The sequence below is a fragment of the Pseudomonas alloputida genome (assembly GCF_021283545.2).
Lineage (GTDB): Bacteria > Pseudomonadota > Gammaproteobacteria > Pseudomonadales > Pseudomonadaceae > Aquipseudomonas > Aquipseudomonas alloputida.
This window is the reverse complement of record NZ_CP128540.1, coordinates 4,657,176-4,770,226: the sequence shown is the minus strand read 5'-3', so window position 1 is coordinate 4,770,226 and position 113,051 is coordinate 4,657,176. Positions and strand designations below refer to the sequence as shown.

The window sequence follows — 113,051 nt, the reverse complement described above, 5'->3', positions numbered from 1 at the left end:
GGCTGGCGAAGCCCGTTGTAGGAGCGGGTTCACCCGCGAAGCAGGCGCCACTGGCCTATCTAAGCGGTAGACCATTCTTGAATTACTTCAATCTTGAATTTTTTTATTAAGTCAAGATCCACCCTGTTCAAATCCTTCCCGGCGTGCTACAAACTGGTTAAGCAATGATCTAGCTGCTTGATAACGAAGGGAAAAATATGACGAAGTCGGAGCTGATCGAACGTATTGTCACCCATCAGGGGCTGCTCTCGTCCAAGGATGTGGAGCTGGCCATCAAGACCATGCTTGAGCAGATGTCACAATGCCTGGCTACCGGCGATCGCATCGAGATTCGCGGTTTTGGCAGCTTCTCGCTGCACTATCGCGCCCCTCGCGTAGGCCGTAACCCGAAGACCGGCCAGTCGGTCAGCCTCGAAGGCAAGTTCGTGCCGCACTTCAAGCCCGGCAAAGAGTTGCGTGACCGGGTCAATGAAGACGAGCATGAAGAGGCCCACACCTGATTCCACAAGGAGCAATCTGATGCGTAACCTCAAGCGCGCCCTGGCGGCGGTGTTCGTGCTGCTATTGGCGGCTGTGGTGCTGTTCTTCGTGCTGGAGAACCAGCAAACCGTGTCATTGGTCCTGTTCGGTTGGGCTGCACCCGCCATGCCGGTTGCTGTCCTGGTGTTGGCTGCCTTGGTCATTGGTCTGGCAGTCGGGCCGTTGCTGGGGGCCTACGGGGTGCAGCGCAGCAAGCGCAAGATCAGGGCTTCTGCCCGTCAGGCGGCATTGAACGGCAACTAAGGAAATTTCCTACACCTACTAAAGAAAGGTTCACCTATGCATGCGTCGGTCGTCATGGAGTAATAGTCCACTTCATTTTCGGTCCAGGCGAGTGTGCGCAGCATGGAATATCCCAGCCTTTCCCATCACGGTGGTACCCGGGGTGTCACCGGGTCCTGTCACCAGCTGCACCTCGGCCCATCCACCAGTTTGCTGGTCGACTGCGGGCTGGAACAGGGAAGTGATGCGCCGCCCGGTGCAGAATCCGCCCCCCTCGGTTTTGATATCCACGGTATTCAGGCCCTGGTCATCACCCATGTCCATCTCGACCATGTTGGGCGCATCCCTGCGCTGCTGGCAGCGGGTTACCGTGGTCCTATCCTGTGCAGCGAGCCCTCGGCCCGGCTGCTGCCGCTGGTACTGGAAGACGCCTACAAGCTGAGCATCAGCAGCGAGCCTGCGCAGGTGGCGCGCTATCTCGAATTCATCCGTGACCTTATCGTGCCGCTGCCCTTCGAGCAGTGGCACACGGTGGTTGAGTACCCTGGTCTTGCCTGTCGTATTCGCCTGCAGCGTGCAGGGCATCTGCTGGGTTCCGCTTATGTCGAGTGCGATATGCAGCATGAGCAAACCAACAGCCGGTACGTGTTTTCTGGCGATCTGGGCGCTTGTGGCAACCCGCTGCTGCGCCCGGTGCAGCCCCCGGAGCGTGCTGACGTGCTGGTGCTGGAAAGCACCTACGGCGACCGCCTGCACCCGCAGGCAGACGACCGCCGTCAGCGGCTGGAAGACGCCATCGACCGAGCCCTCGCCGACAAGGGCACCCTCCTGGTTCCTGCATTCAGTCTTGGTCGCACGCAGGAGCTGTTGTACGAGCTGGAAGACATTCTGCACCGCAAAGCCCTGCTGAACACTACCGGCCCGGCTCCGGACGGTGAGCCAATCGACTGGTCACAGTTGCCCATCATCCTCGATTCGCCCTTGGCTCAGCGCATCACCCGCGTGTACCGGGAGCTGCACGAATATTGGAATGCAGAAGCCAGGGCGCGTGTTGCAGCAGGGCGCGATCCACTCGGCTTCAGCCAATTGATCTGTGTGGACACCCATGCCCGCCACCAGCAGGTGGTCAATTACCTCAAGAGCACCGGGCGACCGGCGATCGTGATTGCCGGCAATGGCATGTGTTCGGGTGGGCGCATCGTCAATTACCTCAAGGCCATGCTGGGGGATCCGCGGCATGAGGTGATGTTCGTGGGGTACCAGGCTAAGGGGACGCCGGGGGCGGTAATCCAGGCGAGTGAAGGGGCAGAAGGGTTTGTGCAGATTGATCTGGATGGGCAGATGTACGAAATCCGGGCGAAGGTGGTCACGGTGGGTGGGTTTTCGGGGCATGCTGATCAGGCGGGGTTGGTCGGTTTTGTCAACGCAATGTCGCGCGTGCCGGGGCGGGTTGTGTTGGTGCACGGGGAGCAGCGTGCGAAGCTGATTTTGCAGCAAGTTCTCAGGGCTCGCCGAGAAACGCATAACCCATGCTTTGAGGTAATTATTCCTGAATAAAGCGGGTTGGCCATTGAACGTTCACGCGCGCAGTTGTCTCAAACCTGCCATTTGAGTTTCGCCGCCCGACGGTGCAGTTGCTAAAACGGCGGTTGAACAGCCGACTGAAGATGCGCTCTCTGGCGCTCCTCGGGGGACAAGCTACATGAAAAAAACTCTGGTATTCTACGAGCCTCAGCTCGGGTCTGGAGCCTGGATGGCCAGGAATTGCCTCGCTGGGCGCGTATATTTATTGCTGCTGCACCCGACCGCAGCGGCTGTCAGATATTAAGATACATGCAGGTTTCCTGAGGTTTGAAACTTCAAGTGGCCGTTAAGGACTCAAATATGGAATTGATCCCGGTAATTTTATCCGGTGGCGTTGGTAGCCGTCTGTGGCCAGTATCACGTGAGGCTCATCCCAAGCCGTTCATGACCCTGCCAGACGGTCAGAACCTCATCCAGAAGACTTTCCTGCGAGCCGCCGACCTGAACGGTGTGGTTGAAATCCTTACGGTCACCAACCGCGAATTGCTGTTCAAGACCGAGGACGAATATCGCACCATCAACAAGCAGAACCTCAGCCAGGGTTACATTCTCGAACCCTTCGGTCGCAATACCGCCGCAGCCGTGGCCGCTGCCGCATTGCAGCTTCTGGAGTCCCACGGCCCTCAAGTGCACATGCTCGTGCTGGCGGCCGATCATCTGATCCAGAACGAAGCGGCTTTTTCCGAAGCAGTCAGCAAGGCCGTTCAGCTGGCAGGCGAGGGTTGGCTGGTCACATTCGGCATTAAACCCCAATACCCTGAAACCGGCTTTGGCTACATCGAGGCTGCGGCTGGCGGTGTGCTCGAAGGTGGGCTAAGAGTCGAGCGTTTCGTCGAAAAACCCGACGCCAAAACCGCTGAGGCCTATGTCGCTGCTGGCAACTATTTCTGGAACGCCGGCATGTTCTGCTTCCAGGTTGGCACTGTGATCGAGCAGTTCAGGGCTTACGCTCCTGATGTGCTTGAAGCTGTCGAGCGTACCCTCGAAGCCTCGCGCCGCTCTACCTCCAAAGGCTATAGCTGCCTGGCTCTGGATGCAGAGTGCTTCGCCAGCGTGCCGGACATCTCCATCGATTACGCCTTGATGGAACGCTCGAGTAAAGTGGCGACCATTCCGTGCGATATCGGGTGGAGCGATATTGGCTCGTGGAATGCTGTCAGCGAACTGACCCTGCCGGATGAGCATGGCAACCGCTTCGACGGCGAAGTGATGGCTTACGGGGCGAGCAACAACTATGTCAGCACCGAAGACCGCCTGGCTGCGCTGGTAGGTGTTCAGGACTTGCTGGTGGTAGACACGCCGGATGCACTGCTGATTGCTCATAAAGACCACGCTCAGGACGTGAAACATATCGTCAAGCGCTTGAAGAATGATGGTCACACCGCCCATTTACTGCATCAAACAGTGCACCGCCCCTGGGGTACTTACACCACCTTGGAAGATGGTGAGCGCTTCAAGATCAAACGCATTGTGGTCAAGCCCAAGGCGTCGCTGTCCCTGCAGATGCATCACCACCGCAGTGAGCACTGGATTGTGGTGAGCGGTATGGCCGTGGTGGTCAATGATGATCAGGAACTGATGCTCAACACGAACGAATCCACGTTCATTCGGGCGGGTCACAAGCACCGTTTGCAGAACCCGGGTGTAATCGACCTAGTGCTGATCGAAGTTCAAAGCGGCGACTACCTGGGCGAAGACGATATCGTTCGCTTCGAGGATAACTACGGTCGTTGCGACGCCTGATCCAGCCTCTCCAGTCGACCCCGTGGGCCTGATCCAAGCGCGGGGTCGATTTCGCTCGGCAAGCCTGTCGCCGACTTCCCCTTTTTCGAATGGTGTTCGCTCAAGCGCCGCCGTATACAAGTGAGATGTATGTACCCACCCATTCAGACCCGCTGCTTCAAAGCCTATGACATTCGCGGCCAAGTGCCGGCTGATCTCAATGAGGATATTGCCTATCGTATTGGTCGTGCCTTGGTGGCTGAGCTGGGTGGGCGCAGCTACGTGGTAGGTCGTGACATGCGCTTGGAAAGTCCGACTCTTTCCCAAGCATTGATGAGGGGCCTTACTGAAGGCGGCGCCGACGTTATAGATATTGGCCTTTGTGGCACCGAGGAAGTGTACTTCGCTACCAGCCACTATCAGGCCGACGGTGGCATCATGGTAACCGCCAGCCATAATCCCAAAGGCTATAACGGCATGAAACTGGTGCGCGAGCAGTCGCGACCTATCAGTGGTGACACGGGCCTCAAGGATATTCGCCAGCGGGTGGAATCCGGTGATTTGGGGACCGCAGCCCCGGCCGCAGGCAGTGTTCGCCTGGCGTCCGACAAAAGCGCTTACATCGACCACCTGCTGACCTATGTGGACCTGGCTACCCTCAAGCCATTGAAAGTGCTGGCGGATCCGGGTAATGGTGCTGTCGGCCCGGTGCTGGAGTTGTTGAAGGCGCGCCTGCCACTGAAGCTCACTGTTATCAATGGGGAACCAGATGGCAACTTCCCTAATGGCATCCCCAACCCGCTGCTACCGGAAAACCGTGACCTTACACGCCAAGCTGTCCTGGATACCGGTGCAGACATGGGTATTGCCTTCGATGGTGATTTCGATCGCTGCTTCTTCTTCGACAATCAGGGGCGTTTCATCGAGGGCTACTATGTAGTTGGCCTGTTGGCTGAAATGCTGCTGGCCAAGCACCCAGGCAGCAAAATCATTCACGACCCGCGCCTGACCTGGAACACCATCAAACAGGTCGAAGAAGCAGGGGGAATGGCAATCCAGAGCAAGACCGGCCATGCCTTCATAAAAGAGCGTATGCGCGCCGAAGATGCTGTATATGGCGGCGAAATGAGCGCCCACCATTACTTCCGTGACTTTGCCTACTGCGACAGCGGTAACATCCCTTGGCTCCTGGTCGCTCAGTTGATGAGCGTAACGGGCAAAAGCCTGGGGCAACTGGTGGACGAACGTATTGCAGCGTTCCCGTGCAGTGGCGAAATCAACTACGAAGTGGAGGATGTTAAAGACACTATCGAGAAGATTCTTGCTCACTACTTGCCGCGAAACCCCAGCATCGACCGCACCGACGGTATCAGCGTAGAGTTCGCTGACTGGCGTTTCAGCCTGCGTGGGTCCAACACCGAGCCATTGCTGCGCCTCAATGTCGAGAGCCGAGGCGATCAGGCTTTGGTTGAGCGCCAGGTTGCACAAATCGCCGGCTTAATCAGAGGTTAATTATGTTTGGCATGATCAAAGGTATATGGAGCTATCGAGGCTTCATTATCTCTTCAATCAAGAACGAATTCATTTCACGCTTTGCGCGAAGCAAACTGGGCGGGCTGTGGATGATTATTCATCCCCTGGCCCAGGTCGCCATCTATGCGCTGATCCTGTCCAACGTACTGGCCGCGAAGCTGCCAGGCATTGACAATAAATACGCTTATGCCTTGTACCTGATGGCCGGCATTCTGGCCTGGAACCTGTTTGCCGAGATCGTCAGTCGGTGCCTGACGCTATTTATCGAGCAGGGCAATATTATGAAAAAGATGCGCTTTCCGCGTATTACGCTACCGGTTATCGTGGTGGGCTCGTGTTTGCTGAACAATGTCTTGTTGTTCGCAGCAGTGATGCTGGTTTTCTCATTACTTGGCCACTATCCGACGCTGCAGATACTTTGGCTAATCCCGTTGGTGATGATCGTCGTTGCATTAAGCGTTGGCATTGGCCTAGTGTTGGGTATTCTCAATGTTTTTCTGCGGGATGTCGGTCAGGTAGTGCCCATCGTGCTGCAGGTGTTGTTCTGGTTTACCCCAATCGTTTACATGGTCAATGTGATACCTGAACACCTTCGGGCCACCCTTAGTTTTAACCCCATGTATCCCATTGTTACTGCCTATCACGACGTACTCCTGTACGCTAAAGCGCCTGATTTGAGTCAGGCGGTTGTCATGACCGGGATTTCCTTTGGTCTGTTGTTGCTTGGCCTGTTCCTGTTTCGTCGGTCTGTGCCTGAAATGGTGGATGTACTATGAGCCTTTTGAGTGTCAGTGATGTGGGCAAAGCCTACAAAACGTACCGTTCGGAACTGCAACGAATCGCCCACTGGTTCTTTTTGCCCACTAAGGCAAGCAGTGAACACTGGGTGTTGAAACACATCAACTTTGCAATTGAACCCGGCGAAGCCATCGGCATTATCGGGCAAAATGGCGCCGGCAAGTCCACCTTGCTGAAGATGATCACCGGGACGTTGCAGCCGACCCAGGGTCGAGTGCAGGTCAATGGCCGAATCGCAGCCATTCTGGAGCTGGGCATGGGTTTCAATCCAGAGCTCAGTGGCCGCCAGAACGTGTACCACGCTGCGGGTCTGATGGGTTTCGATGTACAGCAGATCAATGATGTCATTGATGACATTGAAGCCTTTGCCGAGATTGGCGAGTACTTTGATGAGGCAGTGCGTACCTATTCCAGCGGTATGCAAATGCGCGTCGCATTTGCCGTGGCGACTGCGTTCCGTCCAGAAATCCTTATCGTCGATGAGGCGCTGTCAGTAGGGGACAGCTATTTCCAGCACAAGAGTTTTGAGCGCATCCGTGAGTTCCAGCGGCTGGGAACATCGCTTTTGATAGTGTCACATGATCGTGGCGCCATCCAATCGCTGTGCAGCCGGGCCTTGCTTTTGGAAAACGGTTCCATCATCAAGGATGGGCCACCAGAGCAGGTCATGGATTATTACAATGCCCTGATTGCCGAGAAAGAAAACAGCACCGTGCAAGTCAAGCAACTGGCTGATGGCACCGTGCAGACGCAGTCGGGCAGCGGCGAGGCAACTATCGGTACCGTTGCTTTGTACGACATGCAAGGCACGCCTGTCGAGTTCGTGGCTGTGGGTGACAAAGTGACCCTGAGCGTGCAAGTAGAGGTGCACGCGCCGATCCCTGAGCTTGTAGTCGGCTACGTGATCAAGGACCGTTTAGGCCAACATGTTTTCGGTACCAATACCCACCACTTGGGCAAAGCCCAGAAGGCGCTTGAAACCGGTGAAAAACTGGAGTACCGCTTCGACTTCGAGATGAATCTGGGGCCTGGTTCCTATTCTGTAGCGGTTGCCTTGCATGCCAATGAGGTGCACATCGGCAGCAATTACGAATGGCGAGACCTGGCGTTGGTGTTCAACGTGGTCAATACCTCAAAGCCCCAATTTGTCGGCATGGCTTGGGTTCCAACAGCTGTGGAGTGCATCCGGTGAAAAAACCTTTCTATCGCGCTTTCGAGGATCGCTACCGTGGCTCCACGAAACTGATCACCGAGCGGCTGCAGGTGTATATGCCGTTCCTTCATCCGCTGTTGGCACTGGATGACGAGCATCGTGCGATTGACTTGGGCTGTGGCCGTGGCGAGTGGTTGGGTGTACTGGCCGGGGAGGGCTTCAATGCAGTTGGCGTAGACCTGGATGACGGCATGCTGGAGCAATGCCGGATCGAGGGTTATGCCGTTGAAAATGCCGACGCCGTTGCCAAGCTTAAATCGTTGGCCGACGCCAGCCAGGTGCTGGTGTCCGGGTTCCACATTGCCGAACATGTCCCGTTCCCGGTTTTGCAACAGCTGGTAGGGCAGGCGCTTAGAGTACTCAAGCCCGGCGGGCTGCTGATACTGGAAACCCCCAACGCCGAAAACCTCATGGTGGGGACCAACAGCTTTTACCTCGACCCCAGCCATGAAAAGCCTATCCCCAACCTGCTACTGAGCTTTTTGGCGGAATACGAAGGCTTTGGTCGTAGCAAACTCGTGCGGTTGCAAGAGCTCTCACCACTACCCGCACACGAGGACATGCGCCTGCTGAATGTGCTCAGCGGTGTAAGCCCAGACTACGCGGTAATTGCTCAGAAAGATGCCCCGGAGCCGACACTTTCGGCCTTCGCCAGCGCCTTCGATGCTGAGTATGGGGTGACCCTTGAGGACCTGGCTGAGCGCTATGAAGAAAGGCTGGCTAGCAACTTCCAGCAAGTGGGCGAAAGCGTCGAAAGCTGCCATTCGGCATTGTCGCAAGTTAACCTGGAGCTGGGTCAGCACCAGGCAGCCCTTGTGGATTTGAGCCAGGAAGTCGAGCGTCATCGCGCCGAACTGGAGAGCCTCAAGCAAGTGGTGAACGGCCTGAACCACCATCTGTCCGATACCCAGCAACGGCTGGCTCTTGCTGATGAGCGTATGGCGGCGACGCAAGCCTGGATCGATAAGCAACAGGCCAAATCGCTGGTAGCTATCGTCAAACGCACAGCCAGGCCGCTTGCCATCAGGATGATTCGGTCGGTACTCGGCAACCAGGTGCTGCGACACAATGCCAACCAGTTGCTGCGCAAATTCCCCAAGCTGCACCATCAGTTGAAACTGTTCGCTCAGAACCGCGGGCTTATTGGTGGCGGTGCGTTCGCATCGGCGGCCATGGGCCACGTCGGGTTCCAGGCAGTAGATTACTCGAGGGTAAGTTTTGCCGTATATCCCAAAGCGCCGCTGCTGCCTGAAGGCTATTACCTGAAGGACGAGGCTGTCGCACCGGCGTTTAATGCCGTGCGGATCACGGGGCATATCGAAGGCCATTACAGCCTCGCCATCGTCAACCGCGGCCTGGGTGTGGCGTTGTTCGACATGCTGGAGGGCAAGCTCGCGTTCCAGCCCTACCATGGTAAGGCGTACGACAATGTCATCGAGATACCAGCCTTCCAGCAGCGGCTGACAAATGCAATAGGCCAACCGTTGGATGAAGCGTTGGAAGGGGAAGTGCTGTCGATTGTTCATCACTACCCCATGATCAAGGACCTGAAAGGCGCTGGCATGCGCCTGGTCATCTTCTTCTGGGAAGAAACCGCAATCCCGTACGAGACCATCAGCTTCATTAACGAAAACTTCGATGCTGTTATCGTGGCCGCTTCTTTCGTAAAGAAAGTGTTGCACGATTCTGGCTGTGAAGTACCGGTGGTCATCTGCCCTGTCGGGGTAGATCACATCATTACCAATGAAGTGGCACCGATTACCGATATTCGTCCCGCTGCCGGGCAACGGTTCCGATTTTTGCATGTATCGTCGATGTTTGAGCGCAAAGGCCCTGACGTGCTGCTTGAGGCCTTTGCCGAGGCTTTCTCCAGCGCCGATAACGTCGAGCTGTACATCAAGACGTTCCCCAACCCACATAACCGCGTACATGAATTGATCGCCAACCTCTCGGCTGATCGGCAAGACACGCCATCGATCGTGGTTGACGAAAGCCCTATGGACGACCAAGGCATTATCGCGTTGTATCGTTCCGCCCACACGCTGGTGCTGCCAACGCGTGGTGAAGGCTTCAACTTACCAGCGGCTGAAGCGCTGGCAATGGGGTTGCCGGTAATCGTCACCGGCTTTGGTGCGCATGTTGATTTCTGCACGCTTGGCACTGCCGAGCTGCTGCCGTTCTTGTTTGCCAAGTCGGGCAGCCACTTGGGTGCGGCCAATTCATGCTGGGTCGAACCGGACAAGCATACCTTGGCCCTCAAGATGGGCGAACTGCGCGGCAAAATCGTCGAAGGCGACGATGCACTCGAGCAGCGCCGGCGCCAAGGCATTGAACTTGTTCGCAGCATCTACACTTGGGAGCAGAGTGCGCAGGCGGTTTTAGCCAGTGCCAACTGGCTCAAACACGAAATGCCGGCGGCCGCCGCCAGCAAGACCAAACTGGTGGTGGTTTCTCCTTGGGCAACCAAATGCGGCATTGCTGAATACACTCAGGCATTGCTCAGTGAGTTCAAGCAGGACGATTACGACGTTCGCATCTACTGCGATGAGCGCACCACAGACACAACCTCCGATGTCTATCAGCCTGCCTGGAGGCTTTCCGACGCCAAATCGATGTGCAAGGTGTTGGCCAACGAGGGCTGTGCCGATGCTGATGTTGTTTTGGTGCAGCATCAGCCGAGCCTTTTCGCCCTCAATGATGAAGTTTGCGAGCGTCTGGCGCACTTGCACGATCAGGGCAAGGTTGTGGTGCTTGAACTGCACTCTACGCAGCCGTTGATTACCGACCACCGCCTTTCCGAGAGGGCCGTACGTTCGCTGCACAAGCTTGACCGCATCATCGTCCACAAGCCTGAAGACCTGAATAACCTATTGGTGCTGGGCCTGGCCGCCAACGTCATGATGATGGCGCACGGTGTTATCTCTCCGCTCACTGACGTGCAGCCGGCGGATGTCCGCGATGAGTTGGGTATCGCTCAGGATGACCTGGTCATTTCGTGTTTCGGCTTCATTCTTGCCCACAAGGGTATCGACACGCTGATCGAGACCATTCTGCCGTTGGCGCAAGAAACAGGCCGCAATGTTCACATGCTCGGTTTGCACTCCATCCTCGATGCGCGCAGCGAACAGACACTGGATGCTTACCGGGCCAGGGCGGTTGAGCTTGGTGTGGATGACAAGATCACCTGGGTTACCGATTTCCGCCCCATCAAGGAGTGCCTGCGCCTGATGAGCGCAGCGGATTACGTGATCTTCCCCTACAAGGAAACACAAGAAAGCGCCAGCGGTGCGGTAACGATCGGCATTACCACCCTCAAGCCGGTGCTGGTGAGCCCGATCCATATCTTCTCGGACATGGCTGAAGCCACCTTGCAGATGACCGGTAGCCACGCTGCGGACATCGTGGCGTCGATCGCAGAGCTTGAACGCAACCCGGACAAGGCTCAGGCGTTGGTGGCGCGACAGGAGCGATGGATTGACGACCGCAGTTGGGAGCGGGTTTCTGCCCGCCTGAGCGCTACCGTGCAGGCACTGTTGTTCGAAAACAACCACCTAGCCCCGATTGTGGAAAAGCACCGCCGACTCAGCCCGGGAATCAGCCCGGCAGCACCGAAGAAGTTGCTGGTGGATGTGTCCGAGCTGTACTTCCGCGATGCTAAGACTGGTATTCAGCGCGTCGTGAAGCGGGTAATCAATGAATTTCAGCGCGGTGAGGGTGTTGATTACCAGGTAATCCCGGTATTTGGCGTTACCGGCAAAGGGTATAGGGTTGCAAGTGGATATCCAGGCTCCAGTGCCTATGTGGCCAGCTTGAGCGAATGCCCGATTGAGTACTCGGCGGGGGATGTGTTCCTGGGGTTGGACCTGAGCGCGCATTTGTTCCCCGAGTTTGATGGCGAGCTCGAGCGCATGCGCCGTGCAGGCGTGGGTATCCACTTTGTGGTTTATGACCTGATCCCGTTGTTGCACTCAAGGTTTGCCTACCCCGGTATTGATGGCGCCTTCAACAACTGGATGCGTTCTATCAGCCAATATGCCGATGGGGTTGTGGCGATCTCGGCTGCGGTGGCTGCTGACGTTAAAGTCTGGTTGCAGCAGCACGGTGGCGGGCGTGTGATGCCGTCCATCAGTCATTTCCACCTGGGGGCTGATATCGAAGAGGTTCAAGGCCAAGGCAGCTCTACGCTGGAAGATACGTTCATTGACCAATTGAAAGCGGTGCCCACATTCCTTATGGTGGGTACGCTTGAGCCACGCAAAGGCCATGCACAGACTTTGGCTGCGTTTGATGTGCTGTGGGCCCAGGGTGTAGAGCTGAACCTGGTGCTGGTTGGCAAGGAAGGCTGGGCCGTCGAGCAGTTGGTCCAGCACCTGCGTGCGCACCCACAATTGGGCAAGCGCTTGTTCTGGCTGCAAGGGTTGAGCGATGCCGACCTGACCGAACTCTATAGCGCCAGCTGTGCGTTGATCGCCGCCTCGGAGGCCGAAGGCTTTGGCTTACCGTTGATTGAAGCTGCGCAGCACAAACTGCCCATCATTGCGCGGGATATCCCTGTGTTCCGCGAAGTAGCGGGGGAGTTTGCCTATTACTTTCAGGGCGTGTCCGCGGATGAGCTAGCTCACGCCATGAAGCAGTGGCTGGAGCTGTTCGAGCAAGGTGCCCAGCCGCTGTCGGATGAGATGCCTTGGCTACATTGGAGTGAAAGTGCAGCTGAACTAAAACGCCTGGTGTTGGATGTTACGGAAAATACTCAGCTGAAGCATAAGGCGCCTGCTCAAGCGCACTGATTGCGTACGCTTGGCCATCCATGAACCCTGCAGTGCGGCGCAGCCGCACTGCAGGGCTTTTGCCATATGACTTGTATGAGGCACGCAGTAAACGCGCTTATCCGGCTACGGGCACAGCCTGGCGACGCTGGCGCAGATAGCGTTGAGCCGGGCGTTCCAGCCAGCGGTGGGTCAACAGGCTTAGCGGGATAAGGATGGAAAAGAACAGCAGCATGACCCATCCCTGGTAGAACACCGTACGTGGCAAGGCCAGCGCGTCGAAGCCTATGGCGAAGAGGATCTGCAGCGGGAAGTGGGTGAGGTAGGATGCGTAGCTGATGTCCCCGAGCCAACCCCAGTGCCGTGCCAGCCCATGCCAGCGGAAGCCCAGGGCAGCCAGCGCCGCCACTAGTAGCGGGCAGCACACGTACAGCAGCACGGTACCGTTCAGCGCGTCAGCCCTGTGAACCAACCAAACCCAGCTTGCAATACACAGCGGCACAGTGGCCACGACAGTGCCGGTATCACCTGCCCACCGCCTTAGCTGATTGAGCACGCTATAGGTGACGCCGCCAATGAAGAAGCACAGCACGCCACTGCCCAGCTTGTACACCTCAGGGTACAGGTAGCTGCCCAGCGCCAGGGCCATAACGGTCAAGGGCCATTTCCAGCGGCGGCAAAGACAGATCAGGAAAAATGCCGCATACAGCAATACTTCCACCGACACAGACCAGAACGGGGCATTGAACGACCAGCCTTTTTCCAGCCCCCAGGCAGGTACCATCAACAGGTTCAGGAGTGCGTGATACGCGTCGTTGAATGGGTAGACGAAGTAGCCGTCGCGGCCACCCGAATACGCCCATTGCAGCCCGGCAACGGCCATAAAGGTAACGATGTGTAGGGGGTATAAACGGCTGAAGCGGTCCCATGCGAAGCGCGCGGCAGGTAGCGAGCGGTCGGCCACCTCGGCGGCGAACAGCCAGTAGAACACAAAGCCGGACAAGGTAAAGAACAGTTGCACCGCCATACCGCCATGCTGATACAACATCTTGAACTGGCTGAACAACGGCTGCAGGGTCGGGTCAAATTGTGCGGGTGTACTGCCCACATAGAAAAAGTGCTGCCAGTGCCAGAACACGACGCACAAGGCGGCAAAGCCGCGCAGGACATCGAGGGTGTAAAGCCTGTTGCTGGTAGATGGGGGCATGGGGTGCTGATTACCTGAGTCGCTGGGCCTTCAAGCCCGTGGAGTGCTTGAAGCGCCGATAACAGGCTGTTGAGCGCCCTGTTCACTTACTTGGCCTTTTTTACGCCGGCAGCCTCTTGCTCCGCTGAAAGGGGCGGCATTGTAGCCAGAATCCCCCTTCAGGAAAAGCAGATGGCGGCCATGCCATATCCGTCGGCCTGCATGGCACCGGAGCCATCGCTGTAACAGGTCGCTCAGCACATCATGCCTAGCTCGGCATCATCCATCAGCGCTTGAGCCAACGCGCATACACAGTGTGAAGCCCAGATCAGTTGCGGTTTGTTTTCCATCAATCCGTCCAGGGTCATGTCCCGTGTGTAGCCATCAGCTCTGAGACCTGTTCCCGAGAGCTCTGGCATGGGATGCCGGCTTCGATGCGGAAGAGGGGGCGACTGGTTTTGCCGACAGTGAATTAGGTTTCCTACCGTAGACATTGTTCAATTTCCCGAAATCGCTGCAGCCTGGGTAGGGGGCACCCCGGCCATCCCCCACGTCAGTTGCACAAGCGCCAACGTGCAAAGATCGCAGCCTGAAAGGCGAGGCTGGTTTGCCTGCGATAGACCCAACCCGGGCGACACAATCAGTTAAGCCTCAATGAGACGTTTTTGGCTAAGAGGGCATATGTAACTGCAGCAGCTGCGGCCCAAAGCAAGGGCAGCAGCGTCTCCTGTTCATACATGGACGTCATCATCACAATCGACGCTGGGGCCTTGGGCTGCAGCAACATCGCTTGATGCACGGGGATAGCGGCGCATAGCGCGTAAATTGTGGCTGGACCAATATCTTCAAGACAAATGGTGCTGAGAGGTGGATCAGGAGCTATTTTCAACATGGTTACACTCCAGCAATGGTTGAGCTGCTATCCACCTCGCTGTCAAACGGGAGGGTGGCAGTTGTACTTGGGTTGACAGACCGAGATTGTTGGCACTCGGCACACATGAGGGGGCCCGCACGTACAGCCGCCATAAGCGTAAGCACACGGACAACAATTGACGGCCTGCCAAAACCGGTCACTGATTTGGCAGCGACGGGTCGAGACTAAGTCTCACGTTTAACGTGTGCAATGGAAAACAGGCGCAGGGGTATCTTTGGGAAATGGCCTACAAGGAAGGGGCAAATTCTGATTATTTGCCAGGCCATGCAGCGGTTGCTTCTTAGTGGCGTGTGAAAAACGCCACTATCGGCAAGACCCGGTATGGCATGTGTTCAGAGACAAGGCTGCGCTACCGCAGCCCTTCTCCGCTAAAACCGTTAGTCGAACAGTTCGGCGTCAGCCAATGCGACCCCAAGCTGGTCCTTGCCAGACAAGCTTGGTACGGAGTCGATGGGCCATTCGATACCCACTGCCGGATCATTCCAGGCAATGCAGCGCTCGCACTGCGGCGAGTAGAAGTCGGTGGTCTTGTAGAGGAACTCTGCGGTTTCACTCAACGTGACGAACCCGTGTGCGAACCCTGGCGGGATCCACAGCTGGTTCTTGTTCTCGGCCGACAACACCGCACCTACCCATTTACCGAAGGTTGTGGACGAGCGACGGATATCCACCGCAACATCGAAGACTTCGCCTTGCACCACACGCACCAGCTTGCCCTGGGCGTGAGGTGCCAGCTGATAGTGCAGGCCACGGAGCACGCCTTTTACCGAGCGCGAGTGGTTGTCTTGTACGAAGTCGGGCTGCAGGCCGGTCACTTCGCTGAAAACACGGGCGTTGAAGCTCTCGTAGAAGAAACCACGTTCGTCGCCAAAAACCTTGGGGGTAAACAGCACGACTTCGGGGATATCCAGCGGAATGGCTTGCATCAGAACACCTTCTCTTTCAGCAAGTTCTGCAGATACTTGCCATAACCGTTTTTCAGCAGTGGTTGAGCCAGGCACTCGAGTTGCTCAGCGTTGATCCAGCCAGCGCGGTAGCAAATTTCCTCAGGGCAGGCGACTTTCAAGCCCTGACGGCGCTCCATGGTTGCGATGTACTGGCTAGCCTCCAGCAGACTGTCGTGCGTGCCGGTGTCGAGCCACGCATAGCCACGGCCCATGATTTCGACCTGCAACTGCTGCTGCTGCAAGTAAAGGTTGTTGAGGTCGGTGATTTCCAGCTCGCCACGTGGGGAAGGCTTCAGCTCGCGAGCCAGATTGACTACCTGATTGTCATAGAAATACAGGCCGGTGACCGCATAGCTAGACTTTGGAACTGCCGGTTTTTCTTCCAGCGACAATACGCGACCGCTATCGTCAAACTCCGCTACGCCATAGCGTTCTGGGTCATGAACATGATAAGCGAATACTGAAGCACCGGATTCACGTTTATCTGCGTTCAATAGCAGTGCCTGGAAGTCATGGCCGTAGAAAATATTGTCACCGAGAACCAACGCAGAAGGGTCGTTACCGATGAAGTCAGCGCCGATGGTGAACGCTTGCGCCAAGCCATCCGGGCTTGGTTGTATTGCGTATGACAGGTTCAGGCCCCACTGGCTGCCATCGCCCAGCAGCTGTTCGAAGCGCGGGGTGTCCTGCGGGGTGGAAATGATCAGGATGTCCCGGATACCAGCGAGCAGCAGGGTGCTCAGCGGGTAGTAGATCATCGGTTTGTCATACACCGGCAGCAGCTGCTTCGAAACCGAAAGTGTGGCCGGATGCAGGCGTGTACCCGAACCGCCGGCCAGAATAATTCCTTTACGAGCCATGAGAGTCCCTATTACTGGATTTCGTCCAGCATACGTTGCACGCCTTGCTCCCAAAGCGGCATTTTGAAATTGAACGTGTTTTCCAGTTTGCCCAGTGCCAGGCGCGAGTTGCGCGGACGTGGTGCAGGTACTGGATAAGCTTCGGTGCTGATTGCGGCAACCTTATCAGCTGTCACTTTCAGCGCTACGCCAGTGCGTTGAGCATGCGCCAGCACGAACTGAGCAAAACCATGCCAAGAGGTTTCACCGGACGCAGCCAAGTGGTAAATCCCTGCCAGGTGACGGTTGTCTTGCCCATTGAAGATTTGCCGCAGGATGTGTGCAGTAACGTCGGCGATCAGGTCAGCGCCCGTGGGTGCGCCAAATTGGTCTGCTACCACGCTCAACGTCTCACGCTCCGCCGCCAGGCGCAGCATGGTCTTGGCAAAATTGTGCCCGCGCGCAGCATACACCCAGCTGGTGCGCAGTACCACGGCCTTGGCGCCGCTGGCGAGAATGGCATGCTCGCCTTCCAGCTTGGTCCGGCCGTAGACCGAAAGGGGGCCGGTAGGCGCAGTTTCCTCCCAGCGCTGACTGCCGCTGCCGTCAAATACATAATCGGTGGAATAGTGAATCAACCAGGCGCCCAAAGCTGCTGTTTCACGTGCTAATACAGCAGGAGCCGCGGCATTGATCATTGCAGCCAGTGCCTGATCGCTCTCAGCTTTATCCACTGCAGTGTAGGCAGCAGCGTTGACGATCACGTCCGGCGCCAGCTGACGAATCGTAGCGGCCAAGCCGTCCAGGTTGGACAAGTCGCCACATAAGCCCTCGGCCCCCTGACGATCCAGCGCAATGACCTCACCCAGCGGCGCCAAGGCGCGCTGTAGCTCCCAGCCTACTTGCCCGTTTTTCCCCAACAGCAGGATTTTCACGCTTTATTTGCCCCGTATTGTTGTGCCACCCAGTCACGGTAGCTGCCGTCCATGACACCTTTTACCCATTTCTGGTTGGCCAAGTACCAAGCGACTGTCTTTCGAATGCCCGTCTCGAAGGTTTCGGCAGGTTTCCAGCCGAGCTCCCGCTCGATCTTGCGTGCATCGATGGCATAACGGCGGTCATGGCCTGGGCGGTCGGTTACGTAGGCGATGAGTTCTGCATACTGTTCGACAGGCTCGCCGGTCTTCTGATTGATTACCTGGCGCGATGCCGCAGGTGCCATCTCGTCGAGAAGGCTGCAGAGTGTACGCACAATGTCAATGTTGGCTTTTTCATTCCAGCCGCCAATATTGTACGTCTCGCCGAACGCACCGGCTTCCAGTACGCGACGGATGCCCGAGCAGTGATCTTCGACATACAGCCAGTCGCGGATTTGCTGGCCGTCGCCATAGACAGGCAGCGCCTTACCGGCGAGTGCGTTGACGATCATCAGCGGGATCAGTTTTTCCGGGAAGTGGAGCGGCCCGTAATTGTTGGAGCAGTTGGTAGTGAGTACCGGCATGCCGTAGGTATGGAAATACGAGCGTACCAGATGGTCGCTGGCTGCCTTGCTGGCGGAGTATGGGCTGTTCGGCGCGTACGGCGTGGTTTCGGTGAACGCCGGGTCGTTTGGCCCTAGTGTGCCGTAGACTTCGTCGGTAGAGACATGGAGGAAACGGAAGGCCTCCTTCTCTGCACCTTCCAAACTATTCCAATGCGCCCGGGCGGCTTCAAGCAAGCGAAACGTGCCCATCACGTTGGTTTCGACAAACGCTTCGGGGCCGGTGATTGAGCGGTCTACATGGGATTCCGCCGCGAAGTGAACCACGGCGCGCGGGCGGTGCTCTGCGAACAGCTTGGTCAGAAGCGCAGCATCGCAAATATTGCCTTGCACAAAGCGATGCTGAGGGTTGCCTTCCAGCGGCTGCAGGTTGGCCAGGTTGCCTGCGTAGGTCAGGGCGTCGAGGTTGAGGACGGGTTCCTCATTGTGCGCACACCATTGCAGTACGAAATTTGAGCCGATGAAGCCGGCTCCGCCTGTTACTAGAATCATAATTTGGCTCTAATTGGACAAAAGGTGTTGTCGTAGACAGATGACGCTGAGAAACTTCGCCCCGGCAACGCAAGGCGAGCTGCTAGCGCTGCCGGAATTAGACCACCCTGATGTCGAAAAATACACTGCTGGGTGCCGGTACTGACCGTGCCGATCTGCTCACGCTGGAAGAGGAGGAGCCGTTGCAGCGGTGGAAGGTGACCTCATGGTTGCCTAGACACAACAGGGAGTCGTCAGGTGTCCATGCAAGAAACAGTTGTTTGAGCGATGCAACTCACGGAGACAAATCTGGGTGCTGACAAGTCTAGAGGGCCTTAAGCTACCGCTATCCTGGGACTCTAGTTCGCTGGGCATGGCAGCGCGGGGTGCGCATCTGGAAGTCGGGTTCGTTTCCGGGGGTTGGAAAGTGTCATTTTTATTTGTCAGTATTCCTGAAATAGGAATTAGAGTGATGGCAGTTCTTGCATTCATGTTGAACAACCCAACAAAAATTATAATAGCCTCGGGGCTCGGCAGGTTAGACGTCATTCTTCATGTTTCAGCGGTCTGGCGCTCTTGAATATTCATAGGAAAGTGAAAAATGTCTGTTAAGGAAGGCTTGTCGAGCGTAGATGTGCAGCCGAGCATGCATGTTAAGGGAAATTCAGTGCCCGTCCCCCAGAAAAAGACTGGCTCAAGGCGATTTGTGCTGGATCTGGCTTATTATCGGAATCGATACCCAGACCTATCTTCGCTCACGGACGATGCGCTCGAACAGCATTGGCATGCGTTCGGTCATCAAGAAGGCCGTTATGCCTCGGCTTCGCACGAAAGTGGTGATGCGGAGCTTATCGCTGAAGCAGTTCTCAATGCGGCCGACAGCGCCGTTATGGTCAAGCCGGATGTTGCGAAAGTTGACCTGGATTTTTACCTGACCTTTTACCCTGACCTCAAAGCCGGCGGCGTTGAAACTCAAGCTATTGCGGAAGCACATTTCCAACGCTTCGGACGGGCGGAGGGGCGACTTCCTACTCTCGATGCCTGGGCTAAGAAGCACGAGCTTCCACTAGAGCTGTTACCGAACGGGTTCAGCCTTTCAGCAGCCATTGACCGGAGTGCCAAGCGCGGCCTTGAGGTTGAGCCACAGCGGGTCATGGGTATATTCCTGGGGCAGGATGTTATCCCTATTGATCTCGCTGAGACGCCCCAGAAAAGCCAGTTAGTGTTCTCTAAACTGGGTATGCATTACTTGTCCCGGCACAAGGTCCAGGAGGGCAGAATCCTGCTTGAAGCGGCTTTGAGCATCGCGCCGAGTGCTGAGGTATTCAACCGGCTAGGCGGTAGCTACATGGAGGATGGTCACTTCAGTATTGCCTTGCAGTACTTCAATGCTGCCGCGCAATTGCCGAATCCGCCGGTTTGGACTGCCTTCAACCAAGCGCACTGCTTGGCTAAGCTGCATCAGCTAGATGAAGCCATTCGGGTGCTTTCTGCAGGTATTGCTACCAACCCGAATCACCGTCCCCAGCAAGACGAACTCGAGCGTTTGGCCGAGCAGAAATGGCGTGATTTACACGCAAAGCTCATGACCCGAGTGGATATGCTGGACCGGGAGAGCCTGATCAATGAGGCGTACGCTTACGCGGTTGACTTGTATCGAGCGTACCTTCCTGTTTATGGTGATCTGTCGGAAGGCGCTGCACATGATTTGCCAGCACTGCCGCCCTTGGGCAATTTGAATACCGATCGTGTCTTAATTGTTGGTGACTTCCATATAGCCCAGTGCGTGCGCTACCGTATCGAGCAGAAGATCGAACAGCTGGAAGCAGTTGGCAAGCAAGTTACTGCCATAAGCTGGACTGAGCTGGACAAGAACCAAAATGCATTAGCACTGCACGATGTGGTGATCTTCTATCGAGTTCCAGCTGTAGTTCAAGTAATCAAGGCGATCGCTCAAGTCAACGCAACGGGTAAGCTCAGCCTGTACGAAATTGATGATCTGCTATTTGTTCCCGAGTACCCGCCGTCGATCGATAGCTATGGTGGCTATGTTTCACTGGCAACACACCGTGAACTCACGCGCGGCATGGCTTTGTTCAATGCCGCTGCGCGACTTTGCCGTCAGGGGATCGCATCTACTGAGCCGCTGCGTTTGGAACTTGCCAAGCTGGTGAGAGAAAAACAGTGCTGGTTGCATCGTAACGGCCTGGACAGATTGAATCAGATTCGCACGAACGACAAATCGCACAAGAAGACCATCGATATCTTCTATGGCAGCGGTACTCAAGCACACAACACCGACTTTATCGAACAGGCGCTGCCTGCGATTGAGCGTGTGCTTAACGAGACCCCTCAGGCTCGTTTGGTCGTTGTTGGTTACCTGCGATTGCCAGTGTCATTTACCGCAAAATACGCTCAGCAGTTTACCCAGTTGCCGGCCATGGACAGTGTGCAAGGTTATTGGTCGCTGCTTGAGCAAGCGGATATCAATATTGCGGTGTTGCACGATGACAAAGTCAATGCCTGTAAAAGCGAGCTGAAATGGTTTGAAGCAGGCTGCTTCGGTATCCCATCGGTTTTGAGCAGCACAGCCAATTACCGTGACGTTGTCAAAGATGGAGAAGATGGTTTCCTGGCCACTACTGAAGAAGAATGGTATCGGGCTTTAAAAAAACTCGCTGATAGCCAAGCCTTACGGCAACAGGTAGGCCAGGCCGCTCAGAAGCGGGCCCAGGACGATTACAGCCTGCAGGCGCTTGGAAGTAAACTGGCAGCTACGCTCGACGATTTCGTAAGGGGCATTCAGAAAGCCAAGCCGAGGAAGAAAATTGCGTTGGTCAACGTATTTTTCCCACCGCAGGCGATTGGTGGTGCAACGCGTGTCGTGGCTGATAACTTCTCAGAGTTCAGAAGCGCTTACGCCGAGGACCTCGATGTCTGTGTCTTCACTGCTGATGTTGAGTGCAGAGCCGCTCATCAGATGACTGTCTACACCTATGAGGGCTGCCGGGTCTACAGGTCTACAACCCTGTGGCGTGAGCACATGGATTGGCATCCTAAAGACCCAGAGATGTATCGCCTGTTCCAAGAGTTCCTGGAGCTGGAAAAACCCGATTTGATCCACTTCCATTGCGTCCAGCGTTTGACAGCTTCGATTGTGGAAGCGGCACGAGATGCCAAAATTCCTTACATGGTCACTATTCACGATGCCTGGTGGATCTCGGATTTCCAGTTCTTGGTCGACCATAACTCAAAAGTTTATCCTGACGGGCATCCTGACCCTTACGAGCTCATAGAAATGCCAACGAATATGACGTTGGCAGACTCCATCGAGCGACGCCGCGATCTGAAAGACCTCCTGCATAGTGCTTCGAGGGTGCTGACGGTGTCCAACGCGTTCGCAGAAATTTATCGTCGAAACGGTATCCCGCAGATAGAAGTTGTAGCTAATGGCGTCTCCAGTGATATTCCGTGGACGCAGAAAGATACCTCTTACACCAAACGGGTTGTATGCGGGCATATCGGCGGAATGTCGGAGCACAAGGGGTATTATCTGCTTAAGGAAGCAGTGCTTCAGAGTCAGCCTGAGAACCTTGAGTTTTTGATTGTTGACCATTCCAAGGAAGAGGGGTATGAACATCATTCTCAGTGGGGGAAAGTGCCAGTGACCTTTATCGGTCGCGTAAGCCAGAAAGGAATCGTAGACCTTTATGGGAAAATTGATGTCCTCTTTGCCCCATCGATGTGGCCGGAAAGCTTCGGCCTTGTAACGCGTGAAGCGGTTGCTAGCGGATGCTGGGCGGTCGCCAGTAGCATGGGCGGCATAGGCGAGGACATTGTTCCAAATAAGAATGGTTATGTCATTGAGCCTAGTACGGAAGCCTTAGTATTAACGTTAAAGCATATCAGTAGCTCAATTGCCCAACACAAGGCGGCATCCGACACAGAGGTAAGGAGAACCTCAGCGAGCCAAGCTATGGAGCTCAAGAAGCTCTACATGACCTTGAAAGATGGCGATGCAGTAGGAAGGAAGCTTATAAAATGAAAGTTACAAATATAGGGCTGTCCTCAGTCGTGATTGAATTTGCGAGCGTCAATGCTTCCAAATTTATAAATCTTAGCCAGGCGCAGCGTGAGGTGCCATTCAAATGGGTGAACGCTGGCGATCCTCAGCAGGTAGCCATTGAGGTCAATATCAGAGATTTTTCGGTCTATGAAAGTTTGCTACTGACTTCTGACGAGCATGAGTTGGAGCTAGCCGGAGCCTTCGAAAAATTTAGGCTGGATGAAAAAAAGCTCGCTGATGAGTTCTATGTTACAGGCGCCATAATCAATGCTGCTACTCGTGGCATGGAAAATAACGAATTATTTTTCGTTGCATTCAATGCCCTGGAAATTATGCCTGTGAACAATCATTTTTACGGCGCATTAATTACTTTGATTTCCTATAAGTATCTAGAGGCCCCGGAGTATCGGGGTTGGGTGATTGGTGTTCTATTGGAGTCAAAAACAAAGTTTGACGAGGCCGTAGAATATTGTACCCCTAATACTGCGCGCTGGGGTATTTCCTCTGCGACAGCATTTGCCCTGGTGCTTCTCCTTAATGACCGTATTGAAGATGCTGAGGGGGTAATCGATTCGGCGCTGCGCAGATATGAACCCAATCTAAACCAGCTCAGCTATTGGAATTATTGTCAGTGCTTGATTCTAAAAGCGGCAATACTTGCCTTTGCTGGTAGGAATAAAGAGTCAGGTTGGAAGTTTCTTGCTGCGTTTGATTTTTCGAGAAAAGCTATAAACGATATATTCCATTCTCGGAATGATTGGGTTCTGGGGCAGATATCGGACTGCCATGCACTCCTGAATCTCGGGGAGTTAGCGATGAAATGTGCTGCTAAAAGTTTAGGCAGGATACCTTCCGAGTCCCGGTATGCTGATATCAAGTACAGTGGAAAAATAAGCTTTGCGCCCGTATTTTCAAGGTTTCAAAGTTCGCGGTCGAAATTTAAAAGTGAGTTTTTTGACGTGACTGAAATGACGCTTAATGCTTAATAAGATATTTATAGTCTACCTCCCCTTGACATGCCCCGAAAATGAAATAGCTTATTGCAGATTTGCAATAAGCTATTTCTAAATTTGTTAGCTGAGGCGATCGGTTTTTTGGATGTGAAACCGCTCGCCTCAGGCTTTGTGATGTGTATTTATGATAGTGTTGATCTAAGCTTGCAATACGGATTGGTTTTAATGGTGCCATCTTTTTTGATTAAGGACATTGATAGATAAAGTACTTGTGCGAGTCCGATAAGGTTGTAAATGTCGCCAACTATTTCTTCGTCTTCAGTGTGGTTGATCATTACGAAGCATAGTGTTGGTTTTTCTTGTTTCAATGCTTTGTAAAAGTAGGTCTTGCCGTCTTTTTTTATGATGAGTAATTTATTTTGATATGGCGCTTTGTCGAAGAAGGTAAGGCTGGCTTCGTTCGGTTTGGAATCTTCTTCTTTTGCGAAATAGATTAGCGTTTCGTGATATTTATGTGATGAAAAAAGAGCCTCATCAGCTTCCCTGACATGAAAGCCGCCGACTTTTGTTATATCAAGAATTCCTCGTCTTAGGTAATCCTTGATGAGTCTGAATGTGTTAGTGGTTCCCGATACGACAAAGCTGTCGTTTTTGAAATAATCAAATATTTTAAAAAACGATTTTTTTGCCTTCAGAGCCAACGTTAGTGCTTGCGGGGAAGGCAACCCTTCGTGGATTTTTTTGAGGAAGTAATAACCAAAAATTGAAGGATGATTACTTGAGTCAATAAACAAGAAGTTAAGATCGTAATTAAGTATGTCAGAAAGTTTTATGCTGTTTCTGAATCTGCTTTCAATTGCGGGTAAATTCCAAATGGGATGTTGGTATGTGCTGTTCTTGAAATATTTATCCTCGTTGATGTTTTTGTATTCTCTGATCAATAGGCACCAGAAAACTAGTCTTATATCATCTCTTTGAAGGATTTCTAAGCTTTCAATAGACTTATCATACATAAGCTTGTCTATTTCTGGGTTTATAAATTCTTTCTTTACAATGAAGGCGTCGTTCTCATTATGTGTCAGATGATAAGTGTTGCCGAATCTAAAGTCACCTACCATGATGAATGGATTATTTGTTCTTGAACAGCTCTTGATGCTCTCATGCCATATCGGGAGCCCACCGACCCCATGAAACTCACTATCGATTTCAAAAAAATCTCTCAGCCTTTTCCAGCGTACTACGTGCGAGGGGCCAATAATCATGTTAGTATCCGACCATAAAATGTAAATATAATAATGCTAAGTAGGCATAGATGATTTATCAGGGTTTGATCTAGTTTGCTAAACTCTGGTTTTAACCTATGGCTGAAGCTGAATTTTAAGATAAATTTTTCGGTTGGGGCGCTGAAGTGGGAATAAAATTTACAAAGCGCAGAGGGTGCATTATATTCCCCGTAGGGCAGTGCCTGGAGTGGCGCTGCCCAATTGCAAAATAATTTAATGCGTTATCTATTCGGGATGAGTGCAAGTTTCGAGTAGAGATGAAATATTGCCTAGAGCATATATATTATTCTCATTGCACCATTGCTGCCAGTTCTTAACTTCGGACCAGTCACTCAAAAAAAGGAAATCCAAATTCGATTCGCTAGCTGCCTTGAAGTCATATTTACTGTCGCCGATGAAGAGCGCAGGAGGTGCGATATTTGAGCTGCGTAGCTCGCGAGCAATAATTTCCTCTTTAGCATCTGGGCTTCCGAATATGCCGCCATCAAAAATCTCAGCAAGCTTTCGCTGTGCAAAAACCTCACGGAGTTCGGTCTGGTCACCGCCAGAAACGATCAACCAGCGAGTATTCGGAGTTTTTGCTCGAAGCTCCCGTATGCCACTCGCTATATCGCAGCTGAGCAGGCCGCTGCTAACGTTTTCAGCATAGCGGTCTAGAAGGTGCTCTAATGAAGGTCCTTCAGCGTGTTGGGCGACTATGTGTTCTAAGAAATATGAAAACTTTTTATAGCGTGAAATCCCGCCATTAGCAACGTGATGATCAGCGAGAGCTTGGGCGGCCATTTCGCCGTAAGGCAGCGCTGCTTCGTAGAAGGCTTGGGTTTTCACCTTATTCGAATCTAGCAGCACACCGTCGCAGTCAAAAACCAGGGTGGCGTAGTCGCCTAGATTCGATTTAATATTCTTCATAGGGTAACCAAACCTTTTTCTAGCAGGCATTCAGCGATTGTGAAGTCTTCCGGCCAGTCAATGTCATGGCTGATCAGTTTGCCCAGTGGATGAAGGTAGGGTTTACGACCAATTCGGTCATCTAACTCCCTGTAAATAGTTGCATGAGCAAGAAATACACCACTGTTTACTTCATGTACTGGGGTGAGAGTTTGCGTTCTCGGCCATTTCTCTAGGTTTCTGTCATAGTTCATGGCTTCGCCATTTTGCCAGAGGAAGCCGTGTAGCAAATTTGTGGTCATCAAGGAGTCGTACCCGTCCAGTACTTTCTCATTGTGAAGCTTTATGATTTCGTTGTAATGACTGGCGCTGAGGAATGGCGAAGTAACGTGGGTCCACAAGATATTACCTTCGCCTATCAACTCAAGCGCATGCGCCACCAACTGGTCAGTGCTGGTCTGGCTGGAAGATAGGTCTTCTCGTCGCTTATGAAGTTTGATTTTATTATTTTGAAGCGATGAGGCGTAGTCAAGGATGCTTTCGTCGTTAGTGCTCAGTACGATGGAATCAACAGCGTCTGCTTGAAGCAGTTGCTTCAACTTGATTTCAATCAAGCCGAATTCGTGGCCGCCAAATGGTTTTATATTTTTATTCGGAATGCGTTCGCTGCCTTTTCGGCAGGGCAGAAAACACGTCGTTTTTTCATATTTCATTTCAGTGGCCCATAAACGCTTTGGCAGCTAATGTCATATCGAGTTGGCGTCAGGCAGAGCAACGGCGTGCTGGACTGGGTGTCTTGATACTGCCTGAAAAGCTTGTTGGTATCAGCATTTCGAGGGTCTTCGCCAGGATACCCATCGAAGCCAGCCATGAGAATGCGTTTAGCTTTGCCAGAGCTGGCGGCAGCCATGGCGTACGCTACCACTAGCGAGGTCGGGATAGTGCAATGGGTGTCCTCGAACGTGAATTTATCGGGCTGAACATTCAGGCCGAAATCAAGGACGTTTTTATTGGCGAGCGCACCCTGCACATCCATCGGCAGCATGGAGTAGGGCGTAATCAAAGGCTGAGGCAGCTCGATATGCGCCTCGCAATCGGCCAGAAGGCGGACGGGATGGCAAGCTACCCTGACATCAATCAATTCAGCAGCAATTGAGCTCTGCGTGTTCAGAGCCATCACAACCGGTTTATGCTGGCGAATGAAGTGTTCCAATGCTTGCCGGTGCGCCGCTACGCCAGGACCAGTACCTAGAAGCAATACATCTTGGCCGGCAAGAAGATCCTGCGGTGCCCACTGACCTGTGGGCGCGCCACGGTAAAAGTGTCGGGCGGCATCAAGCGTATGTACGCTGAACTTCTTGCCGCCTTCATTGCGAAGGTATTCAATGACCGCAAGAATATCTTCTTCGCCGAAGCGGGAGTCACCCAGCATTTCTTGAATATAGGTTGGGTGGATACCATATTTGCCAGCGAGGTAGTAATACGGGTTGGTCCCCCAGCCATACTTAACTTGCATGGGTTTGAAGTGCTCACGAAGAAGCGTCATCAAAGGTATCAGATTCGCTGGTTTCCGAGTGCGTGCAGCAATCTCGATAGCCAGCTCTTCGGTGCGGGCGTTGCCGGGCCCTCGGCCCATACCAGTGACTGTAGAGTCGACCCAGGTAACGCCTTCATCCATCGCGCGCAAGGTATTGGAAAGCGCCAAGCCGAGATTGTCATGGGTGTGGATCCCCAAGGCACCCTGCCACTCACTACGCAGCCACTGGATGATCTGTGCCGCATCATCAGGGGACATGCTCCCCATGCTGTCAGCAAAATACAGCACATCCAGCGGGTAGTTGTTTGCAAGTTTAGCCAGCGCTTTGATTTCGCTTTCTGAGCAGTTCGCGATCTGCATCAGGTTGAAGCCGACATCGTAGCCACGTTCTTTGAGCCAGCTCGCCGCAGGGAGTGCTTCTGCAAACTCATGAACGTGGCAAGCAATACGCACCAGGTCAACCGGCGATTCACTCGCGGGGCTGGGGAACAGTAGCTGCAGTGCCTGCTGTCCCGCGTTTTTTCCGACCAGTTCACTGCCGTTAACCATCACTCCGATCGTCATGGAAGGGGGCAGATCCAGGGTGCTCAGGAAGGCATCAGTGGTATAAGCGCAGGCGCCGCTAAAACTGCTGTTTTTTAACGAACGAAGGCCCAACTCAATCGTTTGAATGCCAGCAGCTTGCATGGCGGTTATATACTGTGCAATCAGCGCTTCGGAGAAGTTCCAGTTATTGTAATAACCACCATCTCGAAGTGTGCAGTCCAGATGCTTCATGTCAATGTGTCCCTGTATTGATGGGTGATTGTATTGGCGCTTCAGGAAGGATCAGCCAAGTAGATATGACCATGAGTCTCACTGGATGCCAATTTTCTGGGGGCGCAATATTCTGGTTCTGGCGGCAGTGACAAGCCCCCGTACGGACCGGTCAGATAGTCCAGGCTTAATGCGGGATGGTAGTACGGATCCCTGTAGCTGACTGACCATCGTTCTGTAAACAACTGCTGCTCTCGCTGGGCGCGTGCCATTTTCTCTGGCGAGATATCTTTGCCTCGGCTGGCGGATTCGGCATGGATCAATTGCGCGAAGGCGGTCCAGACATTACGTAGGCCAAGTTCATGAATGCGCAAGCATAAATCGACATCGTTGAAGGCCACAGGAAACGCTCGTTCATCCAAGCCCTGAATCGAGTCGAACAACGACTTGCGTAGCAGCAGGCACGCCGCCGTTACCGCGCTCTGCCTCCTGGTAACCTGGTTCATCCCCAGGTACCCGGCATCTCGTTGCTCCAAGGTGTTGCCAGCATGGGCCGCGAGGCCATTGACGCCAACAACTACGCCACCATGCTGGACCATCCTGTTGGGCCACAGCAACTTGGCACCCACTGCGCCGATTCCGGGGCGCAGTGCCTGCGAAACCATTTCTTTAAGCCAGCCGCTTTCGATGATTTCGATATCGTTGTTGACTAGGCCGATCAGCTCTCCCGTGGCAGCGCTCGCCGCGCGATTGTTGATCGTGGAGTAGTTGAAGGGGTGTGGGTGCGCAAGAATCTTAACGCCGCGCTGCTTGAGTTCGGCTAGGTAGGCCAATGTCTGCGGGTCAGTCGACTGGTTGTCGACAACAATGATCTCCAGGTCAGGATAATCCGTGTTGTTCAACAGGCCTTCGATGCAGGCGTGCAGCAGCTTGTACTGGTCACGTGTGGGTACGATCAGGCTGACACGTGGCAGTTGCTCGGGGAGCGGCCAGTGAGCCCTGAGCAGAGCAGGGTAATCTGGTACGGCACTGACGTGCGCACCTGGGGCCAGGCCTTGGCATAACCACGCCACGGCGTCCTTGCGTTGCTTTGAGGGAGCTGCTTGCTCCGGGCTTGTACAGGTATCGCTAGAGCGATGGTAGAGAACCCGAGGCAGGTGCGTTACAGACCTGCCGTTTAGCTCCGTCGCTAGTGCTATACCGGCGATTAGATCGTGGCGGTTAATGGCAGACTGCTTTTTGCCTGCTTTGAGCAATGCCAAAGCCTCTTTGACAATGGCGGCAGAGAAAATTGCGCCAGTAGAGAAAATGTCTGCGCCAATGAACAGGTCAATGTCCCAAACCGGCTTGAACCATGGCTGGCTACGTTGGCCTTGTGGCCCGTCGCGGTCACAGTCGGCATAAGCCCAAGCGCAACCTTCCTCCAGCAAATTGCGAAGCTGCGCCATGGCTCGGGGCGCCAGTTTGTCACCTGCAGCGATCTGGATAATGCTGTCGCAGCCGGCTGCCAGCAGTTGTTCAACTGCGGGGAGAAGGTCGGCCGGGGCAGCCTTCGCCAGTTGATGGACACTTTCAGCGTCATCGCCCAGGCTATCGAGGCTGATTTTTTCGAGAGTGGCGTCACCTTCACTTAGCAGTAACAGGCCGGGTCTGAACCTGGATGGGATGGCAGCGATAGGCTCACGCTTCTGGAAGGCGTCATACCATCGTGGATAGTGCTGCCATCCTGCGCTTTTTGGTAAGCGCGATGATTGTTCCTTCGCAACTTCTGCCACAAGGGCCTGCATTGCAGCATCGGGTTTCAGTTCAAGCTGATGCAACAAGCCTTCCAGGCCCTCCGGGCGGCAGCGCAAACGAATAGGGCTTCCCGGCAGCGACTGTCCAAGGTCATTGGTTACTTCAATGACATGCAACTTGCCATCTGCCAGTTCCCACGGCAGGTCTATCGCGAAACCGTGATCACTTGTGGCCCGGTACGCGAGTGCCTGGTGGTGGGTATTGCAAGTGACCTGGGCAACAACCCGGCTACCTTCGCGTAGCGTAACTACAACATGGCGATGCGGCGCCTGTGGATCCCAAGACCAGCCGCCGACGCGCAACCCACCCGTATGCCATACCTGTGAAGCTACGGCAGCAGTTTCTTGTGGAGGCTGGGAAGGGAGTTCAATCTCACCTTCGAGGTGGATGCCTGTATTAGCAATTTGAGCGGTTATTCGGTTGGCATCCGCCAGCAGGCTCTGGCGCAGTTGCACGGTAAAGCCATGGAAGTGATCGCCGTGTGGAGCATTGGGCTCATGTTGGTCTGCCCTGGCCAATGCGACACTGGCCCCGTCAACGAAAACTTCGATGACAGGGCGCTGATCTGGCTGCGTGATATCGATAGCCCACCCCTGCAGAACATCCCCGTAAAGTCCGTTGATGCAGCCACGAAAAGAGGAGAGCGCTACAGGTTTCTGACCCGCCGGCCGCTCGTTGAGGACGTTCTGTGTCATCAGGCTTGGCTCAGTGAAAATGGTAATTGGGTTACACAGGTCGCCCCTGCTTCAGTGCCTAGGGAATGGCAACGCGTATACAACGGCAAATCCAACTGGCTGGCAAGTTCCGGGGCAAGCCATTTTTCGCCAGGAGAAGCGGCAAGACTGACCACTGCATCACATCCGGTCGCCTTGGCAATTTCCGGCAAGCTGAAACCGGTTACCTGGGGTAGTGCCTGAACCGCACCGGTTGCAGATAAGGTTTTTAGCCACGGTGTGTCTTGTTTAACCAGCAGCGTAAGCGGTAACCGCTCTCGAGTGATGCGTCTGCCAAGGCGAACCCAGGTCTGGATGATGTCTGTATCATCCAGGGCGTCGCCGATCAGCAGTATGTTGGGTTGGCTGGTTGCAGGAGTGGGCAGTTCGGCGCATGGTTGAATAACGAGGTTGGCTTGCGGGAACGCCTCGGCGAATGCGCTATGCCAGGACTGCCACGGTAAAACCACGCTTTCTGCCCGGTTGGCCAAGCGCTGCCAATCGTAGGTAGCGTCCAGGCCTTGCAGATGGCCGTCACGGTGTACGATTGTGTAAGGAATGTTCAGCAGTGAAGGCAGATCGCAGAGCTTGGAGGGGCACTGGACCTGGTGTTCGAGCACGACGCCTTTCAGTGGCAGCGTTGCTAGGTTCTGGACCAGCTCGGAGAATTCTCCAGGCATCTCGTAGTCAAGCTCCAAAGGCAAGGGGGCAAGCGGGGCTTTCAGCGTGACCCAAGTGCGATGGCTATCCCGGTGCCAGACAAGAGAGAGGGTAGAATCAGCCCCTGTGCCGTCATGAATGTGTAGCGTATTACCTGCCTCCATCGGCCATTGCGAGGCTTTTTGTTCATCGCTCTGTTGTGCGAAGCGGGCCAGTCGGGCGCGCTGTAGCGCGTCCCGGGCAGCTTTGATCGGGTCCCGCAGGCAAAACGCACTATAGCGTGCCGAAGCGCCTGGATAGCGGCGGCGCAAGATAGCGTTGTTGTGTGCGACGCGCAGTGTTTTTTCCGCCCCGAAAGAAATCCCGCCTTGATGCGCCACGAATACATTAGGCGCGCCCATGTGGCGCCAGCCAAAGCTGCGCGCACGCAGGCACCAGTCGGTTTCTTCGCCATAACCTCTGGCCAGGTAAACTTCATCCAGGTAGCCGACCTGGTTGAGCGCTGCACGCTTTATATACAGACAGAAGCCGCAGCCAGTCTCGATCTCGACGGGAGAGATGTTGGCATGTTTGGCCAGTTCATCCAGCGCTGCCTGCTCACGAGCATTGGGCATGGCATGGCTGACTTGGCTTTGTGGGAAACTCATCAGCTCGCCATTGTTTGTGAATGGCGTGACAGAGGCGATATCTGCGCTGCTGTGAGCGATGTTGCGCAAGCGGTCGAGCCAGTTGCCTTGTACCCGTGTGTCGGCATTCAGCCATACCACATCCCTGCCAGGGCTCAGTGCCATCGCACGGTTCATGGTACGGATGAAGCCCATGTTTACGGCGTTATTCACCAGCGTGATCTTGCCTTTACCGGCTAGCATTTTCAGCGCTTTCGCCAGAGCCGGCACGGGGGTGGCGTCTTCGATCACGACCAGGCGATGAGGAGTGCGGTTAAGTTTGCGAGCCTCGAGTGCGCTGTTGATGCATTCAAGTGTTTCGTGCAGCCCGTTGTAAACCGGTATCAAAACATCCACGTGCTTTTGTTCAACCTGTGTGCCTTGTTCAATAGGTGGCACAAATGAAGGCATGGCAAAAACCGGGCTGCCTACCAGGTGGGTGTTGTCGGCGAAGCGGATATGCACCTGCGCCTTGGGGTTTGGCACACTTACACGCAAGCCGCCATGAGTGGTGCAAAGGCCGGCAGCGCTGAGTAAGGGGTGGGGTATGCTGGCGACGGCGTCAACGTTCACGCTGTCAGCCTCGATCTTCAAGGACGCAGGAGCCTGCAGGTTGCCAAGGTCAATGGCCCATCCCTGGATCTCTCTGTGTGTCTCCAGGTACCGCACCACACCTATCCTACGAGGGGCGTCGGCCTGCGCCGCGAGCAGCTTGATCACTTGGGCTAATTCTTTGGGCGCATTGATCTCAGGCAAGTGGGCAAGAATCATGCTGCGCAGTGTGGCGGGGGGCTCGGACTGGCTACGTGCCTGCCAAAGCAGCATACGCAAGGAGGCGTCATCGGGTAGTTTCTGCCATGCCTGCGTGAGGTATCGGGTGGCGAGCACTGCAAGCCCTTGTGCCAGCAAGGCGCGACCTACCAGTGCCTGGACATCAGCACGGTCCGGTAACAATTGGGCTGCGTTGATAAAGAATAAAAATGCCAGCTTAGGATTGTGCGCTAATGCCGCCATGCCTTTCCATACCAGTGCCTCTGGCCGGTGCTCGGCAGTTTGCATGGCGCGCTCAAGTACGCTGGCGGCATAGCCTTCATTGGAGAGGCGATGACGATGGAAAATGTCCATGAGCGTTTCTCGCCCATGGTCGAGTTGTCTGGACATAAGTTTGGCTTGGCTAAAAAAATAAAAAGAGGGGCGACCCGAAAGTCGCCCCTTTGGCATATGCCCAGCCCTAAGGCCAGACATACGCAGCGCTACAGCAGGGCTAGTTAAACTTGGCCGTGCAGTACAACAACGTTGTCGTTGTGAGCAACGGCTTCGTCGGAACCAACGATTGCCAGGGCAATGTCTGCTTGCGAAGCACCAGCTTCCAGCTGAGCAGCCCAGTGCGCCTTGCCGGCGTCATCAGCAGTACGGTCCAGAGCGGACTGGTACAGCGAATCGATGAAGTCGGAGTTGGCTTTCGACGCCGCTTCGGCGGAGCCTACGATCGCCTGGGCGATGTCGGCACGGCTAGCGCCGTTGAACAGCTGGGATACCCAGTTTTGCAGGCCAGCTTCGTCAGCTTCGCGACCCAGGGCAGCTTCGTACAGGCTTTCAACGAAGGTACCGTTCGACGCATCCAGTGCCTGAGCTTCGGCCGAAACCGAGATGGCAGCAGCTACGTCAGCCAGGCTACCGCCGTTGGCCAGCAGGTCGGTCCAGGCGCTGGAAGCGGCGTCATCAGCAGCACCGCGACCCAGCAGGGCCTGGTACAGGTCGTTAACGTCATTGGCGTTGTTAACACCCGCGAACTCGGACGAATCCAGCAGGGCATTGGCAACGTCGGTCAGCGAACCACCGTTGTTGACATAACCAGTGAAGAACTTGGCGCCTTCCTGGTCTACGTCGCGGTTCAGGATGCCTTGGTACAGGCGCAGGGCAGCAGCTTCTGCGTCGTTGTGGGCCAGGGCAACAGTTTCAACTTCTTCACCGTTGACGAAGGTCAGGAACTCAGCGTCGGTGATCGAAGCGGTTTGGTTGCCGGTCAGGTTGACGTTGAAGTTGTTGCCGACTGCGAAGGCATAGTCATCGCGCGAGCCGTCCAGCTGGACAACGTCGTAGCCAGCACCAGCGTTGACGATGTCAGCGTGGTTGCTACCGCTCAGGATGATGGTGTCATCGCCGGTACCGGTGGTGACGTTGTTATTGCCAGCGCCAGCGATAACGACATTGTCGCCGTTGCCAGTCACGATGGTGTCGTTGCCGTCGCCAGCGTCGATCAGGGTGTTCTGGTCGCCTTTGACGGTGATGACGTCGTCACCGTTGCCGGTGGTAACTACCAGGTCGATAGCCGAGGTGTCGACTGCAGCCAAGGCAGCGAAGACCTGGGCGTCAGCAGGTGCAGCGTTGGAGTTACCTTCCAGGTTGACTACCAGGTTGGCATCCGACTGCAGCACGTAGGCATTAACGCCAGCGGCTTCAGCAGCAGCCAGGTCGACGATGACCTGGTCGCCTTTAGCGCCATCGACAGTACCTTGAACAATGCTGGCAGTGCCGGATTCCGGCAGCTGAACGGTGTTGCCATTGATGCCAGCGATTTCCACGGTCTCTACGTTATCCAGGTTCAGCAGGCTGTTGATAGCCTCGATAGTGGAGTCGGAGAGGTTGGCGCTTTCGGCGGTCAGGGTTGCCAGCAGATCGCTGCTCTGTACGGGATTATCGTATTGCATTGTGTATTCCTGTTACTTCAGGCCATCTGGCCCGCTGCAATAGTGTTCTGCTCGGTTGCAGAGTTTTCCCACGGAGACTTAAGGCGGGCAGCGTTCATCTTCGTAACGGGGGTCAAGGCGATATGCAGCGCCACCAACGGCTCGTTGCCGGTGGGGCCATGCATCATCTGATTGGCGACCAGGCGCTGTGGCTCGGCATTGCCGAACACCACCAGGCCTGTCAGTTCATAGTGTTTGCGCAATGGCCCTACCAGGCTAAAACCTACGCACAGCAGCGGCAGGCCTTGAGCACGAGCGCCGACAAAAGTGCCTGTGGAGACATTGCGGCAGGGGCCGGAGCCGGCCACCATGCAGGTATAGAGCAGATCCACGCCGACGGGCTTTTCAGCCCAATCGACGGCAAAGGATTCGATGAAGTCGTCAGTGCCCGGGAGGCCGACCCAGCCCTCGCTGGACATCACTTCACCCGCCTTTTTCAGGTGCGCTGTAAGCGTGATGGGCAGGGGCTTGGAGCTGGCCGCAATAGCCTGCGCGGGCTCTGCGGTGGCGACCACGGCGTAGGTGCGCATGATGGCGGGGGATGTGTCGATGCGGTCGATGCGCAGGTCGACGGGTTCTATCACTTCGTCGAACATATGGTATTCGGTGATCAGCACGGTGGTTACGCCACCTTTCACTCGCGCCACAATGGTGTCGCCCAGCTTGGTCAGCATGTTCTTGCTGACGCCCTCGGCGGGGAAGAAATCGATGGAGCCTTTGCCCAGTGGTGCTTGCTGCAAGGCAATGCATACGGGCTTGTCTGCCGGGGGCTGCGAGGCGTAGCGGAAGATGTACATGCCCGGTTCGAGCAGCGTAACCCGAGAGCTGATTTTCAGGCCGTCAAGGGTCTGCGAAGGCATAGACATGGCGTTGTTAAGCTCCTTTTAAACAAAAAACACTGGTAGCTAACCTGCTCAAACCCGTGCGTGCACCAAACGGCCAGTGATGGCTCCCTGCGAGTGGCGAAGATGCCGTCCGAGGGAAATGTTGTCAACCAAGATTTCTAAAAAAAATTTCATATGCGCTGGGAACTTAGCGATTCTGTCAGCACTCGACACAGGCTGCTGGGGATACCTGACCGGAACGCAAGGATTAGAGAAAATTACCTTTAAGAATCCGAAAATCAACGATTTACGAATCGTTTGAGCGCAATGTGTTTGCATGGTGCGGTTTTTTTGACATGGCTTCAATAGCTTTTCCTGCGTGGATAGCCGTTTGTCGTCTCGTGCTCACGCATGCAGAGGCTGGAAAATATCAGCAAGATTTCTCGCCAAAAATTTTATGATTCAGGCGATTGATCACGGAACGAGTCAGCTTCCGGACAATCTGACACGCAGCTGTCCCGATGCGGATGTTACACTGCCCGCCGCTTTCGCCTACCTCAGTATGGATACCATGAGTTCACAATCCGAAAATAACCTGCAAGCTGCCCTCAAAGCTTGTAAAAGCAGCTTCCTTTCGGTCGGTTTCTTCAGCTTCTTCGTCAACACGCTGATGCTAGTGCCTACTTTGTACATGATTCAGGTTTCCGGGCGGGTCGTGCCGTCCGGCAGCACGTCAACATTGTTGATGCTGACATTGATCCTGACCGTCCTGTTGCTGACGCTAGGCTCCCTCGAATGGGTTCGGTCGCGGATCATGGTGCGTATAAGCAATAGGTTAGATGTGCTGTTGAGCAGGGATGTGTACCGAGCCAGCTTCAAGCGATCGCTTCAGAGTGGGGGGGGCGATGCTACGGCGCAGTCGTTGAATGACCTAACGTCCTTACGACAGTTTTTCACGGGAGCGGGCGTGTTCGCATTTTTCGACGCTCCGTGGTTTCCCATTTATACAGTCGTCATGTTCCTATTCCATCCATGGTTTGGTTGGATGACGTTGGCCTGTGGATCAATTTTGACCGTCTTTGCAGTGATTAATCATCGCGTGACGGGTCAGGCTCTAGCCATAGCGAACAAAGAAAACGTAGCGTCTAATGTGATCACGTCTAAGACGTTGCGTAACGCCGAAGTGATCGAGTCCATGGGTATGCTCGAAACACTCATGAACCGTTGGGCCAAGCGTCAGCGATACGTAATGATGCTGCAATCACAGGCTAGCGATAAGGGCGGGGTCGTTAGCTCTATTTCGAAAATGTTCCGTATGTGGTCGCAATCGGTGATGTTGGCTTTAGGTGCTTATCTCGTCATTAAGCATGAAATCAATCCCGGCCTGTTGATGGCAGGTTCCTTGTTGCTCGGTCGGGCCCTGTCCCCTATCGATCAAATGATCAACAGTTGGAAGGGCTTTGTCGCTGCCAAGGTGCAGTATGACCGTCTGAATAAAGTCATGGACGACCTCAATAAGGAGCCGGAGCGTATGCCGCTACCCGCCCCAGAGGGGCACATTCAGGTCGAAAACCTGATAGTCGCTCCGCCTGGCGCCAAAGCCCCGGTGCTCCGTAGTATCAGTTTCGTCGCCCCCGCCGGCTCCATTGTCGGTATTGTCGGCCCAAGCGCAGCCGGTAAGTCCACCTTGGTGCGTGCATTGATGGGCATCTGGCCGCCGCAGCACGGTGTTGTACGCCTTGATGGTGCTGATATATCCACTTGGGACAAGCAAGCCCTCGGCCCCTATGTTGGCTACCTGCCCCAGGACATCGAACTGTTCGAGGGCAGCATCAGCGAAAACATCGCGCGTTTCGACAAGGTCGACCCTGAAAAGGTGGTGCAGGCAGCGCAAATGGCGGGTGTGCATGAAATGATCCTGATGCTGCCCGACGGCTACGACACTGTCATCGGCAGTGACGGGGTGAACCTGTCGGGCGGCCAGCGTCAGCGCATTGGGCTGGCGCGTGCGATCTACGGCAACCCGCGCCTTATCGTGCTCGACGAGCCGAACTCCAATCTCGACGATGTGGGCGAGCGTGCGCTGGGCGTAGCCCTGCAAAAGCTCAAGGAAACCGGCGCGACTGTGTTCATTGTCTCGCACCGTCCCAACATCCTCACTCGGTTGGACCGCATCTTGGTTATGGCCGGTGGCTCCATTTCGCTGTATGGCGAGCGCGACCGCGTTATTGCCGAGCTGGCTGCCCAGCAGGCCAAGCTTCAGCGCGGCAGCCAGGCTGCGAGCCCGCAGGCCCCCGCTACCCCGCCAGTTGCACCCTCTGCGCCCGCGGCCGTTGCGCCTGCCACCAGTACTGGCGCCTGAAAGGATTTCTAGATGAGCAGTAAAGCAATCACTACGTTCGACCACAATTTCGACGACCTGCCAACGTCGGATCGCGGCATCCGCCGCATCGGGCTGACCGTTGTCTTTGTCACCTTCGGCATTTTCGGCACCTGGGCAGCTTTCGCGCCTTTGAGCAACGCCGTGCACGGCACCGGCGTGGTTACGGTGCAGAACTACCGCAAGACCGTTCAGCACCTGGAGGGTGGCATCGTCAAAGAGCTGCATGCCCGCGATGGGGACCTGGTGAAGAAGGGCGATCCGCTGATTGTGCTGGATGAGTCGCAGCTCAGCGCCGAGTATGAGTCCACCCGCAACCAACTGATTGTTGCCCGTTATAAAGAGGCACGCCTGCGTGCCGAGCGTGACGGCTTGGACTCGATCCCGTCGGTGATAATGGAAGGTACCGATTCTGACCGCGCGCAAGAAGCGCTGGCAGGTGAGCAGCAGGTGTTCAAGGCCCGCCACGATTCGTTGCTGGGCGAAATCTCGGTCAACCGTGAGCGGATCCAGCAAATGCAGCAGCAGATCGCCGGTCTGAACGACATGATCCGCACCAAGGCAGGCCTGAACAAGTCGTACTCTGGCGAAATCAAACAGTTGAAGGAGTTGTTGGCCGAAGGCTTTGTTGACAACCAGCGTTTGCTGGAGCAGGAGCGCAAGCTCGACATGCTGAAGACTGAAGTGGCTGACCACCAGTCGAGCATTACCAAGACCAAACTGCAGATCGGCGAGACCGAACTGCAGATCGTGCAGTTGAAGAAGAAGTTCGATGCCGACGTGGCCAAGGAGCTGTCGGACGTTCAGGCTCAGGTGTTCGACCTGCAGGAAAAAGAAGCAGCGTTGCGTGATCGCTTGTCACGGGTGGTGATCCGCGCGCCGGAAAGCGGCATGGTGCTGGACATGAAAGTGCACACCATTGGGGGCGTGGTCAGTGCAGCTACCCCTTTGCTGGATATCGTGCCAGCTCAGTCGGATCTTGTGGTTGAAGCCAAGGTGGCCCCTCGGGACATCGACCGATTGGAGCTGGGCAAGACTGCGGACGTCCGCTTCTCTGCGTTCAACCAGGCCACCACGCCGGTCATCGAAGGTAAGTTGACGCGGATCTCGGCCGACAGCCTGGTCGAAGAGCGCTCGGGGGACCAGTACTACCTGGTCCGCGTCAAGGTCACTGAAGACGGCATGAAAAAACTTGGCAACCGCAAGCTTCAACCCGGCATGCCAGCTGAAGTCCTCATCAACGCAGGCGACCGCACCATGCTGCAGTACCTGTTGAAACCAGCGCGCAACATATTCGCTGAATCGCTGATCGAGGAATGATTGTGCTGCGTTTGTTACCTGGAGTGATGATGTGCATGGTCGCCTGGCAAGCGGTGGCTATGGAAGGGAAGGATGCCGCTGGTGAGCAGCCAAGAGGGGTTTCGGCTTCGACTTACGTGTTGGACCTGGCGGGACTGTACCGTGAGGCGCGCCTGGAGGACCCGCGGGTCCTTGCCGCTTACGCGCGTGCGCGCTCTGCCAGTGAACAGCAGCGGGCAGCGCTGGGTAGCCTGCTGCCCCAGGTGTCGGCCAATGCCAACTCCAGCCGCATCCTGCGCAAGAACGAGGCTGAGCGCGACCTCTATAACACCGAAACCTATTCGCTCAGTCTCACCCAGTACCTGTACAACAAGCCAGCCTGGGAGCGCTACCAGAAGTCCAAGAGCGTGAAGGATCAAAAAGGTCATGAAGCTGAAGACACGCTGGCAGAGGCTACAGTCGACCTCGCCAAGCGCTACTTCGTGGCGCTGGCTGCGGACGACGAGCTGGCGCTGGTGCAGGCTGAGCGCCGGGCAACCCAAAAAAACCTTGATCGCGTCAGCAGCATGTTCGAACGGCAGATGGCCAAAATCACCGACAAGCTCGACATGCAGGCACGGGTAGATTTTTTGCTTGCGCAAGAAGTGGAAGCGCGCAATCAGGTGCAAGTAAGCCGCGAGGCATTGGCCGAGATCGTCGGGCGGCCGATTACCGAGCCGCTCAGCCGTGTACGCAACGACGTGGCATTGCAGGCGCCCACCCGGCCCTTACAGAACTGGGTTACCCAAGCAGTTGAAAACAACCCGTTGCTGAAGTCTTATCAAAGCGGGGCAGAGGCAGCCAATGCAGCGGTGCGCGAGGGTAAGGGCGAGCACTATCCGCAACTGTCGTTAAGCTTGAGTGCGCAGCAGAACGACCAGGGCTATGACAATACCCAGGCGCCGCGCAGTGACAGTTATGTGGCTTCGTTTGGGGTGAAGATCCCGATCTACAGCGGTGGCTCCACTTCCGCTCGGGTGCGCGGGTTGTATGATGATCAGTTGGCAGCCGAGGAACAGCTGGAAGGGGTGCGGCGCCAGGTGGTCAAGGAAACCACCACTGCCTACCTGACTGCACAGGCCGCGGTAGAAAAAATCCGGGCTAACCGCAACGCACTGTCATCGGCACAGCATTCCAGTGTTGCGGCGCAGAAGGCGTTCACCTTCGGTGTGGTCAATGCTGTGGATGTGCTTACTGCGGTGCAGAACGAGTTCAAGGCGCGCCGGGACCTGCTGAAAACGCAGTACGACTTTATTACCAACCTGTTCCTGCTCAACCGTTGGGCGGGTGAGTTGAATCAGGAAAGTGTGGATAACGTCAATGTCTGGTTGAGCCCGGTGCCTGAGACCAGCCTGCCCGGTGGCGAGGTTGCTCGCCTGGGCGCCAGTCGCTGAAAGCGAGGGGGTCTGCGCTTCAGGGGCTGAAGCGCAGCGCCAACCAGTGAAGCGCACAGTATCAATTTAGCCCCGGTCCCTTTTGCGTCCTGTTCCCATTGCGTGTCAGGCGAGGTCAAGATGGTTTGGCTTCATCGACCTTAGCGCAGGCCGACCCGGGCGGTGGCTGCTATGGGGCTATTTCAGATGCTTCCTACAAGTGCCGTGCTGGAACAGCCCTTCGACGGCACGTATCCTGATGCGCCTTTCGTGCGCGTGCCCCACTTGCTTTGCGCACGGGGGTGCCAAGGTTATGCAATATCGGCCGGTGGCCGAACTTGCGCCGGGGTAGCCAACATCTGTTTGCGAGTCGAGTACTCCGCCCGACCTATGTATACTTCCTCGTCTAACCTTCATACGCGTGGTTGGAATTGCCCGCGTCAGGCCAAATAAACACACATGCCCGCACGGCACTATCGGAGTTGGTTAAGTCGCATGAAAGCAATCGTTACTGGGATCACTGGTCAAGACGGCGCCTACCTGGCGGAACTGCTGCTGGAGAAGGGCTACACAGTCTACGGCACCTATCGTCGTACCAGCTCGGTTAACTTCTGGCGCATCGAGGAGCTAGGGATTCACACCAATCCCAACTTGCATCTGGTCGAGTATGACCTCACCGACCTGTCTGCCAGCATCCGCCTGCTGCAAACCACCGAAGCTACCGAGGTATACAACCTGGCTGCGCAAAGCTTCGTCGGTGTGTCGTTCGAGCAGCCGCTGACCACCGCCGAAATCACGGGCCTGGGTGCAGTCAACCTGCTGGAAGCCATCCGTATCGTCAACCCGAAGGCCCGCTTCTATCAGGCGTCCACCTCCGAGATGTTCGGCAAGGTGCAAGAAATTCCACAGGTCGAAACTACCCCGTTCTACCCGCGCAGTCCCTATGGTGTGGCCAAGCTCTACGCCCACTGGATGACCATCAACTACCGCGAGTCGTACAACCTCTTTGCGACCAGCGGTATCTTGTTCAACCACGAGTCGCCACTGCGCGGCCGTGAGTTCGTGACCCGCAAAATCACCGACTCCGTCGCCAAAATCAAGCTGGGCCTGCTCGACAAGCTCGAGCTGGGTAACCTTGATGCCAAGCGTGACTGGGGCTTTGCCAAAGAGTACGTAGAAGGCATGTGGCGCATGCTGCAGGCGGACGAACCAGACACCTTCGTACTGGCCACCAACCGTACCGAAACCGTACGCGACTTCGTTACCATGGCATTCAAAGCTGCCGGTATCGAAATCAACTGGAGCGGCAAGGACGAGGCAGAGCAGGGCACCTGCGCCGCCTCTGGCAAAGTGCTGGTTGCCATCAATCCAAAATTCTACCGCCCGGCCGAGGTGGAGTTGCTGATCGGCAACCCGGCCAAAGCCAAGGACGTTCTGGGTTGGGAGCCTAAGACAAACCTTGAAGAACTGTGCCGTATGATGGTCGAAGCCGACCTGCGTCGTAACGAAAAAGGGTTCTCGTTCTGATGCAAAAGGCTAGCAAGCGCGCGCTGATTACAGGTGTTCACGGGTTCACCGGCCGCTACATGGCAGCCGAGTTGCGGGCCGGCGGCTATGAAGTCTTCGGTACAGGCAGCCAGCCGTTGCCGGCTGCGGACTACCGCCAGGTCGATCTGACCGATGGGCAGGGCCTGCGCGCGTTGCTCGCCGAACTGCAGCCGGATGTAGTTGTGCATCTGGCTGCCATCGCTTTTGTCGGGCATGGTACCGCCGACGCGTTCTACAAGGTCAACCTGATAGGCACGCGCAACCTGCTCGAAGCCATCGCGGCCTGTGGCAAAACGCCTGAGTGCGTGTTGATCGCCAGCAGTGCCAACGTCTATGGCAACGTTTCCGAAGGGATGCTGGGCGAGCAGACCCCGCCAGCGCCGGCCAATGATTACGCGGTCAGCAAGTTGGCCATGGAATACATGGCGCGGCTGTGGTGTGACCGTTTGCCTATCGTCATCACGCGTCCTTTCAATTACACCGGTGTTGGGCAGGCAGAGAATTTCCTGCTGCCCAAGATTGTTTCGCATTTTCGCCGCAAGGCCGACACCATCGAGCTCGGCAACCTAGACGTATGGCGCGATTTCAGCGATGTACGTGCGGTCGTGCAGGCGTACCGCGGCTTGATCGAGGCACGCCCGCTGGGCCAGATAGTCAACGTCAGTTCGGGGCAAACGCATTCGCTGCGCGAGGTTATCGCCAAGTGTTCCGCCATTACCGGCCATCAGCTGGACGTGCAGGTCAACCCGGCCTTTGTCCGTGCCAACGAGGTCAAGACCTTGTGTGGCGATAATGGCAAGCTGCGCGGGTTTGTGCCGGGGTGGCATACGCCTTCGCTGGACGAAACCTTGGGTTGGATGCTTTCTGATCAATGAAGCTCATCCTTTCAGTCGAGTCGGTCCGCTTCCCGTTGACCGGCATCGGGCGCTACACCTATGAACTGGCGTCACGGCTGCAGCATGCCGAGCAAATCAGTGACCTGCGTCTATTTGCTGGCAGCAGGTTCTTGCCCGAACTGCTCAAGCCTTCGGACCAGTCCGACGCCGTGCATGGGCTCAAGCGGTTCGTGCAGAAAAATGCCCTGGCGGTTGAAGCTTATCGGCGCCTGATGCCTTTGTTGCGCAAGCGTGCGTTGCGCGGCCATGAAGACTTCATCTACCACAGCACCAATTTCTACCTGCCGCCGTTTGCAGGGCCGAGAGTGGCGACCTTTCACGACCTGTCGCCCTTTACCTGGGCTCATTGCCACACGCCGCAGATTGCCCGTTACCTTCAAAAGGAGCTCAAGCTGACCCTGGAGCGTGCTGACGCTCTGATCACGGTTTCGCACCACACGCGGAAGGAGTTGGCGGATTACTTTGGCTGGCCACTGGAGCGCATTCATGCGGTACCGCTGGCCAGTTCGCCGCAGTTCCATCCTCGGACTCCTCAGGCATTGCGTGAAACCCTTGCACGGCACGGCCTGGAGCTAGGCGGCTACAGCCTGTTCGTCGGTACCATCGAGCCGCGCAAAAACATCGAGACCTTGCTTAATGCTTACGGCCGCTTGCCACTTGCGTTGCGCCAGCGTTGGCCGTTGATCCTCAGTGGGTATCATGGCTGGCGTAGCGAGGCGATTCACAGCCGTATCGCCCAGGCACAGCAGGAAGGCTGGGCGCGCTACCTCGGCTTCGTTGCCAGTGAAGACTTGCCGCTGCTGTTTGCCGGCGCTCGGCTGTTCACCTTCCCGTCGCACTATGAAGGGTTCGGCCTGCCAGTGCTCGAGGCCATGAGCTCGGGGGTACCGGTGGTATGTTCCAACAGCTCGTCGTTGCCAGAGGTAGCGGGTTCGGCGGCGTTGATGTGCGCGCCCGATGATGTAGAAGGCCTGACCGGGTTGTTGCACCAGGGTCTCGAGGATGAAGCGTGGCGGTCTGCTGCTGTGCAGCGGGGGCTGCTGCATGCCGGTGGCTTTTCTTGGGAGCGTTGCGCTCAGGGTACAGTCGAGGTTTACAAGTCGGTCAAGGAACGATGATCAAGGTTCTGCATTTTTTTAAAACGTATTACCCGGACTCCATGGGTGGCATCGAACAGGTCATTTTTCAGATCGCCGAAGGCACCCGTGAGCACGGCGTGCAATCAGAGGTGCTATACCTCAGCCCGCGTGGGGCTGCGCGCAATGAACCGGTAGGCAGCCACCTGACTCACCGCTCCAAGCTGGACTTGCATGTCGCTTCAACGGGTTTTTCACTGTCGGTGATCAAGGATTTCGCCGAGCTGGCGGCCCAGGCCGACATTGTGCACTACCACTTCCCTTGGCCTTACATGGATCTGGTGCATTTTCTTGGGCGGCTGAACAAGCCGACTGTGGTCAGCTATCACTCCGATATCATCAAGCAAAAATGGCTGCTCAAGCTGTATCAGCCGTTGATGAGCCGTTTTCTTTCCAATGTTGACCGTATTGTTGTCTCCTCACCCAACTATGCCGCGCACAGTCAGGTGCTGACACGCTTCAAGGACAAGCTTGCGATCATTCCGTTCGGCCTGGACCGGGCGACCTATCCCAGTGCGACGGTAGAAAAGCTGGCGTACTGGCGCGCACGCATGAGCGAGCGCTTTTTCCTGTTTGTAGGCGCGTTGCGGTACTACAAGGGGCTGGATTACCTGCTACAGGCTGCGTCTATCAACCGTCTGCCGGTAGTGATCATCGGCGGTGGCTTCCTCGAAGCGCAGCTCAAGCAGCAGGCTGCTGAGCTCAGGCTTGACAATGTTCAGTTCCTGGGCAGCCTGGCAGACGATGACAGAGCGGCGCTGCTGGAGCTGTGTTATGCATTCGTATTTCCATCCCATCTGCGTTCCGAGTCGTTCGGCATTTCTCTGCTGGAAGCGGCAATGTATGGCAAGCCCCTGATTTGCTGCGAAATGGGCTCGGGTACGACCTTCATCAACCTGGCTGACCAGACCGGTTTGGTGGTGCCGCCTCGGGATGCCGCAGCGTTAGCGCAGGCCATGCAACGCTTGTGGGATGACCCTGCCATGGCACAGGCGATGGGGGCCAAGGCGTTGCAACGTTATGAGGAAGTATTTACCGCTTCGGCCATGGCCGGTGCGTATGCCGATCTCTACCGTAGCCTGTTGTAGGCAGCCAGTCTGCGTTTTCAGGCACTGCCGCAGGCGTTTCTGTTTGATCAGTCGCTCATGCGTTGTTCTATGAGGGTGGCCCTGCGCCGCGAAACGGGCACGAAGCGGCCTGTGTGAATTGAGACCGAGCCCATGGAAAGACGCACAATACTTGTTACAGGCGCTAGCGGCTTTGTCGGTGGCGCACTGTGTCGCCAGCTGGCCACCTTGGGTAGTTTCGCTATCCGGGCTGCATCGCGCGACCTTGGCGGGGCCTCCGTGGCCGGTATTCAGGCGGTGACTGTGGCGGACTTGAGCGCCACCACCGACTGGGCCCGGGCATTGTCAGGTGTCGACCTAGTGGTGCATGCCGCAGCCCGTGTACATGTAATGAAGGAAACCGCCAGCGACAGCTTGGCCGAGTTCCGTCGGGTGAATGTCGACGGCACCCTCAACCTTGCCCGCCAGGCTGCGGCGGCAGGCGTGCGGCGCTTTATTTTCATAAGCTCGATCAAGGTCAATGGCGAATCCAGCCAGCCCGGTCAGCCGCTGCGTGCCGATGATAGCCCCGCACCTCAGGACGCCTACGGCGTGTCCAAGCACGAAGCGGAGCAGGGGCTGCGCCAGCTAGCGGCCGCCACGGGCATGGAAGTGGTGGTGATACGACCGGTGCTGGTCTACGGGCCAGGCGTCAAGGCCAATTTCCACAGTATGATGCGCTGGCTGCAGCGTGGCGTACCCTTGCCGTTCGGCGCGGTTTGCAACCGTCGCAGCTTGGTCTCGTTGGCTAACCTGGTCGACCTGGTCGTTACCTGCATCGATCATCCTCGCGCTGCCAACCAAACCTTCCTGGCCAGCGACGGTGACGATGTCTCGCTCACCCAACTGCTACGTGCACTGGGCCTTGCGCTCGGGCGGCCCGCTCGGCTGTTGCCTGTCCCCGCGGGCCTGTTGCGCGGCGCTGTGCTGTTAATTGGCCGGCGAGACCTTGCCCAGCGGCTCTTTGGCACGCTGCAGGTAGACATTGAAAAAAACCGGCAATTGCTAGGCTGGTACCCCCCTTGCACATTGGAACAAGGACTGAACATGACCGCTCGATCTTTTCTGGGTGCACGCCGCCCATGATATGGCTGATTGTGCTGGCAACTGTAGCCTCGTGCTTGATGACCGCCGTGCTGCGCCGCTATGCGCTGTCCCGTAGCCTGTTGGACATCCCCAATGCGCGTAGCTCGCATACCTTGCCAACCCCGCGAGGCGGCGGCTTGGCTTTCGTGGTCGCTTTCCTGGCTGCGTTGCTGGGCCTGGGGTGGGGCGGGTACGTTGCTCCGGCAGTGCTGACCAGTGTGTTGGGGGCGGGGGGGCTGGTTGCGCTGATAGGCTTCATGGACGACCACGGGCACATCGCCGCACGCTGGCGGCTGTTGGGGCATTTTGCGGCGGCCGCTTGGGGGCTCGCCTGGCTAGGGGGGATGCCGCCGCTCAGCGTTTTCGGCTTGTTGCTGGCGCCGGTCTGGTTGGGTAGCGCCATCGGTTTGCTGTATTTGGTATGGCTGCTCAACTTGTACAATTTCATGGACGGCATTGATGGCATCGCCAGTATCGAGGCCATCTGCGTGTGCATGGGCGGAAGCCTGCTCTACTGGCTCACTGGTCATGCCGAGGCAGCGTGGCTGCCGATATTACTGGCGGCCACTGTGGCGGGCTTCCTGTGCTGGAATTTCCCCCCCGCACGTATTTTTATGGGCGATGCCGGCAGTGGCTTTCTGGGTATCGTGCTAGGGCTGCTGGCATTAGTGGCAGGCTGGGTAAACCCGCTATTATTCTGGGGGTGGTTAATACTTTCGGGTGTATTCGTGGTTGATGCCACGTTTACCTTGGCGCGGCGCCTGCTGCGCGGTGACAAGGTTTATCAGGCGCATCGCAGCCATGCTTATCAGTATGCGGCTCGCCGGCATGGTCACCATCGACCGGTGAGCCTGGCCGTGGCGGCTATTAACCTGGTCTGGCTACTACCGGTGGCCCTGGCGGTAGTGCTGTTGAACCTCGATGGCGCACTGGGAACCCTGTTCGCTTATGTGCCTCTGATATTGCTGGCAATCACCTATCAGGCTGGGGAGCAAGAATAGGATGGCCAAGCACGCAAGGCATCGTAAAGGGCTGCTTGACCCGCAGTGGGGCGCCATGCTCCGGTTGTTCAATCGAGGTCCTTTTGCGGTGAGGAGAGCCGAATGAGCGACGCAAAGAACAGCAGGGTGCGTGAGTACCTAGTTAACTTGTCCAGGCGGAAAAAGCGTCTTGTGCAAGTGTGCGCCGACGTGGTGCTGATCTGGTTGGCGTTATGGTTGTCTTTTATCGTGCGCCTGGGCATCGATGAAATGTACAACCCGGTCATCAAACACGCCTGGTTGTTCATGGTTGCGCCTCTCGTAGCCATTCCGCTGTTCATTCGTTTTGGCATGTACCGGGCGGTGATGCGCTACTTCGGCAATGATGCATTGGTGACCATTATCAAGGCCGTTACCCTGTCATCGCTCATTCTGGCTGTGGTTGTGTACTGGTACAGCAACCATCAGGTAATCGTGCCGCGCTCGATCATTTTCAACTATTGGTGGTTGAGCATGGTCATCATTGGTGGTTTACGCCTGATCATGCGCCAGTATTTCCTGGGTGACTGGTTTACCGGCGCCCATCAGATACCGTTCGCCAACCGCGATGATGGCCTGGTCAAGGTAGCCATCTATGGTGCAGGCACCGCCGGCAACCAGCTGCTGGCAGCGTTGCGCATGGGGCGGGCGATGCGCCCGGTGGCGTTCATTGATGATGACAGTGACCTTGCCAACCGGGTCATTTCCGGTTTGCAGGTGTACAAGCCCAAGCATCTGCAGCAGATGATCAAGGAAACCGGTGCACAGGAAATCCTCCTCGCCCTGCCTTCGGTATCGCGCGCCCGGCGCAAGGAGATTCTCGCCTTGCTCGAACCTTACCCGTTGCACGTGCGCAGCGTGCCGGCCTTTGCCGACCTGGCAAGTGGCCGGGTCAAAGTGGATGACATCCAAGACGTGGACATTGCCGATTTGCTTGGGCGTGACCCGGTACCCGCCAAGGAAGGGCTGCTCGAACGCTGCATCCACAAGCAAACGGTACTGGTCACCGGGGCCGGTGGCTCCATCGGCTCCGAGCTTTGCCGCCAGATCATAGGGCTTGGGCCAACGACATTGCTGCTGTTCGACCACAGCGAGTACAACCTCTACGCTATCCTCAGTGAGCTGGAGCAACGCGTTGCGCGCGAGTCGCTGCCGGTGCGACTGCTGCCCATTCTGGGGTCGGTACGCAATCAGCAGCATCTTGCCCACGTTATGTCCACTTGGCGGGTAGCCACCGTCTACCACGCGGCGGCTTACAAACATGTGCCCATGGTTGAGCACAACATGGCGGAGGGTATACTCAACAATGTGTTCGGCACGCTTTGTACCGCACAGGCTGCTTTGCAATCAGGCGTTGCCAACTTCGTGCTTATCTCGACTGACAAGGCGGTGCGCCCCACGAACGTGATGGGCGGTACCAAGCGTCTTTCCGAGTTGATTCTGCAAGCACTAAGCCGCGAGGCGGCACCCGTCATGTACGGTGACAGCAGCAAGATCGCCCGGGTGAACAAAACCCGCTTCACCATGGTGCGCTTTGGCAATGTGCTGGGCTCCTCTGGCTCGGTGATCCCGTTGTTCCACAAGCAGATCAAGGCCGGTGGCCCAATTACGGTTACCCACCCGAAGATTACCCGCTATTTCATGACTATCCCCGAAGCCGCTCAACTGGTGGTTCAGGCAGGGGCGATGGGGCAGGGCGGGGACGTATTTGTTCTCGACATGGGGGAGCCGGTAAAAATTGTTGAGCTGGCTGAGAAAATGATTCATCTCTCGGGCCTTAGCGTACGTAGCTCGGGTAACCCCAATGGTGATATCGCCATCGAGTTCACGGGGTTGCGCCCAGGTGAGAAGCTTTTTGAAGAGTTGTTGATTGGCGATGACGTTTCGCCTACCGTCCACCCGATGATCATGGTAGCGAATGAAGACTACGTCACTTGGGACGTCTTGCGTGAACGTATTGCCGTGTTACTCAATGCAGTGGCGGTGGATGACTTTGGCCGTATCCGGCAACTGTTGCGTGAACTAGTGAACGGGTATGTGCCGGAAGGAGAAATTGTCGACTGGATCTACCAACAGCAGCGGCAGGACAGTTGATGCCGCGTCCCGTTGAAGCATACCTTTTTTGTTAATGAGTTAAAGAGTGAAGATGAACCATCTTGATATCGCCAAAGAAGCCCTCGTTGCCCAGGCCCAGGCGGTCGCCAAACTAGCGGATCGTCTTGATGGTCAGTTCCAAAGCGCGGTCGATTTGATTCTTGCCTGTGAAGGGCGGACAGTAGTTTGTGGTATGGGCAAATCCGGCCTGATTGGCAAAAAAATGGTCGCTACTTTTGCCTCTACCGGTACGCCTAGCTTCTTCCTGCACCCGGCAGAAGCTTTTCACGGCGACCTGGGGATGCTCAAGCCCGTTGATGTGCTGGTGCTGATAAGTTACAGCGGAGAAACCGAAGAGCTGATCAAGCTGATTCCCAGCCTCAAGTCATTCGGCAATAAATTTATTGCGATGACCGGGAGCGGCAACTCCACTCTAGCCAAACATGCAGACATTTGGCTTGATATTTCGGTGGATCGCGAAGTTTGTCCAAATAACCTAGCGCCTACCACGTCCACATTAGCCACCATGGCCATGGGGGATGCGCTGGCAGTGGCTCTGATTACCGCGAATCAGTTCAAACCGATGGACTTTGCCCGTTACCATCCCGGCGGAAGCCTTGGTCGAAAATTGTTGACTCGCGTAGCTGACGTAATGCACTCGCCGGCACCGATTGTTTCGCCAGCGAGCAGTTTTCAAGACTGCCTGCTGATGATGACGCAAAGCCGGCTTGGCTTAGCCATGGTGATGGATGGTAATGAACTTGTCGGTATTGTAACGGATGGCGACCTGCGTCGTGCCTTGTTAAAAAATAACCAGGTTATTCATGCCTCTGTAACTGAGTTCATGACGCTGAACCCCCACACCATTCCAGCGGATTGCCGCGTGTCGGTCGCTGAAGCTTACATGCTGGAGAACAAAATCCGTGCCTTGGCGGTGGTCGACGATTGCGGGGCTATTGTTGGCGTCGTCGAGATTTTTGACGGCAATCCCGTAGCGTGAAACAGCCGGTAATTATCGTTGCCTGGGTAGGCAGCCGCTTCTTGTCCAGAAGCGGCTTTACTCACCGTCGTAGATTAGGCAATAGTCAATTGCGGGAATGATTTTACCAGATCATCCAGCGCTTTGATTTGTGCCAGGAAGGGTTCCAGCTTGTCCAATGGCAGTGCGCTCGGGCCATCACACTTGGCCTGATCAGGGTTTGGGTGGGCTTCCAGGAACAGGCCAGCCAATCCGACTCCCATGCCGGCACGTGCCAGCTCTACCACCTGCTCGCGCCGACCGCCAGAAGCCGCACCCGATGGGTCGCGATTCTGCAGGGCATGAGTGACGTCAAAGATGATCGGCAGATCTTGGCAAGTACGCTTCATGACGCCGAAGCCAAGCATGTCCACGATCAGGTTGTCGTAGCCCATGCAAGTGCCCCTGTCGCAAAGGATCAACTGGTCATTACCCGCTTCCTTGAACTTATGCACGATGTTCTGCATCTGCGAAGGGCTGAGGAATTGGGGCTTTTTGATGTTCACCGGCTTGCCGGTTTTGGCCAAGGCAACAACTAGGTCTGTTTGACGGGCGAGGAATGCCGGCAGCTGCAGCACATCGACGACTTCCGCCACCGGGGCCGTTTGGTAGATTTCGTGAACGTCGGTGATTATCGGCACGCCAAATTCTGCCTTCACCTTTTCAAAGATCCGCAGCCCTTCTTCCATGCCGGGGCCACGGTAGGAATGGATCGATGAGCGATTGGCTTTATCAAAGCTGGCTTTGAACACATACGGGATGCCCAGCTTCTGCGTGACGCGCACATATTCTGCACAGGCAGTAAGGGCCAGGTCTTCAGACTCGAGCACGTTGATGCCGCCGAATAGCACAAAAGGAGCCGAGTTGGAGCATTCGATTGTGGAGTTGATCTTGATCATTTTTTACTCGATAGGTCCTTAGGGGGCAACCCGCAGGACATGGCAAAGGGATAATAGTCAGCGCGCCCTTGCTAACCGTGGTTGTGCCGATTCTACAATTTTTCTGCTGCCTTTCGAGCATGGCGAGGCTGCCAGGCGTTTGTGAGCGGTATTTTGCGCGCATGAATGCGGCTTTTCCCTTTCTTGCGCATGGGCATTGCCTATAATGTCGCCGACGTGGAACCTGACAACGATTGATAGGTTCTGGCTTTACCCGTATCAAGGATCTTTTTGCAATGGCGTTCTACCGTACACCTCACGATGTCACTGCTCTGCCAGCCTGGAAGGCGCTTCAGCAACACCGCGAAGCCATGCGAGGCTTCAGCATGTCCGAAGCCTTTGCCGCCGATGCCAAGCGCTTCGACCAGTTTTCCCTTAGCGCTTGCGGCCTGTTCCTCGACTACTCAAAAAACCTGATCACCGAGCAAAGCCGCGATCTGCTGGTCAACCTGGCCAATGAAGTGGGCCTGCAGGACGCCATCAAGTCGATGTTCAGCGGTGAGATCATCAACGCCTCCGAAGGCCGTCCGGTGCTGCACACCGCCTTGCGCCGGCCTGTAGGTGACAAACTCAGCGTCAACGGCGTGAACGTCATGCCGGAAGTGCACAAGGTGCTCAACCAGATTACCGAACTGGTTGGTCGCATTCACGATGGCCTGTGGCGCGGCTACAGCGAAAAGCCGATCACCGACGTGGTCAACATTGGCATTGGCGGTTCGTTCCTCGGCCCCGAGCTGGTTTCCGAAGCGCTGCTACCCTACGCCCAGCGCGGCGTGCGCTGCCACTACCTGGCCAATATCGACGGCAGCGAGTTCCACGAGCTGTCGGCCAACCTGCGCGCCGAAACCACCCTGTTCATCGTCTCGTCGAAGTCGTTCAACACCCTCGAGACGCTGAAAAACGCCATGGCCGCGCGGACCTGGTACCTGGCCCAAGGCGGCTCGGAAGCCGAGCTGTACCGCCACTTCATTGCCGTATCCAGCAACAAGGCCGCTGCTGTAGCGTTCGGTATCCGCGAAGAAAACATCTTCCCGATGTGGGACTGGGTGGGTGGGCGCTACTCGCTGTGGTCGGCCATCGGCCTGCCGATCGCCCTGGCCATCGGCACTGCCAACTTCAAGGAACTGCTGTCCGGTGCCTACACCATGGACCAGCACTTCCAGACCGCACCGTTCGACAAGAACATGCCGGTGCTACTGGCCCTGCTGGGCGTGTGGTATGGCAACTTCTGGGACGCAAACAGCCACGCGATCCTGCCGTACGACCACTACCTGCGCAACATCACCAAGCACCTGCAGCAGCTGGACATGGAATCCAACGGCAAGAGCGTGCTGCAAGACGGTACCCCGGTGAAGACCGACACCGGGCCGGTGATCTGGGGCGGCGTGGGCTGCAACGGCCAGCATGCCTACCACCAGTTGCTGCACCAGGGCACCCAGTTGATTCCGGCCGATTTCATCGTGCCGGTGGTGAGCTTCAACCCGGTGGCCGACCACCACCAGTGGCTGTACGCCAACTGCCTGTCGCAGAGCCAGGCGCTGATGCTGGGCAAAACCCGCGAGGAAGCTGAAGCCGAATTGCGCGCTAAAGGCCTCAACGAAGCAGACATCGAAAAGCTGGCCCCGCACAAGGTGATCCCGGGTAACCGCCCGAGCAACACATTGGTGGTCGAGCGCATCAGCCCGCGCCGGCTGGGTGCGCTGGTGGCCATGTACGAGCACAAGGTGTTCGTACAGAGCGTTATCTGGGGTATCAACGCCTTCGATCAGTGGGGCGTCGAGCTGGGCAAGGAACTGGGCAAGAGCGTTTACCAGCGCTTGGTCGGTAGCCTGGAAGACAGCGCCGAAGACGGTTCCACCCAAGGCCTGATCAATTACTTTCGTGGTAAACACCGTGGCTGACCCTGCTTGATACTGGCCCGGCGGGAGGAGCGTCCGAGCGGAGCTGGTGGTCGCCGGAAACACTAGCGCATCATGGCGGTGAATAGCAGGCCGCATTTCGACGCAGAGGTGGTACAGTCAACAGGGTAGGTAATTCGCAGATTTTGTCATCCATCCAAGTGCTAATGCTCTTGGATGGGGCTCAGTCCCAGTTGTGACTAGAGGATCTGAATGTACAATGCACTTCTGCTAATCGCTGCAATTGCCCTTACCGGATGCGCTGCGTCCTCGGAAATGAAGACGGTGAGAGGTAAGACAGGCGTTCACATCAACTGTTCAGGCCTATCTTCGTCATGGGACCGCTGTTACCAGAGAGCTGAGATCTCCTGTAGTACACGAGGATACCGCGTTGTAGCGCGGTCCGGTGATACCGAGGAGGAGGCTGGGGATTATTTGTTCGGTATTAATCCTGCCGGCTTCACTAGCCGAAGTATGATAGTCATCTGTAAGTGATGATCACATCATATTCCTAGGCGCTCGGCGATACCACAGCGCTCGGTCATTTTCGTGACCCGCTGGCTCCAAAGCATGCGCAAAGTGGGTTACACGGCTTGCCTATTTCGACTAGCTAAGGGCCCCTGCTCGTGTCCGCCTGCCGAGACCCCTCTGAGGCTGGCTGAGCAGTTAGATCCTGTGCTGTGCCGGGTGAAGGTTGGCATCCAGATCGCAAAGCTGGCGCTGACACGCGGTGCGATCTTGGTAGAAATTTCGTAACTGAGTGTCAAATGGCCAGTAAACAAAGACCTTTTGCGTAAAGCGTGATATTCACAATCCTATGTTACGGCATCACCCTATAGACAGCCAGTGAACCTCACCCTTTCTATCAAGAAAGTCAGAGGTCGACCGATGTATTAGTCGATTCCGCGACACAGGACAGGCCCACAGTTACCTTCTACCGTTGGGCTGGTTGGTGATGCTCTCGGGGATGTTCTGGGCCGGGGGAGCGCTCCCTTACCACAGACTTTTCTATATCTTGCTGGCTGCGTCAACGCTTTGGGCTTTGCTGCTGCAGCCTGGAGTGCTTTAAAGGCTGATGAGCAATCCTTCGTCATATGCGGTGCCGACTGAAGGCGCCGTCAAGAAGGTGATGATGGGCCAAATGATTAGCCGCATGAGTTTTGCTGCGCTACCTCGTTGAGGCAGGTGGAGCCAGCTTGTAAAAGCCATGGCTTGGTTATTGCCACGAGCGTTCAGGTCCATGATGCAGGCGAGGGGGCTACTCACCCTGAATGAGCCGTCGCTTTGCACATCGATCAGGGCCCGGGGGCATCATAGCTGGAGTTTCCATAGGATGCTCAGGGCGCCGCCAGGTGAGCGCTGCAATTTCTGCCGCCTACACTTTCGGAAGATGAGTGTAAGCGGCGCTTGCCCGGCGTTAGGGGCTATAACGAACGTCATATTTTAGTGAGCGATGTCCATGGGGCCTGACGAGGTGGGTCGGATAATCGCGATGTCGACATGGTAATTGGCAAACTCGGTGGATCGGGCATCCGTACGCAATGTGGCACTCAAGACGACCTCTTGCTGACGGTTGATATCGGTCAAGAAATTCTGAAATTGGTGCTCTTTCACAATGATCAGGACCACGCAGTTTGCACCTTGTGAAAGAAGGTCTTTCATTTCTGCTGCGCTGAACGCTACTGCCACATTACGCTCGTAACTCTCCACCAGATCGCGAGTCGATGGCGTGTCCATAGTCAAAGCCCCAGTGAGTCCGCGGCGATTTGCCATCTTGGACTGGGTTAGAACATGACTACACATTTGCAAAAAAAGCGACTCGTACCACTCCACAGCCTTCTCCCCGGGTCGAAAGGGCATCATACATACAGCAGATCGCGTCAGGTTGCCAGCCTTACGGGATAACTGGCGTTGTGCCGCTACGCGCAGGGGGGCTGCGGCTGGTTGAGGGCATGCTGAAGCAATATAGGGAAGGATGAGGGGCTACTTGTCTAGTTCATGATTCCTTGTTATGAGGTTACGCAGGGCGTGAATATTTAAGTGAGGCCACTCACGTAGGTAACCGATGAGGTCAAAAGGAGCGCAGCTGAGTACCAAATTTTATTTGTTCACCCTGAGCGGCATTGTACGGTTCTCTTTTGGCGCGTAAGAGGATGTATCGCTTTCTCAGATCAAGTCTGTAACCCCACGCGATAGTTTTCACGCCATACCAGCCTTAAGTCTTCTGAGGCTATTAAGGGAGATCCACTGATTAAACTGCGTGATGGCTGATAGGGCTGCCAGGCAGGTCCACTTCCGAAGGGGCGCAGCGCGAATGCGAGTGGGCAACAGCCGACATTGTCCTTGCGCGGCCGCTGGGTTTATTCACTAGAGGGAGCGTAGAGGGCGCAGTGTGGCATGCAACATTGGTGGAGTATTTGTGTTTTCCAGCAAAACCGAAAAATATCGCACTCTGCCAGGACTCACTAGCCTTCTTGGCTTGACTTGTATCCGCACCAGAGCATCCGCCCGATGAACATCCCTAACTTCAAGAAGTTGTTTATGTCTGATATTTCAGCAGACGCAGCCAGCCTTATCCATGCCATAGCCTCTGCCACTGCGGTAATCGCTGCGCTGATCGCCGCCAGTGCGATGATCATTGCCCATATGACCTCGGATGTAAAAAACCAGCAAGCCGAAGTGCCCGTTTCCCGTGGGGCGCAGGCGGTTACTATCGTCCACGAGTCGGACGTGCAGGCCAGGCTGGAGATCGAGCAACTCATTGAGCAGAACGATGCGCTCAGGGCCGAACTGGAGCGCGAGAGGGCCGAGCGGTTGAAGCTGGAGGCCAGCCTGAAGCCCAGAGCGCTGACGCCGCAGGCGCATGAGGCGTTCAAGGCATTGGCGGGCGAGCTGAAGGCTAAGACGCTGGCACCGGTGGTGTTGCTGAATATCCACAAAGATGACAAGGAAGCCGTGCGCTTTGCCAAGGAAATTGCCGTTGCGCTGACCAAGGCGGGTGTGCAGGTTCAGATCAAGCAGCTGCCCCTGCAAAAGCACAATACCGGTACCCAGGTGGTCGTTTATGCCGGGGTGGGCGGTGACGAGCTTGAGCAGGCATTCAAGACCGCTGATTTTGCCTCGGATATCAAACGCTCGGGGCAGAGCCCGCGGGTGAAGGTGGATGATGGGGATGCAATTGCCATCTCGGCGTTTATCAGTGTTTATCCGCGCAGTGAGATTTGAGCGGCGGGTGGGGGCTGTGATCTTGTAGGCATGGGATGGATGGCACCGGCGGTGCCGGTGTTCGCGGGCGCGCCCGCTCCCACAGTGTGGGGTGCTTGGCCAATGCAGTGGTTTGCCCTCGCCACGTCTGGCCTGATGAAGCCCATTTCTTCTGACTGCAAGCGAGGCATAGCCTCGCCTGGTCTCGCGTCATTCCCTTCAGTGGTGCCTGTTTTTCGCAATCTCGATGTCGTTCATCAGGGCTTTTGCGGTGGCCAGCAGGTAATCCGCTGCGCCCAGCATCTTGTGGTCGTCTTCCATGTCACCTTCGCGTACCAGGTGCTTGCAGTAGCCCAGCAGGACGGAGACGTGTTCATAGGCGTCATCGACGGGGATGCCGGGTTGGACGCGGAGCAGGTCCAGGGTGGGGTTGCCGGCTTCGAGGAAGGTTTCGATGCCTGCGGTGAGGAGGGGGGATTGGTTGTTGTTTTTCATGGTAGTTGCTCCTGATAGGTGGAACTGCCACGCAGATCTTTCTCACGGACCAGGGCGGCAGTCGTACACGGGGTGAGAAACCGAGGGAGCTACAAAGCTCGGCCAGACCGAAGTCTGCCCGCGTACGACTGCCATGACAGGCAAGTCAGGTAGCTCGCATCAGGTTCTCACACCCGGTCACCAACATGGCGACCCTGTGACGTTATCCCTGAGGCATTTCCCCGACAATTCAGCTGCTTCTGACTGGCGCGTAGGATAGTTCGCTTGGTTGTCCGAGTTGAAGAGGTGGGGCGGGGTTTCAGGAAAGTCTGACGTGCGGAATGTGCATTCCAAGGCAAATCTCTTCGTCGTGATTGTTGACTGTTGTTGGGGGGGCACGCGGAAGGGGGGCTGCTGGCCAGTTTTTACTGGGGGGCGGCGGGGCTGCGGATATCGTATTCGCGGGTGAACCCGCACCTACATTGAGCGGTGGGGGGGGGGCCAGGTGGCCAGGGCTTTGCGTATGCGCGCGCAGGCTTTGCCATCGCCATAGGGGTTATGGGCGAAGCTCATTTCGCGATACGCCGCCTCATCGGTCAGCAAGGTACTCAACGCCCGCACAATCGATGCTACTTCGGTGCCCACCAGCTTGACCGTACCTGCCGCCACGGCTTCTGGGCGCTCGGTAGTGTCGCGCATCACCAGCACCGGTTTGCCCAGGGCCGGCGCTTCCTCCTGAATGCCACCCGAGTCGGTCAGAATCACATAGGCCCGGGTCATGAGGTAAACGAACGGCAGGTAATCCAGCGGTTCGACAAGGTGGATGTTGCTCACATCCCCCAACAGCCGGTTGACCGGCTCGCGCACGTTGGGGTTGAGGTGGACCGGGTACACCACGTCCAACTCGGGGAATTGCCGTGCAATCTGCACCAGGGCCTGGCAGATGCGCTCGAAGCCGCCACCAAAGTTCTCGCGCCGGTGGCCGGTGACCAGCAACAGCCGGCGCTCGGCTGCCAGGTAGCTGAAGTGGCTGGCGAAACGGGCCTTCAGCGCGGGGCTTTGCAGCTTTTGCTCCACCTCCAGCAAGGCGTCGATCACGGTGTTACCGGTGGTGAAGATGTGCGCCGGATCGGTGCCTTCGCGCAACAGGTTGTCGCGCGAGGTGGCAGTGGGCGCGAAGTGCAGCGCGGCAAGGGCCCCGGTCAGGCGCCGGTTGCCTTCTTCGGGCCAGGGTGAATACAGGTTGTTGGTGCGCAGGCCGGCTTCTACATGGGCAATGGGGATTTGCTGGTAGTAAGCCGCCAGGCTGGTGGCAAAGGTGGTGGCAGTGTCGCCGTGCACCAGCACCACGTCGGACTTGAACGCAGCCAGCACCGGTCGGATGCCTTGCAAGATGGCGGTGGTCACACCGGTCAGGTCCTGGCCGGCTTTCATGATGTTCAAGTCGTATTCGGGGCTGATGCCGAACAGCTCCAGTACCTGATCGAGCATTTGCCGGTGCTGGCCGGTGACGCACACGCGGGCTTCGAAGCGGCTGTCCTGCGCCAGTTGCAGGGCTAGCGGGGCCATCTTGATGGCTTCTGGGCGGGTACCGAAAACAGTCAGGATCTTGAGGGGCACGGCAGTGATCCTCTTGCTCGGGTCCTTGAAGCAGGCCGGTTTCCATTGCTCAAAAATCTAGCAGGCGGGCAATGGCGTGCCAGTTTGTCGGGGGGAGGCTTACCGACTGGGGGAGGGCGGTTTACCGGGCGGGCCTTGTTCGGCGGGCGTTGTAGGAGAATGGCCGGGCAGTGGTGGGCAGTGGGTATCGGACAAACGGGGATTTGGCTACAGGCACAAGGCCAGGGCCTTGTGCGTTCAGGGCCGGGCCGAGCGGGGCGGAAACGGCCACGGTTTGTGGGTGGGTGAAGTTGAGCGTTTTGCTGACCGATTCGGTAACCATTCGCCGGGGTAGTTGGGTATTGTGCGGCCAGGTTACCCGCTAGGGTTGGTTGCGCAGCCGAAGGAAAGCGGTTGCTGGAAAATGACCAACCCAAGGAGTGTTGACCATGCGCAATAACGTTCTGTCGTACCTGCTGCTGCCGCTGTTCGCCAGTCTGTCGTTCTCCCTGAGCGCCGCCCCGGCCAGCACCATGGCTGTGCCCGAACCGGTGCCGGTGGTGGCCCAGGCCCAGCAGGCGCCAAGGCTGGACTTGAACACGGCGGATGCACTCACCCTGCAAAAGGAGCTGAACGGCATTGGCAAGGCCAAGGCGGAGGCTATCGTGGCCTACCGCGAGGCCAATGGGCCGTTTGCTTCAGTGGATGAGCTGCTGGAGATAAAGGGGATAGGCAATGCGTTGCTGGAGCGCAACCGGGACAAGGTGATGGTGGAGTAAGCGGGCAGGGGCCGGGGTGATGCCCTGGCCCGGCCTTTAGCGGTCCTGCGCGTCCTTGGCATCCGCTTCGGCATTACGCTCATGTACCTTGCGCAGTTGTTCTTCGGTCAGCGGCAGTTTCTTGGCCGTGTCGCGCAGCAGCATCAACCCGCCGACAATCGAGCCGAGGGCTATGATGAGTATCAGCCAGGCATACCAGGGCATTGTCGTTCTCCTTAGATCGGGCCGTCGGCAACGGTTACGTGAATTTTGAGCAATTGCCCGTTCCGTTGGTTCAATTATAGGTGCCAGGCCTTGTTGGGCCAATTCCGTGACCTGCGGGCCCCAAAGCCTGCGCCACTTCGTTTACAATGCGCGCCGTTTTCGACTTGCCAAGAGACCCTGCCCATGTCCGCCTGCCAGACGCCCCTGATCGTCGCCCTGGATTTCCCTACCCGTGAGGCCGCCCTGAAGCTGGCTGACCAGCTTGACCCTGCGCTGTGCCGGGTGAAGGTTGGCAAGGAGCTGTTCACCAGCAGCGCTTCGGGCATTGTCGAAACCCTGTGTGACAAGGGCTTCGAAGTGTTCCTGGACCTCAAGTTCCACGACATTCCCAACACCACCGCCATGGCGGTAAAGGCTGCCGCCGAGATGGGCGTGTGGATGGTCAACGTGCATTGCTCCGGGGGCCTGCGCATGATGGCGGCCTGCCGTGAAGAGCTGGCCAAGCGCAGCGGCCCGCAGCCGTTGCTGATTGGCGTGACCGTGCTGACCAGCATGGAGCGTGAAGACCTGGCCGGCATTGGCCTGGATGTCGACCCCCAAGAGCAAGTGCTGCGTTTGGCGGCGCTGGCGGAAAAAGCGGGTATGGACGGTTTGGTGTGCTCGGCGCTCGAGGCCCCGGCACTGAAGGCGGCGCACCCCTCGCTGCAATTGGTGACCCCGGGCATTCGCCCGGCGGGCAGCGCGCAGGATGACCAGCGCCGTATCCTCACCCCACGCCAGGCACTGGATGCCGGTTCGGACTACCTGGTAATCGGCCGGCCGATCAGCCAGGCTGCAGACCCTGCGCAAGCGTTGGCAGCGGTGGTGGCGGAGATCCGTGGGTAATTAACCTGCGGCTGTCCAGCAAGGGCCTGTGCCGAACCACCGATGCCTGTGTCGAACCCCTGATGTGGCTGCACCCCGATCCATTTGTAGGAGCGGGTTTACCCGCGAATACGGTAGCGGCGGCAACGGTGGACGGCCGGTGGTAATTGGCCGGCAGGCCCGGCCCTTTCGCGGGTGAACCCGATTACAAGGGCCTGTGCCGGGCCATCGGTGCCGTGCAGGGGCGTTTAAACCTTCAACACCAACTTGCCAAAATTCTCCCCGCTGAACAGCTTCAACAAGGTCTCCGGGAAGGTTTCCAGCCCTTCCACCACATCCTCTTTGCTCTTCACCTGACCATTGGCCAACCAGCCGGCAATTTCCTGCGCGGCCTTGCCGTAGTCCTTGGTGTAATCCATCACCACAAAACCTTCCATGCGCGCGCGGTTCACCAGCAGCGACAGGTAGTTGGCCGGGCCTTTCACCGCTTCTTTGTTGTTGTACTGGCTGATCGCGCCGCAAATCACAATGCGTGCCTTGAAGTTGATGCGCGTCAGCACGGCATCGAGGATATCGCCGCCCACGTTGTCGAAGTACACGTCCACGCCTTTGGGGCATTCGCGCTTCAGGCCGGCCAGCACGTCTTCGGCCTTGTAGTCGATCACGCCGTCAAAGCCCAGCTCGTCCTTCAGGTACTGGCACTTCTCGGCACCGCCGGCAATGCCGACCACGCGGCAGCCTTTGATCTTGGCAATCTGCCCGACAATGCTGCCCACCGCACCGGCCGCGCCGGAAATGACCACGGTGTCGCCAGCTTTGGGTTGGCCAACCTCCAGCAGGGCGAAGTAGGCGGTCATGCCGGTCATGCCCAAGGCTGACAGGTAACGGGGCAGGGGGGCCAGCTTGGGGTCGATCTTGTGCAGGCCCTGGGGCTCGCCGGTGAAGTAGTCCTGCACACCGAGGGCGCCGCTCACATGGTCGCCGGGCTGGTAGCCGGGGTGATTGGAGGCAACCACTTCACCTACACCCAGCGCACGCATTACCTGGCCCAGGGCCACGGGCGGGATGTAGGACTTGCCTTCGTTCATCCAGCCGCGCATGGCCGGGTCCAGCGACAGGTACAGGTTGCGCACCAGTACCTGGCCTTCGCCGGGTTGTTCGGCGGGTACGGTCTCGAAGCTGAAGTCGTCACGGCGCACGGCGCCGACCGGGCGTTTGGCAAGCAGGAAGCGGCGGTTGGTCTGGGTCATGGCGGGTCCTTGTGGGCGGTGGAGGGCGTAAGGCGTTCAATCTACCTTGTTGATGAAGGCGGTTCCTTAAAATCACTGACAAGCATGGTAGCCCAACCGTTGCTGTGATGATGCTGCCCGGCCGAGTGGTGGCTGACTATGCTCTGAACCCCACCCAATCCCTCACAGGAGCACGCGATGAGCATGACCTTTTCTGGCCAGGTAGCCCTGGTGACCGGCGCGGGTGCCGGCATCGGCCGGGCAACCGCCCTGGCGTTCGCCCACGAGGGCATGAAAGTGGTGGTGGCGGACCTCGACCCGGTCGGCGGCGAGGCCACCGTGGCGCAGATCCACGCGGCAGGCGGCGAAGCGCTGTTCATTGCCTGCGACGTGACCCGCGACGCCGAGGTGCGCCAGTTGCATGAGCGCCTGATGGCCGCCTACGGCCGGCTGGACTACGCCTTCAACAACGCCGGGATCGAGATCGAGCAACACCGCCTGGCCGAAGGCAGCGAAGCGGAGTTCGATGCCATCATGGGCGTGAACGTGAAGGGCGTGTGGTTGTGCATGAAGTATCAGTTGCCCTTGTTGCTGGCCCAAGGCGGTGGGGCCATCGTCAATACCGCGTCGGTGGCGGGGCTAGGGGCGGCGCCAAAGATGAGCATCTACAGCGCCAGCAAGCATGCGGTCATCGGTCTGACCAAGTCGGCGGCCATCGAGTACGCCAAGAAGGGCATCCGCGTGAACGCCGTGTGCCCGGCCGTGATCGACACCGACATGTTCCGCCGCGCTTACCAGGCCGACCCGCGCAAGGCCGAGTTCGCCGCAGCCATGCACCCGGTAGGGCGCATTGGCAAGGTCGAGGAAATCGCCAGCGCCGTGCTGTATCTGTGCAGTGACGGCGCGGCGTTTACCACCGGGCATTGCCTGACGGTGGATGGTGGGGCTACGGCGATCTGAGTGGATGCCGTGCGGGCTGCTTCGTGGGCAAGCCCGCCCCTGACAAATGCGATCACCAGGCCAAAGCCTACCATGTCGCGCATGGACAGGAGGGGCGTGCCCAGGCCGTTCTGAGCAAGCCGGGCAGCCAGCCGGCCACCTGGCTAAAAGCTGACGCCTATTTTCAGGCCGTACTCGTCACGGGTTTGTTCGTCCGAGTCGGTCATCAGGAACTGCCCGTCCAGTTCATAGTTGTAGCGGCTGAAGTAAAGCGAAGCGTATACCGGCACAGTACCGTGTTGGTTGAACAGCACGCTAAGTTCGGCAAAGGGGTTGGTGGTATCTTTCAAATCAAGCTCTTCGTTGCTGACGCCATGTATTTTCAATTGCGAATCGCCATTGATAACCTGGCGTATGCCCGCTTCGAAACGCAAGGTGGCATTATTGAAGCGGTAATTGTACCCCGCCGCCAGTTTGGCGAACGGCGTGCGGTTGGTAAGGTCGACATCATGGCGGCTGGTATTGGGTTCCAACCGGTTCCATTTGTAACCGGCGCCCAGCAGCAGGTCGACTGAATGCCGTTCGGCCAGTGCCAAGCGCCAGCCCAGGTCCAGGTCGGCCTGGCCGTCCTTGAGCTTCTGGTCATGCTGTTTCGAGTACATGCCGCTGGCTTCGGCCTGGTAAACAAGGCCTTGCCTGGCCGTCATCTTGTTGCCGTAGTTAATGAATAAGCCACCTTCGGGCATATCTTCGGTTTCATTGTTACGGCCGTTGATTTCCAGTTGGGTGTAGCTCCCTTGTAGGCCAAGGGTGAACAACGGGGCGGTGGAAGTTTCGGCATAGCCAACGGTTGGCACAGTAAACAGCAGCAACGGGGTGACCACAGCAGTAAACATGGCTGTTTTCATTGCAAACTCCAGGGTGCACTGCAGGTCCGGAGAACGGGCCAGTTACCGATCACGATAGCGACGTTTTTATTGTGTGCAGGGGTGTTTAAAAAAATCTCAATACCCCACTTTTGGCGCAAATTTAATGGCGTCAATAGTGTTCGATAAAGTGTGGATTGGAATAAATGAATGTTTTACTTGCGTCGATTTAATATGGGCAGGTGCCGTCGCAGGTTGAGGGACGGGCTATCATTGATGGCCTAGTGATATCTTTTACAGCTGGCACTGAAAGCGACCCTTTTGCAGCCAAAAACGACAAGACATAGCTATTTGACACTATTCTGACGCCAGGCCCTTGTTCATTGGCAGATAACGTTGCCACCCTTAGTCTTCGGGATAACCTCACTGGCTGAAAGGGGATCGGTGATGGGCACGAGCAAGCACGGTGTGCTGGCCAACCTGGGCATGGCCCGCAAACTTGGCCTGGGCTTTGCCTTGGTGCTGCTGCTGACGCTGGCGGTCGCGGCCATCGGCGTCGTGGCGTTGCAAAGCGTTGGCCAGCGCTTCGACAGCTTGCGTCAGCTGGCCCAGTTCAATACCGACTTACTGCGCTTGCGCGAGCATGAGCAGGCGTTTGCCCTGCGCTCCGACATGCAGCAGGCCGACGCTTTGCGTGGCGGCCTGCAGGGTTTGGTCGAACGCGCCCGAGGCCTGCCGGCGCTGGCAGCGGCACAAACCGATCTCGCCGCCTATGGCCAGGCATTCGAAGCCTTTGTCGAGGCCGTGCAAGCCAAGGAGCTGGCGCTGGACATGGCCAGCTGGTCGGTGTCCAACGTGTCCAACAACCTTGATGTGCTGCAGGCCGGCCTGGCCGATGACGGCGTGTACACCCTCAAGCAGTCCCAGGGCCAGCAGGGTGGCGAGTTTCTTGAGCAAGCCGCGCAGGTGGCCCAGGTGTCGCGGCTGATGCTGCAGGCCATGGACGAAGCACGGGTACGCCTGGAAAAAAGCCGCAAGGGCGAGGAGGGTGTGAGCCAGGAGCGTATTGCCCAGACGGTGGAGGCCGCTGGCCTGGTCAGCCAGTTGCAAGGCGCGGTTGGCGATGCCGGTTACCAGAGTGTGTTGGGCGAAGTGGCGGGGCACATTGGCAGTTTTTCGGAAAAACTCAACGAATACACCGACCAGCTGGCCCGCGAGCAGGGGCTGAAGGCGCAGTTGCAAGCCAGCGCCGAGCGGGTTACCGGGCGTGTCGACCAAGCCTATCTTGGGCAGGAGCAGGCCCTGCAAGGCGAGCTGCAGCGCAATGCCATCGCCATCGGCCTGGCCACGGCGCTGGCGTTGCTTGTCGGCGTGTTGGCGGCCTGGCTGATTACCCGCGCTGTGGTCGGCCCGTTGAAGCATGTGATCGCCCGCGCCCAGCGCATTGCGGCGGGTGAACTGGGCTTCGACGCCCAGGCGCCGCGCCGGGATGAGGTGGGGCAACTGATGCAGGCCATGCAGCAGATGGCGGCGGGGCTCTCGGGCATTGTCAGCGGCTTGCAGCAGGGTATCGAACAATTGGCCGGCAGCGCCCAGGCGTTGTCGACGGTGACCGAGCAGACCAACCGTGAGGTGGGCAGCCAGAAGGAGGAAACCGAACAGGTGGCGACCGCCATGCAGCAGATGACTGCCACCGTGCACGATGTGGCGCGCAATGCCGAGGAGGCGGCGCAGGCAGCCCAGGCCGCGGACGAGAAGGTCGACACCGGCCAGCAGGTGGTGCGCCAGAGCATGCAGCGCATCGAGCAACTGGCGTCGGCGGCAGAAGCTGCCAGCGCCGGCATCGACAGCCTCAGTGCCGAAATCCACACCATTGGTGACGTGCTGGAAGTGATCAAGAGCGTGGCCGAGCAAACCAACCTGCTGGCGCTGAATGCCGCCATCGAGGCTGCCCGCGCCGGCGAGCAGGGGCGCGGCTTTGCCGTGGTGGCCGATGAAGTGCGCGCGCTGGCGCGGCGTACCCGGCAATCCACCGAGCAGATCGAAACCTTGGTGGCCAGCCTGCGCGGCAATGCCCAGCAGTCGGTGGCGCAGATCCGCGGCAGTACCGAGCTGGTACGGCTGGCCGTGGCCGATGCACTGCAGACCGAAAGTGCGCTGGGCAGCATTGCCGCAGCGGTGTCATTGATTCAGCAGATGAACCAGCAGATTGCCGCAGCCGCCGAGCAGCAGAGTTCGGTGGCGGAAGAGATCAGCCGCAGTGTCACGCAGATTCGCGGCAGTGCGGATCAGGCGGCATTGGCGATGCAGGACAATGCCCGGTCCAGTGTCGAGCTGGCGCAGCTGGGCACCGATTTGAAGGGCATGGTGGGGCATTTCAGGTTGTAATCTCGTTGCCTGTGCCGGCCCATTCGCGGATTTTGTGATTTCCCGTCGTAGGAGCGGGTTTACCCGCGAATAGGCCACCCCAGGCAACAACAACCCTCACCCCCTACGCGGGTTGAGAATCACCAAAGCCAACACCCCCGCCACAATCCCCCAGAACGCCGAACCAATCGAAAACAAGGTCAGCCCCGAAGCGGTCACCATAAAGGTGATCACCGCTGCCTCCCGCTCACGCGCCTCGCTCATGGCCACGGTCAAACCGTTCATGATCGAACCAAACAGCGCCAGTGCCGCAATCGACAGCACCAGTTCTTTCGGCAATGCCGCGAACAGTGCCGCCAAGGTGGCCCCGAACACCCCGGCAATGCCGTAGAAAATCCCGCACCACACCGCCGCGGTGTAGCGTTTGGCCGGGTCTTCATGGGCATGCGGCCCGGTGCAGATCGCCGCGCTGATCGCCGCCAGGTTGACCCCATGCGAGCCGAACGGCGCCAGCAGCAGCGAGGCAAAGCCGGTGGCCGAAATCAGCGGCGAGGCCGGTACCTGGTAGCCGTCGGCACGCAGGACGGCCACGCCGGGCATGTTCTGCGAGGTCATGGCCACCACGAACAGCGGAATGCCGATGCTGATGGTTGCCGCCAGCGAGAAGCTTGGGGTGGTCCACACCGGCTTGGCCACTTCCAGGTGGAAGCCGCTAAAGTCCAGCAGGCCCAACGCGCCGGACAATGCCGTGCCCACCAGCAGCGCGGCCAGCACGCAATAGCGCGGCGACAGGCGCTTGACCAGCAGATAGCTGAAGAACATGCCCAGCACCAGCAGCGTGCGGTGCTGCGCGGCCACGAAGATTTCGCTGCCGATCTTGAACAGGATGCCCGCCAGCAGCGCCGAGGCCAGCGAGGCCGGGATGCGTTTGACCAGGCGCTCGAAGCTGCCGGTCAGGCCGCACACCAGCACCAGCAAGGCGCAGGTGATGTAGGCGCCAATGGCTTCGCCATAGCTGACCCCACCCAGGCTGGTGATCAGCAGCGCCGCGCCGGGGGTGGACCAGGCGACGGTGATCGGTGTGCGGTAGCGTAGCGACAGGCCGATGCTGCATACCGCCATGCCGATCGACAGCGCCCAGATCCAGGATGAGATCTGCGCGGTGGTCTGCCCGGCCGCCTGGCCGGCCTGGAACATCAGCACCAGCGAACTGGTATAGCCGGTGAGCATGGCAATGAAGCCGGCGACCACCGCCGAGGGGGAGGTGTCTGCCAGGGGCCGCAGGCGTGCGGAAGTGGCATCGGTCATGAACAAAGTCCTTGTAAAGGTGTAAGCAGTTTTTTCAGACTACAGCGAGCAAGGTTGATCCTTGCCATACAGCGGCCATTGCTTTTAGCCGTACAGTCGCCAAATATTGGGCGCAATTGCGAAACTGCTTTGCAGGGAGGGTCGATGTACAAGGTTTATGGCGACTACCAGTCGGGTAACTGTTACAAGGTCAAGCTCATGTTGAGCCTGCTGGGCCGGCCCTATGAATGGCACCCGGTGGACATTCTCAAGGGTGAGACCGAAACGCCCGAGTTTCTGGCGATGAACCCTAACGGCAAGGTACCGGTGCTGGAACTGGAAGACGGTAGCTACCTGTGGGAGTCCAACGCCATTCTCAACTACCTGGCCGATGGCAGCGAGTTCCTGCCCAGCGAACCGCGCCTGCGTACCCAGGTGCTGCAGTGGCAGTTTTTCGAGCAGTACAGCCATGAGCCGTACATCGCCGTGGCGCGGTTCATCCAGTTCTACCTGGGGCTGCCGGACGAGCGCCTGGACGAGTACCGCAAGTTGCACAAGGGCGGCTACAAGGCGCTGAAGGTGATGGAGCGACAGTTGCAGATGACGCCTTACCTGGTGGGTGAGCAGTACTCGATTGCCGATGTGGCGCTGTATGCCTACACCCATGTGGCGCAGCAGGGCGGGTTCGACCTGGCAGACTACCCGGCGGTAAGGGCCTGGCTGGAGCGGGTCAGCAGCCACCCGCGGCATGTGCCGATGGTGGGCTGAAAACCGACCTGTTTTCCAGGCGCTTGCGCAATCCTTGTGGGAGCGGGCGTGCCCGCGAACACGGGCGCAGCCCGTGCCAACCACCGCGGTGCCTGCTTCGCGGGCTCGCCCGCTCCCACAAGGGATCTGCAGCGTCAGTCAGATGGCGGCAAACCGCTCATCCAGGTAAGCGATGATTGCCTTGGACTCATACATCCAGGTCACCTTGCCGGCTTCTTCAATGCGCAGGCATGGCACTTTCACCCGGCCGCCACCTTCCTGCAGAGCCTGGCGGTGCACCGGGTCGTTCTTGGCGTCGCGCAGCGCCACCGGCACGTTCAAGCGGTGCAGTGTGCGGCGGGTTTTGACACAGAACGGGCAGGCGTGGAACTGGTACAGCGCCAGCCCCTTGGCCGCTTGCTCGATGCGGGCCTGGGCGGCGGCGTCGCGTTTGCGCTTGGCCGGGCGGCTGATCCAGTCACCGAAGACGATGAGCTGGCCGAGGCCAACCCGCAGGGCTTTGACGATCATGGGCAACTCCTGAAATGCAAAAGCCGACCCTGAAGGGTCGGCTCGGGGCCAGCAACCAATCACTTGATCAGGCTGAGGAACTCGCTGCGGGTGGCGGCGTTGTCGCGGAACTCACCCAGCATCACCGAGGTGATCATGGTCGAATTCTGCTTCTCGACACCGCGCATCATCATGCACATGTGCTTGGCTTCGACCACCACGGCCACGCCTGCGGCACCGGTTACCTGCTGCACGGCTTCGGCGATCTGGCGGCTGAGGTTTTCCTGGATCTGCAGGCGGCGGGCGTACATGTCGACGATACGTGCCACCTTCGACAGGCCCAGTACCTTGCCCTTCGGCAAGTAGGCAACGTGTGCCTTGCCAATGAACGGCAGCATGTGGTGTTCGCACATCGAATACAGCTCGATGTCCCGGACCAGCACCATTTCGCTGTTGTCAGAGCTGAACAAAGCGTTGTTGGTGACTTCTTCCAGTGTTTGCTCATAACCGCGGCAAAGGTACTTCATCGCCTTTGCAGCCCGCTTGGGCGTGTCGAGCAGGCCCTCACGGGAGACGTCCTCGCCAATCTGGCTGAGGATCTCGGTGTAGTTCTGTTCCAGGGACATGGATCTACCTGTGGGAAAAAATCGCAAAAACGAAGGGTACGGCGGTGAGGGCGGCGCTGCAAGCGCGGCGTTACTCGTCGCGGCCTTCGAGCATGGTTCGCTTCAGCATCACATACACCGCGCCGGTGCCGCCGTGACGGGCACTGCACGAGGCAAAACCGAGCACTTGCGGGTGCTGGCGTAGCCAGGTGTTGACGTGGCTTTTGATCATCGGGCGCTTGCCGTCCAGGCGCGCGGCCTTGCCGTGGGTCACCCGCACGCAGCGCACCTCCAGTTTTGTGGCTTCGGCGATGAAGTCCCACAAGGTTTCGCGGGCCTTTTCCACCGTCATGCCGTGCAGGTCGAGGCTGCCCTCGAACGGAATCTGCCCCAGCTTCAGCTTGCGCAGCTGGCCTTCCTGCACGCCATCGCGGCGCCACATCAGCTCGTCTTCGGCGCCTACGTCGATGACGAACTGGTCGGACATGCCATCGATGACCAAAGCCTTGTCACTGCGCACGGTCGCCGCCTGGCGCAGGCCGGCCAGCTTCTGGCGGTCGGCCTTGGGCTTGCCGACTTCGGCACGGTCGTGGCGGATCGGCTTTACGCCGCGCACTTCGGCCTTGAACAGGGAAAAATCGTCGTCTTGCATGATGCCTCCACGTAGGCGGCGTAGTTTACGCGACTGTGGGGCGGTGTGCAGCCTGTGCGGGCCTCTTCGCGGGTGAACCCGCTCCTACGGGGATGTCACAGAGCCCGAAGACGGCGGGGTGCCTGTAGGAGCGGGTTCACCCGCGAAGAGGCCCGCACAGGTTACGCAAAACCATCAATCGTGCTTCTTCATCAGGTGCGGCGACAGGTTAAGCTCCCGCCCGCGGCGCAAGCGGATACGGCTGCGCCGCCAGAAACGCACGCCCAGCCACAGCAGCAACAAGCCAGCCACGGTGAGGATGCTGGACAACGGTTTGTTGGCGTTGAGTTCCTGCAGGGCAGGGTAGTTGCCTAGCAGCCCGGCGACGCCGGCCATGGCCAGCAATACGCCCAGCGTCGCCAGCAGGGCCGACAGGCCGGCCGCCAGGCGGGCGCCCCAGTTACGCGGTTCGCGCGGGCGCAGGCGCTTGGCGTCGAAACTGCCTTTAAGCTTCATTCCGCTCTCCTCGGTGGATATCCGGAATTCGACCTGCTGCTGCCCATCGGGTTCCGCCCGGCTGCCGGGCGGTCCTGCAAGCCGCTCAGATCAGGCTGGCGGTGGGGGCCACGCAAGCGAAGTTGTCAGCCATCACGGCCATTTCGCACTGGTGAATCTGCGCGGCCGGAATGACGCCGTCCTTGAATGCCAGGTCACGGGTGGCCGACGCGTCTTCTACCAGGGTGCACCGATAACCATAGTCCTTGGCGCGGCGAACGGTGGTGCTGACGCTGGAATGGCTCATGAAACCACAGACGATCAGGTCCAGGTGGCCCAGCTCCTGCAATGTTTCGTGCAGCTTGGTGTTCTTGAACGCATTGGGCATGCGCTTTTCGATGACGATTTCACCTTCCAGCGGCTCCAGCCCCGGAATGAACTGGCCAGCCGGCCCCTGGGGGTCGAAACGGCCACCAACAGTGCCCAGGTGGCGAACATGGATGATCGGACGGCCGCTTTTACGGGCGGCGTCGAGCAACCTGGCGATGTTGGCCACGGCCTCGTCCATGCCCGACAGCTTCAGGGGACCACTGAGGTACTCCTTTTGTGCATCGATGATGATCAGGCTGGCGTGGCTCAGCTTGGCCGGCGGATAGTCGCGGCCAGTGAGGCGAAACATCGTGGTTGGAACGGACATCAAGGGCTCCTTGGATAGGGCTTTTGTATACCTATTCTCCCCTGCCTTGGCGCCAATGGGAATGGTTGACAACGCAAGCGGCGTGGTTACTGGCCTGTGGCTAGCCTTTGGGCAAGGCAAAGGAACAAATGTGCGGGTGGGGCTGTTAGACTTTTGTCCGGTCTGAAAATAGGAGTACCCCGTGATCACATCTCGTCTGCGCACGCTGCGCGACTACATCCGCTGGGCGGTCAGCCGCTTCCACGAGCATGACCTGTTCTTCGGTCACGGTGCCGACAACGCCTGGGACGAAGCCCGCCTGCTGGTGCTGGGTGCGGTGCACCTGCCATGGGAGGTGGCCGACAGCTACCTGGACTGCATGCTCGAGGACGATGAGCGGGTACGCCTTCAGCACCTGCTCAAACGCCGTATCGAAGAGCGTGTACCGGCCGCCTACCTGCTGGGCGAGGCCTGGTTCTGCGGCATGTCGTTCATCGTCGACGAGCGGGTGCTGGTGCCGCGTTCGCCCATTGGTGAGCTGATCGAAAAACGTTTCGAGCCGTGGCTGGCCAGCGAGCCGGCGCGCATTCTGGACCTGTGCACGGGGTCGGGTTGCATCGGCATCGTCGCCGCCGACGTGTTCCCCGAGGCCGAGGTGGTGTTGGCCGACCTGTCGTTCCAGGCCCTTGAAGTGGCCAACCAGAACATCGAACGGCATGGCCTGGACGGGCGCGTGTACACCGTGCAGGGCGATGGCTTTGGCGGTTTGCCGGGGCAGCGTTTCGACCTGATCCTGTCCAACCCGCCGTATGTCGACGCCGAAGACTTCGACGACATGCCGGCCGAGTACCACCATGAGCCCGAACTGGGCCTGGCCTGCGGCAGCGACGGCCTGGACCTGGTACGGCGGATGCTGGCCGAAGCGGCTGACCACCTGACCGAGAAGGGTTTGCTGATTGTCGAAGTGGGCAACAGCCAGGTGCATGTCGAGGCGTTGTACCCCGAGGTGGACTTTGCCTGGCTGGAGTTCGAGCGGGGCGGGCATGGGGTGTTCATGCTCACCGCCGAGCAGTGCCGCCAGCATCAGGAATTGTTCAAGGCCCTCGTTTAGGCTATTTGGGGCCGCGAAGCGGCCCTAATTTCCCCCGGCTGATGCGGTCTTAGCGGGTAGCAATCCAGATCAACAGCCCTGCCTGGAACACGGCAAACGCCACCAGGCAGGTAATGGTGAAACGCAATCCGCCGTCTTCGCGCTGGTATTTGGCTACGCGCTCATCCCGCTCGCGCAGTTGCCCTTCCTTTTCCTGCAGTTGCTGGTCGGCCTGCTGCAGCAGGCTGGCGGCATCCAGAATCTCCACCCGCTGCAGGCGCTCGCTGCTCCAGGCGGCCTTGAGCTGGCCCACCGTCATATCCGCGATACGGCCCTTCAGGTGCTGGCTGTCCTCGTACTGCACCTCGATACCCACCCCGCGCAAGCACTGGTCACGGCGCAGGCGTGAGTCCTCGTTCAGGGCGTCCTTGCTCGGCAGCGCCATGCCTTCCACCCGGTAGTGCGACCACTTGCGCTGCAACCACTGTGCGGCCTGGGCCAGCATGAAACGGCCGATGCCACGGTTCACCGGTTCCAGTTGCAGGCCATGTTCATTGCCAATACGCACCAGGCGCTCGGCATGGTCGACGCGGATGTCCAGGCGGTTCTGCTCTTTGTGCACTTTCTGCCCAGGCAACTGGATTTCCATGCGCAGCAGGCTGTGTGCCTTGTCATGGCGCTCGGCATAGCCGAACTGCACAAAACGCAGCGGCCGCGCTCCGGTGCTGCGGTCGGTCGGCAGTGCTGCCAGGCGTAGCAGCTGGAAATGTTCGGCGGTCAGCTCGGCCCAGGGCAGGGCGGGGGTTTCCTGGGGTTCTTCGGCCGGCTCGACGGCGGTGGGGGAGGTGGTCATCAGGGCTTGTCCTCAACTATGCCTGCTGTATCGGCAGGCATGGCTGAGACCTGAGCCTGTTTGACTTACGCCGAAGGCAAATGCTGGATGAACGTCACAATTCGCTCGCCCAGCTCACGCGCCAGCGGCAGCTCGGGGTTGAGGTAGCTGTCGCGCTGCTGGCTCATGCCCTTGGGGCTGATGCGCAGCATGTGGTTCATGCCATCGATCAGGACCAGTTGTGCATCTGGCTTGGCCGCTTTCAGCCGTTGGGCGTCGGCCACGTCCACCTGCACGTCGTTGCGCCCCTGCACGATCAGCGCGGGCATGGGCAGGCGGGCAAAGGCGGCTGCCGGGTTTTGCTGGAACAGCGAAATCAGGTACGGCTGCACGCTGGGGCGAAACACCTGGCGCAGCGGCGCTGGCACATCCAGGCTGGTCTGCCCGGCCTGCAGGCGGTCGAGCAGGGCACTGCCACCGGCCAGTTGCGCGGGCGGCAGGCGCTGGGCCAGTTGTTCGTGCAGCACCTCGGCCAGCGGCCGGCCGCTGCCGGCCAGGGTGATGACTGCGCTGGCGCCAGCCTGCTCGGCGGCCAGGCTGGCAATCAGTGCGCCTTCGCTGTGGCCAATCAGGATCAGCGGGCCGAAGCGCGGGTCGGCTTTGAGCTTGCGGCTCCAGGCGACCACATCGGCCACATAGCGCTCCACGCTGAGGTCACGCTCGTCAGGCGTGGCCGGCTGGCTGGCGGCCACCCCGCGTTTGTCGTAACGCACGCTGGCAATGTGTTCGTTGGCCAGCAGCAGGGCCAGACGCTTCAGGTTGTCGACCCGGCCCGACGCCGGGTTGTTACCGTCGCGGTCGGTGGGGCCGGAGCCGGCGATGATCAGCACCACTGGCGGCGGGGTGGCCTGTTGCGGCAGCAGCAGGCTGCCGTGCAGCACGCCCTGGCCGGTGTCCAGGTCGATCGGGCGTTGCAGTACAGTGGGGGCGGCGGCCTGGGCCAGGCCAGTGCACAGCAGGAAGAGCAAGGCGACAAGGCGCGACATCATGCGGTACTACATGGGGAGATGTGGGTTTGACCCAATGTTTGCGGGAAGGTTCTATGCAGGGCAGGTCTGGCCCTTTCGCGGGTGAACCCGCTCCTACGGGGGCTGCACACCATTGGAACCTGGTGGTGACCGTGTAGGAGCGGGTTTACCCGCGAAGAGGCCAGCACAGGCCACCCAACCATCTGTATACTGCTGCTTTCGTCCATTTCAGGCAGAACTCGCGGAGCGTCCATGTCCGGCAATACCTACGGCAAGCTGTTCACTGTCACCACCGCTGGCGAGAGCCATGGCCCGGCGTTGGTCGCCATTGTCGATGGATGCCCACCGGGCCTGGAAATTTCCCTCGCCGACCTGCAGCACGACCTTGACCGGCGCAAGCCCGGCACCAGCCGGCACACCACCCAGCGCCAGGAAGCCGACGAGGTGGAAATCCTTTCCGGCGTGTTCGAAGGCCGCACCACCGGCTGCTCGATCGGCCTGCTGATCCGCAATACCGATCAGAAGTCCAAGGACTACTCGGCCATCAAGGACCTGTTCCGCCCGGCCCACGCCGACTACACCTACCACCACAAGTACGGTATCCGCGACTACCGCGGTGGTGGCCGCAGCTCGGCCCGTGAAACCGCCATGCGCGTGGCCGCTGGCGCTATCGCCAAGAAGTTCCTGGCCACCCAGGGCATCACCGTGCGTGGCTACATGAGCCAGCTGGGCCCGATCGAAATCCCGTTCAAGACCTGGGAGTCGGTGGAGCAGAACGCCTTCTTCAGCCCTGATCCGGACAAAGTACCTGAGCTGGAGGCCTACATGGACCAGCTGCGCCGAGACCAGGATTCGGTGGGCGCCAAGATCACCGTGGTCGCAGAAGGCGTGATGCCCGGGCTGGGCGAGCCGATCTTCGACCGCCTGGATGCAGAGCTGGCCCATGCGCTGATGAGCATCAACGCGGTCAAGGGCGTGGAAATCGGCGCCGGTTTCGCCAGTGTGGCCCAGCGCGGCACCGAGCACCGGGACGAACTGACCCCGGAAGGCTTCCTCAGCAACAACGCGGGCGGCATTCTGGGCGGTATTTCGTCGGGCCAGCCGATCGTTGCCCACCTGGCACTGAAGCCCACTTCCAGCATCACCACCCCGGGCCGCTCGATCGATGTCGATGGCAACCCGGTGGACGTCATCACCAAAGGCCGCCACGACCCGTGCGTGGGCATCCGTGCCACGCCGATTGCCGAGGCGATGATGGCCATTGCGTTGATGGACCACCTGCTGCGCCACCGTGCGCAGAATGCCGATGTGCAAGTGAATACCCCGGTGCTGGGCCAGCGCTGATCCAACTGCAACGGCCTCTTCGCGGGTAAACCCGCTCCTACATTGGGATATCACTGCCCTCAGGTGCAGTGACAGGGTGAAATCCGCGTAGGAGCGGGTTCACCCGCGAAGAGGCCGGCCCAGGTCCCCACAAGGCCACCCCATGCAACCCATCCCCTACTGGCGCCTGTCCAGCTTCTACCTGTTCTATTTCGCCCTGCTGGGCTCCACCGCACCGTTCCTGGCGCTGTACTTCGACCACCTGGGCTTTTCCCCGGCGCGCATCGGTGAGCTGGTGGCCATCCCCATGCTGATGCGCTGCGTGGCCCCCAACCTGTGGGGCTGGCTGGGCGATCGCACGGGCCAGCGCCTGTTGATCGTCCGCCTTGGCGCGCTGTGCACCCTGGCCACCTTCGCCCTGATCTTCTTCGGCAAAAGCTACGCCTGGCTGGCGCTGGTGATGGCCCTGCACGCGTTCTTCTGGCATGCGGTGCTGCCGCAGTTCGAGGTCATCACCCTGGCCCACCTGCACGGGCAGACGTCGCGCTACAGCCAGGTACGTCTGTGGGGTTCGATCGGTTTCATCCTCACCGTGGTTGGCCTGGGCCGCTTGTTCGAATGGTTGAGCCTGGACATCTACCCGGTGGCGCTGGTCACGATCATGGCCGGCATCGTCGCCGCCAGCCTGTGGGTGCCCAATGCCCAGCCGGTGGAGCAGGGCGGGCGCAGCGGCACGGGGGGCTTCCTGCAGCAGTTGCGTGCCCCGGGGGTGATCGCGTTCTACGTGTGCGTGGCCTTGATGCAGCTCAGCCACGGGCCGTACTACACCTTCCTTACCCTGCACCTGGAGCACTTGGGCTACACGCGCGGTGCCATCGGCCTTCTATGGGCGCTTGGGGTGGTGGCCGAGGTGCTGATGTTCATGGTCATGAGCCGCCTGTTCGCCCGTTTCAGCGTGCAGCGCGTGTTGTTGGTCAGCTTCCTGCTGGCGGCATTGCGCTGGCTGCTGCTGGGTAACCTGGCCCAGGAGTCGGCAGTACTGATCTTCGCCCAGCTGCTGCACGCGGCCACCTTCGGCTGCTTCCATGCCGCCAGCATCGCCTTCGTCCAGGCCAGCTTCGGCGCCCGCCAGCAGGGCCAGGGCCAGGCGCTTTACGCAGCGCTGTCGGGGACCGGCGGTGCGCTGGGGGCGCTGTACTCAGGCTACAGCTGGAAGCTGCTGGGCCCCACCTTCACCTTTGGTATGGCCAGTGCCGCAGCCTTGGTCGCAGCCGTTATCATTGCCCTTTGTTCGCAACCGACCAGGACCCGCCCCTGATGAGCATTCTCAGCGTTTTCCACCCCGCCAGCCCGGCACTGCCGAACAAGGTGCTGACTCACCACGACGACATCGCCGCTACGTTGGCCGAGCAGGGCGTGCGCTTTGTGCATGCCGAACCTGGCCTGCGGGTGCGCCCGGGCACGGCCCAGGACGAGGTGCTGGAGGTTTGCCGCGTGTATCTGGATGAGTTGATGACGGCGCATGGCAGCAAGGCCCTCGCGCTGCTCAACCGCGACGGAGAAGACCCGGCACAGGTCGATGTGCGTGATGAACATGTGCATGATGCCGACGAGCTGTTTGCCGTGGTCAGCGGGCGGGCGCAGGTTGGCCTGCGGCTGGGGGACTGGGTGTATTCGGTGCTGTGCGAGAAGGGTGACCAGCTGCTGGTGCCGGCCGGGACGCGGCGCTGGGTTGAGTTGGGTGATACACCGTTTTGCCTGGCGTTGCGCTTGTATGGCAGCGAGCAGGGCATGCAGGCGCGGTTTACGGGCGATGTGACTGCGCGGGCATTTCTTGGTATCGACGAGCTGTAATCGCATTGCCGGCCGCTTCGCGGGTGAACCCGCTCCTACATTGACTGCGCGATGCCTAAGGGCGGCGCAACCGTCGGTCGTAGGAGCGGGTTCACCCGCGAAGAGGCCAGTTCAGGCAATACACCCCTCAGCGGTAGGTCGGCAAGGCAAACCGCTGCTGGCTCTGCAGCATCGAGATGACCGGCAATTCACTGGCCTCTTCGGCCAGGTCACGACGGATGGCACTGATCGCCCAGGACAGCTGTTCGGCACTGTGCAATTGCCCGTAGGTCAGCACCCGGCGGGTAACCTTGCCATCCGCTGCGCGCAGGGTAAGCAGTACACCGCCATCGGGGCGGGCTTTGGTATTCACCTGATAGGCCGAAAATACCGATGCGAACTTTTGCTGGATGAGGTCCATATCAACTCCTGGCTGTTGTGTGGCAGACATGAGTTGATGGTTGCAGTGACCGTGCCAGAATCCTGGCTGGCGAAAAACCCAGTAAATACAGGCGGTTACGGGGAATTTCCAGAAGCGGCATCGTGCAGGCTGCACGGTCGTGCATTTTGCACAGTGCATTTTGCACGGGTCAGGGTTTGCCTATCGGCTTCATAGAATCTGAACCTTTGACCGCAATGGCATGCCTGACGAACACTTGGGCCATCAATTATGCCAGGAGGTTCCCTATGTCCAGCCAAGCCGCACCCGCCACCATGACCGATGACGAAACCGCTGCGTTCGCCGAGCAGGTGTTCGAACGTGCCCGCCAGGGCGACGCCGACATGCTCGGGCGCCTGCTTGCCAGCGGCCTGCCGGCCAACCTGCGTAACCACAAGGGCGATACCCTGCTGATGCTGGCCAGCTACCACGGTCACCACGAGGCGGTGCGCTTGCTGCTGGCGCAAGGTGCCGACCCGCTGATTGCCAACGACAACGGCCAGCTGCCGATTGCCGGTGCCGCATTCAAAGGGGACCTGGCGATGATTCGCCTGCTGGTGGAGCATGGCGTGCCGGTGGATGCCGCCGCGCAGGACGGTCGCACCGCGCTGATGTTGGCGGCCATGTTCAACCGCAGCGAAATTCTCGACTACCTGCTGGCACAAGGGGCCAACCCGGCGCACCAGGATGCCCGCGGCATCACTGCCCTGATGGCGGCGCAAACCATGGGCGCAGCAGACACTGCCGCGCGCCTGCAAGCGCTGGCCGGCTAACCGCCAGGGGGCATTTGCGGCTATCCTTGGCGACTTTTCACCCGTCGCAGGCCCCCTTTCATGAAAACTCAGTTGCTCGAATTCATCAGCCTCATTGGCGCCGGCTGCATGCGTGAGGCAGACATCGAGCGTATCGCCGACGAGGCCGCCCAGGCCTACGCCGACCCTGCCGCCTTCCTGGCCGCCAACCCCGACATCAACTACGACGACACTTTCCCGATTCCCTTGGGCGAATGGGTGGTGCTGGGCAGCCTGCCGGATACCGTGGTGTTCCAGGCCGACAGCTATCAGGAGCTGTTTCAGCAGATCAGTGATTCGTTCGACAACAGCGTGCCGTTTACCCTCAAGCCCAAGCAACTGGCCCGTACCGAGCCACTGACAGCGCTCAACCGTATCCAGGTGCAGATGGGCGCGCTGAACAAGGAGGCGGGTGGTTATGTGCTGCTCAACTTCAGCCAGTTGCTCGATGACGAGCTGCAGATGGTCATGGTGGGGCAGCAGGACCTGGCGCGGGTAATGGAGTTGGGAGCAGAGCTGGGCATCAAGGTCGAGCCGGCGCTGGAGGCTTTGAAAGTCGCCGTCCACATCTGATACCAGTGATTGCTTGTTCGCGGGCATGCCCGCTCCCTCAGGTACTCCAGCGCATCAGGCCCTGTGATAACCCTGTGGGAGCGGGCGAGCCCGCGAAGAGGCCGGCTCACGAAACATCAATCTTCAGCCCAGCGCAGTGTCGAGAAACATCATCACCGCAAACCCGCCCATCAACCCCAGGGTCGCCGCTGTCTGGTGCCCGTTGCGGTGGGTTTCGGGGATCACCTCGTGGCTGACCACAAAGATCATCGCCCCTGCCGCCAGCCCCATGCTGATCGGGTAGGCGAGGGCAAAGCCGGTAGAAATCCCCAGCCCGATCACCGCCCCTAGCGGCTCCATCAGGCCCGACCCTATCGCCACCAACGCGGCCTTCAGGTTAGAAAGCCCGGTGGCGCGCAAGGCCAGTGCCACGGCCAGCCCCTCGGGGATGTCCTGGATGGCGATGGCACTGGTCAGCGGCAGGCCGATGTTCATGTCGCCATTGGCAAAGCTCACGCCAATCGCCATGCCTTCAGGCAGGTTGTGCAGGGTGATCGCCAGCACAAACAGCCACACCCGGCTGATGCGCTCGGCTTCGGGCCCGCACGGGCCGGTGCTTTCGTGTTCATGCGGGGTGAAGCGGTCCAGGCCCAGCATCAGCAGCACACCCAGGCCCATGCCCAGCACCACGGTAAACGCGGCGGCCGGGCCATTGCCCGTGATCTCGCGGGCAGCCTCCAGGCCTGGCAGAATCAGCGAAAACGAGCTGGCGGCCAGCATCATGCCGGCAGCAAAGCCCAGCATCACATCCTGGGTGCGCGCGTTGACATCGCGCAGCACCACCGCCAGCACGGCGCCCAGTGCGGTGGCGCCAAAGCCCGACAACCCGCCCAGCATGGCCAGGTGCAGGTTGTCGGCATGGTCGCCGTTCACCGCGTTCCAGAGGCTGGCGGCCAGCAGTACGCACACCGCCAGCAGGCTCAGCCCCAGGCCGGCACTGAGCCAGGGGGTATCGATGGCCTGTTGGCGCCAGGCCTGCAGCAGTGAAGGTGGGGCGGCGCTTTGGCTATGGGTGGGTGGCATGCGAACCTCGAATCAGTGAATGCAGTCAGTCTACCGAGGGACCTGCGACATCCGCCAAGGATTCCCTTCTATTGGCGCGATAGCTGACTATGCTGTGCAGCAAAGCCTCTGGACAGGAAATCAGACATGGGATCTACCTTCAACAGCCTGGTCGGGCTGATCATTCTGGCGCTGGATATCTGGGCCATTCTCAACGTGATCAAGAGTGGCAGCGAGGTGGGCATCAAGGTGTTGTGGATCTTGTTGATCGCCTTGCTGCCGGTGGTGGGGCTGGTGATCTGGGCGATTGCCGGGCCGCGGGGGAATGTGCGGCTCTAGGCGCGGTACTGACATAGCCAGTAATAGGGCCGTGACAAAATTTTCACATTGGTTTAAACAGAATCCGCACCCGCATAATGCTGCGTTGGCCTCGCGCCATCGCCTCTTCGCAAACCGCAATCCTAGGACCTTCCCATTCATGGCTACCTCCGACGCCTTGAAGCAACAGGGCGCGCGAACGTCATTTTCGCCGACCCTGAAATCCCACCTGGCCTACACGCTGCTCAGCGGCCTGGTGATCATGCTGATGCTCAGCCTGGTGCGCCTGGCGCTGCTGGCTTACAACAACGACATGGTCGGCGATACCCCTTATTCGACGGTCGCCGAAGGCTTCCTCAACGGCTTGCGCTTCGACCTGCGGGTGGTGGTGTACATCAGCATCCCCCTGCTGCTGGCCATGCTCAGCCCCTGGGCCATGGCCCGGCGTGGCGTGTTCCGTTTCTGGCTGACCCTCGCTTCGAGCGTGGTGATGTTCCTCGGCCTGATGGAAATGGACTTCTACCGCGAGTTCCACCAGCGCCTCAACGGCCTGGTGTTCCAGTACATCAAGGAAGACCCGAAAACCGTCATGAGCATGCTCTGGTACGGTTTCCCGGTGGTTCGCTACCTGCTGGCCTGGGCCTTCGGTACCTGGCTGCTGAGCCTGCTGTTCAAAGGTATCGATCGCGTCACCCGTGCCGAAGGCCTGTACCGCGTTGCCCCGTGGTACAAGCGCCTGGCGGTATTCATGGTGATCCTGCTGGTGGCCGTGGTCGCTGCCCGTGGCACCCTGCGCCAGGGCCCGCCGATGCGCTGGGGTGATGCCTTTACCACGGACTCCAACTTCGTCAACCAGCTGGGCCTGAACGGCACCCTGACCCTGATCGACGCCGCCAAGAGCCGCTTTGGCGAGGACCGTGCCAACATCTGGAAGCCAGTCCTGCAGCAGGACGTGGCCACGCAAAGTGTGCGTGAGCAACTGCTGACCGCCCACGACACCCTGGTCGACGCCGACGAAGCCGCTATCCGCCGCGACTTTGTGCCGCCGGCTGACCGTACCCTGCCGATCAAGAACGTGGTGGTGATCCTGATGGAAAGCTTCGCCGGCCATTCGGTTGGCGCGCTTGGCAGCCCCAACAACATCACCCCGTACTTTGACAAGCTGGCCAAAGAAGGCCTGCTGTTCGACCGCTTCTTCTCCAACGGCACCCATACCCACCAGGGCATGTTCGCCACCATGGCCTGCTTCCCCAACCTGCCAGGTTTCGAATACCTGATGCAGACCCCGGAAGGCGGCCATAAGCTGTCGGGCCTGCCGGCCCTGCTCAGCGCCCGTGACTACGACGATGTGTACGTCTACAACGGCGACTTTGCCTGGGACAACCAGTCCGGGTTCTTCGGCAACCAGGGGATGACCACCTTCATCGGCCGTAATGACTTCGTCAACCCGGTGTTCTCCGACCCGACCTGGGGTGTGTCCGACCAGGACATGTTCGACCGCGGCAACGAAGAGCTGGCCAAGCATGATGGCAAGAAGCCGATCTACGCGCTGCTGCAGACGCTGTCCAACCACACGCCGTATGCCCTGCCGAAGGACCTGCCGGTAGAGAAGGTTACCGGCCAGGGCCGTCTGGACGAGCACCTGACCGCCATGCGTTATTCGGACTGGGCGCTGGGCCAGTTCTTCGAGAAGGCGCGTAAGGAGCCTTACTTCAAGGACACCCTGTTCGTCATCGTCGGTGACCATGGCTTTGGCAACCACCAGCAGGTTACCGAGCTGGACCTGGGCCGCTTCAACGTGCCGCTGCTGCTGATTGCCCCGGGCATTCAGGAGAAGTTCGGTGCGGTGAATCACACCGTGGGTACCCAGGTCGACATCGTGCCGACCATCATGGGCCGCCTGGGTGGCAAGGCTCGCCACCAGTGCTGGGGGCGCGACCTGCTCAACCTGCCCGAGGGTGACCAGGGCGTAGGCATGATCAAGCCGTCGGGCAGCGAGCAGATTGTCGGGCTGGTGCAGGGTGACCGTATCCTGATCGAGTCCAAGGACATGAGCCCGCGGATGTACCGCTACCAGTTGGGCAGCGAGTTCAAGGCCGAACTGATCGAAAGCCCGGACCAGCCGGAAATGCTCAAGAAGCTGGAAGCGTATATCCAGACCGCGACCAAGAGCCTGCTGGATAACACCGCCGGCGTGGTGCACGGCACACCGAAGTAAACCGGGGCCGCGTTGCGGCCCATTCGCGGGCTTGCCCGCTCCCACAGGCATTGCACAGGGTTCGGACCTTGTGCAGGTCCTGTGCGAGCGGGCAAGCCCGCGAATGGGCCCCGCACAATTTTCCCGGACTGAACATTATCCCCGCCCCAAGGTCAGTTATTCAGGCATCACACACCTGGTGTTCGTTGACTGAGAGGGTCCGTTCAATGAAAGAGTGGGAAGTCATTTTTGCCGACCAGAAGGGCGAACCGTCCGCATTGCTGTTGCATGCCGAGCATTGCCCCAGCGAGGAAGACGCTGCGCGGGCCATCCGCTCACACCTGTTTCCGGTGATGGACGAGCTGGACCTCAACGACTTCCAGGACCGTATCATCTCCCCGACCGCACGCTGGCTCAAAGAGCATAGTGGTGTGACCATCACCAGCATTCACGAAGTACCCTGAACCACACGTTTGCGTGGTGCCCTGGCAGGCGCTACGCTGGTGGAGGGCCTACCTGTTCTGTGGGTTGGCGCCGCCTCAATAATTCGCGTCTTGCATCAGCTCGAACTGCCCGGCCGTTGCCGGCAGGTGCGTAGTGCACGGAAAGTCTATCCATTGCTTTATTCAGGAGGACGATTCATGAGCAGCCAGAACGACGATATCAGCAGCAACGTCCTGCGCCAGATGAAGGCAGGCGGTTTCGACTTCACCCAGATCCACCCCATCGAGTTCTATGCCGTATTCCCGGACGAAGCAGGGGCCCGTCGTGCAGCCGGGCAGTTTCGCGGGGAATCGCTCAATGCCCAGGTGAAGGAGCTGGGCGACGGGGCCTGGCACCTGGAACTGAGCAAGGTCATGTACGCCACCCATGGCGGGATTGGCGACTTTGAAGAGGCCTTCGAGCAGTTGGTGACACCGTATGGGGGTGAGGTGGAAGGGTGGGGCGTCAAGCAAGAGCGGCTCACGGCCTGACAGTTTTGTGTTGGCCCGTTCGCGGGTTAACCCGCGCCTACACATTGATGGATGGACACCACCTGCCGTTGTAGGAGCGGGTTCACCCGCGAATAGGCCCTCAAGGCTTGCGCGTTGCCATGTGCCCCAAATAGGCCAACAGCGCATCCAGTTCCTGTTCACTCAACACACTTTCGGCAAACCCCGGCATCTTCGCCTGCGGCCACCGCCGCAGGCTTTGCGGGCCGGGTATCAACTTGCGTAAATAAACCGGCTGAAAATACTCGGTCGGGTTATACGGCACATTCAAGTCCGGCCCCACCTGCCCATCCCCCGCACCGTTCAACCGGTGGCACACCAGGCAATTCTGCTGGAACAGGGCAAAGCCCTGGCGCACCGGGCTGTCGGCCGGCAGCTTCGGGTCGGGCAGCAGCGCAGGAAACCGCTGGTCCACCGGGGCCAGCTTGCGAAGGGTGGCAATCTGGAATGGCCACTGTTCAGGGCGGATGCCGCTGGCCTGCGGCGCAGTCCACACCAGGTAGAACGGCCCGGCACTTGGCTTGCCTTGACCCAGTGGCGGCCACGGCTTGCCTGGGTCTTCCACGGCCAACCAGGCCCGTGCTGGCCCTGGCTGCAGCAATGCCGCAGCGGGCATTTCGGCGGCAAAGCCATCCAGCGCCACGGCCTGCAGGTGATCGCGGGCGCTCACACCTTCCAGCAGCGTGGCCAGCGGCACTGCCCGATAGTGCATGGGGCGTTTGTAGGATACGTCCTGCTCGATACTGATGTCCTGGGCCTCAGGGTGGCCAAGCAGTTCGGCGCTGCTCCACTGGCGCGTTGTCGCGCCCAGTTCAAGGTGCAGTTGCGCCGCCGACAATGGCAGGCTCAGGAGCAACGCTAGCAGGGCAAGGCAGTGGCGCATAGGCAATCTCCGACCATCAAGGCCAGCAGGTTACCTGTGCGTTGCCCGTTGGCGCCACCGCTGCCGTCAGCCAAACAAACGTGTCAGGTTCGGCAAGATCAATAGCAACGTGGTGGCGAATAAAATGAGCCCAGCTTGGCGAATTTTCGATTGTCTGAACATGGCGGACCGCCTTCTTGTTGTTATTCCTGAATACCCGTTGGCTTCCTTGTCGTCGCGCTTCGGGTCGATCGCAGCGGCATTGCATGGCGCCGGACTGCTTGCCTCTTGAAAGTGGATATACCTTCAACAGTAGGGTGTGCGTTATCCATATTTGAGAACCCTTTGTTCTAACCGTGCACTAAAACCATTCCTCTGGCTATGAGGCCAAGTGCTATCTAGCTGGCACGCTCTATCTAGACAGTGGCGCAACTACCCGGCACGCGCCGACGAAATGTGACCGTTCGTCAGTGCAGCCTACTTGCTTGTACGTGCCTTTCGCGGCAGTCTCTACAGCAGATTCCCACCCATGTCGTTCAGGACTACCCCTATGTCGTTACGCATCTGCATCCTTGAAACCGATGTCCTGCGACCGGAGTTGACGGCGCAATATCAGGGCTACGGCAGGATGTTCGAGCAGCTCTTCTCGCGTCAGCCGATTGCCGCCGAATTTTGTGTGTACAACGTGATGCACGGCGACTATCCCGCCGACAGTGAAAAGTTCGATGCCTACCTTGTGACGGGCAGCAAGGCCGATTCGTTCGGTACCGACCCGTGGATCCAGACGCTAAAGGCCTACCTGCTCAAGTTGTACGAGCGCGGTGAAAAGCTGCTGGGCGTGTGTTTTGGCCACCAGTTGCTGGCCTTGACCCTGGGTGGCAAGGCCGAGCGGGCTGAGCAAGGCTGGGGCGTGGGTATTCATCGCTACTCGTTGGCGGCGCATGCGCCCTGGATGGACCCGGAGGTGTCGGAGCTGACCTTGCTGATCAGTCACCAGGACCAGGTGACCGAACTGCCTGAAGGCGCTACGGTGATTGCCTCCAGCGATTTCTGCCCGAATGCGGCGTACCACATTCGCGACCAGGTGCTGTGCTTCCAGGGCCACCCGGAATTCGTGCATGACTACTCCCGCGCACTGCTCGACGCGCGCCAGGAATACCTGGGTGACGAGGTGTACCACAAGGCCGTCGCCAGCCTGGCCACCGAGCACCAGGGTGATTTGGTAGGGGAGTGGATGTTGCGCTTTATCCAGCAGCCGTCAAAGGCCGGCGACAGCGCCGCGTAATCGGTGGCAACCCTTCGCGGGCGCGCCCGCGAAGGGGCCATCAAAGCCAACCCGATTTCTTGAAGCTGGCATACAACCCGGCACACCCCGTCGCAATCACCCCCAGTACCGCGAAGTAACCGTAGTGCCAGCTCAGCTCCGGCATGTTCTGGAAGTTCATGCCGTAAACCCCGGCAATCGCCGTAGGGAATGCCAGAATCGCCGCCCAGGCCGCGAATTTGCGCTGCACGATGCTTTGCCGTGACGACTCCAGCAGCATGCCGATCTCGATCGTCTGGCTGGCAATGTCGCGGATGCCGGCCAAGTCTTCCATCTGCCGTGTCACGTGAATTTGCACATCACGAAAGTACGGGCGCATGTTCTTGTCGATGAACGGGAAGCTCAGGCGCTGCAGTTCTTCGCTCACTTCAACCAGGGGGGCCACGTAGCGGCGCAGGCGCAGGATGTCACGGCGCAGGCTGTGCAGGCGGCGGATGTCGTCTTCCCGCAGCGAGCCGCCCAGTACGCTTTCCTCCAGCGCTTCGATCTCGCCATGAATGGCCTCGCTGACCGGCTGGTAGTTCTCGGTGACGAAGTCGAGCAGGGCGTACAGCACGAAGTCTTCGCCATGTTCCAGCAGCAGCGGCCGAGCCTCGCAGCGCTGGCGGACCATGGCGTAGGATTTGGAGTGGCCGTTGCGGCAGGTGATGATGTAGCCGTTGCCCGCGAAGATATGGGTTTCGATGAATTCCAGCTTGCCTTCGTGGCGCACTGGCGAATAGGTGACGATGAACAACGCGTCACCGAAGGTTTCCAGCTTGGGCCGGCTGTGTTTTTCCAGGGCATCTTCGATGGCCAGTTCGTGCAGGTTGAACTGCGACTGCAGGTTGGCCAGCTCCTCGGCATTGGGCTCTTCCAGGCCGATCCACACGAAATGCCCCGGCTTGCGCGCCCACTCGCTGCCTTCGTCGATGCTGATGTTGGTGACCTTTCTGCCGGCGCTGTACACCGCCGATGCCACGACTCGACCCATGGTTGTCCGCTTATTCGATTGAACACGGATACAGCTTGGGCTGTACCCGGCTCCAGAGCAACCCCGGATCAGGCCAGTTCTTTTTCCATGCGGTCAATGCACTGCTGCATTTGCCCACGGCATTGCTCGATCAGCGCTGGCAGGTCCTGCAGCGTCATGCCCGTCGTGGCAATGGGCGGCAGCGAGCGCACAATCACCGTGCGCTGGCGCCAGCTGTTCAGGCTCAGGCGCCTGGCATAGCGGCTGACGCAGACCGGCACGATCGGCACACCGGCCTCGATGGCCATGTGAAATGCGCCTTTCTTGAACGCCAGCAGATGCTCGCCGGGATTGCGGGTGCCTTCGGGGAAAATCCAGATCGAGGTGTCGTCCTGCAGAACCCGGGTGGTCTTCTGTAAGGCCCTGCGCGCCTGATAGGCATTCTTGCGGTCGACCAGCACGTTGCCGCCCAGCCAGAACAGTTGGCCGAACAGCGGGATCCAGCCCAGGCTCTTCTTGCCGATGGCGACGGTGCGCTGCGGCACCACTTGGCCCAGCACGAACAGATCGAAGTTGGACTGGTGGTTGGCCACGATCACGCAGCCGGGCGGGTGGTCCCACAATGGGCCGACTTCGGCCTTGACCTCGATGCGCATCAGCCAGGTGGCCGGCAAGCTGTAGAGCCGGGCGAAAACGCGGCTGTTGTCAGGGTTGAAGGGGCGGCACAGGCCAATGAGCAGGCCCACGGCGCCAACGGCAAGAAAATGCAGCCCCAGCAGGAACATACGCAATGAATAAAGCATGGTACGACTCACACCAGACGGTCGCGGGGCAGTGTACGGGTGTGCACTGGCTGGGGCAAACCTTGGTGCAGGCCTGTTACGGCCCTTTCGCGGGCAAGCCCGCGAAAAGGGCCCGTGCGGCTAGCCAATATGCTGCTGATCCAGCTCGATCGCCTTGTCCAGCGCCTCCAGCAGCCCTTTGCGCACTTTCAGCTTGGTGTTCTTGTGCGCCAGCATGTTCAGCTTCTTCAGCTCCCGCGCTGCGGTCATTGCCGCTTCCTGCAACTGCTCGGCCGGCACCACCTTGTCGAGGAAGCCGGCATCCACGGCACCCTGCGGGTCAAACACTTCGGCATTGATCACCGAGCGGTGGAAGGCCGAGCGGCGCAGGCGGTCGCGGGCCAGTTCAATGCCGGCGTGGTGCATGGTCATGCCGATCTGCACTTCGTTCAGGCATACCTTGTACGGCCCTTCGACGCCAATGCGGTAGTCGGCCGACAGCAGCAGGAAGGCGCCCTTGGCCACGGCATTGCCGGGGCAGGCGACCACCACCGGGAACGGGTGCGACAGCAGCCGGCGGGCGAGGGTGGAACCGGCGGTGACCAGGCTGATGGCCTCTTGCGGGCCGCGGGTCATCACCTTGAGGTCGTAACCGCCTGACAGAATGCCCGGTTGCCCGGTGATGATCACGACTGCACGCTCCTCGGTCGCGCGGTCCAGCGCTGCATTGAAGGCAGTGATGACGTCCGGCGAGATGGCATTGACCTTGCCGTTGTTCAGGGTAAGGGTGGCGATGCCGTCTTCGGCGTGGTAGGTAATCAGCTCGCTCATGGCAGAGTCCTTTTGTTGGCGTGGCGACGACGTTACCCAGCGCCAGGGGCGAGGTAAAGCAGCAAGGCTGACTGGTCGGTCAGTGCTCACGGCAGCCCAAGTGCAAATACATGAAAAAATTGAAAAAAATGCTTGCCAAAGGGAAAGTCTTTCACTAAATTAGCGCACCTCGACAGGCCGCAAGGCTTGAAGAGAAACGGTGAAGTGTCCGAGTGGTCGAAGGAGCACGCCTGGAAAGTGTGTATACGAGAAATCGTATCAAGGGTTCAAATCCCTTCTTCACCGCCACATTCTACGAAAAGCCCCCGCGCTGAAAAGTACGGGGGCTTTTTGTGTGCGCCAGGCATGGCGCGTTGCGCGTAAGCGCAACCCGCTTGGTTGTGGTGGCCAAGTGGGTGACTTGGAGGTGAAAGTCCTCTACACACCCGGCAAGGGGAAGTGTTAGCCGGAGGCAAGGGTGTCGCGGGTGACCGCGAATCTGAAGGAAGCCCGAGGCAAAATGCTGGCCTGACGAACAGGAAGCGGATAGAGGCGGCACAGCGGGGTGAGGTGGCACAAATCGCCAAAGCCCAATACTTGCACGGAACGCTGTGACGTAGATCCGACAGGCATAAGCAGGAAGGTCGCGCGAATTACCCTGGGAGATCTGTACGCTTGCCACTGTGCTACCGCGCGTCGAAAGGCGACGGGACGAGCGTGCAGAAGTCAGCCGAAGCCGTAGTAAGTGGCGGTTAACCGCGCCACCAAGGGCCGAACAGGTTATGCCGCCAGTAGGCGTCGCCGTCTCGTTGGTAACCGTAATGCAGAAATTTCCCACAGCGGAAACTGTCATCCCGAATCCCGGCCAGAAGCCGAGGGTGATGCCTGACAGTGCAAAGGTGCCGGCGGCGTCAGCGACGTGGACGAACGCGGAGCCGGACACGCTGATGGAGCGGGTGCTTGCACCGGCCAACCTCAGGCGTGCGTATCAACGCGTGGTTAGCAACAAGGGGGCTCCGGGTGCCGATGGCATGACGGTCGCTGACTTGGCGGGCTACGTGAAACAGTATTGGCCAACCCTCAAGGCCAGGTTGCTGGCCGGTGAATACCATCCCCAAGCAGTGCGAGCGGTTGAAATTCCCAAGCCGCAGGGCGGCACACGGCAACTGGGTATCCCCAGCGTCGTGGATCGCCTGATCCAGCAAGCACTGCAGCAGCAGCTCACACCTATCTTCGACCCACTGTTCTCGGACTACAGCTATGGTTTTCGTCCGGGCAGAAGTACGCATCAAGCCATCGAGATGGCCCGTGCTCATGTGACAGCGGGACACCGCTGGTGCGTGGAACTCGATCTGGAGAAGTTTTTCGATCGGGTCAATCACGACATCCTCATGGCCTGCATCGAACGTCGGATCAAAGACAAGTGCGTACTCAGGCTTATTCGCCGCTACCTTGAAGCCGGGATCATGTCGGGCGGTGTCGTCAGCCCACGGCAGGAGGGGACGCCGCAAGGCGGCCCGCTTTCGCCGTTGCTGTCGAATATCCTGCTCGACGAACTCGACCGCGAGCTGGAGCGGCGGGGCCATCGCTTCGTACGTTATGCCGATGATGCGAACATCTATGTACGCAGTCCCCGGGCCGGCGAACGGGTGTTGGTCAGCGTCGAGCGCTTCCTGAGAGAACGTCTGAAGCTGACGGTGAACAGGAAGAAAAGCCAAGTGGCAAGGGCGTGGAAGTGCGACTACCTAGGCTATGGGATGAGCTGGCACCAGCAGCCAAGGCTGCGCGTGGCAAGGATGAGCCTAGACCGCTTACGCGACCGGCTCAGAATGCTGCTGCGCAGCGTACGGGCTCGCAAAATGGCGACTGTCATCGAGCGGATCAACCCCGTCCTGAGAGGCTGGGCTAGCTACTTCAAGCTCAGCCAGAGCAAGCGGCCGCTTGAGGAACTGGATGGTTGGGTCAGGCACAAACTCCGCTGCGTCATCTGGCGTCAATGGAAGCAGCCTCCCACGAGGCTGAGAAACTTGATGCGCCTGGGGTTGAGCGAGGAGCGTGCCAACAAGTCAGCCTTCAATGGCCGAGGTCCATGGTGGAATTCGGGAGCGCAACATATGAACTACGCGCTGCCAAAGAAACTGTGGGACCGGCTCGGGCTGGTCTCGATACTGGATACGATTAACCGGCTTAGCCGCGTAACCTGAACCGCCGTGTACGGAACCGTACGCACGGTGGTGTGAGAGGACGGCGGGTGTGAATCCGCCTCCTACTCGATTTTCAGGGCCATTGGGGCTGCTGTGCAGCCCATCGCGACACAAGCGGGCTTGCCCGCGAAGCCAACACCGTGGTGGATGGCACGGGCTTCGCCCGTGTTCGCGGGCAAGCCCGCTCCCACAGGTCGCGAAAGGGCCGCAGAGCGGCCCCGGCAATCTAGAAGCTGATCGAAGCCGAAAGCCGAGCGGTACGCGGTGCCCCCTGGAACAGGTAGTTATCCCCCAGGTAATCCCCCACATCGCGCCAGTAACGCTTGTCCAGCACGTTATCCACCGTCAGCCGCAGCACCGTGTCATACCCGGCAACACGGGTACTGTAGCGGCTGCCAAGGTCGAACACGGTATACCCGCCAACCTCCACATTGCCCGCCTGGCTCGCATACTTGCTGGCGCTATACCGCGCACCGCCCAGCAGCGCCAGCCCCGGAACCGGCAGGGTATATTCCGCATGCAGCGCCGCCCGGAATTTAGGCACGTTGATCGCCTGGTGCCCTTCATAGGCTTCGGTGCCGCTGTTCTGCACCCGCGCCCGAATGGCTGCCGCACTGGCCTGTACCTGCAGATTCGGGGTTACCCGGCCGCTGGCGCCCAGTTCCAGGCCGGTATTCTTCTGCTGGCCTTGCTGTACGTAGGTGAAGTTGCCGGTGCCGTCCGGGCGCGCGTACTGGTACGCCTGGCGGATCTGGAACAGGGCGGCACTCAGGCTCAGGCCTTGCCAGTCGTGCTTGACGCCCAGTTCCAGTTGGCGGGAGGTGGTGGGCGCAAGGATCTCAGCTGCATTGCTGGCGAACCAAGGGGCCGTGCCTCCGGCAGACAGGCCCTTGGCGTAGCTGGCGTATACCGTGGTGTTCGGCTGCGGTTTGTAGATAAGCGCAGCGTTGGGCAGCAGCTCGTATTGGCGAGTATGGCGCCCGGCTACGCCGTTCTCGTCCCAGGTCTTTTCATCCAGGCGCACTTCACGGGCGCCCAGCACGGTCTGCCATTGCTCGTTGAGGCTGATGCGGTCGCTGACGAACAAGCCGTACTGGCGGCTGTCGAGCCGGCGTTCGCTGGCGCCGACGGGTTTGTCGGATGGCTCGAGGTCCGGGGCGCCGGTATGGATGTTGCCGGTCCCAAGCCACTCGTTGTAGTACGGGCGCTGATCCAGTGTGCGTCGCTGCGCACTGGTACCCACAGTCAGCTCGTGCCCCACCCCCAGCGCATCGAAGTGCCCGTTGAGCATGGCCTGCGCCTCGTCTGTACGGCGGGTATCGTCGGGGCTGCGGAAGTCATAGATGTCGTAGTCACCATTGCTGCCGAAAAACGCCCCCTCGCTCGAACCCCATGCAAACGCGCTGTAGTCGTCGATCACCACTTTGCTGCGGGAGGCGCTCACGGTGCCGGTCCAGGTATCGTTGAAGCGGTATTCGAAGCGCCCGCCCAGGTTCAGCGAGTCGTTCTGCACGGGCTTTGCCCAATGCTGGTAGGCCAGGCGGTCTTCCGGGTCGATGCCGTGGGGCACGTCAGTGCCTCCGAGCAGTTGGTAACCCGGCACCGACGCCTGTTCGCGGTGCTGGTACTCGGCATCCAGCTGCAGGGTGGCATCCGGGTTGATCTGCCAGTCGAATGCCAGCGATGCGAAGTCGCGCTTGCCGTCAGCGTGGTCGACGTAGGTGCGGATGTCTTCATGGGCCAGGTTGGCGCGCAGGCCGAACTGCTTTTCGCTGCCGAACCAGCCGCCAAGGTCGGTGGCCAGGTAGCGTTCGCCCTGTTCGTTGGTCGATACCGTGACGCTGCGTATGTCTTCGGCGCGCTTGGTCACATAGTTGATCAAGCCGCCCGGCTCCGACACGCCGGTCTGCAGCCCGGACAGGCCCTTGAGCAATTCTACCTGCTGCTTGTTTTCCAGGGCTACGTTCTGCTCTCCGGCAATGGTCTGGCCATTGATGCGGTAGCTACTGGCGGCGTTCAGCTCGAAGCCGCGCACATTGAAGTTTTCGTAGTAGCCGATGGGTGCATAGCTTTCGCCGACCGAGGCATCGCTTTGCAACACTTCGCTAAGCTTGCGTACCTGGCGGTCTTCCAGCAACTGCTGGCTGAACACGCTGACAGAGGCGGGGGTGTCGAGCAGTGGCGCGGGCTGGAAGCCGCCCACAGCGGCCTGGCGTGCCTGGTAGCCATCATTGGCGTAGGTGTCGGAGACCTGCAATGGGGCCAGCATCACGCTGTCTTCGGCAAGCACAGAGGGGCACTGCAGGGCCAGGCCCAGGCTGAGCAGGCTCAGGGGCAGGCGGGGGTGATGCGGGGGCATGCGGTGGGGCTCCTGGATGCGCGATACCTGTACTGGCCCTTTCGCGGGTAAACCCACTCCTACACCGGGTGGTGATGCACCGGGTGGTGATACACCAGATGGTGATCCCCCTGTAGGAGCGGGTTTACCCGCGAAGAGGCCGGCACAGGCCATGAAAAAGGCGGCATCTTACCAGCCGCCTTCCACATAAAACGATCCAGGCCCGGTGTATTCAGTCAGCCTTTCCTGATCGGCCGCTTGTGCTGCCGCCAGTTGTCATCGATCTTCGACCAGGTCTTGCCATCGGTAATGGCCATCAGCTTGCGTCCATCCTTGAAGGTGGCCAGAAAGGTCGCTTCTTCTTCCTTGCCACCCAACCACAGCCCGGCCAGCAGCCCTACTGGCCCTGCCACCAGGGCGCCGGCCACGCCCCAGCCCAAGGCGCTGCCAAGGCTGCGGTTGGTTTCCAGGCTGGCCAGCCGCAAGTCGCTGATGCGTGCCAGGGAAATCCGCTCACCGGGTGAGGGGCTGCGCGCGGTCTTGAGTGTGAGCGATCCATTGCGATACTCGCCTTCACCTTGCAAGAAGTCGCCGGATTGCACCGTGAGTCTTGTCATAAAGTCATCCTGTCAGGGAAAGGGCATTTTCCAGCGCTTACTGAGCGCTGCCCCGGCAAGCAAGTCAACGGCATTGCGACGGAGGGTAGTGCGGTACTTTGTCGCCGTGGCCAATGGCCTCTTCGCGGGCGCTTCACAAACCTCAGGGCCGTGATACGTCTGTGGGAGCGGGCGTGCCCGCGAAGAATCCAGTGGTCATTTATCAGGCCACCTGCAAGGTGTTCTTGCGCTTACGCTCGGCCAGGCCCCACACCAGCAATCCCAGCCCGCCAATCACCAGCCCGGCCACCACAATCCCCATCCAGCCCTGGCGCTGGAACAGCTGTGTGCCCAGCAACGACCCAAGCGCCCCGCCAATGAAGTAGCAGGTGATATAACCGGCATTCAGCCGCGTGCGTGCCTCGGGCCGCAGGGCGATCACCGCGTTCTGGTTGCTCACATGCACCAGTTGTACCGCCAGGTCGAGCATCAGCACGCCCAGCAGCAAGGCGAGCAGCGACTGTTCGGCAAACCCCAGCGGCACCCACGACAGCAGCAACACCACCAGGCCCACGGTGGTGCCCAGCGACCCCTTGCCACGGTCCGCCAGGCGTCCGGCCCAGTTGGCCGACAACGCACCCGCCGCACCGGCCAGGCCGAACAGGCCGATCACCGCATCCGAATAGTGATAGGGGCCATTCGCCAGCAGAAACGCCAGGGGTGTCCAGAACAGGGCGAACAGGCTGAATGCCAACAGACCGAGCAGCGAGCGCAGGCGCAGCACGGGTTCTTCGATGAACAGGCGGAACACGGAGCCGATCAGTGCAGGATATTTCAGCCCGGCGTGGCTGTGGTGCTGCGGCAGGCTGCGGTATAGCGCCAGCGCGGTAAGTGCCATCAGCGCGGCGGCCAGCACGTAGATACTGCGCCAGCCACCCAGCTCGGCCATGAAGCCGGCAGCAGTACGCGCCAGCAGGATGCCCAGCAGCAGGCCGCTCATCAGTGTGCCGACCGCGCGCCCACGCTGATGGGGCTCACTCAGGGTCGCTGCCATCGGCACGAGGATCTGTGCCACCACCGAGAACAGCCCGGTCAGCGCCGTGCCGAGCAGCAGCCAGGGCAGGCTGGGTGCACAGGCGCTGATGACCAGGCCCAGGGTGGAGACAACGGTCATCATGGTAATCAGCCGGCGCTGCTCGAACAGGTCGCCCAGCGGTGCCAGCAGCAACAGGCCGGCGCCATAGCTGAGTTGCGCGGCAATCACGATGCTGCCGGCGCTGGCGGTGCTCAAGCCAAACTGCTGGGCGATGCTGTGCAGCAGTGGTTGGGCGTAATAGTTGCTGGCCACGGCCAGGCCTGTGGCGGTGGCCATCAGCAGGATCAAGGCGCGGCTGAGAGTGGGGGTGTGCATGCAATTCTCGTGGGGGCAGTGGTGTGTAGTGATGATTATCAGTAAGTGTCAGGCATGACACCAATGTATAGTTTTCAGCCTATTCATCTTGAAAGCAGATAGATCGATGAACCTCAAGCAGCTCGAATATGCCCTTGCCGTGGCCGACACCGGCAGTTTTACCCGCGCGGCGGAGCGCTGCCATGTGGTGCAGTCGGCCCTTAGCCATCAAGTGGCGCGGCTGGAGGCGCAGCTGGGGGTGAGCCTGTTCGAGCGTAGTTCGCGGCGGGTACGCCTGACCCCTGCGGGGGAAGCCTTTGTGCTCAGCGCGCGGCCCGCGGTGGAGGCGGCCCGGCGCATTGCCGATGACGTGGCGGCGGCCTGCGGCCAGGTGCGCGGGCGGCTGGCGATAGGTGAAATCAGCTCGCTCACCGCGCTGGACCTGGTCGATCTGTTGGCGGTGTTTCACGGTCGTTTCCCGGATGTGGATGTGCGCTGGCTCACGGCCAAGAGCGAATTGCTGATCGCTGACGTACTCGAGCGGCGCCTGGACGTCGGCTTTATCGGGCTGTGGCAGGGCGAAGTAGTGCAGGGAGTGCAGCATCGGTTGCTGGCCAGGGAAGAACTGGTGGCGGTGTTGCCGTTGGGGCATCGCCTGGCGGGCAGGGCACAGCTGGCGCTGGCTGACCTGGCAGGCGAAGTGTTGGTGGACTTCCCCGAAGGCACCGGGGCGCGACGACAGACTGACGAGGCGTTTCAGGCGGTGGGGTTGCAGCGCAGGGTGCAGTTCGAGATCGGGCATGTTCGTCTGGTGGAGAAATTCGTGCAGCGGGGCATGGCCGTCGGCCTGGTGCCCGAGCGGGTGGCTCAAGGCATCGAAGGTGTAGCCGTGGCGCGGTTGGTGGATGCGCCGGTGCGGCACTTGTATGCGGTGTGGTCGTCCAGCCCCACACCGGCTGCCCGGGCTTTTCTGGACGTGATGGAGCAGTGCCTGGGGGCAAAGTAAGGCTAAGCCTGTGCCGGCCTTTTCGCGGCACAGGCAAGCGTTCAATCAGGCTGCAAACCCACCATCTACAGTCAGGCTGGCCCCGGTGATATACCCGGCTTCAGGCCCTGCCAGGTAAGCCACGAAGCTGGCAATCTCCTCCGGCTCGCCATATCGCCCAATGGCCATCAGCGGAATCAGGCTCTCGGCAAACTCGCCACTGGCCGGGTTCATGTCGGTGTCCACCGGGCCGGGCTGCACGTTGTTCACGGTAATGCCCTGCGGCCCGAGGTCGCGTGCCATGCCGCGGGTCAGACCAACCAGTGCCGACTTGCTCATGGCGTACGGTGCACCACCGGCAAACGGCATGCGCTCGGCGTTGGTGCTGCCAATGTTGATGATACGACCGCCCTGGCCCATATAGCGTGCCGCGGCCTGGCTGGCGACGAACACGCTGCGTACGTTCACGGCCAGCATATGATCGAAGTCGGCCAGGTCGAACTCTGTCACTGGGGCCACTGCCAGCACACCGGCGTTGTTGACCAGGATATCCAGCCGGCCCAAGGCTTTCTCGGTGTCATCAACCGCCAGCTGCACGGCCGCGGCATCAGCGCTGTCAGCCCGCAGGGCCAAGGCTTTGCCGCCGTTCTCGGTAATTTCCCGAGCCAGTTCTTCAGCCGGGCCGGCAGAGCTGACATAGGTGAAGGCCACTTGCGCGCCTTCGCGGGCCAGGCGCCTTACGATAGCTGCGCCAATGCCTCGGGAACCGCCCTGAACCAGGGCCACTTTGCCTTCGAGTGTAAGTTGCTTGGACATGCTGTTCTCCTGCTGGAAGCCAGGCCGAAATGCCTTGGATGGGCACAGTATCGGCGCTCGATTGCCTACTGATAAGATGGTAATCACTATCAGCAGAGTAAACCTTTGGTTGCTAATCATGGCCATGGAATCATTCAGCGCGTTGGAATGCTTCATCCGCAGTGCCGAGGTCGGCAGTTTTGCCGAAGCCGCCAGGCGCCTGAGCCTTACCCCGGCTGCCGTGGGCAAGCACGTTGCGCAGCTGGAAGCGCGACTGGGTGTGCGGTTGTTCCAGCGTAGTACCCGCAAGCTGACCTTGACCGAAGCGGGGCAGCGTTTTCTCGGCGAGGTCAGTGACAGCTTTCGCACCATTCAGTACGCCGTGGCCAACCTGGCCAGTGCAGAAGGCCAGCCGGCTGGGTCGTTACGGGTGAGCATGGGCACGGTGTTCGGGCGTTTGTATGTGCTGCCGTTGCTGGGGGAATTCTTGCGCCGATACCCAGCGATTACCCCGGATTGGCATTTCGACAACCGCCAGGTCGACCTGATCGGCCAGGGCTTCGATGCAGCGATTGGCGGTGGTTTCGAACTGCCGCCGGGGGTGGTGGCGCGCAAGCTGACCCCGGCGCACCGGGTGTTGGTGGCGGCGCCGGCCTATCTGCAGCGGCACGCGTCGATAGAAGACCCGCAGGCGCTGCAACGCCATGACGGCATCCTGGTGCGGTCACCGCAGACCGGGCGGGTGCGCTCGTGGCCGTTGACCAGCCGTTGGCAGGCGCAACAGCCGCTGCAATTGCGCCAGGCGATGACCATGAGCGATTCGGACGCGGCGTGCGCGGTGGCCGAGCAGGGGCTGGGCATTGCCCTGGTGAGCCTGCCGTTTGCCGTGCCCTACTTGCTGGCCGGGCGGCTGCTGCGGGTGTTGCCGGACTGGTATGTGGACGATGGGCATATCAGCCTGTATTTCGCCGAGCACAAGCTGTTGCCGGGCAAGACCCGGGCGTTCATCGATTTTGTGGTGGAGCAGTTTGCCGAGCAGGGGCTGGCGGGGCGGTTCGATGCCCTGCAGGCCCTTTAGAGAATTATTGCCTGTGCCGGCCTTTTCGCGGGCCCGCCCGCACCCACAGGGATATCACAGCCCTGAAGACAGTGGGGTCCTTGTGGGAGCGGGCGGGCCCGCGAAGAGGCCGGTTCAGACAACATCGACAATGAACGATACCTGTGCGCCCAGGTGCACCTCGTCATCCACCCGCTTGCCCAGCAGTTGCTGCCCCAGCGGCGATCGTGGGGTAATCACCGTCACCAGCCCGTCACCCTCGCCAATCTTCAACCCCGCTGCCTCAGGCCCGAGAAACAGCCTGCGCTGCCCGCCATCTTCATTTTCCAGGGTCACCAGGTTGCTTACCTGCACACCGCGCGCCGGGTCGTAATCACGCAGCAGCAACTGCTGGTAGATCACCAGCGCCTGGCGGATCTCGGCACTGCGGCGGGCCTGGCCGGTGGCCAGGTACGAGGCCTCCAGGCCCAGCGTGTCGTACTTGTTCTCGGCGATGTTCTCTTCGGCGGTGGCGGCCTCGTAGGCGGTTTGCGCCGCGCGGGTCAGCACGTCCAGGTCATGCTCGAGGGTGGCGACAATCAGCGCCAGCAGGTGGGGCTTGTCCATGGTCAGTAACAGAACTCCAGCACGTTGGCCTGGCTTTTTTCGGTGGGCGCGGTACGGTTTTGCTGCAGCCAGAACTGGCACTTGGGGCTGTTGAGGTTGCGCGGGTTGCCTTGGGCGGCATCGGCGGCCTGTTCCAGCTCCTGTTTGTGCAGGATGTCCTTGTAGCGTTCGAACATCTCGGCCTGGGCATCCTGGGCAGTGGCCGGTGCAGGCGTTGCAACGGGGCGGTCTGCATGCGGGGCTACAACCTGGGCCAGAGGTTGCACCTGCTGTGGCCACAACTGCTGGGCCAGCCACAGGCTCGCGGCAATGGCCATGGCGCCTAGCCAAAGGCCCAAGGCAACGCACATGATCAACGGCAACGGCTTGAGAGTGATCTTCAATTCACGGTGGCGCGGCATGGCAGCCTCCTGGCAGCGTGGTAGGGGGGCATTGTCGCATGCGCTTGGGCATTTTTCTGCGCAGGTGCTTTTGTCAGCGCCAATTTATGCGCAGAATTCGCGGTTTTTGCACCCGCACGGGAGGGGCGCATGAAAGCCACCTGGGACATCTTCTGCAGCGTCGTCGACAACTACGGCGATATTGGCGTGACTTGGCGCCTGGCCCGGCAGTTGGTGGCCGAGCACGGCCTGGCGGTGCGCCTGTGGGTGGATGACCTCAACGCTTTCACGCCCATGTGCCCTGGCGCCGACGCCACGGCGGCGCAACAGTGGCAACACGGCGTGGATGTGCGCCACTGGCCGGCAGCGTGGTTGCCGGTGGCGCCGGCCGATGTGGTGATCGGCGCATTCGCCTGCCAGTTGCCCGCAGCCTATGTCGAGGCCATGCGTGCCCGCCCGCAGCCGCCGCTCTGGCTCAACCTCGAGTACCTGAGTGCCGAGGACTGGGTGGAGGGTTGCCACGGGTTGCCTTCGCCGCAGCCCAACGGTTTGCGCAAGGTATTTTTCTTCCCGGGCTTTACCGACAAAACGGGTGGTTTGCTGCGCGAAGGTTCGCTGCTGGCCCGGCGTGACGGGTTCCAGCAGTCGGCGGAGGCGCGCCGTGCCTTTTTGCAGGGGCTTGGTGTAGACCTAGTGCCGGGTGCGCTGCTGATTTCGCTGTTTGCCTATGAAAACCCACAGCTGGGCAACTGGCTTGATGCCCTGGCCACGGCTGACCAGCCTTGCCACCTGTTGGTCCCGCAAGGGCGCGTCGTCGCGGGGCTCAGCCAGTGGTTGGGCGAGGGGCCGCTGCACGTGGGTGATGTGCGCACCCGCGGTGCGCTGACCGTTCAGGTGCTGCCTTTCGTCAGCCAGGACGACTTCGACCGGCTGTTATGGAGCTGTGATTTCAATGCCGTGCGTGGCGAAGACTCGTTCGTGCGTGCGCAGTGGGCGGGGCAGCCGATGCTGTGGCACATCTATGTGCAGGACGAGAATGCCCATTGGGAAAAGCTCGAAGCTTTCCTCGCGCATTATCGCTGCGGCCTGTCAGACGATGCCGATGCAGCCCTGTTGGGCCTGTGGCGTGCCTGGAACATGGATTTCGACATGGGCCAGGCCTGGCGGGCGGCCCGCCAGCATTGGCCGGAACTGCAGCAGCATGCTCGCCTTTGGGGGGCGCGACAGGCCGCTCAGCCGGACCTTGCCACAGCGCTAGTACACTTTTACCGAAATTCGCTATGATACGCGGCCTCGATTTTTATAAATCCATCCAGATTCGGATACTTCGTAATGAAAACTGGTAAAGAACTGAAACCCGGTACCGTCCTGCGGATCGACAACGACCCGTGGCTGGTTCAAAAAGCTGAGTTCACCAAGTCGGGCCGTAACAGCGCGATCATGAAGACCAAGCTGAAGAACCTGCTGACCGGCTACAAGACCGAAACCGTATACGGTGCGGACGACAAGCTGGACGACGTGATCCTGGATCGCAAAGAAGCGACCCTGTCGTTCATCAATGGTGACGAGTACACCTTCATGGACACCACCGACTACACCATGTACGAGCTGAACGCCGAGGACATCGAAGCCGTTCTGCCGTACATCGAAGAAGGCATGGAAGACGTCTGCGAAGCCGTGTTCTTCGAAGGCCGTCTGGTGTCGGTTGAGCTGCCGACCACCATCAGCCGTAAAGTTGTCTACACCGAGAACGCTGCTCGCGGTGACACCTCCGGCAAAGTCATGAAGCCTGCCAAGCTGGCGAACGGTACCGAGATCTCGGTTGCCGACTTCATCCAGATCGACGAGTGGATCGACATCGACACTCGCGACAACAGCTTCAAAGGCCGCTCCAAGAAGTAATGCTTCTTGCGAGACGCAAAAAACCCGGCGCAAGCCGGGTTTTTTGTGCCTGTGTTTTCCCAATCCTCAGCGCGTGCTTGTGCTCCCACAGGGGATCGCGCAAGCCTTTGCGCCTTAGACGGTTACGTGCAGGCGCACATCCACATTACCGCGTGTGGCATTGGAGTACGGGCACACCTGGTGCGCCTTTTCCACCAGCCCTTCGGCATCGGCCTGGGGCAGGCCCGGCAGGTTGATGTGCAGGTCGATGTCCAGGCCGAAACCGCCCGGGATCTGGCCGATGCCCACCTTGGCGGTGATCGAGGTATCTGCCGGCAGGGCTTTCTTCTCTTGCCCGGCCACGAATTTCAAGGCGCCGATGAAGCAGGCCGAGTAACCGGCGGCGAACATCTGCTCGGGGTTGGTGCCATCACCGCCCGCGCCGCCCAGCTCTTTGGGGGTGCTGAGCTTGACTTCCAGCTTGCCGTCGCTGGAGCGGGATTTGCCGTCGCGCCCACCGGTGGAGGTTGCTTCTGCGATGTACAGCGGAGTGACCTTTTGCATCTTGAGCCTCGCTAATGTGCTGTGCGCTCCCGTTTGCAGGAGGGCGGGGGTTGGTGTGGGATTTAAATTAGCGCGCAATTAGTTAGTGCGCAAGATAAATCATCGCCGTTCATCGGAACGGCCATTTCACAGCATAGCGCTCAGAGGTTTTTCTGCAGGTTTTCGCGCAGGTTCAGCAGGTCGGCTTGCAGTTGCTGCAACTGCTCAAGGCTCCGCCCGCTGGCCTTGAGAATGCACGGCGGCACCTCTTTGGCCTGCTGTTGCAGGGCGCGGCCTTTGTCGGTCAGCTGTACCATCACTACCCGTTCATCTTCGCGGCTGCGGTTACGCTGCAACAGGCCTTCGCTTTCCAGGCGCTTGAGCAGCGGGGTCAGCGAGCCCGGGTCGGTCAGCAGGTGCTGGCTGATTTCGCCCACGGTCAGGCCGTCACGCTCCCAGAGTACGAGCATGGCAAGGTATTGCGGGTAGGTCAGGCCCAGCGCCTGCAGCAGTGGCTTGTAGACCTTGGTCATCAGCAACGAGGTGGAGTGCAGGGCGAAACAGACCTGGTTGTCCAGCAGCAGCTCGTCACAGGAGGCTTGGGTGTCGGCGTTCATGCAGGTCCTTGAAAGTCATCAATGGAAAATTCTGGCACGCTGATCATCAGTGCGCGAATTAATCGCGCAATTCACTGCGCAAGGCCAGGTCCCAGGGTGGAATCGGGCTGAAGCGGCTCTTGAGGAATTCGAGCAGCAAACGGCTGCGAGAGTTCGTTTCATGTGCCAGGCGTAGCGCGTAAATGCCGCTGGTCTCAGCTTCAGGCAAGCCGCCGTCGCAGAACAACGGGATCAGCTCGCCGCGCAGCAGGTATTCACTGATCAGCCAAGTGGGAAGGTGGGCTATACCCAGGCCGGCGAGGGCGCCGAACAGCAGGGTTTCGGCGTTGTTGGCGGCCATGCGCATGCGCGCGGGGCGGTACAGGCGGGTTTGCCCGGCCACACTGAAGCGCCAGGCGAACGGCGGCGCCAGGCCATCCCAGTCCAGCCCGTCATGCCCGGGCAGTTCGCTGGGGCAGGTGGGGATGCCGCGGCTGGCCAGGTAGGCGGGGCTGGCGCAGGCGATGCGCACCATGTAGGCGAGCGGCGTGGCGACCAGGCGGGTGTCGGCCAAGGGGCCGGCGCGCAGCACCAGGTCGACCTCGCCCAGGTGGCTGCCCTGCAGGTCGACAAAGCTGTCGATCAACCGCAGTTGCACGTCCAGTCCCGGGTAGGCCACCAGGAAGTCGGCAATGGCCGGGGCCAGGTGGCGGCGGCCAAACGCGGCAGGGGCGTCGATGCGGATCAGGCCTTCCGGGGCATTGCTCAGTGACACCGCTTCAGCCCGGGCCAGGCGCAACTCCTCGATGATGCGCCTGGCCCGCTCGGCAAAGGCGTTGCCTGCAGGCGTGGCCCGCACTGCGTGGGTGCTGCGGGTGAACAGGCGGCTGCCGACGGCGCTTTCCAGGTTGTCGATGCGCCGTGCTACCGCAGACGGGGTCAGCGGGTGGCGACGGGCGGCGGCAGAAAAGCTGCCGGTTTCCAGCACATCGAGGAACAGGCTCAATTGGTCGGTCAGGGTATCGGGGCTCATGGCTGCCTTGCTTTTGCGAAAAACGCACAGCCATTGTGCGCTGCTGTGCGTTTCCCCGCCAGCGCACAATCGTTAGCATGCTCGCATTATTGGTACAGGCGGACGAGGCCCTGATGATCGAGTGGTTGTTGTATATCGTGCTGGGCGCAGCCCTAGGCACCATGGGGGGCTTGTTTGGCATTGGTGGCGGGCTGATTGCGATTCCGGCGCTGGGCGTGCTCTTCGGCCTGGACCAGCAGTTGGCGCAGGGGACCGCGTTGGTGATGGTGGTGCCGAACGTGCTGCTGGCGCTGTGGCGGTATCACCAGCGCAACCGCATCGCGTTTCGCCATGCGTTGCCGCTGTCGGCGTGCAGCTTCTTGTTCGCCTGGCTGGGGTCGATCTGGGCGGTGGGGCTTGATGCGCATTTCATGCGCCTGGGTTTTGTCGGCTTCCTGGTAGCGTTGGCGGTGTGGAACGTGGTGCGGATGTTCATGAAGGTGTCGCCGCCGAGTGCCGAGCTGCGTCATGCCTGGCCGTGGCTGGGTGTGCTGGGCAGCTTTGCCGGCACCATGGGCGGCTTGTTCGGGGTGGGTGGGGCCGTGGTAGCCACGCCGATCCTGACCAGTGTGTTTGGCGCTACTCAGGTGGTGGCGCAGGGGCTGTCACTGGCGCTGGCGGCGCCGAGTACCTTGGTCACGCTGGTGACCTATGGCGTGCACCACAGCGTTGACTGGGGGGTTGGGATTCCCTTGGCGGTGGGTGGCTTGCTCAGCATCAGCTGGGGTGTGAAGCTGGCCCATGCGTTGCCGGAGAAGGTATTGCGGGCGATGTTCTGTGTGTTCCTGGTGGTCTGTGCGGTGATGCTGGCGTTTGAGCTTTGAGATTTTGGGGCCGATTTTCGGCCCCAGATCACTTGAAACCCTCAACGATGTAGTCGGCCATGCAGTCGGTGATTGGCGAGGGGGTCTGCGTACTGCGCACCAGCATTACATTGGCCATGGGCAACTGCGGCAGCCCTTCGCTCTCACCCAGAATGCGGATGTTGCCCCCGATCAGGCTCTGCAGCTGCGCGGTCACTGCCAGCCCGGCGGTGACGATGGCAAAGATCGCCGCCAGGCTTGGGCTGGTGTAGGCAATACGGTAATCGATGCCCTGTGCCTCCAGCGCATTGCAGGTCCAGGCGCGACAGAAGCAGTCGGTGTTGAACAACGCCACCGGCATCGGCCGCTGTTCGTGTGGGCAAAAGCCTTCTGCCGCGGCCCACACCAGGCGTTCCTGGCGCAGCAACTGGCCAATCTCGTTACCGGGCTCGCGGGTGACGATGGTCAGGTCCAGATCCTGGCGCAGCATCAACTGCTTGGACGAATCGCAATGCACTTCCACCTGCACCAGTGGGTAGGCCTGGGCAAAGCTCGACAGGATGGTCGGTAGGAAGCGCATGGCGTAGTCGTCCGGTGTGCCGATGCGCACCAGCCCAACCATGTGCGGCATGCGCAGGGTGTTGAACACTTCGCCATGCAACTTGAGAATGCGCCGGGCATACCCCAGCAGTACCTGGCCTTCGGCGGTCAGCCGCACCTGACGGCCATCACGTTCGAATAGCTGGCGCTGCAGAATGTCTTCTTCCAGGCGTTTCATCTGCATGCTGACCGCTGACTGGGTGCGGTTGACCACTTCGCCAGCGCGGGTAAAGCCGCCTTGCTCGGCAATGGCGACGAAGGTGCGCAGGACGTCCGCGTCGAGGCTCTGGTACTGGGACATTGCATCAATCTCCGAGATGCATCGCATCAGAAACATTCGTTGGATTGATCTTAAGCCTGGCGTGAGACTGAGGCCATCAACACGGAGGGCTTCACGATGAAAGGTCATGTCAGCAGCATCCAGCAACCTGCCTTTTCCCTGAGCTACCTGTGGCATGCGGCCTTGCAGCGTCCGGCGCGCTGGCTGGAGTTGTACCGTCAGCGTCAGGAACTGGCCAGTCTCAGTGATGCAACTTTGCGCGACTTGGGGTTGAGTCGGGCGGATATCCAGCAAGAGGCCGAGCGGCATTTCTGGGATGATCCACTGAGGAAGTGATGCCAGGCGTGGCAGTAGCTTCTGCTCCAGCTTCTGCTTCTGCTTCTGCTTCTGCTCTTGCTTTGGCTTTTGCTTCTAAGCGCGCGGTAGTTCAGGCGATGCAGATTGCGACTTCAGGAGGCCGAGCGCAGGGCTTGCGGAGGGAGGTGACGGGCATGGATGCCCGTCAAGCGCTGGGCCCCAGGATGGGGCCTGCAGCGCGGTCCTCCCGGGAGCAAGCCCGGAGTGAGGGGACCCCGGAGCGTAGCGTAGGGGCCGGATGAGGGGAGCCGACGGCTTTGGTTACTTTGGCCACGACCAAAGTAACCCGCCGGAAGGGCGGAAAGGTGAATAGGCGCCTGCATCGTGAATGAATGTCTACTTGATGTGAAAGCGCACAACCCAAAGGCCCAAAAGCTCAAAAGCTTTAGCGCCGGTTCTGATCGGGCGTACAGTCCGTTTGCGATGACGACGCCAACTCACCTTTCCGCCCTTACGGCCATCCCTTTCAAGGTCTTCGGTAGAATTCGCTGAAATCCAGTCAGGAAGACCCGAGCGATGTGGGCTGATGTACTAGCGCGATTCGAGAAAAAAGCACCCGCCAGCGTAATGGCCAAACTTGCCTTGGAGCAGGCCATTGCGCCGGAGTGGGTCGATCAGGTTTTCGAGGAGCACCGCCAACGGCAGTATTCTCGCGAGCTGCTGTTCTCGACCATTATCAAGTTGATGTCGCTTGTTTCATTGGGCTTGAAGCCATCGCTGCATGCTGCGGCAAGACAACTGGACGACCTTCCCGTCAGCCTGGCAGCTCTGTACGACAAGATCAGTCGAACCGAACCTGCCCTGTTGCGTGCTCTGGTGACAGGCTGCGCGCAGCGCTTGGCGCCGACAATCCATGAGTTGGGCTGCTCAGCCATGCTTCCTGATTGGCAAGTTCGGGTGGTCGATGGCAGCCACTTGGCCTCTACCGAAAAGCGTCTTGGCGCGTTGCGCCAAGAGCGCGGAGCGGCTCGCCCCGGGTTTTCGGTGGTGGTTTACGACCCCGACCTGGATCAGGTAATTGACCTCCAGCCGTGCGAGGACGCCTACGCAAGCGAACGAGTTTGTGTTTTGCCGTTGCTGGCTGAAGCAAAGACCAATCAGGTTTGGATCGCTGACCGTCTCTACTGCACGCTGCCTGTAATGGAGGCGTGCGAACAGGTGAAGACATCATTTGTCATTCGCCAGCAGGCCAAGCATCCACGCTTGATCCAGGAAGGTGAGTGGCAAGCACCGATGCCCGTCGCCACAGGCACTGTGCGCGAGCAATCCATCGAAGTAAAAGGCGGGCACCGCTGGCGACGTGTCGAGTTAACGCTTCATTCACCAAACGACTCAGGTGATAACAGCTTGATGTTCTGGAGCAACCTGCCCGAGAGCATCAGTGCGCAACAGATCGCAGACTTCTATCGGCGCCGCTGGAGCATTGAAGGGATGTTCCAGCGGTTGGAAGCAATTCTGGAAAGTGAAATTGAAACCCTCGGCAGTCCGCGAGCCGCCTTGCTTGGATTCACCACTGCCGTGCTGGCATACAACGTTCTGGCCTTGCTCAAGCGAAGTGTTGAACAGGCTCACCGCGATGCCTTGCCCGAGAATTGGGAAGCCTCGATCTATCACTTGGCGGTGCAGATCAGAGGGGGTTACGAAGGCATGCAGATTGCCCTGCCATCCGAGTACATGCCCGTTGTTCCGATGGAAAACCTGGCTCAGCGCCTGCTGGAGCTGGCCAGAAACATCCAGCCCAGACAGGTTGCGAAAAGCCCACGAGGCCCCAAGGTGCTCAAAGCGAAGGCCTGGGTGCAAGGGACGGCTGTACATGCTCATGTTTCGACGGATCGGGTCATCAAAGCCGCCAAAACCAAAAGACCTTGAAAGGGATGGCCCTTACGGCGGGTCCCTTTTTGTCGTGGCAAAAAGGAACCAAAAACCGTCGGCTCCCATCATCCGGCCCCTACGCTGCGCTCCGGGGTCCCCTCGCTCCGGCCTTGCTCCCGGGAGCACGCGCTGCAGGCCCCATCCATGGGGCCTCAGCGCTTGACGGGCATCCATGCCCGTCATCTCCCTCCGCAATGCCTCCACTCGGCCTCCTGAAGTCGCAATCTGCGTCGCCTGGACTACCGCGCGCTTAGAAGCAAGATCAAAAGCGAGAAGCGAATTCGGTGATCGGCCGGCACCGCCGATGCATTCGGCGAGGTTCTGCCCGGTCATCTGGATAAGGATATCGCCGGCATGGCTGCCCTCGGCCTGGTGTACCTGGAAGAACGCCGTTGCTCTTGCTCTTGCTCTTGCTTTGGCTTTTGCTTCTAAGCGCGCGGTAGTTCAGGCGACGCAGATTGCGACTTCAGGAGGCCGAGCGCAGGGCTTGCGGAGGGAGGTGACGGGCATGGATGCCCGTCAAGCGCTGGGCCCCAGGATGGGGCCTGCAGCGCGGTCCTCCCGGGAGCAAGCCCGGAGTGAGGGGACCCCGGAGCGTAGCGTAGGGGCCGGATGATGGGAGCCGACGGTTTTGGTTACTTTGGCCACGACCAAAGTAACCCGCCGGAAGGGCGGAAAGGTGAATAGGCGCCTACATCGTGAATGAATGTCTACTTGATGCGAAAGCGCACAACCCAAAAGCCCAAAAGCCCAAAAGCCCAAAGCTTTAGCGCCGGTTCTGATCGGGCGTACAGTCCGTTTGCGATGGCCGCAATGCCTCCACTCGGCCTCCTGAAGTCGCAATCTGCGTTGCCTGAACTACCGCGCACTTAGAAGCACGATCAAAAGCGAAAAGCGCTTAGCGCCGTACCTGCTTGAGGGTTTCGGCAATCAGGAACGCCAACTCCAGCGACTGATCGGCATTCATCCGCGGATCACAATGGGTGTGATACCGGTCAGACAACGCATCCTCGGTGATCGGCCGGGCACCACCGATGCATTCGGTGACGTTCTGCCCAGTCATCTCGATATGGATACCGCCGGCGTGGCTGCCCTCGGCCTGGTGTACCTGGAAGAACTGCTTCACCTCATCCAGAATCTGCGCAAAATCGCGGGTCTTGTAACCGCTGCTGGCCTTGATGGTGTTGCCGTGCATAGGATCGGAACTCCACAGCACCTTGCGCCCCTCGCGCTCGACAGTGCGGATCAGCCCCGGCAAGTGGTCGCCAACCTTGCCCGCGCCCATGCGCACGATCAGGTTCAAACGCCCCGGGTCGTTCGCCGGGTTGAGCGTGTCGATCAGGCGGATCAGCTCTTCGGGGTTCATGCTCGGCCCAACCTTGACCCCAATCGGGTTGTGCACGCCACGCAGAAACTCCACATGGGCCCCATCGAGCTGGCGGGTGCGGTCACCGATCCACAGCATGTGCGCCGAGCAGTCGTAGTAGTCGCCGGTCAGGCTGTCCTGGCGCACGAAGGCTTCTTCATAGTTCAGCAGCAGCGCTTCGTGGGCCGTGAAGAAGCTTGTTTCGCGCAGTTGCGGCGCACTGTCCAGGCCACAGGCACGCATGAACGCCAGGGTTTCATCGATGCGATTGGCCAACTGGTGGTACTTGTCGGCCAGCGCCGAGTTGGCGATGAAGTCCAGGTTCCACTTGTGCACCTGATGCAGGTCGGCAAACCCGCCCTGGGCGAACGCTCGCAGCAAGTTGAGGCTGGCGGTGGCCTGGTGGTAGGCCTGCAGTAGCCGCTCCGGGTCCGGAATGCGGCTTTTGGCGTCGAAACCGATGCCGTTGACGATGTCGCCACGGTAGGCGGGGAGGGTGACGTCGCCGATGGTTTCATCGCCAGATGAGCGCGGTTTGGCGAACTGACCGGCCATACGCCCCACTTTCACCACCGGGCAGCCGGCGGCAAAGGTCATGACAATGGCCATTTGCAGCAACACCTTGAAGGTGTCGCGGATTTTTGCAGCCGAGAACTCGGCGAAGCTCTCGGCGCAATCACCGCCCTGAAGCAGAAAGGCACGGCCTTCGGTGACCTCGGCGAACTGCCGGCGCAGCTCGCGCGCCTCACCCGCGAACACCAGCGGCGGGTAGCTGGCCAGGGTCTGTTCAACCTTCAGCAGGTGCGCGGCATCGGGGTAGGTCGGTTGCTGCTGGATCGGCAGGGCACGCCAGCTGTCGGGGCTCCACGGTTGGTTCATCTTGGGCTCGGTCTTGTCGGTTGTAGGCTATGAGCCATGGTAACAGTTGGCGCTGCGCTTGTTGCATCAAGGGTGTTGGCGGACAATGCGCGTTTTTGCGCAGGTGGGTGGTGGACATGACGGCGGAACGGCAAGAGCGGCTGCTGGCACGGGTGGAAGATGCGTTTGGCGTCATCAGCGTGTACGAAGTAGACGACTACCGCTTTCTGGAATTCGGCGATGCGATCGAGCAAAGCTGCGTGTTCACCGCCGACCCCAGCTGGCTGGAGTACGACTACACCCGCGCCATGCTGGTAGGGGCGCTGTGCCACGAATCGCCGGAGAGCGCACTGTTTCTGGGCCTGGGCGCCGGCACGCTGACCCAGGCCTGCATGAAGTTCCTGCCGCTGGAAGACATCGAGGCCATCGAGCTGCGCCCGGATGTGCCGCGCCTGGCCATGGATTACTTGGGCCTGGACGACGACCCGCGGCTGTATGTGCGCATCGGCGATGCCCTGGAGCTGCTGCCCACGGCAGAGAAGGCCGACCTGCTGTTCGTTGACTTGTACACCGACCATGGTCCGGGGGTTGGGCACCTGGCGTGGAACTTCCTGGAGAACTGCCAGCAGCACCTGAACCCGGGCGGCTGGCTGGTGATCAACCAGTGGGCCACCGATGATGGCAGGCCGCTGGGCGCGGCGTTGCTGCGCGGGTTGTACCACCGGCATTACTGGGAACTGCCTGTGAAGGAGGGCAATGTGATTCTGCTGGTGCCGGCAGACCTGGAGCAGTCGCTGGACCTGGACGGTTTGAGAGCCCGGGCCGAGGCGCTGGCACCGCGTTTGGGGTACAGCCTCGACGGGCTGATCCGCGAGATTCGGCCGGCTACCTGAGTGGCTGACGCGCGCCGACACCGAGCGCGTAAGGCTTCGGGGGATTATCGATTCAGCCTGTCGTGCGCGATGGCCCGATACTGGCCCTGCCTCCATGAAAATTTTCCTCACGTACGCGACTATTTCAGGTATAGTACGCGCCGGTCTTTTAGCGGACCTCAAAATCAGGTGGTGCAAATCCTCCGAGTCCAGCTTCGGCTGCGCGTCCGCTAGGCGGACCTTCCCAAGTTTTCTTTTTCAATCGTTTTCGCAAATCCCCGCCGCCAAAGCTGCCTGGGTGACCTGACGGTCTTTCAAGGCATGTGCAGCTTTGGAGCATGGGTCTTTGCGGATGCACCTAGAGGCAGACCCATGACCCAGGAAACCGGCGGCTTCGCCGCTCTCGATCTTAACCCGAACATTGTTGCTGCCGTTGTGGCTACCGGCTACGAAGAGCCGTCCGCCATTCAGCAACAATCGATCCCGATCATCCTCGCCGGTCACGACATGATCGGCCAGGCGCAGACTGGCACCGGCAAAACCGCTGCCTTCGCCCTGCCGATCCTGAACAAGATCGATGTGAGCAAGCGCGAACCGCAAGCCCTGATCCTGGCGCCAACCCGTGAGTTGGCGCTGCAAGTTGCTACCGCTTTCGAAACCTACGCCAAGCAGATGCCGGGCGTGAACGTTGTCGCCGTCTACGGTGGTGCCCCGATGGGCCCACAGCTGCGTGCGATCCGCAACGGCGCGCAAATCGTCGTGGCCACCCCGGGCCGTCTGTGCGACCACCTGCGTCGTGACGAAAAAGTCTTGTCGACCGTACAGTACCTGGTACTGGACGAAGCCGACGAGATGCTGAAGCTGGGCTTCATGGACGACCTCGAAGTGATCTTCGACGCAATCCCGGCTACCCGTCAGACCGTACTGTTCTCCGCAACCCTGCCGTCGTCGATCCGTTCGATCGCCGAGCGTCACCTGCGTGAACCCAAGCACGTCAAGATCCAGACCAAGACCCAGACCGTTACCGCGATCGAGCAGGCCCACCTGATGGTCCACGCGGACCAGAAGATCCCGGCTGTGCTGCGTCTGCTGGAAGTGGAAGAGTTCGACGCGCTGATCGCCTTCGTGCGTACCAAGCAAGCCACCCTGGACCTGGCCGCCGCGCTGGAAGCCAAAGGCTACAAGGCTGCTGCACTGAACGGCGATATCGCTCAGAACCAGCGTGAGCGCGTGATTGACTCGCTCAAGGATGGCCGCCTGGACATCGTCGTCGCCACCGACGTCGCTGCCCGAGGCCTGGACGTACCGCGCATCACTCACGTGTTCAACGTTGACATGCCGTACGACCCGGAGTCCTACGTACACCGTATCGGCCGTACTGGCCGTGCCGGTCGCGATGGCCGTGCACTGTTGCTGGTTACCCCGCGTGAGCGCCGCATGCTGCAGGTGATCGAGCGTGTTACCGGGCAGAAGGTTGCCGAAGCGCGCCTGCCGAATGCCCAGGCCGTGCTGGATGCCCGCATCAAGAAGCTGACCTCGAGCCTGGCGCCGCTGGTAGCCGAAGCAGAAGCCACCCACGGCGAGCTGTTCGACCGCCTGACCACCGACCTGGGTTGCAGCGCGCGTGCCCTGGCTTCGGCCCTGCTGCGCAAGGCCACCAATGGCCAGGCGCTGGACCTGGCGGCGGTAGAGCGTGAGCAGCCGCTGGTGCCGAGCTTCGCCCCGCGTGGTGAGCGTACCGAGCGCGGTGAGCGTGGCGAGCGTCCTGATCGTGGTGACCGTGAGCGCCGTGCACCGTTGCCGTTGGCCGAAGGCCGCGTGCGTTGCCGTACCGCCTTGGGTGCCCGTGATGGCATCGCTGCCAAGAATCTGCTGGGGGCGATCCTCAACGAAGGTGGCCTGGCGCGTGACGCTATCGGCCGCATCCAGGTGCGCGACAGCTTCAGCTTGGTCGAGCTGCCGGAAGACGGCCTCGAGAAGCTGCTGTCCAAGCTCAAGGACACTCGCGTGGCTGGCAAGCAGCTGAAGCTGCGTCGCTACCGCGAGGATTGATCCTGGCGTAACGAAAAAATCCCCGGCTTAGGTCGGGGATTTTTTTTACCTGTACCGGCCCTTTCGCGGGCTTGCCCGCGAAGAGGCCCTTCAGTCGAACCGATAGATGTCCATCCCCAGCGCGCCCAGGGTAAACCCCTGATGCACCACGCCGAACTTGCTCCCGGCCCCAAGGGCAAAGAACAGCGGCAGCAAATGCTCATCACTGGGATGGTTACGCACCGCAAACGGCGCCTGGTGCCGGTAATCCATCAACGCCGCCTGGTCATCCTCCTGCAGCCGGTCTACCACCCAATCCCTGAACGCCAGCGCCCACGGCTCGATCACATCTGGCCCTGCATGCCAGTCCAGCTCACCCAGGTTGTGGGTAATGCTGCCCGAACCTATTAGCAGTACATCCTCGGCACGCAACCCCGCCAGTGCCTGGCCCACCTTCAGCTGCAGCGCCGGCCCCATGTGACTGGGCAGGGAAACCTGCACCACGGGAATGCGCGCATCCGGGTACATCAGCGACAGCGGCACCCAGGCGCCATGGTCGAATGGGCGTTGCATGTCCAGCCGCGCGGGTAACCCCGCAGCCTTCAACCGCTCACTGACCTGGCCAGCAAGCCCGGGCTCGCCCGGCGCCGGGTACTGCACCGCATACAGGGCTGGTGGGAAGCCGTAGAAGTCATGCCAGGTTTCGGGCTGTGCGCTGCCGGTGACCAGCAGCTCGCGGCTTTCCCAGTGTGCCGACACCACCACGATCGCTTTCGGCCGGGGCAGCGCGTTGGCCAACCCGGACAGTGCCGGCCCGCTGGCGCCGGGTTGCAGGGCAAGCATGGGGGAACCATGGGAAATGAACAGGCTGGGCAGCATGGCGGGGTCCTGAAGGTTAAGATGCAACCATCATCGATTAACTACAGATCGAAATCCAAACCAAGTTTTACCGACAAATCATCTAAAAATCGGGAGTGATCATGGAACCAGCGTTCTGGCAGCAGCGGTGGGCCGACAACCAGATCGGCTTTCACCAAGCGCAGGTGAACCCCTATCTGCAGACGTATTGGCCACAGTTGCAGTTGGCGCCCGGCAGCCGCGTGCTGGTGCCGTTGTGCGGCAAAAGCCTGGACTTGGCCTGGCTGGCAGGGCAGGGCCATCGCGTATTGGGTGTGGAGCTGTCGCGGCGGGCGGTGGAGGATTTTTTCCGTGAGCACGGGCTTGAGGCCGAGGTGCGGCAGCAGGGCGCATTTGAGGTTTGGCGCAGTGGAGATGTGCAGCTGTGGTGTGGCGACTTCTTTGCCTTGCGGGCAGAGGATGTGGCTGACTGCGTAGGGCTGTATGACCGGGCGGCGGTGATTGCGCTGCCGGTGCAGATGCGTGCGCGGTATATGCAGCTGTTGTCGGGTTTGCTGCCGGCGAATTGCCGTGGGTTGGTGGTGACGCTGGAGTATGACCAGTCGTTGTTGGCCGGGCCGCCGTTTTCGGTCAGGGATGAAGAGCTGAGGCAGGGCTTTGCGGGGTGGCAGGTGGAGCAACTGGAGGCTGTGGATGTGATTGAGGACAGCCCGAAGTTTGTGCAGGCCGGGGCGTCGAGTTTGTTGGAGCGGGTGTATCAGGTCAGCCGATAAGCAGGTATGGCAGGCTGACCCGCTCCCACAGAAGGCTGCGTAAGGCCGGGAATAAAAAAAGGGCGACCGAAGTCGCCCTTTGTTTTTATCAGGTGGATCAGCCGCGCTGACGCAGGGCCTCGATGCGGTCTTCCAGCGGTGGGTGGCTCATCAGCAACCCGGCCAGGCCGTGCTTGAGGCCGCCATTGATGCCGAAGGCCTTCATGGTGTCCGGCATGTGCACTGGCAGGCCTTGTTCCACGCGCAGGCGCTGCAGGG

At 59.2% G+C, this 113,051-nt stretch carries 99 protein-coding genes, 1 tRNA gene and 3 pseudogenes (1 of these 103 only partly in view); 53 read left to right on the top strand and 50 right to left on the bottom strand.

Going from position 1 to position 113,051, the window contains the following annotated elements; all coding sequences use genetic code 11:
* The first annotated feature begins 197 nt into the window (after positions 1-197).
* The 8 genes from ihfB to LU682_RS21985 all read left to right on the top strand — a co-directional run bounded on the left by ihfB (position 198) and on the right by LU682_RS21985 (position 12,399).
* Positions 198-500, top strand: coding sequence for an integration host factor subunit beta (gene ihfB, locus LU682_RS22020; protein WP_010952810.1), 303 nt, complete (start codon positions 198-200; stop codon positions 498-500).
* 19 nt (positions 501-519) lie between these two features.
* A complete protein-coding gene (locus LU682_RS22015) occupies positions 520-783 on the top strand; it encodes a lipopolysaccharide assembly protein LapA domain-containing protein (RefSeq protein ID WP_003260859.1) in 264 nt (87 codons plus the stop codon).
* Positions 784-885: 102 nt separating this feature from the next.
* A complete protein-coding gene (locus LU682_RS22010; RefSeq protein WP_010952812.1) occupies positions 886-2,319 on the top strand; it encodes an MBL fold metallo-hydrolase RNA specificity domain-containing protein in 1,434 nt (477 codons plus the stop codon).
* Between the two features lie 327 nt (positions 2,320-2,646).
* Entirely contained in the window at positions 2,647-4,089 is a 1,443-nt protein-coding gene (locus LU682_RS22005) for a mannose-1-phosphate guanylyltransferase/mannose-6-phosphate isomerase (protein WP_010952813.1), read from the top strand.
* Between the two features lie 129 nt (positions 4,090-4,218).
* Positions 4,219-5,580 (top strand): phosphohexomutase domain-containing protein, encoded by a 1,362-nt coding sequence (locus tag LU682_RS22000; protein ID WP_010952814.1) that lies wholly within the window; start codon positions 4,219-4,221, stop codon positions 5,578-5,580.
* A 2-nt stretch (positions 5,581-5,582) separates the two neighbouring features.
* Complete coding sequence (locus LU682_RS21995) at positions 5,583-6,377, top strand: ABC transporter permease (protein WP_010952815.1); 795 nt, start codon at positions 5,583-5,585, stop codon at positions 6,375-6,377.
* Positions 6,374-7,591 carry an ABC transporter ATP-binding protein gene (locus tag LU682_RS21990; RefSeq protein ID WP_010952816.1) on the top strand — a complete coding sequence of 406 codons (1,218 nt, stop codon included), beginning with the start codon at positions 6,374-6,376 and terminating at the stop codon, positions 7,589-7,591. The genes LU682_RS21995 and LU682_RS21990 overlap by 4 nt, the downstream gene beginning before the upstream one ends.
* Entirely contained in the window at positions 7,588-12,399 is a 4,812-nt protein-coding gene (locus LU682_RS21985) for a glycosyltransferase (protein ID WP_232914915.1), read from the top strand. Before LU682_RS21990 ends, LU682_RS21985 begins: the two co-directional genes overlap by 4 nt.
* 97 nt (positions 12,400-12,496) lie before the next feature.
* On the opposite strand, the gene LU682_RS21980 is transcribed toward LU682_RS21985, so the two are convergent.
* The 7 genes and pseudogenes from LU682_RS21980 to rfbB all read right to left on the bottom strand — a co-directional run bounded on the left by LU682_RS21980 (position 12,497) and on the right by rfbB (position 18,316).
* Entirely contained in the window at positions 12,497-13,585 is a 1,089-nt protein-coding gene (locus LU682_RS21980) for an acyltransferase family protein (RefSeq protein WP_232914916.1), read from the bottom strand.
* A 233-nt stretch (positions 13,586-13,818) separates the two neighbouring features.
* A pseudogene (locus LU682_RS21975) lies at positions 13,819-14,000 on the bottom strand (DUF3077 domain-containing protein).
* A gap of 204 nt (positions 14,001-14,204) precedes the next feature.
* Positions 14,205-14,456 (bottom strand): hypothetical protein, encoded by a 252-nt coding sequence (locus tag LU682_RS21970; RefSeq protein WP_370688775.1) that lies wholly within the window; start codon positions 14,454-14,456, stop codon positions 14,205-14,207.
* A 419-nt stretch (positions 14,457-14,875) separates the two neighbouring features.
* Positions 14,876-15,424, bottom strand: coding sequence for a dTDP-4-dehydrorhamnose 3,5-epimerase (gene rfbC / locus LU682_RS21965; protein ID WP_010952819.1), 549 nt, complete (start codon positions 15,422-15,424; stop codon positions 14,876-14,878).
* Positions 15,424-16,305: a glucose-1-phosphate thymidylyltransferase RfbA gene (gene rfbA / locus LU682_RS21960; RefSeq protein ID WP_010952820.1), complete on the bottom strand. Its 882-nt coding sequence runs from the start codon at positions 16,303-16,305 to the stop codon at positions 15,424-15,426. The genes rfbC and rfbA overlap by 1 nt, the downstream gene beginning before the upstream one ends.
* 11 nt (positions 16,306-16,316) lie before the next feature.
* Entirely contained in the window at positions 16,317-17,219 is a 903-nt protein-coding gene (gene rfbD, locus LU682_RS21955; RefSeq protein WP_010952821.1) for a dTDP-4-dehydrorhamnose reductase, read from the bottom strand.
* Positions 17,216-18,316, bottom strand: a complete 1,101-nt coding sequence (gene rfbB / locus LU682_RS21950; protein WP_010952822.1) for a dTDP-glucose 4,6-dehydratase — start codon at positions 18,314-18,316, stop codon at positions 17,216-17,218. The genes rfbD and rfbB overlap by 4 nt, the downstream gene beginning before the upstream one ends.
* Before the next feature lie 580 nt (positions 18,317-18,896).
* Here rfbB and LU682_RS21945 point away from each other — a divergent pair.
* Both LU682_RS21945 and LU682_RS21940 read left to right on the top strand, forming a co-directional pair.
* Entirely contained in the window at positions 18,897-22,340 is a 3,444-nt protein-coding gene (locus LU682_RS21945) for a glycosyltransferase (protein ID WP_060488975.1), read from the top strand.
* Complete coding sequence (locus LU682_RS21940; RefSeq protein WP_010952824.1) at positions 22,337-23,347, top strand: hypothetical protein; 1,011 nt, start codon at positions 22,337-22,339, stop codon at positions 23,345-23,347. Before LU682_RS21945 ends, LU682_RS21940 begins: the two co-directional genes overlap by 4 nt.
* Before the next feature lie 149 nt (positions 23,348-23,496).
* On the opposite strand, the gene LU682_RS21935 is transcribed toward LU682_RS21940, so the two are convergent.
* From LU682_RS21935 to LU682_RS21900, 8 genes are all read right to left on the bottom strand, one after another.
* Complete coding sequence (locus LU682_RS21935) at positions 23,497-24,576, bottom strand: hypothetical protein (protein WP_010952825.1); 1,080 nt, start codon at positions 24,574-24,576, stop codon at positions 23,497-23,499.
* Between the two features lie 246 nt (positions 24,577-24,822).
* Positions 24,823-25,506 carry an HAD family hydrolase gene (locus LU682_RS21930; protein ID WP_010952826.1) on the bottom strand — a complete coding sequence of 228 codons (684 nt, stop codon included), beginning with the start codon at positions 25,504-25,506 and terminating at the stop codon, positions 24,823-24,825.
* Entirely contained in the window at positions 25,503-26,198 is a 696-nt protein-coding gene (locus LU682_RS21925; protein ID WP_010952827.1) for an acylneuraminate cytidylyltransferase family protein, read from the bottom strand. Before LU682_RS21925 ends, LU682_RS21930 begins: the two co-directional genes overlap by 4 nt.
* Positions 26,195-27,799 carry an aldolase catalytic domain-containing protein gene (locus LU682_RS21920; protein ID WP_010952828.1) on the bottom strand — a complete coding sequence of 535 codons (1,605 nt, stop codon included), beginning with the start codon at positions 27,797-27,799 and terminating at the stop codon, positions 26,195-26,197. Before LU682_RS21920 ends, LU682_RS21925 begins: the two co-directional genes overlap by 4 nt.
* Positions 27,800-27,840: 41 nt before the next feature.
* Positions 27,841-30,270 (bottom strand): glycosyltransferase family 2 protein, encoded by a 2,430-nt coding sequence (locus LU682_RS21915; protein ID WP_010952829.1) that lies wholly within the window; start codon positions 30,268-30,270, stop codon positions 27,841-27,843.
* Positions 30,270-32,738, bottom strand: coding sequence for a glycosyltransferase family 2 protein (locus LU682_RS21910; protein WP_049587268.1), 2,469 nt, complete (start codon positions 32,736-32,738; stop codon positions 30,270-30,272). Before LU682_RS21910 ends, LU682_RS21915 begins: the two co-directional genes overlap by 1 nt.
* Positions 32,739-32,881: 143 nt before the next feature.
* Positions 32,882-34,324: a DUF4214 domain-containing protein gene (locus tag LU682_RS21905; RefSeq protein ID WP_010952831.1), complete on the bottom strand. Its 1,443-nt coding sequence runs from the start codon at positions 34,322-34,324 to the stop codon at positions 32,882-32,884.
* A 17-nt stretch (positions 34,325-34,341) separates the two neighbouring features.
* Positions 34,342-35,223, bottom strand: coding sequence for a hypothetical protein (locus LU682_RS21900; protein WP_049587270.1), 882 nt, complete (start codon positions 35,221-35,223; stop codon positions 34,342-34,344).
* Positions 35,224-35,758: 535 nt separating this feature from the next.
* Here LU682_RS21900 and LU682_RS21895 point away from each other — a divergent pair.
* The 11 genes from LU682_RS21895 to LU682_RS21845 all read left to right on the top strand — a co-directional run bounded on the left by LU682_RS21895 (position 35,759) and on the right by LU682_RS21845 (position 50,163).
* Positions 35,759-37,549: a type I secretion system permease/ATPase gene (locus tag LU682_RS21895; protein ID WP_060488995.1), complete on the top strand. Its 1,791-nt coding sequence runs from the start codon at positions 35,759-35,761 to the stop codon at positions 37,547-37,549.
* Positions 37,550-37,561: 12 nt separating this feature from the next.
* Positions 37,562-38,887: an HlyD family type I secretion periplasmic adaptor subunit gene (locus LU682_RS21890; RefSeq protein WP_232857214.1), complete on the top strand. Its 1,326-nt coding sequence runs from the start codon at positions 37,562-37,564 to the stop codon at positions 38,885-38,887.
* A complete protein-coding gene (locus LU682_RS21885; RefSeq protein WP_010952834.1) occupies positions 38,884-40,299 on the top strand; it encodes a TolC family outer membrane protein in 1,416 nt (471 codons plus the stop codon). Before LU682_RS21890 ends, LU682_RS21885 begins: the two co-directional genes overlap by 4 nt.
* A gap of 474 nt (positions 40,300-40,773) precedes the next feature.
* Entirely contained in the window at positions 40,774-41,805 is a 1,032-nt protein-coding gene (gene gmd, locus LU682_RS21880) for a GDP-mannose 4,6-dehydratase (RefSeq protein ID WP_014860658.1), read from the top strand.
* Positions 41,805-42,701 (top strand): GDP-mannose 4,6-dehydratase, encoded by an 897-nt coding sequence (locus LU682_RS21875; protein WP_010952836.1) that lies wholly within the window; start codon positions 41,805-41,807, stop codon positions 42,699-42,701. The genes gmd and LU682_RS21875 overlap by 1 nt, the downstream gene beginning before the upstream one ends.
* Positions 42,698-43,840: a glycosyltransferase family 4 protein gene (locus LU682_RS21870; RefSeq protein WP_010952837.1), complete on the top strand. Its 1,143-nt coding sequence runs from the start codon at positions 42,698-42,700 to the stop codon at positions 43,838-43,840. Before LU682_RS21875 ends, LU682_RS21870 begins: the two co-directional genes overlap by 4 nt.
* A complete protein-coding gene (locus LU682_RS21865) occupies positions 43,837-44,946 on the top strand; it encodes a glycosyltransferase family 4 protein (protein ID WP_049587273.1) in 1,110 nt (369 codons plus the stop codon). The genes LU682_RS21870 and LU682_RS21865 overlap by 4 nt, the downstream gene beginning before the upstream one ends.
* 132 nt (positions 44,947-45,078) lie before the next feature.
* Entirely contained in the window at positions 45,079-46,050 is a 972-nt protein-coding gene (locus tag LU682_RS21860) for a UDP-glucose 4-epimerase family protein (protein ID WP_010952839.1), read from the top strand.
* Positions 46,047-47,051, top strand: a complete 1,005-nt coding sequence (locus LU682_RS21855; protein ID WP_010952840.1) for an MraY family glycosyltransferase — start codon at positions 46,047-46,049, stop codon at positions 47,049-47,051. The genes LU682_RS21860 and LU682_RS21855 overlap by 4 nt, the downstream gene beginning before the upstream one ends.
* Before the next feature lie 102 nt (positions 47,052-47,153).
* Complete coding sequence (locus LU682_RS21850; protein ID WP_014860664.1) at positions 47,154-49,163, top strand: polysaccharide biosynthesis protein; 2,010 nt, start codon at positions 47,154-47,156, stop codon at positions 49,161-49,163.
* 52 nt (positions 49,164-49,215) lie between these two features.
* Positions 49,216-50,163: a KpsF/GutQ family sugar-phosphate isomerase gene (locus LU682_RS21845; protein WP_049587275.1), complete on the top strand. Its 948-nt coding sequence runs from the start codon at positions 49,216-49,218 to the stop codon at positions 50,161-50,163.
* Positions 50,164-50,237: 74 nt separating this feature from the next.
* Here LU682_RS21845 and kdsA read toward each other — a convergent pair whose 3' ends face one another.
* Positions 50,238-51,080, bottom strand: coding sequence for a 3-deoxy-8-phosphooctulonate synthase (gene kdsA / locus LU682_RS21840; protein WP_010952843.1), 843 nt, complete (start codon positions 51,078-51,080; stop codon positions 50,238-50,240).
* Between the two features lie 275 nt (positions 51,081-51,355).
* Here kdsA and pgi point away from each other — a divergent pair, with 275 nt between their 5' ends.
* Both pgi and LU682_RS21830 read left to right on the top strand, forming a co-directional pair.
* Positions 51,356-53,020 (top strand): glucose-6-phosphate isomerase, encoded by a 1,665-nt coding sequence (gene pgi / locus LU682_RS21835; protein ID WP_010952844.1) that lies wholly within the window; start codon positions 51,356-51,358, stop codon positions 53,018-53,020.
* Positions 53,021-53,230: 210 nt separating this feature from the next.
* Complete coding sequence (locus tag LU682_RS21830) at positions 53,231-53,512, top strand: hypothetical protein (RefSeq protein ID WP_079732503.1); 282 nt, start codon at positions 53,231-53,233, stop codon at positions 53,510-53,512.
* 948 nt (positions 53,513-54,460) lie between these two features.
* Here the strand turns inward: LU682_RS21830 and LU682_RS21825 are convergent.
* Positions 54,461-54,754, bottom strand: a complete 294-nt coding sequence (locus LU682_RS21825) for a hypothetical protein (protein WP_232014089.1) — start codon at positions 54,752-54,754, stop codon at positions 54,461-54,463.
* A gap of 804 nt (positions 54,755-55,558) precedes the next feature.
* On the opposite strand from LU682_RS21825, the gene LU682_RS21820 reads away from it, so the two are divergent.
* Positions 55,559-56,242 carry a hypothetical protein gene (locus LU682_RS21820; protein WP_049587306.1) on the top strand — a complete coding sequence of 228 codons (684 nt, stop codon included), beginning with the start codon at positions 55,559-55,561 and terminating at the stop codon, positions 56,240-56,242.
* Positions 56,243-56,440: 198 nt separating this feature from the next.
* Here the strand turns inward: LU682_RS21820 and LU682_RS21815 are convergent, their stop codons facing one another.
* Together LU682_RS21815 and wecB are read right to left on the bottom strand one after the other, a co-directional pair.
* Positions 56,441-56,716 (bottom strand): DUF3077 domain-containing protein, encoded by a 276-nt coding sequence (locus LU682_RS21815; RefSeq protein ID WP_020193848.1) that lies wholly within the window; start codon positions 56,714-56,716, stop codon positions 56,441-56,443.
* A gap of 456 nt (positions 56,717-57,172) precedes the next feature.
* Positions 57,173-58,315: a non-hydrolyzing UDP-N-acetylglucosamine 2-epimerase gene (wecB, locus tag LU682_RS21810; protein ID WP_289176165.1), complete on the bottom strand. Its 1,143-nt coding sequence runs from the start codon at positions 58,313-58,315 to the stop codon at positions 57,173-57,175.
* Positions 58,316-58,743: 428 nt separating this feature from the next.
* On the opposite strand from wecB, the gene LU682_RS21805 reads away from it, so the two are divergent.
* Positions 58,744-59,073 carry a ComEA family DNA-binding protein gene (locus LU682_RS21805; RefSeq protein ID WP_049587282.1) on the top strand — a complete coding sequence of 110 codons (330 nt, stop codon included), beginning with the start codon at positions 58,744-58,746 and terminating at the stop codon, positions 59,071-59,073.
* Positions 59,074-59,109: 36 nt separating this feature from the next.
* Here the strand turns inward: LU682_RS21805 and LU682_RS21800 are convergent, their stop codons facing one another.
* Entirely contained in the window at positions 59,110-59,277 is a 168-nt protein-coding gene (locus LU682_RS21800) for a DUF2897 family protein (protein WP_010952850.1), read from the bottom strand.
* A gap of 183 nt (positions 59,278-59,460) precedes the next feature.
* Here LU682_RS21800 and pyrF point away from each other — a divergent pair, with 183 nt between their 5' ends.
* Positions 59,461-60,162 (top strand): orotidine-5'-phosphate decarboxylase, encoded by a 702-nt coding sequence (gene pyrF / locus LU682_RS21795; RefSeq protein ID WP_010952851.1) that lies wholly within the window; start codon positions 59,461-59,463, stop codon positions 60,160-60,162.
* Between the two features lie 227 nt (positions 60,163-60,389).
* On the opposite strand, the gene LU682_RS21790 is transcribed toward pyrF, so the two are convergent.
* Positions 60,390-61,391: an NADP-dependent oxidoreductase gene (locus LU682_RS21790; RefSeq protein WP_010952852.1), complete on the bottom strand. Its 1,002-nt coding sequence runs from the start codon at positions 61,389-61,391 to the stop codon at positions 60,390-60,392.
* A gap of 177 nt (positions 61,392-61,568) precedes the next feature.
* On the opposite strand from LU682_RS21790, the gene LU682_RS21785 reads away from it, so the two are divergent.
* The gene (locus tag LU682_RS21785; protein WP_003252780.1) at positions 61,569-62,330 is read left to right on the top strand and encodes an SDR family oxidoreductase; all 762 of its coding nucleotides are present in this window, start codon (positions 61,569-61,571) and stop codon (positions 62,328-62,330) included.
* Between the two features lie 143 nt (positions 62,331-62,473).
* Here the strand turns inward: LU682_RS21785 and LU682_RS21780 are convergent, their stop codons facing one another.
* The gene (locus LU682_RS21780; RefSeq protein WP_010952853.1) at positions 62,474-63,217 is read right to left on the bottom strand and encodes an outer membrane beta-barrel protein; all 744 of its coding nucleotides are present in this window, start codon (positions 63,215-63,217) and stop codon (positions 62,474-62,476) included.
* Positions 63,218-63,622: 405 nt separating this feature from the next.
* Between LU682_RS21780 and LU682_RS30075 the strand changes: the two are divergent.
* Together LU682_RS30075 and LU682_RS30070 are read left to right on the top strand one after the other, a co-directional pair.
* Positions 63,623-64,654 (top strand): annotated as a pseudogene (locus LU682_RS30075) (methyl-accepting chemotaxis protein); the annotation flags it as partial.
* Positions 64,655-64,681: 27 nt separating this feature from the next.
* Positions 64,682-65,563, top strand: a complete 882-nt coding sequence (locus LU682_RS30070; protein WP_371264248.1) for a methyl-accepting chemotaxis protein — start codon at positions 64,682-64,684, stop codon at positions 65,561-65,563.
* Positions 65,564-65,659: 96 nt separating this feature from the next.
* Here the strand turns inward: LU682_RS30070 and LU682_RS21770 are convergent, their stop codons facing one another.
* On the bottom strand, positions 65,660-66,850 hold the full coding sequence (locus LU682_RS21770) for a benzoate/H(+) symporter BenE family transporter (protein WP_232885762.1): 1,191 nt from the start codon (positions 66,848-66,850) through the stop codon (positions 65,660-65,662).
* A gap of 144 nt (positions 66,851-66,994) precedes the next feature.
* On the opposite strand from LU682_RS21770, the gene LU682_RS21765 reads away from it, so the two are divergent.
* Positions 66,995-67,597 (top strand): glutathione S-transferase family protein, encoded by a 603-nt coding sequence (locus tag LU682_RS21765; protein ID WP_010952856.1) that lies wholly within the window; start codon positions 66,995-66,997, stop codon positions 67,595-67,597.
* Between the two features lie 138 nt (positions 67,598-67,735).
* On the opposite strand, the gene LU682_RS21760 is transcribed toward LU682_RS21765, so the two are convergent.
* The 5 genes from LU682_RS21760 to LU682_RS21740 form a co-directional block, all read right to left on the bottom strand.
* Positions 67,736-68,107 (bottom strand): glutaredoxin family protein, encoded by a 372-nt coding sequence (locus tag LU682_RS21760; protein WP_010952857.1) that lies wholly within the window; start codon positions 68,105-68,107, stop codon positions 67,736-67,738.
* 59 nt (positions 68,108-68,166) lie between these two features.
* The gene (gene folE / locus LU682_RS21755) at positions 68,167-68,712 is read right to left on the bottom strand and encodes a GTP cyclohydrolase I FolE (RefSeq protein ID WP_003252789.1); all 546 of its coding nucleotides are present in this window, start codon (positions 68,710-68,712) and stop codon (positions 68,167-68,169) included.
* A gap of 70 nt (positions 68,713-68,782) precedes the next feature.
* Entirely contained in the window at positions 68,783-69,343 is a 561-nt protein-coding gene (locus LU682_RS21750; protein WP_010952859.1) for a Smr/MutS family protein, read from the bottom strand.
* Positions 69,344-69,517: 174 nt separating this feature from the next.
* Complete coding sequence (locus LU682_RS21745; protein WP_004577080.1) at positions 69,518-69,838, bottom strand: hypothetical protein; 321 nt, start codon at positions 69,836-69,838, stop codon at positions 69,518-69,520.
* Between the two features lie 85 nt (positions 69,839-69,923).
* Positions 69,924-70,514: a cysteine hydrolase family protein gene (locus LU682_RS21740; protein ID WP_003252796.1), complete on the bottom strand. Its 591-nt coding sequence runs from the start codon at positions 70,512-70,514 to the stop codon at positions 69,924-69,926.
* Positions 70,515-70,695: 181 nt separating this feature from the next.
* On the opposite strand from LU682_RS21740, the gene prmB reads away from it, so the two are divergent.
* Positions 70,696-71,604 carry a 50S ribosomal protein L3 N(5)-glutamine methyltransferase gene (prmB, locus tag LU682_RS21735; RefSeq protein WP_010952860.1) on the top strand — a complete coding sequence of 303 codons (909 nt, stop codon included), beginning with the start codon at positions 70,696-70,698 and terminating at the stop codon, positions 71,602-71,604.
* 49 nt (positions 71,605-71,653) lie between these two features.
* Here prmB and LU682_RS21730 read toward each other — a convergent pair whose 3' ends face one another.
* Positions 71,654-72,436, bottom strand: coding sequence for a hypothetical protein (locus LU682_RS21730; RefSeq protein WP_010952861.1), 783 nt, complete (start codon positions 72,434-72,436; stop codon positions 71,654-71,656).
* 65 nt (positions 72,437-72,501) lie between these two features.
* Complete coding sequence (locus LU682_RS21725) at positions 72,502-73,464, bottom strand: alpha/beta hydrolase (RefSeq protein WP_003252801.1); 963 nt, start codon at positions 73,462-73,464, stop codon at positions 72,502-72,504.
* Between the two features lie 231 nt (positions 73,465-73,695).
* Here LU682_RS21725 and aroC point away from each other — a divergent pair, with 231 nt between their 5' ends.
* The 3 genes from aroC (at position 73,696) to LU682_RS21710 (ending at position 76,620) form a co-directional block, all read left to right on the top strand.
* On the top strand, positions 73,696-74,787 hold the full coding sequence (gene aroC, locus LU682_RS21720) for a chorismate synthase (protein WP_003252803.1): 1,092 nt from the start codon (positions 73,696-73,698) through the stop codon (positions 74,785-74,787).
* Between the two features lie 142 nt (positions 74,788-74,929).
* The gene (locus LU682_RS21715) at positions 74,930-76,084 is read left to right on the top strand and encodes an MFS transporter (protein WP_010952863.1); all 1,155 of its coding nucleotides are present in this window, start codon (positions 74,930-74,932) and stop codon (positions 76,082-76,084) included.
* Entirely contained in the window at positions 76,084-76,620 is a 537-nt protein-coding gene (locus tag LU682_RS21710; RefSeq protein WP_010952864.1) for an oxidase, read from the top strand. The genes LU682_RS21715 and LU682_RS21710 overlap by 1 nt, the downstream gene beginning before the upstream one ends.
* Before the next feature lie 127 nt (positions 76,621-76,747).
* Here LU682_RS21710 and LU682_RS21705 read toward each other — a convergent pair whose 3' ends face one another.
* Positions 76,748-77,020 (bottom strand): DUF3509 domain-containing protein, encoded by a 273-nt coding sequence (locus LU682_RS21705; protein ID WP_003252809.1) that lies wholly within the window; start codon positions 77,018-77,020, stop codon positions 76,748-76,750.
* 266 nt (positions 77,021-77,286) lie between these two features.
* Here LU682_RS21705 and LU682_RS21700 point away from each other — a divergent pair, with 266 nt between their 5' ends.
* Both LU682_RS21700 and LU682_RS21695 read left to right on the top strand, forming a co-directional pair.
* Positions 77,287-77,811 (top strand): ankyrin repeat domain-containing protein, encoded by a 525-nt coding sequence (locus LU682_RS21700; RefSeq protein WP_010952866.1) that lies wholly within the window; start codon positions 77,287-77,289, stop codon positions 77,809-77,811.
* A 60-nt stretch (positions 77,812-77,871) separates the two neighbouring features.
* A complete protein-coding gene (locus LU682_RS21695) occupies positions 77,872-78,402 on the top strand; it encodes a hypothetical protein (protein ID WP_010952867.1) in 531 nt (176 codons plus the stop codon).
* 123 nt (positions 78,403-78,525) lie between these two features.
* Here the strand turns inward: LU682_RS21695 and LU682_RS21690 are convergent, their stop codons facing one another.
* Positions 78,526-79,464, bottom strand: coding sequence for a ZIP family metal transporter (locus LU682_RS21690; RefSeq protein WP_020192209.1), 939 nt, complete (start codon positions 79,462-79,464; stop codon positions 78,526-78,528).
* Positions 79,465-79,590: 126 nt separating this feature from the next.
* Between LU682_RS21690 and LU682_RS21685 the strand changes: the two genes are divergently transcribed.
* The 4 genes from LU682_RS21685 to LU682_RS21670 all read left to right on the top strand — a co-directional run bounded on the left by LU682_RS21685 (position 79,591) and on the right by LU682_RS21670 (position 82,932).
* Positions 79,591-79,782 carry a PLDc N-terminal domain-containing protein gene (locus tag LU682_RS21685; protein ID WP_003252818.1) on the top strand — a complete coding sequence of 64 codons (192 nt, stop codon included), beginning with the start codon at positions 79,591-79,593 and terminating at the stop codon, positions 79,780-79,782.
* A 139-nt stretch (positions 79,783-79,921) separates the two neighbouring features.
* Positions 79,922-81,979 (top strand): LTA synthase family protein, encoded by a 2,058-nt coding sequence (locus LU682_RS21680; RefSeq protein ID WP_010952869.1) that lies wholly within the window; start codon positions 79,922-79,924, stop codon positions 81,977-81,979.
* 206 nt (positions 81,980-82,185) lie between these two features.
* On the top strand, positions 82,186-82,422 hold the full coding sequence (locus tag LU682_RS21675; RefSeq protein ID WP_020192211.1) for a hypothetical protein: 237 nt from the start codon (positions 82,186-82,188) through the stop codon (positions 82,420-82,422).
* A 177-nt stretch (positions 82,423-82,599) separates the two neighbouring features.
* Positions 82,600-82,932, top strand: a complete 333-nt coding sequence (locus LU682_RS21670) for a ribonuclease E inhibitor RraB (RefSeq protein WP_010952871.1) — start codon at positions 82,600-82,602, stop codon at positions 82,930-82,932.
* Between the two features lie 100 nt (positions 82,933-83,032).
* On the opposite strand, the gene LU682_RS21665 is transcribed toward LU682_RS21670, so the two are convergent.
* Complete coding sequence (locus LU682_RS21665) at positions 83,033-83,833, bottom strand: cytochrome c (protein WP_232857589.1); 801 nt, start codon at positions 83,831-83,833, stop codon at positions 83,033-83,035.
* 529 nt (positions 83,834-84,362) lie between these two features.
* Between LU682_RS21665 and LU682_RS21660 the strand changes: the two genes are divergently transcribed.
* Positions 84,363-85,097 (top strand): amidotransferase, encoded by a 735-nt coding sequence (locus LU682_RS21660; RefSeq protein WP_010952873.1) that lies wholly within the window; start codon positions 84,363-84,365, stop codon positions 85,095-85,097.
* 40 nt (positions 85,098-85,137) lie between these two features.
* On the opposite strand, the gene LU682_RS21655 is transcribed toward LU682_RS21660, so the two are convergent.
* From LU682_RS21655 to LU682_RS21645, 3 genes are all read right to left on the bottom strand, one after another.
* Positions 85,138-86,109 (bottom strand): magnesium and cobalt transport protein CorA, encoded by a 972-nt coding sequence (locus tag LU682_RS21655; RefSeq protein ID WP_010952874.1) that lies wholly within the window; start codon positions 86,107-86,109, stop codon positions 85,138-85,140.
* Between the two features lie 68 nt (positions 86,110-86,177).
* Positions 86,178-86,891 (bottom strand): lysophospholipid acyltransferase family protein, encoded by a 714-nt coding sequence (locus tag LU682_RS21650; protein WP_010952875.1) that lies wholly within the window; start codon positions 86,889-86,891, stop codon positions 86,178-86,180.
* Positions 86,892-87,011: 120 nt separating this feature from the next.
* Complete coding sequence (locus LU682_RS21645) at positions 87,012-87,701, bottom strand: crotonase/enoyl-CoA hydratase family protein (RefSeq protein WP_010952876.1); 690 nt, start codon at positions 87,699-87,701, stop codon at positions 87,012-87,014.
* 198 nt (positions 87,702-87,899) lie between these two features.
* On the opposite strand from LU682_RS21645, the gene LU682_RS21640 reads away from it, so the two are divergent.
* A tRNA-Ser gene (locus LU682_RS21640) sits at positions 87,900-87,989 on the top strand.
* 473 nt (positions 87,990-88,462) lie between these two features.
* Positions 88,463-89,884 (top strand): group II intron reverse transcriptase/maturase, encoded by a 1,422-nt coding sequence (gene ltrA, locus LU682_RS21635; protein WP_010952877.1) that lies wholly within the window; start codon positions 88,463-88,465, stop codon positions 89,882-89,884.
* A gap of 226 nt (positions 89,885-90,110) precedes the next feature.
* On the opposite strand, the gene LU682_RS21630 is transcribed toward ltrA, so the two are convergent.
* From LU682_RS21630 to LU682_RS21620, 3 genes are all read right to left on the bottom strand, one after another.
* A complete protein-coding gene (locus LU682_RS21630) occupies positions 90,111-92,243 on the bottom strand; it encodes a TonB-dependent siderophore receptor (protein ID WP_049587294.1) in 2,133 nt (710 codons plus the stop codon).
* 215 nt (positions 92,244-92,458) lie between these two features.
* Positions 92,459-92,839: a hypothetical protein gene (locus LU682_RS21625; RefSeq protein ID WP_010952880.1), complete on the bottom strand. Its 381-nt coding sequence runs from the start codon at positions 92,837-92,839 to the stop codon at positions 92,459-92,461.
* 202 nt (positions 92,840-93,041) lie between these two features.
* On the bottom strand, positions 93,042-94,229 hold the full coding sequence (locus LU682_RS21620) for an MFS transporter (protein WP_010952881.1): 1,188 nt from the start codon (positions 94,227-94,229) through the stop codon (positions 93,042-93,044).
* Positions 94,230-94,335: 106 nt separating this feature from the next.
* On the opposite strand from LU682_RS21620, the gene LU682_RS21615 reads away from it, so the two are divergent.
* A complete protein-coding gene (locus LU682_RS21615) occupies positions 94,336-95,214 on the top strand; it encodes a LysR family transcriptional regulator (RefSeq protein WP_049587296.1) in 879 nt (292 codons plus the stop codon).
* Between the two features lie 45 nt (positions 95,215-95,259).
* Here the strand turns inward: LU682_RS21615 and LU682_RS21610 are convergent, their stop codons facing one another.
* Entirely contained in the window at positions 95,260-96,009 is a 750-nt protein-coding gene (locus tag LU682_RS21610) for a 3-oxoacyl-ACP reductase family protein (RefSeq protein ID WP_010952883.1), read from the bottom strand.
* Positions 96,010-96,127: 118 nt separating this feature from the next.
* On the opposite strand from LU682_RS21610, the gene LU682_RS21605 reads away from it, so the two are divergent.
* Positions 96,128-97,066, top strand: coding sequence for a LysR family transcriptional regulator (locus LU682_RS21605; protein ID WP_010952884.1), 939 nt, complete (start codon positions 96,128-96,130; stop codon positions 97,064-97,066).
* 114 nt (positions 97,067-97,180) lie between these two features.
* On the opposite strand, the gene LU682_RS21600 is transcribed toward LU682_RS21605, so the two are convergent.
* Both LU682_RS21600 and LU682_RS21595 read right to left on the bottom strand, forming a co-directional pair.
* Positions 97,181-97,651 (bottom strand): GreA/GreB family elongation factor, encoded by a 471-nt coding sequence (locus LU682_RS21600; protein WP_010952885.1) that lies wholly within the window; start codon positions 97,649-97,651, stop codon positions 97,181-97,183.
* A 2-nt stretch (positions 97,652-97,653) separates the two neighbouring features.
* Positions 97,654-98,052, bottom strand: coding sequence for a hypothetical protein (locus tag LU682_RS21595; protein ID WP_010952886.1), 399 nt, complete (start codon positions 98,050-98,052; stop codon positions 97,654-97,656).
* Positions 98,053-98,181: 129 nt separating this feature from the next.
* Between LU682_RS21595 and earP the strand changes: the two genes are divergently transcribed.
* Together earP and efp are read left to right on the top strand one after the other, a co-directional pair.
* Entirely contained in the window at positions 98,182-99,315 is a 1,134-nt protein-coding gene (gene earP / locus LU682_RS21590; RefSeq protein ID WP_010952888.1) for an elongation factor P maturation arginine rhamnosyltransferase EarP, read from the top strand.
* A 48-nt stretch (positions 99,316-99,363) separates the two neighbouring features.
* A complete protein-coding gene (efp, locus tag LU682_RS21585) occupies positions 99,364-99,933 on the top strand; it encodes an elongation factor P (protein ID WP_003252871.1) in 570 nt (189 codons plus the stop codon).
* 114 nt (positions 99,934-100,047) lie between these two features.
* Here efp and LU682_RS21580 read toward each other — a convergent pair whose 3' ends face one another.
* The 3 genes from LU682_RS21580 to LU682_RS21570 form a co-directional block, all read right to left on the bottom strand.
* On the bottom strand, positions 100,048-100,476 hold the full coding sequence (locus tag LU682_RS21580; protein WP_010952889.1) for an organic hydroperoxide resistance protein: 429 nt from the start codon (positions 100,474-100,476) through the stop codon (positions 100,048-100,050).
* A 140-nt stretch (positions 100,477-100,616) separates the two neighbouring features.
* Complete coding sequence (locus tag LU682_RS21575; protein ID WP_010952890.1) at positions 100,617-101,072, bottom strand: MarR family winged helix-turn-helix transcriptional regulator; 456 nt, start codon at positions 101,070-101,072, stop codon at positions 100,617-100,619.
* Positions 101,073-101,130: 58 nt separating this feature from the next.
* Positions 101,131-102,084 carry a LysR family transcriptional regulator gene (locus LU682_RS21570; protein WP_010952891.1) on the bottom strand — a complete coding sequence of 318 codons (954 nt, stop codon included), beginning with the start codon at positions 102,082-102,084 and terminating at the stop codon, positions 101,131-101,133.
* Positions 102,085-102,197: 113 nt separating this feature from the next.
* On the opposite strand from LU682_RS21570, the gene LU682_RS21565 reads away from it, so the two are divergent.
* Entirely contained in the window at positions 102,198-102,947 is a 750-nt protein-coding gene (locus LU682_RS21565; RefSeq protein ID WP_010952892.1) for a sulfite exporter TauE/SafE family protein, read from the top strand.
* Positions 102,948-102,975: 28 nt separating this feature from the next.
* Here LU682_RS21565 and LU682_RS21560 read toward each other — a convergent pair whose 3' ends face one another.
* The gene (locus LU682_RS21560) at positions 102,976-103,827 is read right to left on the bottom strand and encodes a LysR substrate-binding domain-containing protein (protein WP_003252879.1); all 852 of its coding nucleotides are present in this window, start codon (positions 103,825-103,827) and stop codon (positions 102,976-102,978) included.
* Positions 103,828-103,923: 96 nt separating this feature from the next.
* Here LU682_RS21560 and LU682_RS21555 point away from each other — a divergent pair, with 96 nt between their 5' ends.
* Positions 103,924-104,142: a DUF1127 domain-containing protein gene (locus LU682_RS21555; RefSeq protein WP_014591954.1), complete on the top strand. Its 219-nt coding sequence runs from the start codon at positions 103,924-103,926 to the stop codon at positions 104,140-104,142.
* A 588-nt stretch (positions 104,143-104,730) separates the two neighbouring features.
* Positions 104,731-106,032, top strand: a complete 1,302-nt coding sequence (locus tag LU682_RS21550; RefSeq protein ID WP_010952894.1) for an IS4-like element ISPpu8 family transposase — start codon at positions 104,731-104,733, stop codon at positions 106,030-106,032.
* A 283-nt stretch (positions 106,033-106,315) separates the two neighbouring features.
* Here LU682_RS21550 and LU682_RS21545 read toward each other — a convergent pair.
* Both LU682_RS21545 and LU682_RS21540 read right to left on the bottom strand, forming a co-directional pair.
* Positions 106,316-106,422, bottom strand: a pseudogene (locus tag LU682_RS21545) (3-deoxy-7-phosphoheptulonate synthase); the annotation flags it as partial.
* Positions 106,423-106,933: 511 nt separating this feature from the next.
* Positions 106,934-108,280, bottom strand: a complete 1,347-nt coding sequence (locus LU682_RS21540; RefSeq protein WP_010952895.1) for a class II 3-deoxy-7-phosphoheptulonate synthase — start codon at positions 108,278-108,280, stop codon at positions 106,934-106,936.
* A 116-nt stretch (positions 108,281-108,396) separates the two neighbouring features.
* On the opposite strand from LU682_RS21540, the gene LU682_RS21535 reads away from it, so the two are divergent.
* Together LU682_RS21535 and LU682_RS21530 are read left to right on the top strand one after the other, a co-directional pair.
* A complete protein-coding gene (locus LU682_RS21535; protein WP_010952896.1) occupies positions 108,397-109,152 on the top strand; it encodes a spermidine synthase in 756 nt (251 codons plus the stop codon).
* A 351-nt stretch (positions 109,153-109,503) separates the two neighbouring features.
* Positions 109,504-111,183: a DEAD/DEAH box helicase gene (locus LU682_RS21530; protein WP_003247096.1), complete on the top strand. Its 1,680-nt coding sequence runs from the start codon at positions 109,504-109,506 to the stop codon at positions 111,181-111,183.
* A 90-nt stretch (positions 111,184-111,273) separates the two neighbouring features.
* On the opposite strand, the gene LU682_RS21525 is transcribed toward LU682_RS21530, so the two are convergent.
* A complete protein-coding gene (locus LU682_RS21525; protein WP_049586920.1) occupies positions 111,274-112,041 on the bottom strand; it encodes a DODA-type extradiol aromatic ring-opening family dioxygenase in 768 nt (255 codons plus the stop codon).
* Between the two features lie 101 nt (positions 112,042-112,142).
* On the opposite strand from LU682_RS21525, the gene LU682_RS21520 reads away from it, so the two are divergent.
* Complete coding sequence (locus LU682_RS21520) at positions 112,143-112,793, top strand: thiopurine S-methyltransferase (RefSeq protein ID WP_010952898.1); 651 nt, start codon at positions 112,143-112,145, stop codon at positions 112,791-112,793.
* Between the two features lie 97 nt (positions 112,794-112,890).
* Here LU682_RS21520 and htpX read toward each other — a convergent pair whose 3' ends face one another.
* Positions 112,891-113,051: the 3' end of a protease HtpX gene (htpX, locus tag LU682_RS21515; protein WP_010952899.1), read on the bottom strand. The gene runs 727 nt beyond the window's last position; 161 of the gene's 888 nt are visible here — the last part of the coding sequence; the start codon falls outside the window, past its right edge; it ends in the stop codon at positions 112,891-112,893.

What these genes read in the sequence shown, in the direction of transcription:
- LU682_RS21550 (WP_010952894.1), top strand. Translation starts at nt 104,731, where the DNA reads ATGGCCAAACTTGCCTTGGAGCAGGCCATTGCGCCGGAGTGGGTCGAT.
- rfbB (WP_010952822.1), bottom strand. Translation starts at nt 18,316, where the DNA reads ATGATTCTAGTAACAGGCGGAGCCGGCTTCATCGGCTCAAATTTCGTA.
- LU682_RS21945 (WP_060488975.1), top strand. Translation starts at nt 18,897, where the DNA reads ATGTCTGTTAAGGAAGGCTTGTCGAGCGTAGATGTGCAGCCGAGCATG.
- LU682_RS21790 (WP_010952852.1), bottom strand. Translation starts at nt 61,391, where the DNA reads ATGACCCAGACCAACCGCCGCTTCCTGCTTGCCAAACGCCCGGTCGGC.
- LU682_RS21740 (WP_003252796.1), bottom strand. Translation starts at nt 70,514, where the DNA reads ATGTCCGTTCCAACCACGATGTTTCGCCTCACTGGCCGCGACTATCCG.
- LU682_RS21925 (WP_010952827.1), bottom strand. Translation starts at nt 26,198, where the DNA reads ATGAAATATGAAAAAACGACGTGTTTTCTGCCCTGCCGAAAAGGCAGC.
- LU682_RS21800 (WP_010952850.1), bottom strand. Translation starts at nt 59,277, where the DNA reads ATGCCCTGGTATGCCTGGCTGATACTCATCATAGCCCTCGGCTCGATT.
- LU682_RS21670 (WP_010952871.1), top strand. Translation starts at nt 82,600, where the DNA reads ATGAGCAGCCAGAACGACGATATCAGCAGCAACGTCCTGCGCCAGATG.
- LU682_RS21650 (WP_010952875.1), bottom strand. Translation starts at nt 86,891, where the DNA reads ATGCTTTATTCATTGCGTATGTTCCTGCTGGGGCTGCATTTTCTTGCC.
- LU682_RS21570 (WP_010952891.1), bottom strand. Translation starts at nt 102,084, where the DNA reads ATGAGCCCCGATACCCTGACCGACCAATTGAGCCTGTTCCTCGATGTG.
- LU682_RS21930 (WP_010952826.1), bottom strand. Translation starts at nt 25,506, where the DNA reads ATGAAGAATATTAAATCGAATCTAGGCGACTACGCCACCCTGGTTTTT.
- LU682_RS21605 (WP_010952884.1), top strand. Translation starts at nt 96,128, where the DNA reads ATGGCCATGGAATCATTCAGCGCGTTGGAATGCTTCATCCGCAGTGCC.
- LU682_RS21625 (WP_010952880.1), bottom strand. Translation starts at nt 92,839, where the DNA reads ATGACAAGACTCACGGTGCAATCCGGCGACTTCTTGCAAGGTGAAGGC.
- rfbA (WP_010952820.1), bottom strand. Translation starts at nt 16,305, where the DNA reads ATGGCTCGTAAAGGAATTATTCTGGCCGGCGGTTCGGGTACACGCCTG.
- LU682_RS21705 (WP_003252809.1), bottom strand. Translation starts at nt 77,020, where the DNA reads ATGGACCTCATCCAGCAAAAGTTCGCATCGGTATTTTCGGCCTATCAG.
- LU682_RS30070 (WP_371264248.1), top strand. Translation starts at nt 64,682, where the DNA reads ATGCAGGCCATGCAGCAGATGGCGGCGGGGCTCTCGGGCATTGTCAGC.
- pgi (WP_010952844.1), top strand. Translation starts at nt 51,356, where the DNA reads ATGGCGTTCTACCGTACACCTCACGATGTCACTGCTCTGCCAGCCTGG.
- LU682_RS21565 (WP_010952892.1), top strand. Translation starts at nt 102,198, where the DNA reads ATGATCGAGTGGTTGTTGTATATCGTGCTGGGCGCAGCCCTAGGCACC.
- LU682_RS21920 (WP_010952828.1), bottom strand. Translation starts at nt 27,799, where the DNA reads ATGAAGCATCTGGACTGCACACTTCGAGATGGTGGTTATTACAATAAC.
- LU682_RS21905 (WP_010952831.1), bottom strand. Translation starts at nt 34,324, where the DNA reads ATGCAATACGATAATCCCGTACAGAGCAGCGATCTGCTGGCAACCCTG.
- LU682_RS21715 (WP_010952863.1), top strand. Translation starts at nt 74,930, where the DNA reads ATGCAACCCATCCCCTACTGGCGCCTGTCCAGCTTCTACCTGTTCTAT.
- LU682_RS21560 (WP_003252879.1), bottom strand. Translation starts at nt 103,827, where the DNA reads ATGTCCCAGTACCAGAGCCTCGACGCGGACGTCCTGCGCACCTTCGTC.
- LU682_RS21725 (WP_003252801.1), bottom strand. Translation starts at nt 73,464, where the DNA reads ATGATGTCGCGCCTTGTCGCCTTGCTCTTCCTGCTGTGCACTGGCCTG.
- LU682_RS21575 (WP_010952890.1), bottom strand. Translation starts at nt 101,072, where the DNA reads ATGAACGCCGACACCCAAGCCTCCTGTGACGAGCTGCTGCTGGACAAC.
- LU682_RS21970 (WP_370688775.1), bottom strand. Translation starts at nt 14,456, where the DNA reads ATGTTGAAAATAGCTCCTGATCCACCTCTCAGCACCATTTGTCTTGAA.
- LU682_RS21750 (WP_010952859.1), bottom strand. Translation starts at nt 69,343, where the DNA reads ATGCAAGACGACGATTTTTCCCTGTTCAAGGCCGAAGTGCGCGGCGTA.
- LU682_RS21690 (WP_020192209.1), bottom strand. Translation starts at nt 79,464, where the DNA reads ATGCCACCCACCCATAGCCAAAGCGCCGCCCCACCTTCACTGCTGCAG.
- LU682_RS21530 (WP_003247096.1), top strand. Translation starts at nt 109,504, where the DNA reads ATGACCCAGGAAACCGGCGGCTTCGCCGCTCTCGATCTTAACCCGAAC.
- LU682_RS21940 (WP_010952824.1), top strand. Translation starts at nt 22,337, where the DNA reads ATGAAAGTTACAAATATAGGGCTGTCCTCAGTCGTGATTGAATTTGCG.
- LU682_RS21535 (WP_010952896.1), top strand. Translation starts at nt 108,397, where the DNA reads ATGACGGCGGAACGGCAAGAGCGGCTGCTGGCACGGGTGGAAGATGCG.
- LU682_RS21680 (WP_010952869.1), top strand. Translation starts at nt 79,922, where the DNA reads ATGGCTACCTCCGACGCCTTGAAGCAACAGGGCGCGCGAACGTCATTT.
- LU682_RS21860 (WP_010952839.1), top strand. Translation starts at nt 45,079, where the DNA reads ATGGAAAGACGCACAATACTTGTTACAGGCGCTAGCGGCTTTGTCGGT.
- LU682_RS21910 (WP_049587268.1), bottom strand. Translation starts at nt 32,738, where the DNA reads ATGGACATTTTCCATCGTCATCGCCTCTCCAATGAAGGCTATGCCGCC.
- LU682_RS21615 (WP_049587296.1), top strand. Translation starts at nt 94,336, where the DNA reads ATGAACCTCAAGCAGCTCGAATATGCCCTTGCCGTGGCCGACACCGGC.
- ltrA (WP_010952877.1), top strand. Translation starts at nt 88,463, where the DNA reads ATGCCGCCAGTAGGCGTCGCCGTCTCGTTGGTAACCGTAATGCAGAAA.
- LU682_RS21600 (WP_010952885.1), bottom strand. Translation starts at nt 97,651, where the DNA reads ATGGACAAGCCCCACCTGCTGGCGCTGATTGTCGCCACCCTCGAGCAT.
- LU682_RS21885 (WP_010952834.1), top strand. Translation starts at nt 38,884, where the DNA reads ATGATTGTGCTGCGTTTGTTACCTGGAGTGATGATGTGCATGGTCGCC.
- LU682_RS21520 (WP_010952898.1), top strand. Translation starts at nt 112,143, where the DNA reads ATGGAACCAGCGTTCTGGCAGCAGCGGTGGGCCGACAACCAGATCGGC.
- LU682_RS21865 (WP_049587273.1), top strand. Translation starts at nt 43,837, where the DNA reads ATGATCAAGGTTCTGCATTTTTTTAAAACGTATTACCCGGACTCCATG.
- LU682_RS22015 (WP_003260859.1), top strand. Translation starts at nt 520, where the DNA reads ATGCGTAACCTCAAGCGCGCCCTGGCGGCGGTGTTCGTGCTGCTATTG.
- LU682_RS21855 (WP_010952840.1), top strand. Translation starts at nt 46,047, where the DNA reads ATGATATGGCTGATTGTGCTGGCAACTGTAGCCTCGTGCTTGATGACC.
- LU682_RS21525 (WP_049586920.1), bottom strand. Translation starts at nt 112,041, where the DNA reads ATGCTGCCCAGCCTGTTCATTTCCCATGGTTCCCCCATGCTTGCCCTG.
- rfbC (WP_010952819.1), bottom strand. Translation starts at nt 15,424, where the DNA reads ATGCAAGCCATTCCGCTGGATATCCCCGAAGTCGTGCTGTTTACCCCC.
- LU682_RS21630 (WP_049587294.1), bottom strand. Translation starts at nt 92,243, where the DNA reads ATGCCCCCGCATCACCCCCGCCTGCCCCTGAGCCTGCTCAGCCTGGGC.
- LU682_RS21815 (WP_020193848.1), bottom strand. Translation starts at nt 56,716, where the DNA reads ATGAAAAACAACAACCAATCCCCCCTCCTCACCGCAGGCATCGAAACC.
- folE (WP_003252789.1), bottom strand. Translation starts at nt 68,712, where the DNA reads ATGTCCCTGGAACAGAACTACACCGAGATCCTCAGCCAGATTGGCGAG.
- LU682_RS21685 (WP_003252818.1), top strand. Translation starts at nt 79,591, where the DNA reads ATGGGATCTACCTTCAACAGCCTGGTCGGGCTGATCATTCTGGCGCTG.
- LU682_RS21730 (WP_010952861.1), bottom strand. Translation starts at nt 72,436, where the DNA reads ATGACCACCTCCCCCACCGCCGTCGAGCCGGCCGAAGAACCCCAGGAA.
- LU682_RS21710 (WP_010952864.1), top strand. Translation starts at nt 76,084, where the DNA reads ATGAGCATTCTCAGCGTTTTCCACCCCGCCAGCCCGGCACTGCCGAAC.
- LU682_RS21805 (WP_049587282.1), top strand. Translation starts at nt 58,744, where the DNA reads ATGCGCAATAACGTTCTGTCGTACCTGCTGCTGCCGCTGTTCGCCAGT.
- LU682_RS21845 (WP_049587275.1), top strand. Translation starts at nt 49,216, where the DNA reads ATGAACCATCTTGATATCGCCAAAGAAGCCCTCGTTGCCCAGGCCCAG.
- LU682_RS22000 (WP_010952814.1), top strand. Translation starts at nt 4,219, where the DNA reads ATGTACCCACCCATTCAGACCCGCTGCTTCAAAGCCTATGACATTCGC.
- LU682_RS21770 (WP_232885762.1), bottom strand. Translation starts at nt 66,850, where the DNA reads ATGACCGATGCCACTTCCGCACGCCTGCGGCCCCTGGCAGACACCTCC.
- LU682_RS21555 (WP_014591954.1), top strand. Translation starts at nt 103,924, where the DNA reads ATGAAAGGTCATGTCAGCAGCATCCAGCAACCTGCCTTTTCCCTGAGC.
- gmd (WP_014860658.1), top strand. Translation starts at nt 40,774, where the DNA reads ATGAAAGCAATCGTTACTGGGATCACTGGTCAAGACGGCGCCTACCTG.
- LU682_RS21890 (WP_232857214.1), top strand. Translation starts at nt 37,562, where the DNA reads ATGAGCAGTAAAGCAATCACTACGTTCGACCACAATTTCGACGACCTG.
- LU682_RS21935 (WP_010952825.1), bottom strand. Translation starts at nt 24,576, where the DNA reads ATGATTATTGGCCCCTCGCACGTAGTACGCTGGAAAAGGCTGAGAGAT.
- LU682_RS21785 (WP_003252780.1), top strand. Translation starts at nt 61,569, where the DNA reads ATGAGCATGACCTTTTCTGGCCAGGTAGCCCTGGTGACCGGCGCGGGT.
- LU682_RS21540 (WP_010952895.1), bottom strand. Translation starts at nt 108,280, where the DNA reads ATGAACCAACCGTGGAGCCCCGACAGCTGGCGTGCCCTGCCGATCCAG.
- LU682_RS21900 (WP_049587270.1), bottom strand. Translation starts at nt 35,223, where the DNA reads ATGCCTTCGCAGACCCTTGACGGCCTGAAAATCAGCTCTCGGGTTACG.
- LU682_RS21620 (WP_010952881.1), bottom strand. Translation starts at nt 94,229, where the DNA reads ATGCACACCCCCACTCTCAGCCGCGCCTTGATCCTGCTGATGGCCACC.
- LU682_RS21580 (WP_010952889.1), bottom strand. Translation starts at nt 100,476, where the DNA reads ATGCAAAAGGTCACTCCGCTGTACATCGCAGAAGCAACCTCCACCGGT.
- LU682_RS21980 (WP_232914916.1), bottom strand. Translation starts at nt 13,585, where the DNA reads ATGCCCCCATCTACCAGCAACAGGCTTTACACCCTCGATGTCCTGCGC.
- LU682_RS21825 (WP_232014089.1), bottom strand. Translation starts at nt 54,754, where the DNA reads ATGGACACGCCATCGACTCGCGATCTGGTGGAGAGTTACGAGCGTAAT.
- LU682_RS22010 (WP_010952812.1), top strand. Translation starts at nt 886, where the DNA reads ATGGAATATCCCAGCCTTTCCCATCACGGTGGTACCCGGGGTGTCACC.
- LU682_RS21990 (WP_010952816.1), top strand. Translation starts at nt 6,374, where the DNA reads ATGAGCCTTTTGAGTGTCAGTGATGTGGGCAAAGCCTACAAAACGTAC.
- LU682_RS21655 (WP_010952874.1), bottom strand. Translation starts at nt 86,109, where the DNA reads ATGGGTCGAGTCGTGGCATCGGCGGTGTACAGCGCCGGCAGAAAGGTC.
- LU682_RS21595 (WP_010952886.1), bottom strand. Translation starts at nt 98,052, where the DNA reads ATGCCGCGCCACCGTGAATTGAAGATCACTCTCAAGCCGTTGCCGTTG.
- LU682_RS21665 (WP_232857589.1), bottom strand. Translation starts at nt 83,833, where the DNA reads ATGCGCCACTGCCTTGCCCTGCTAGCGTTGCTCCTGAGCCTGCCATTG.
- LU682_RS21830 (WP_079732503.1), top strand. Translation starts at nt 53,231, where the DNA reads ATGTACAATGCACTTCTGCTAATCGCTGCAATTGCCCTTACCGGATGC.
- LU682_RS21780 (WP_010952853.1), bottom strand. Translation starts at nt 63,217, where the DNA reads ATGAAAACAGCCATGTTTACTGCTGTGGTCACCCCGTTGCTGCTGTTT.
- LU682_RS21915 (WP_010952829.1), bottom strand. Translation starts at nt 30,270, where the DNA reads ATGACACAGAACGTCCTCAACGAGCGGCCGGCGGGTCAGAAACCTGTA.
- LU682_RS21675 (WP_020192211.1), top strand. Translation starts at nt 82,186, where the DNA reads ATGAAAGAGTGGGAAGTCATTTTTGCCGACCAGAAGGGCGAACCGTCC.
- efp (WP_003252871.1), top strand. Translation starts at nt 99,364, where the DNA reads ATGAAAACTGGTAAAGAACTGAAACCCGGTACCGTCCTGCGGATCGAC.
- LU682_RS21995 (WP_010952815.1), top strand. Translation starts at nt 5,583, where the DNA reads ATGTTTGGCATGATCAAAGGTATATGGAGCTATCGAGGCTTCATTATC.
- LU682_RS22005 (WP_010952813.1), top strand. Translation starts at nt 2,647, where the DNA reads ATGGAATTGATCCCGGTAATTTTATCCGGTGGCGTTGGTAGCCGTCTG.
- LU682_RS21765 (WP_010952856.1), top strand. Translation starts at nt 66,995, where the DNA reads ATGTACAAGGTTTATGGCGACTACCAGTCGGGTAACTGTTACAAGGTC.
- aroC (WP_003252803.1), top strand. Translation starts at nt 73,696, where the DNA reads ATGTCCGGCAATACCTACGGCAAGCTGTTCACTGTCACCACCGCTGGC.
- LU682_RS21875 (WP_010952836.1), top strand. Translation starts at nt 41,805, where the DNA reads ATGCAAAAGGCTAGCAAGCGCGCGCTGATTACAGGTGTTCACGGGTTC.
- LU682_RS21645 (WP_010952876.1), bottom strand. Translation starts at nt 87,701, where the DNA reads ATGAGCGAGCTGATTACCTACCACGCCGAAGACGGCATCGCCACCCTT.
- LU682_RS21745 (WP_004577080.1), bottom strand. Translation starts at nt 69,838, where the DNA reads ATGAAGCTTAAAGGCAGTTTCGACGCCAAGCGCCTGCGCCCGCGCGAA.
- LU682_RS21660 (WP_010952873.1), top strand. Translation starts at nt 84,363, where the DNA reads ATGTCGTTACGCATCTGCATCCTTGAAACCGATGTCCTGCGACCGGAG.
- pyrF (WP_010952851.1), top strand. Translation starts at nt 59,461, where the DNA reads ATGTCCGCCTGCCAGACGCCCCTGATCGTCGCCCTGGATTTCCCTACC.
- kdsA (WP_010952843.1), bottom strand. Translation starts at nt 51,080, where the DNA reads ATGATCAAGATCAACTCCACAATCGAATGCTCCAACTCGGCTCCTTTT.
- LU682_RS21895 (WP_060488995.1), top strand. Translation starts at nt 35,759, where the DNA reads ATGAGTTCACAATCCGAAAATAACCTGCAAGCTGCCCTCAAAGCTTGT.
- earP (WP_010952888.1), top strand. Translation starts at nt 98,182, where the DNA reads ATGAAAGCCACCTGGGACATCTTCTGCAGCGTCGTCGACAACTACGGC.
- ihfB (WP_010952810.1), top strand. Translation starts at nt 198, where the DNA reads ATGACGAAGTCGGAGCTGATCGAACGTATTGTCACCCATCAGGGGCTG.
- LU682_RS21700 (WP_010952866.1), top strand. Translation starts at nt 77,287, where the DNA reads ATGTCCAGCCAAGCCGCACCCGCCACCATGACCGATGACGAAACCGCT.
- LU682_RS21695 (WP_010952867.1), top strand. Translation starts at nt 77,872, where the DNA reads ATGAAAACTCAGTTGCTCGAATTCATCAGCCTCATTGGCGCCGGCTGC.
- LU682_RS21870 (WP_010952837.1), top strand. Translation starts at nt 42,698, where the DNA reads ATGAAGCTCATCCTTTCAGTCGAGTCGGTCCGCTTCCCGTTGACCGGC.
- LU682_RS21850 (WP_014860664.1), top strand. Translation starts at nt 47,154, where the DNA reads ATGAGCGACGCAAAGAACAGCAGGGTGCGTGAGTACCTAGTTAACTTG.
- LU682_RS21760 (WP_010952857.1), bottom strand. Translation starts at nt 68,107, where the DNA reads ATGATCGTCAAAGCCCTGCGGGTTGGCCTCGGCCAGCTCATCGTCTTC.
- LU682_RS21820 (WP_049587306.1), top strand. Translation starts at nt 55,559, where the DNA reads ATGTCTGATATTTCAGCAGACGCAGCCAGCCTTATCCATGCCATAGCC.
- LU682_RS21610 (WP_010952883.1), bottom strand. Translation starts at nt 96,009, where the DNA reads ATGTCCAAGCAACTTACACTCGAAGGCAAAGTGGCCCTGGTTCAGGGC.